This is a genomic window from Streptomyces sp. 8N114 (genome assembly GCF_052245835.1).
Classification (GTDB): domain Bacteria; phylum Actinomycetota; class Actinomycetes; order Streptomycetales; family Streptomycetaceae; genus Streptomyces.
On the sequence record NZ_JBQQBT010000001.1, the window covers coordinates 683,889 to 796,224 of the forward strand.

The 112,336-nt window shown below is 70.5% G+C and carries 106 protein-coding genes and 3 pseudogenes (2 of these 109 only partly in view); 43 read left to right on the forward strand and 66 right to left on the reverse strand.

All coding sequences use genetic code 11. The features are described from left to right. Both ACTWQF_RS03055 and ACTWQF_RS03060 read left to right on the forward strand, forming a co-directional pair. Positions 1-1,254 carry the 3' portion of an MFS transporter gene (locus ACTWQF_RS03055; protein WP_443276775.1) on the forward strand. The gene continues 351 nt to the left of window position 1, outside the view, so only the last 1,254 of its 1,605 coding nucleotides appear in the window; its start codon lies beyond the left edge, outside the window; it ends in the stop codon at positions 1,252-1,254. Positions 1,255-1,390: 136 nt separating this feature from the next. Further along, a complete protein-coding gene (locus ACTWQF_RS03060) occupies positions 1,391-1,627 on the forward strand; it encodes a hypothetical protein (protein WP_443276777.1) in 237 nt (78 codons plus the stop codon). On the opposite strand, the gene ACTWQF_RS03065 is transcribed toward ACTWQF_RS03060, so the two are convergent. Beyond that, entirely contained in the window at positions 1,617-1,946 is a 330-nt protein-coding gene (locus ACTWQF_RS03065) for a hypothetical protein (protein ID WP_443276779.1), read from the reverse strand. The two genes, ACTWQF_RS03060 and ACTWQF_RS03065, sit on opposite strands and share 11 nt — an antisense overlap. Positions 1,947-2,071: 125 nt before the next feature. Between ACTWQF_RS03065 and ACTWQF_RS03070 the strand changes: the two genes are divergently transcribed. Next, positions 2,072-2,593, forward strand: a complete 522-nt coding sequence (locus ACTWQF_RS03070) for a class I SAM-dependent methyltransferase (RefSeq protein ID WP_443276781.1) — start codon at positions 2,072-2,074, stop codon at positions 2,591-2,593. Between the two features lie 74 nt (positions 2,594-2,667). On the opposite strand, the gene ACTWQF_RS03075 is transcribed toward ACTWQF_RS03070, so the two are convergent. Continuing rightward, entirely contained in the window at positions 2,668-2,955 is a 288-nt protein-coding gene (locus ACTWQF_RS03075; RefSeq protein ID WP_443276783.1) for a transposase, read from the reverse strand. A 76-nt stretch (positions 2,956-3,031) separates the two neighbouring features. On the opposite strand from ACTWQF_RS03075, the gene ACTWQF_RS03080 reads away from it, so the two are divergent. Continuing rightward, entirely contained in the window at positions 3,032-3,742 is a 711-nt protein-coding gene (locus tag ACTWQF_RS03080; RefSeq protein ID WP_443276785.1) for an AbiV family abortive infection protein, read from the forward strand. Between the two features lie 22 nt (positions 3,743-3,764). Here the strand turns inward: ACTWQF_RS03080 and ACTWQF_RS03085 are convergent, their stop codons facing one another. Next, positions 3,765-5,249: an ApeA N-terminal domain 1-containing protein gene (locus ACTWQF_RS03085; protein ID WP_443276787.1), complete on the reverse strand. Its 1,485-nt coding sequence runs from the start codon at positions 5,247-5,249 to the stop codon at positions 3,765-3,767. An 18-nt stretch (positions 5,250-5,267) separates the two neighbouring features. Next, entirely contained in the window at positions 5,268-6,377 is a 1,110-nt protein-coding gene (gene ychF, locus ACTWQF_RS03090) for a redox-regulated ATPase YchF (RefSeq protein ID WP_443276789.1), read from the reverse strand. A gap of 226 nt (positions 6,378-6,603) precedes the next feature. Between ychF and ACTWQF_RS03095 the strand changes: the two are divergent. Next, positions 6,604-7,365, forward strand: a pseudogene (locus ACTWQF_RS03095) (DUF6542 domain-containing protein); the annotation flags it as partial. A gap of 98 nt (positions 7,366-7,463) precedes the next feature. On the opposite strand, the gene ACTWQF_RS03100 reads toward ACTWQF_RS03095, so the two are convergent. Beyond that, complete coding sequence (locus ACTWQF_RS03100; protein ID WP_443276791.1) at positions 7,464-8,501, reverse strand: 4-hydroxy-3-methylbut-2-enyl diphosphate reductase; 1,038 nt, start codon at positions 8,499-8,501, stop codon at positions 7,464-7,466. Between the two features lie 146 nt (positions 8,502-8,647). Here ACTWQF_RS03100 and ACTWQF_RS03105 point away from each other — a divergent pair, with 146 nt between their 5' ends. From ACTWQF_RS03105 to ACTWQF_RS03120, 4 genes are all read left to right on the forward strand, one after another. Then, the gene (locus ACTWQF_RS03105; RefSeq protein WP_443276793.1) at positions 8,648-10,096 is read left to right on the forward strand and encodes an APC family permease; all 1,449 of its coding nucleotides are present in this window, start codon (positions 8,648-8,650) and stop codon (positions 10,094-10,096) included. A gap of 64 nt (positions 10,097-10,160) precedes the next feature. Further along, entirely contained in the window at positions 10,161-11,375 is a 1,215-nt protein-coding gene (xseA, locus tag ACTWQF_RS03110; RefSeq protein ID WP_443276795.1) for an exodeoxyribonuclease VII large subunit, read from the forward strand. Between the two features lie 10 nt (positions 11,376-11,385). Beyond that, positions 11,386-11,724, forward strand: coding sequence for an exodeoxyribonuclease VII small subunit (locus ACTWQF_RS03115; protein ID WP_443276797.1), 339 nt, complete (start codon positions 11,386-11,388; stop codon positions 11,722-11,724). Between the two features lie 101 nt (positions 11,725-11,825). Continuing rightward, positions 11,826-12,419: a malonic semialdehyde reductase gene (locus ACTWQF_RS03120; protein WP_443276799.1), complete on the forward strand. Its 594-nt coding sequence runs from the start codon at positions 11,826-11,828 to the stop codon at positions 12,417-12,419. A gap of 96 nt (positions 12,420-12,515) precedes the next feature. On the opposite strand, the gene ACTWQF_RS03125 is transcribed toward ACTWQF_RS03120, so the two are convergent. Beyond that, a complete protein-coding gene (locus ACTWQF_RS03125; RefSeq protein WP_443276801.1) occupies positions 12,516-13,079 on the reverse strand; it encodes a DUF4245 domain-containing protein in 564 nt (187 codons plus the stop codon). Between the two features lie 240 nt (positions 13,080-13,319). Between ACTWQF_RS03125 and glpX the strand changes: the two genes are divergently transcribed. After that, a complete protein-coding gene (gene glpX, locus ACTWQF_RS03130; protein WP_443276803.1) occupies positions 13,320-14,354 on the forward strand; it encodes a class II fructose-bisphosphatase in 1,035 nt (344 codons plus the stop codon). 177 nt (positions 14,355-14,531) lie between these two features. Here glpX and ACTWQF_RS03135 read toward each other — a convergent pair whose 3' ends face one another. Further along, positions 14,532-14,903, reverse strand: a complete 372-nt coding sequence (locus ACTWQF_RS03135; RefSeq protein ID WP_443276805.1) for a WhiB family transcriptional regulator — start codon at positions 14,901-14,903, stop codon at positions 14,532-14,534. Positions 14,904-15,139: 236 nt separating this feature from the next. Further along, a complete protein-coding gene (locus ACTWQF_RS03140; RefSeq protein ID WP_443276807.1) occupies positions 15,140-15,925 on the reverse strand; it encodes a DUF1707 SHOCT-like domain-containing protein in 786 nt (261 codons plus the stop codon). A gap of 148 nt (positions 15,926-16,073) precedes the next feature. On the opposite strand from ACTWQF_RS03140, the gene ACTWQF_RS03145 reads away from it, so the two are divergent. After that, entirely contained in the window at positions 16,074-17,774 is a 1,701-nt protein-coding gene (locus ACTWQF_RS03145; RefSeq protein ID WP_443276809.1) for a fumarate hydratase, read from the forward strand. Between the two features lie 93 nt (positions 17,775-17,867). Beyond that, positions 17,868-21,371, forward strand: a complete 3,504-nt coding sequence (locus ACTWQF_RS03150) for an NACHT domain-containing protein (RefSeq protein WP_443276811.1) — start codon at positions 17,868-17,870, stop codon at positions 21,369-21,371. A 35-nt stretch (positions 21,372-21,406) separates the two neighbouring features. Here ACTWQF_RS03150 and ACTWQF_RS03155 read toward each other — a convergent pair whose 3' ends face one another. Continuing rightward, the gene (locus tag ACTWQF_RS03155) at positions 21,407-21,775 is read right to left on the reverse strand and encodes a VOC family protein (RefSeq protein ID WP_443276813.1); all 369 of its coding nucleotides are present in this window, start codon (positions 21,773-21,775) and stop codon (positions 21,407-21,409) included. Positions 21,776-21,841: 66 nt separating this feature from the next. Between ACTWQF_RS03155 and ACTWQF_RS03160 the strand changes: the two genes are divergently transcribed. The 4 genes from ACTWQF_RS03160 to ACTWQF_RS03175 all read left to right on the forward strand — a co-directional run bounded on the left by ACTWQF_RS03160 (position 21,842) and on the right by ACTWQF_RS03175 (position 27,020). Next, entirely contained in the window at positions 21,842-23,272 is a 1,431-nt protein-coding gene (locus ACTWQF_RS03160) for a class II fumarate hydratase (RefSeq protein WP_443276815.1), read from the forward strand. An 88-nt stretch (positions 23,273-23,360) separates the two neighbouring features. Then, complete coding sequence (gene fomD / locus ACTWQF_RS03165; protein ID WP_443276817.1) at positions 23,361-24,056, forward strand: cytidylyl-2-hydroxypropylphosphonate hydrolase; 696 nt, start codon at positions 23,361-23,363, stop codon at positions 24,054-24,056. Between the two features lie 104 nt (positions 24,057-24,160). Continuing rightward, entirely contained in the window at positions 24,161-24,871 is a 711-nt protein-coding gene (locus ACTWQF_RS03170; RefSeq protein ID WP_443276819.1) for a class I SAM-dependent methyltransferase, read from the forward strand. Between the two features lie 49 nt (positions 24,872-24,920). Then, positions 24,921-27,020 carry a SpoIIE family protein phosphatase gene (locus ACTWQF_RS03175; RefSeq protein ID WP_443276821.1) on the forward strand — a complete coding sequence of 700 codons (2,100 nt, stop codon included), beginning with the start codon at positions 24,921-24,923 and terminating at the stop codon, positions 27,018-27,020. 64 nt (positions 27,021-27,084) lie between these two features. Here the strand turns inward: ACTWQF_RS03175 and ACTWQF_RS03180 are convergent, their stop codons facing one another. The 3 genes from ACTWQF_RS03180 to ACTWQF_RS03190 all read right to left on the reverse strand — a co-directional run bounded on the left by ACTWQF_RS03180 (position 27,085) and on the right by ACTWQF_RS03190 (position 28,698). Then, on the reverse strand, positions 27,085-27,618 hold the full coding sequence (locus tag ACTWQF_RS03180; RefSeq protein ID WP_443276823.1) for an alkyl hydroperoxide reductase: 534 nt from the start codon (positions 27,616-27,618) through the stop codon (positions 27,085-27,087). A 5-nt stretch (positions 27,619-27,623) separates the two neighbouring features. Beyond that, a complete protein-coding gene (locus ACTWQF_RS03185; protein ID WP_443243969.1) occupies positions 27,624-28,178 on the reverse strand; it encodes a peroxiredoxin in 555 nt (184 codons plus the stop codon). Between the two features lie 211 nt (positions 28,179-28,389). Further along, on the reverse strand, positions 28,390-28,698 hold the full coding sequence (locus ACTWQF_RS03190; protein ID WP_443243970.1) for a hypothetical protein: 309 nt from the start codon (positions 28,696-28,698) through the stop codon (positions 28,390-28,392). 285 nt (positions 28,699-28,983) lie between these two features. Here ACTWQF_RS03190 and ACTWQF_RS03195 point away from each other — a divergent pair. Continuing rightward, positions 28,984-29,957 (forward strand): annotated as a pseudogene (locus tag ACTWQF_RS03195) (LysR substrate-binding domain-containing protein). Positions 29,958-30,064: 107 nt separating this feature from the next. On the opposite strand, the gene ACTWQF_RS03200 reads toward ACTWQF_RS03195, so the two are convergent. The 8 genes from ACTWQF_RS03200 to ACTWQF_RS03235 form a co-directional block, all read right to left on the reverse strand. Beyond that, positions 30,065-30,298: a hypothetical protein gene (locus tag ACTWQF_RS03200; RefSeq protein WP_443276825.1), complete on the reverse strand. Its 234-nt coding sequence runs from the start codon at positions 30,296-30,298 to the stop codon at positions 30,065-30,067. Next, entirely contained in the window at positions 30,295-31,230 is a 936-nt protein-coding gene (locus ACTWQF_RS03205) for an SPFH domain-containing protein (protein WP_443276827.1), read from the reverse strand. The genes ACTWQF_RS03200 and ACTWQF_RS03205 overlap by 4 nt, the downstream gene beginning before the upstream one ends. Positions 31,231-31,348: 118 nt before the next feature. Further along, on the reverse strand, positions 31,349-33,688 hold the full coding sequence (locus tag ACTWQF_RS03210; protein WP_443276829.1) for an FtsX-like permease family protein: 2,340 nt from the start codon (positions 33,686-33,688) through the stop codon (positions 31,349-31,351). After that, positions 33,685-34,434, reverse strand: coding sequence for an ABC transporter ATP-binding protein (locus tag ACTWQF_RS03215; protein ID WP_443276831.1), 750 nt, complete (start codon positions 34,432-34,434; stop codon positions 33,685-33,687). Before ACTWQF_RS03215 ends, ACTWQF_RS03210 begins: the two co-directional genes overlap by 4 nt. Further along, positions 34,431-34,955, reverse strand: a complete 525-nt coding sequence (locus ACTWQF_RS03220) for a PadR family transcriptional regulator (RefSeq protein ID WP_443276833.1) — start codon at positions 34,953-34,955, stop codon at positions 34,431-34,433. The genes ACTWQF_RS03215 and ACTWQF_RS03220 overlap by 4 nt, the downstream gene beginning before the upstream one ends. 230 nt (positions 34,956-35,185) lie before the next feature. Next, positions 35,186-35,662 carry a hypothetical protein gene (locus ACTWQF_RS03225; RefSeq protein ID WP_443276835.1) on the reverse strand — a complete coding sequence of 159 codons (477 nt, stop codon included), beginning with the start codon at positions 35,660-35,662 and terminating at the stop codon, positions 35,186-35,188. A gap of 64 nt (positions 35,663-35,726) precedes the next feature. Further along, entirely contained in the window at positions 35,727-37,502 is a 1,776-nt protein-coding gene (locus ACTWQF_RS03230) for an alpha/beta hydrolase (protein ID WP_443276837.1), read from the reverse strand. A 7-nt stretch (positions 37,503-37,509) separates the two neighbouring features. Then, on the reverse strand, positions 37,510-37,995 hold the full coding sequence (locus ACTWQF_RS03235; RefSeq protein ID WP_443276839.1) for a hypothetical protein: 486 nt from the start codon (positions 37,993-37,995) through the stop codon (positions 37,510-37,512). A gap of 286 nt (positions 37,996-38,281) precedes the next feature. Between ACTWQF_RS03235 and ACTWQF_RS03240 the strand changes: the two genes are divergently transcribed. Then, entirely contained in the window at positions 38,282-40,279 is a 1,998-nt protein-coding gene (locus ACTWQF_RS03240; RefSeq protein ID WP_443276841.1) for an alpha/beta hydrolase, read from the forward strand. 31 nt (positions 40,280-40,310) lie between these two features. Here ACTWQF_RS03240 and ACTWQF_RS03245 read toward each other — a convergent pair whose 3' ends face one another. The 4 genes from ACTWQF_RS03245 to ACTWQF_RS03260 form a co-directional block, all read right to left on the reverse strand. Further along, positions 40,311-41,726, reverse strand: a complete 1,416-nt coding sequence (locus ACTWQF_RS03245) for an AI-2E family transporter (protein ID WP_443276843.1) — start codon at positions 41,724-41,726, stop codon at positions 40,311-40,313. Between the two features lie 256 nt (positions 41,727-41,982). Next, positions 41,983-42,720 (reverse strand): transglycosylase SLT domain-containing protein, encoded by a 738-nt coding sequence (locus ACTWQF_RS03250; RefSeq protein ID WP_443276845.1) that lies wholly within the window; start codon positions 42,718-42,720, stop codon positions 41,983-41,985. Positions 42,721-43,137: 417 nt separating this feature from the next. Beyond that, positions 43,138-44,463, reverse strand: coding sequence for a PhoH family protein (locus tag ACTWQF_RS03255; protein ID WP_209240933.1), 1,326 nt, complete (start codon positions 44,461-44,463; stop codon positions 43,138-43,140). A 326-nt stretch (positions 44,464-44,789) separates the two neighbouring features. After that, positions 44,790-45,551, reverse strand: a complete 762-nt coding sequence (locus ACTWQF_RS03260; RefSeq protein ID WP_443276848.1) for an isoprenyl transferase — start codon at positions 45,549-45,551, stop codon at positions 44,790-44,792. Between the two features lie 128 nt (positions 45,552-45,679). Between ACTWQF_RS03260 and mgrA the strand changes: the two genes are divergently transcribed. Beyond that, positions 45,680-46,774 (forward strand): L-glyceraldehyde 3-phosphate reductase, encoded by a 1,095-nt coding sequence (gene mgrA / locus ACTWQF_RS03265; protein WP_443276850.1) that lies wholly within the window; start codon positions 45,680-45,682, stop codon positions 46,772-46,774. A 150-nt stretch (positions 46,775-46,924) separates the two neighbouring features. Here the strand turns inward: mgrA and ACTWQF_RS03270 are convergent, their stop codons facing one another. Continuing rightward, positions 46,925-47,686: a prepilin peptidase gene (locus ACTWQF_RS03270; RefSeq protein ID WP_443276852.1), complete on the reverse strand. Its 762-nt coding sequence runs from the start codon at positions 47,684-47,686 to the stop codon at positions 46,925-46,927. Between the two features lie 198 nt (positions 47,687-47,884). Here ACTWQF_RS03270 and ACTWQF_RS03275 point away from each other — a divergent pair, with 198 nt between their 5' ends. Beyond that, the gene (locus ACTWQF_RS03275; RefSeq protein WP_443276854.1) at positions 47,885-48,106 is read left to right on the forward strand and encodes a hypothetical protein; all 222 of its coding nucleotides are present in this window, start codon (positions 47,885-47,887) and stop codon (positions 48,104-48,106) included. A 190-nt stretch (positions 48,107-48,296) separates the two neighbouring features. Continuing rightward, positions 48,297-49,199: a hypothetical protein gene (locus ACTWQF_RS03280; RefSeq protein ID WP_443276856.1), complete on the forward strand. Its 903-nt coding sequence runs from the start codon at positions 48,297-48,299 to the stop codon at positions 49,197-49,199. 22 nt (positions 49,200-49,221) lie between these two features. On the opposite strand, the gene ACTWQF_RS03285 is transcribed toward ACTWQF_RS03280, so the two are convergent. The 13 genes from ACTWQF_RS03285 to ACTWQF_RS03345 form a co-directional block, all read right to left on the reverse strand. Then, entirely contained in the window at positions 49,222-49,800 is a 579-nt protein-coding gene (locus ACTWQF_RS03285) for a hypothetical protein (RefSeq protein ID WP_443276857.1), read from the reverse strand. A gap of 72 nt (positions 49,801-49,872) precedes the next feature. Continuing rightward, the gene (locus ACTWQF_RS03290) at positions 49,873-50,625 is read right to left on the reverse strand and encodes an OmpA family protein (protein WP_443276859.1); all 753 of its coding nucleotides are present in this window, start codon (positions 50,623-50,625) and stop codon (positions 49,873-49,875) included. Between the two features lie 3 nt (positions 50,626-50,628). After that, complete coding sequence (locus ACTWQF_RS03295) at positions 50,629-51,228, reverse strand: hypothetical protein (protein WP_443276861.1); 600 nt, start codon at positions 51,226-51,228, stop codon at positions 50,629-50,631. Between the two features lie 32 nt (positions 51,229-51,260). Continuing rightward, positions 51,261-51,944 carry a hypothetical protein gene (locus ACTWQF_RS03300; RefSeq protein ID WP_443276863.1) on the reverse strand — a complete coding sequence of 228 codons (684 nt, stop codon included), beginning with the start codon at positions 51,942-51,944 and terminating at the stop codon, positions 51,261-51,263. An 11-nt stretch (positions 51,945-51,955) separates the two neighbouring features. Beyond that, positions 51,956-52,159: a hypothetical protein gene (locus ACTWQF_RS03305; protein ID WP_443276865.1), complete on the reverse strand. Its 204-nt coding sequence runs from the start codon at positions 52,157-52,159 to the stop codon at positions 51,956-51,958. A gap of 205 nt (positions 52,160-52,364) precedes the next feature. Then, positions 52,365-53,255 carry a DUF5936 domain-containing protein gene (locus tag ACTWQF_RS03310; RefSeq protein ID WP_443276866.1) on the reverse strand — a complete coding sequence of 297 codons (891 nt, stop codon included), beginning with the start codon at positions 53,253-53,255 and terminating at the stop codon, positions 52,365-52,367. A 4-nt stretch (positions 53,256-53,259) separates the two neighbouring features. Further along, positions 53,260-54,246, reverse strand: a complete 987-nt coding sequence (locus tag ACTWQF_RS03315; RefSeq protein ID WP_443276868.1) for a type II secretion system F family protein — start codon at positions 54,244-54,246, stop codon at positions 53,260-53,262. A gap of 11 nt (positions 54,247-54,257) precedes the next feature. After that, complete coding sequence (locus tag ACTWQF_RS03320; protein WP_443276870.1) at positions 54,258-55,625, reverse strand: CpaF family protein; 1,368 nt, start codon at positions 55,623-55,625, stop codon at positions 54,258-54,260. Positions 55,626-55,638: 13 nt separating this feature from the next. Beyond that, positions 55,639-56,040, reverse strand: coding sequence for a TadE family protein (locus tag ACTWQF_RS03325; protein ID WP_443276872.1), 402 nt, complete (start codon positions 56,038-56,040; stop codon positions 55,639-55,641). 6 nt (positions 56,041-56,046) lie between these two features. Next, a complete protein-coding gene (locus tag ACTWQF_RS03330) occupies positions 56,047-57,861 on the reverse strand; it encodes an AAA family ATPase (RefSeq protein WP_443276874.1) in 1,815 nt (604 codons plus the stop codon). Positions 57,862-57,868: 7 nt separating this feature from the next. Then, positions 57,869-58,615, reverse strand: a complete 747-nt coding sequence (gene cpaB, locus ACTWQF_RS03335) for a Flp pilus assembly protein CpaB (protein ID WP_443276876.1) — start codon at positions 58,613-58,615, stop codon at positions 57,869-57,871. Further along, complete coding sequence (locus ACTWQF_RS03340) at positions 58,612-59,610, reverse strand: hypothetical protein (protein WP_443276878.1); 999 nt, start codon at positions 59,608-59,610, stop codon at positions 58,612-58,614. Before ACTWQF_RS03340 ends, cpaB begins: the two co-directional genes overlap by 4 nt. Before the next feature lie 311 nt (positions 59,611-59,921). Then, positions 59,922-61,229, reverse strand: a complete 1,308-nt coding sequence (locus tag ACTWQF_RS03345; protein ID WP_443276880.1) for an Nramp family divalent metal transporter — start codon at positions 61,227-61,229, stop codon at positions 59,922-59,924. Positions 61,230-61,462: 233 nt separating this feature from the next. Here ACTWQF_RS03345 and ACTWQF_RS03350 point away from each other — a divergent pair, with 233 nt between their 5' ends. After that, on the forward strand, positions 61,463-62,500 hold the full coding sequence (locus ACTWQF_RS03350) for a chitinase (protein WP_443276882.1): 1,038 nt from the start codon (positions 61,463-61,465) through the stop codon (positions 62,498-62,500). Between the two features lie 97 nt (positions 62,501-62,597). On the opposite strand, the gene ACTWQF_RS03355 is transcribed toward ACTWQF_RS03350, so the two are convergent. The 5 genes from ACTWQF_RS03355 to ACTWQF_RS03375 all read right to left on the reverse strand — a co-directional run bounded on the left by ACTWQF_RS03355 (position 62,598) and on the right by ACTWQF_RS03375 (position 66,877). After that, the gene (locus ACTWQF_RS03355) at positions 62,598-63,452 is read right to left on the reverse strand and encodes a S1 family peptidase (protein ID WP_443276884.1); all 855 of its coding nucleotides are present in this window, start codon (positions 63,450-63,452) and stop codon (positions 62,598-62,600) included. Between the two features lie 69 nt (positions 63,453-63,521). Continuing rightward, the gene (locus ACTWQF_RS03360; RefSeq protein WP_443276886.1) at positions 63,522-64,370 is read right to left on the reverse strand and encodes a S1 family peptidase; all 849 of its coding nucleotides are present in this window, start codon (positions 64,368-64,370) and stop codon (positions 63,522-63,524) included. A gap of 160 nt (positions 64,371-64,530) precedes the next feature. Beyond that, on the reverse strand, positions 64,531-64,944 hold the full coding sequence (locus tag ACTWQF_RS03365; protein ID WP_443276888.1) for a RidA family protein: 414 nt from the start codon (positions 64,942-64,944) through the stop codon (positions 64,531-64,533). After that, positions 64,941-65,750, reverse strand: a complete 810-nt coding sequence (locus ACTWQF_RS03370; RefSeq protein ID WP_443276889.1) for an IclR family transcriptional regulator — start codon at positions 65,748-65,750, stop codon at positions 64,941-64,943. The genes ACTWQF_RS03365 and ACTWQF_RS03370 overlap by 4 nt, the downstream gene beginning before the upstream one ends. Next, the gene (locus tag ACTWQF_RS03375; RefSeq protein WP_443276891.1) at positions 65,747-66,877 is read right to left on the reverse strand and encodes a sugar kinase; all 1,131 of its coding nucleotides are present in this window, start codon (positions 66,875-66,877) and stop codon (positions 65,747-65,749) included. Before ACTWQF_RS03375 ends, ACTWQF_RS03370 begins: the two co-directional genes overlap by 4 nt. Before the next feature lie 199 nt (positions 66,878-67,076). Here ACTWQF_RS03375 and ACTWQF_RS03380 point away from each other — a divergent pair, with 199 nt between their 5' ends. Together ACTWQF_RS03380 and ACTWQF_RS03385 are read left to right on the forward strand one after the other, a co-directional pair. Beyond that, complete coding sequence (locus ACTWQF_RS03380) at positions 67,077-68,366, forward strand: amino acid deaminase (protein WP_443276893.1); 1,290 nt, start codon at positions 67,077-67,079, stop codon at positions 68,364-68,366. A gap of 18 nt (positions 68,367-68,384) precedes the next feature. After that, positions 68,385-69,980, forward strand: a complete 1,596-nt coding sequence (locus tag ACTWQF_RS03385) for an N-acyl-D-amino-acid deacylase family protein (protein WP_443276895.1) — start codon at positions 68,385-68,387, stop codon at positions 69,978-69,980. A 19-nt stretch (positions 69,981-69,999) separates the two neighbouring features. Here the strand turns inward: ACTWQF_RS03385 and trhA are convergent, their stop codons facing one another. Further along, entirely contained in the window at positions 70,000-70,872 is an 873-nt protein-coding gene (trhA, locus tag ACTWQF_RS03390) for a PAQR family membrane homeostasis protein TrhA (protein WP_443276897.1), read from the reverse strand. Between the two features lie 272 nt (positions 70,873-71,144). Here trhA and ACTWQF_RS03395 point away from each other — a divergent pair, with 272 nt between their 5' ends. Next, on the forward strand, positions 71,145-73,007 hold the full coding sequence (locus ACTWQF_RS03395; RefSeq protein ID WP_443276898.1) for a phosphoenolpyruvate carboxykinase (GTP): 1,863 nt from the start codon (positions 71,145-71,147) through the stop codon (positions 73,005-73,007). A 195-nt stretch (positions 73,008-73,202) separates the two neighbouring features. On the opposite strand, the gene ACTWQF_RS03400 is transcribed toward ACTWQF_RS03395, so the two are convergent. Together ACTWQF_RS03400 and ACTWQF_RS03405 are read right to left on the reverse strand one after the other, a co-directional pair. Further along, positions 73,203-73,616, reverse strand: a complete 414-nt coding sequence (locus ACTWQF_RS03400; protein ID WP_443276900.1) for an SCO4983 family protein — start codon at positions 73,614-73,616, stop codon at positions 73,203-73,205. Between the two features lie 96 nt (positions 73,617-73,712). Beyond that, positions 73,713-74,924, reverse strand: a complete 1,212-nt coding sequence (locus ACTWQF_RS03405; protein WP_443276902.1) for a pyridoxal phosphate-dependent aminotransferase — start codon at positions 74,922-74,924, stop codon at positions 73,713-73,715. Positions 74,925-75,072: 148 nt separating this feature from the next. Here ACTWQF_RS03405 and ACTWQF_RS03410 point away from each other — a divergent pair, with 148 nt between their 5' ends. Together ACTWQF_RS03410 and ACTWQF_RS03415 are read left to right on the forward strand one after the other, a co-directional pair. Beyond that, positions 75,073-76,647, forward strand: a complete 1,575-nt coding sequence (locus tag ACTWQF_RS03410; protein WP_443276903.1) for an MFS transporter — start codon at positions 75,073-75,075, stop codon at positions 76,645-76,647. 5 nt (positions 76,648-76,652) lie between these two features. Continuing rightward, positions 76,653-77,306 carry a TetR/AcrR family transcriptional regulator gene (locus tag ACTWQF_RS03415; protein WP_443276905.1) on the forward strand — a complete coding sequence of 218 codons (654 nt, stop codon included), beginning with the start codon at positions 76,653-76,655 and terminating at the stop codon, positions 77,304-77,306. A gap of 90 nt (positions 77,307-77,396) precedes the next feature. Here the strand turns inward: ACTWQF_RS03415 and ACTWQF_RS03420 are convergent, their stop codons facing one another. The 3 genes from ACTWQF_RS03420 to ACTWQF_RS03430 form a co-directional block, all read right to left on the reverse strand. Beyond that, a complete protein-coding gene (locus ACTWQF_RS03420; RefSeq protein ID WP_443276906.1) occupies positions 77,397-79,421 on the reverse strand; it encodes a thioredoxin domain-containing protein in 2,025 nt (674 codons plus the stop codon). Positions 79,422-79,472: 51 nt separating this feature from the next. Continuing rightward, entirely contained in the window at positions 79,473-80,075 is a 603-nt protein-coding gene (locus tag ACTWQF_RS03425) for a Uma2 family endonuclease (protein ID WP_443276908.1), read from the reverse strand. Positions 80,076-80,165: 90 nt separating this feature from the next. After that, complete coding sequence (locus ACTWQF_RS03430) at positions 80,166-81,335, reverse strand: hypothetical protein (RefSeq protein ID WP_443276910.1); 1,170 nt, start codon at positions 81,333-81,335, stop codon at positions 80,166-80,168. A gap of 186 nt (positions 81,336-81,521) precedes the next feature. Between ACTWQF_RS03430 and ACTWQF_RS03435 the strand changes: the two genes are divergently transcribed. Beyond that, positions 81,522-82,703: a cystathionine gamma-synthase gene (locus ACTWQF_RS03435; protein ID WP_443277551.1), complete on the forward strand. Its 1,182-nt coding sequence runs from the start codon at positions 81,522-81,524 to the stop codon at positions 82,701-82,703. A gap of 56 nt (positions 82,704-82,759) precedes the next feature. On the opposite strand, the gene ACTWQF_RS03440 is transcribed toward ACTWQF_RS03435, so the two are convergent. The 3 genes from ACTWQF_RS03440 to ACTWQF_RS03450 form a co-directional block, all read right to left on the reverse strand. Continuing rightward, positions 82,760-83,014, reverse strand: coding sequence for a hypothetical protein (locus ACTWQF_RS03440; RefSeq protein ID WP_443276912.1), 255 nt, complete (start codon positions 83,012-83,014; stop codon positions 82,760-82,762). Continuing rightward, complete coding sequence (locus ACTWQF_RS03445) at positions 83,001-83,471, reverse strand: sigma factor-like helix-turn-helix DNA-binding protein (protein WP_443276914.1); 471 nt, start codon at positions 83,469-83,471, stop codon at positions 83,001-83,003. Before ACTWQF_RS03445 ends, ACTWQF_RS03440 begins: the two co-directional genes overlap by 14 nt. Positions 83,472-83,591: 120 nt before the next feature. After that, a complete protein-coding gene (locus ACTWQF_RS03450) occupies positions 83,592-84,176 on the reverse strand; it encodes a MarR family winged helix-turn-helix transcriptional regulator (RefSeq protein WP_443244018.1) in 585 nt (194 codons plus the stop codon). Between the two features lie 230 nt (positions 84,177-84,406). Between ACTWQF_RS03450 and ilvA the strand changes: the two genes are divergently transcribed. The 3 genes from ilvA to ACTWQF_RS03465 all read left to right on the forward strand — a co-directional run bounded on the left by ilvA (position 84,407) and on the right by ACTWQF_RS03465 (position 87,747). Beyond that, positions 84,407-85,654, forward strand: a complete 1,248-nt coding sequence (ilvA, locus tag ACTWQF_RS03455) for a threonine ammonia-lyase (protein ID WP_443276916.1) — start codon at positions 84,407-84,409, stop codon at positions 85,652-85,654. Positions 85,655-85,837: 183 nt separating this feature from the next. After that, entirely contained in the window at positions 85,838-86,890 is a 1,053-nt protein-coding gene (locus ACTWQF_RS03460; RefSeq protein WP_443276918.1) for an ATP-binding cassette domain-containing protein, read from the forward strand. Continuing rightward, positions 86,887-87,747 (forward strand): ABC transporter permease, encoded by an 861-nt coding sequence (locus tag ACTWQF_RS03465; RefSeq protein WP_443276920.1) that lies wholly within the window; start codon positions 86,887-86,889, stop codon positions 87,745-87,747. The genes ACTWQF_RS03460 and ACTWQF_RS03465 overlap by 4 nt, the downstream gene beginning before the upstream one ends. A gap of 171 nt (positions 87,748-87,918) precedes the next feature. Here ACTWQF_RS03465 and greA read toward each other — a convergent pair whose 3' ends face one another. Together greA and ACTWQF_RS03475 are read right to left on the reverse strand one after the other, a co-directional pair. Then, positions 87,919-88,416, reverse strand: a complete 498-nt coding sequence (gene greA / locus ACTWQF_RS03470; RefSeq protein ID WP_443276922.1) for a transcription elongation factor GreA — start codon at positions 88,414-88,416, stop codon at positions 87,919-87,921. A gap of 184 nt (positions 88,417-88,600) precedes the next feature. After that, positions 88,601-89,032, reverse strand: a complete 432-nt coding sequence (locus ACTWQF_RS03475; protein WP_443276923.1) for a DUF4307 domain-containing protein — start codon at positions 89,030-89,032, stop codon at positions 88,601-88,603. Positions 89,033-89,210: 178 nt separating this feature from the next. Here ACTWQF_RS03475 and mca point away from each other — a divergent pair, with 178 nt between their 5' ends. The 3 genes from mca (at position 89,211) to msrA (ending at position 91,138) form a co-directional block, all read left to right on the forward strand. Beyond that, positions 89,211-90,089, forward strand: coding sequence for a mycothiol conjugate amidase Mca (gene mca, locus ACTWQF_RS03480; protein WP_443276925.1), 879 nt, complete (start codon positions 89,211-89,213; stop codon positions 90,087-90,089). 4 nt (positions 90,090-90,093) lie between these two features. Then, a complete protein-coding gene (locus tag ACTWQF_RS03485) occupies positions 90,094-90,405 on the forward strand; it encodes a hypothetical protein (protein ID WP_443276927.1) in 312 nt (103 codons plus the stop codon). Positions 90,406-90,475: 70 nt separating this feature from the next. Further along, positions 90,476-91,138 (forward strand): peptide-methionine (S)-S-oxide reductase MsrA, encoded by a 663-nt coding sequence (gene msrA, locus ACTWQF_RS03490; protein ID WP_443276929.1) that lies wholly within the window; start codon positions 90,476-90,478, stop codon positions 91,136-91,138. A 61-nt stretch (positions 91,139-91,199) separates the two neighbouring features. Here the strand turns inward: msrA and ACTWQF_RS03495 are convergent, their stop codons facing one another. Then, complete coding sequence (locus ACTWQF_RS03495) at positions 91,200-92,051, reverse strand: hypothetical protein (protein WP_443276931.1); 852 nt, start codon at positions 92,049-92,051, stop codon at positions 91,200-91,202. Between the two features lie 63 nt (positions 92,052-92,114). Then, positions 92,115-92,555 carry a hypothetical protein gene (locus tag ACTWQF_RS03500; protein WP_443276933.1) on the reverse strand — a complete coding sequence of 147 codons (441 nt, stop codon included), beginning with the start codon at positions 92,553-92,555 and terminating at the stop codon, positions 92,115-92,117. Between the two features lie 529 nt (positions 92,556-93,084). On the opposite strand from ACTWQF_RS03500, the gene ACTWQF_RS03505 reads away from it, so the two are divergent. From ACTWQF_RS03505 to ACTWQF_RS03525, 5 genes are all read left to right on the forward strand, one after another. Beyond that, a complete protein-coding gene (locus ACTWQF_RS03505) occupies positions 93,085-93,426 on the forward strand; it encodes a hypothetical protein (RefSeq protein ID WP_443276934.1) in 342 nt (113 codons plus the stop codon). Positions 93,427-93,897: 471 nt separating this feature from the next. Next, a complete protein-coding gene (locus ACTWQF_RS03510; RefSeq protein WP_443276935.1) occupies positions 93,898-94,416 on the forward strand; it encodes a snapalysin family zinc-dependent metalloprotease in 519 nt (172 codons plus the stop codon). Between the two features lie 233 nt (positions 94,417-94,649). After that, the gene (locus tag ACTWQF_RS03515; protein ID WP_443276936.1) at positions 94,650-96,317 is read left to right on the forward strand and encodes a sulfatase family protein; all 1,668 of its coding nucleotides are present in this window, start codon (positions 94,650-94,652) and stop codon (positions 96,315-96,317) included. Positions 96,318-96,331: 14 nt separating this feature from the next. After that, entirely contained in the window at positions 96,332-97,030 is a 699-nt protein-coding gene (locus ACTWQF_RS03520; RefSeq protein WP_443276938.1) for a response regulator transcription factor, read from the forward strand. Beyond that, the gene (locus ACTWQF_RS03525) at positions 97,005-98,432 is read left to right on the forward strand and encodes a HAMP domain-containing sensor histidine kinase (protein WP_443276940.1); all 1,428 of its coding nucleotides are present in this window, start codon (positions 97,005-97,007) and stop codon (positions 98,430-98,432) included. The genes ACTWQF_RS03520 and ACTWQF_RS03525 overlap by 26 nt, the downstream gene beginning before the upstream one ends. A gap of 155 nt (positions 98,433-98,587) precedes the next feature. On the opposite strand, the gene ACTWQF_RS03530 is transcribed toward ACTWQF_RS03525, so the two are convergent. The 4 genes from ACTWQF_RS03530 to ACTWQF_RS03545 form a co-directional block, all read right to left on the reverse strand. Beyond that, positions 98,588-99,196: a GTP-binding protein gene (locus ACTWQF_RS03530; RefSeq protein WP_443276942.1), complete on the reverse strand. Its 609-nt coding sequence runs from the start codon at positions 99,194-99,196 to the stop codon at positions 98,588-98,590. Then, positions 99,144-99,581: a DUF742 domain-containing protein gene (locus ACTWQF_RS03535; protein WP_443276944.1), complete on the reverse strand. Its 438-nt coding sequence runs from the start codon at positions 99,579-99,581 to the stop codon at positions 99,144-99,146. The genes ACTWQF_RS03530 and ACTWQF_RS03535 overlap by 53 nt, the downstream gene beginning before the upstream one ends. A gap of 63 nt (positions 99,582-99,644) precedes the next feature. Further along, positions 99,645-100,121 (reverse strand): roadblock/LC7 domain-containing protein, encoded by a 477-nt coding sequence (locus tag ACTWQF_RS03540; RefSeq protein WP_443244034.1) that lies wholly within the window; start codon positions 100,119-100,121, stop codon positions 99,645-99,647. After that, the gene (locus ACTWQF_RS03545; protein ID WP_443276945.1) at positions 100,102-102,504 is read right to left on the reverse strand and encodes an ATP-binding protein; all 2,403 of its coding nucleotides are present in this window, start codon (positions 102,502-102,504) and stop codon (positions 100,102-100,104) included. Before ACTWQF_RS03545 ends, ACTWQF_RS03540 begins: the two co-directional genes overlap by 20 nt. A 483-nt stretch (positions 102,505-102,987) precedes the next feature. On the opposite strand from ACTWQF_RS03545, the gene ACTWQF_RS03550 reads away from it, so the two are divergent. Beyond that, the gene (locus ACTWQF_RS03550; RefSeq protein WP_443276946.1) at positions 102,988-104,127 is read left to right on the forward strand and encodes a substrate-binding domain-containing protein; all 1,140 of its coding nucleotides are present in this window, start codon (positions 102,988-102,990) and stop codon (positions 104,125-104,127) included. Positions 104,128-104,180: 53 nt separating this feature from the next. Here ACTWQF_RS03550 and ACTWQF_RS03555 read toward each other — a convergent pair whose 3' ends face one another. The 4 genes and pseudogenes from ACTWQF_RS03555 to ACTWQF_RS03570 all read right to left on the reverse strand — a co-directional run bounded on the left by ACTWQF_RS03555 (position 104,181) and on the right by ACTWQF_RS03570 (position 107,411). Next, positions 104,181-105,071, reverse strand: coding sequence for a DUF6924 domain-containing protein (locus ACTWQF_RS03555; protein WP_443276948.1), 891 nt, complete (start codon positions 105,069-105,071; stop codon positions 104,181-104,183). Positions 105,072-105,179: 108 nt separating this feature from the next. After that, positions 105,180-105,392, reverse strand: a pseudogene (locus ACTWQF_RS03560) (MmyB family transcriptional regulator); the annotation flags it as partial. Between the two features lie 84 nt (positions 105,393-105,476). Then, positions 105,477-106,916, reverse strand: a complete 1,440-nt coding sequence (locus ACTWQF_RS03565) for a hypothetical protein (RefSeq protein ID WP_443276949.1) — start codon at positions 106,914-106,916, stop codon at positions 105,477-105,479. 111 nt (positions 106,917-107,027) lie between these two features. Then, entirely contained in the window at positions 107,028-107,411 is a 384-nt protein-coding gene (locus ACTWQF_RS03570; protein ID WP_443276951.1) for a winged helix-turn-helix transcriptional regulator, read from the reverse strand. Between the two features lie 95 nt (positions 107,412-107,506). On the opposite strand from ACTWQF_RS03570, the gene ACTWQF_RS03575 reads away from it, so the two are divergent. Next, positions 107,507-107,905 carry a YybH family protein gene (locus ACTWQF_RS03575; protein WP_443276952.1) on the forward strand — a complete coding sequence of 133 codons (399 nt, stop codon included), beginning with the start codon at positions 107,507-107,509 and terminating at the stop codon, positions 107,903-107,905. Positions 107,906-108,085: 180 nt separating this feature from the next. Beyond that, positions 108,086-108,529, forward strand: a complete 444-nt coding sequence (locus ACTWQF_RS03580; RefSeq protein ID WP_443276953.1) for an acyl-CoA thioesterase — start codon at positions 108,086-108,088, stop codon at positions 108,527-108,529. A gap of 89 nt (positions 108,530-108,618) precedes the next feature. On the opposite strand, the gene ACTWQF_RS03585 is transcribed toward ACTWQF_RS03580, so the two are convergent. Further along, on the reverse strand, positions 108,619-109,854 hold the full coding sequence (locus ACTWQF_RS03585) for a L,D-transpeptidase (protein WP_443276955.1): 1,236 nt from the start codon (positions 109,852-109,854) through the stop codon (positions 108,619-108,621). A 522-nt stretch (positions 109,855-110,376) separates the two neighbouring features. Then, positions 110,377-111,930 (reverse strand): histidine ammonia-lyase, encoded by a 1,554-nt coding sequence (gene hutH, locus ACTWQF_RS03590; RefSeq protein WP_443276956.1) that lies wholly within the window; start codon positions 111,928-111,930, stop codon positions 110,377-110,379. 143 nt (positions 111,931-112,073) lie between these two features. Between hutH and ACTWQF_RS03595 the strand changes: the two genes are divergently transcribed. Continuing rightward, a protein-coding gene (locus tag ACTWQF_RS03595; RefSeq protein ID WP_443276958.1) for a TetR/AcrR family transcriptional regulator crosses the window boundary here: on the forward strand, positions 112,074-112,336 show its 5' end (the start). It continues 340 nt past the right edge of the window; 263 of the gene's 603 nt are visible here — the first part of the coding sequence; it begins with the start codon at positions 112,074-112,076; its stop codon lies beyond the right edge, outside the window.

Genomic DNA, 112,336 nt, shown 5'->3' on the forward strand with positions numbered 1-112,336 from the left:
GCGACGCTGATGCCGTCCACGCTGTCGCTGCTGAGCACCATGTTCCGGGACAAGACGCAGCATGCCTTCGCCATTTCGCTGTGGATGTCCGTGTTCATGGGCGGAACGGCCGTCGGGCCGCTGGCCGGCGGGGCGCTCCTTGAACACTTCTGGTGGGGGTCGGTCTTCCTGATGGGAGCGCCGGTGATGGTGCTGCTCGTGGTGACGGGGCCGTTCCTGCTGCCGGAGAGCACGACCTCGGACACCGGACGGATCGACCTCGTCAGCGTCGGCTTGTCGCTGGCGGGCATTCTCAGCACCGTCTACGGGCTCAAGCAGGTGGCGGAGCACGGCTTCGGGGCGGCCCCGGTGGCGTTCATGGTGGCCGGTGTCCTGATCTGTGCGGTGTTCCTGCGCAGGCAGGGCCGGCTGGAGCGGCCCCTGCTCGACTTGAGTATCTTCCGGGAGCGCGCCTACACCGTCCCGGTCGCCGCCGTGACCATCGCCATGATCATGAACGGTGGCATCAGCTTCTTCATGATGCAGTACCTGCAGACGGTGCGTGACCTGTCTCCGTTGCAGGCCGGGCTGTGCACGCTGCCGCCCACCGTCGTCAGCATGGCCGGTTCGATGCTGGCCCCCAAGCTCACCCGTAACATGCGCCCCGGCTTCGTGCTCGGCCCTTCCTTCCTGCTCACCGCCGTCGGCTTCCTCGTCATCGCCATGGTGGACACGGACACCAGCGTCTTCCTCGTGGTGGCCGGCTCTGTGGTGATGGCCGTCGGCTTCGGTCCCGCGATGGCGCTGTCCACCGCGCTGGCGCTGGGCTCCATCGCCCCCGAGAAGTCCGGTGCCGCCTCCGCGACCTCGGAGACCAGCACCGAGCTGGGGATGTCCCTGGGCATTGCCTTCCTGGGCAGCCTCGGGATGTTCGTCTACCGCGACCAGATTCGCGAACTTGCCCCGTCCGGACTGCCGCAGGCGTCCCTAGAGAAGGCGGCGGACACCATCGGGGCCGCCTTCACCGAGGCGGACCGGCTGCCGGGCCAGTTCGGCGACGGCCTGCTCTCCGCCGCAAGCCGGGCCTTCGTCACGGGCCTGCGGGTGGACGCGATCGTCGGCGCCGTCGGCATGGCTTGCGTCGCCACGGCCGTGACCTACCTCCTGAGGAAGGTGCCCCCGCTGGCCGCCGACAGTGAGAATAGCGCGGAGGCCACGCCGGAGCGGCCTGCCGCGGAGCTCCGGACACAGAGCAGCGTCGGAGGCCCGGAATGATCACCGCACCTCTGGAAGCATTTGTCCTTTACGTAAGTTGGAGGAGAGACATGCACGGACGACTGGGCCTCACTGCCATCTACTGCAAGGATCTGCAGTCGATGGCGTCGTTCTACCGGGACACGCTGGCCTGACGGTGACCGCGGAGAAGGAAGGGGAGTTCGTGCTCGACGGGGCTGGCCATGCCCTGCTCCTGCAGTCGCGGCCGGACCGTCCGACGCGGGACGCCGAGACGATCTTCATCGGCGTGGACGTGGAGACCGCCATCAAGGAGCCGGCCGCCCTCGGGCCCGCGCGCATGAAGGGCGAGGAGAGCCGGGGCTTTCACGTACAGGACCCGGCGGACAACTCCGTCTGCATCGTCAACGACTGAAGGCCACCGAGCCACCGGTCGCGGCCGGTGGCTCACCCGCGGCCATCGCTGGGGAGGCGACGTGACGCCAGGCCCCGGTGCGCCGTCGCGCGGCACCTTCTGCTCCCTCGGCGTGCGCGAGTTCCGGCTGTTCGCGCTCGGCCAGGTCGCCTCTGTCACCGGCACCTGACGACGCGGTGGAGATGCCCTCCCGGATGTCGTTCGTCAGCGAGTTCGTCGGCCCCCGGACCCCGCCGAACCCCTCGGCGAGCGTTGGGCGAGCCTCGCCACGGTCACCCTCGACCCGGCCACCCGCACGGCCCGCTGTGGAGTTGCGCACGATGTGCAAGCGATTCGCCCGTACAGCGGCGTGTGCCGTGGTACTCCTCGCCGTAGCGTTCGGCGTTACGGGGTGCCGAGGCGGCGTGTGGCCGCGTCCGGGGTTCGCAACGTCCTCGACGTCGGGTGCGGCACGGGAATCTTGCCGCACTGCTCCACCGCCGCGCCGCCACCGTCACCGGGCTTGAACCCGACCCCGCGACCGCCCGCGCGGCGGCGGAACGCTTCGCCGACGACCCTGCGGTCACCATCGTCCAAGCCAACTTCGCAGACCCCGACCGGCAGCGACGCTGGGACGCCATCACCCTCGTCGCTGTCCTGCACCACCTCCCGCTGGTGCCCACTTTGCGGGAACTGCGAGGCTGTCTCACCCCGGGCGGGCGCCTCGTGGTCGTCGGCTGCTACCGGGAGGCCGGGCCCGCCGACCTGCTCGCCACCCTGCCGGCCGCACTCGCGAACCCAATCATGGGACTGGCCAAGCACCCAGCCCGCGCCGCTGTGCTGCCCTTGCACATGACGGCACCCACCACCGCCCCGCAGGAGACCCTGGGCGACATCCGGGCTGCGACCGCGCAGGAACTGCCCGGCGCCCAGATACGCCGCCGCCTGTTCTGGCAGTACACCCTGGTCTACGACGCCCCGTCCTGACCACGAGCCTGATCCCCTCAGGGCCTCACGAAAGCCCGCCTCTCCGTCAATGGGACGCCCGGCGCCACCGGGTGCTACCTCAACCCCGGAACGGCTGACATCCATGGAAGGTGACACAGCCACCTGGGGCAATCCGAAGAGTTCCCATACCCGACTCCGCGTGCAGGCAGATCCCGCCAGGGCACTCCGGTCCGCTCCCGGAAGCGGATCCCGTCGATCACCCTGCGTTGGCTCTTCCAACGCCCGCCCCGCTGGCCCGTCTTGGGTAAGTATGGCTTCAGCCGGGGCCACTCGTCGTTCGTCAGATCTCCCCCGTCCCACGACGACCCCGGCCCGAACCAGTTACATGATCCACCGGACAAGCCCTAGCCCTGCTGATTGCGTCATCCTGATGCGTGACGTACCCGAGCTCCACTGCGGGAGAATCGCCCTGTGGAGATGCATCCGAACACAGCGCGCAGGTTCTGGAAGGCGCTCATGGACAACGCTTCCGGGCTGATCGCCGACGCTCACGCGCTGCTCGAGCGAGGATCGTACGGCCGCGCCCGCTCGCTCACCGTCCTCGCGCAGGAGGAGCTGGGCAAGGCGCTGTGGCTCTACGACACCTTCGAGCAGGCTTGGAGCACCGGGGCGGGTGAGGCGCAGGAAGTGACGAGACTCACGAGCGATGGCCGCCGCCACGCGGTCAAGTACACGGAGGCCTTCGTCTTCGGTCAGGAGCTCGCCGCGTTCTGGGGCGACTACGAGGCGTACGACTACCCGGCCGACGGCACGCAGGAGGACTGGGACGCCTGCTCTGCGAAGCAGACGAGCGACGCGGAGGCCGCGGGCCGGCGCGCCAACGAGGAGAAGATGGCCGGGTTCTACGTCGACCTCGACGGGTCCGGCGACGCGGTCTTGTCACCCGCCGACATCTCGGCGGGGACGATCGACGCGGACCTGCAGACCGCGGCGCAGGTCGTCGAGATGCTCCTGATCAAAGATCACAGCAGGATGAAGCTCGAGGCGCTGACGCCCTACGACAACACCCACGAGCAGCAGCACCGGCTGCTGCTCATCTCCCACCCCGAGGACTGGGCCGAGGCGTCCGAGGAGTTCAGGCGGGGCGACTACCTCAACGGCTCGGGGGCCTGCGCGGTGCTCGGTTGACCGCCTGCGGGAACCAGGTCGCTCAGGGGCCGGACTCCGAGGCCACCAGCCAATCGCCAGCGGTCCGCGATGTCGCCCTCAGTTGCGGGTGCTCCTGCACGATCTCCCGCTGCCGCTCGGGCGGCAGACCGAGCTCGTGCAGCACGTTGAGGATCACGACGGCCGTCGTCACCTCGACAACGGCGATCAGCTCCTCGAAGGAGTGGTTCGGCGTCCTGCCCTCGTGCGCGAGGTCGTTGCGGGCCCGCGTAGTCCTCTTCGCCCAGTGGGCGACGTCCGGCACGAGGAGCGCGATCGCTTCCTGGTCGGGGCGCGCGGCGAGGGCGTGGAGCCGGTCCCGGAGCGTCGGATCGTTGCGGATGGCCCCCTTGAACCTGTCCCGGTGCTCCTCGGGGACCTGCCCGAGCATCGCGTCACGCATCGCCGTGAACTCCGCCTTGGGAAACGGCTTCTCGTCGATGCGGAGGCCGCGGTGCAGCACCTCGGCAGCGCCCACCGCCGTCAGGAGGTTGTTCTCGATGAAGCGGGCCGGCGCGTAGCGCAGGCCCAGGATCATGTTGGTCGCTGCCTGCAGGCGGCCATGCGCCTCGCACCAGCGGGGCACGACCTCCTCGAACGGGAGCGAGTCGCAGGTGAAGAACACGCGGTGGTGGTCGACGGCCTTCGCGTCGTGCTTGCCGAGCGCGGCGGGCGAGTAGAGCACGTCGGCGCGCCGGCGCGGCACGGGCTGACCGTTCGGCAGGACCGACTCGGTCCCGGCCACCTCCAGCCGGAGCCAGATCACGCCTGCGGCGCGGTGCGTCGCCAGAGCGATCAGGTCCTGCACCAGGCTCGCCGCCTTCAGCGCGGCGCTCAGGGCGAACGGTTCGGCCGGGGCGACTCGGACGGAGGCCGTGTCCCGCATGCGCCCGACGGTCACGCCCTTGCGCTGGTCGAATAACGGCAGCGTGTGCGTGTGCGCGAGGCGATACTCGGTGCCATCGACCACCACCGACTGCGCCTCGACCGGCTTCACCGAGATGCGCCCGGTCCCGTCGATCTTGCCGTCGGGAGCGCCGAGGAAGCCCTCGAACACAGACGACGCATCCCAGAGCCCCAGGTCCTCGACCGAGACCTCGGCCACGGAGAACGCCGCGTCCTCCTCGCCGCTGACGTGCGCGCCGATGATCGCGGTCGTCGCCGTCACGGTCTGCTTGTCGGGGCTCTTCACCCGCGCGAACATGGTCCGCTTCCCGCCGGTGGGGACGCAGCCGAGGAGGGTGACTTCGCGCTGCTCGGCCGCACCGTGGATGACGTCCCACGTCCTGGTGCCCTCGTGGTACGCCGTCACCCCGGGGGCAGGGTTCGACGTGATGCGGTCCTCGAACGCGCCGATCAGCGAGAGCGAGAGGCCGCCCTCGGCGTCGTACCGGAGGACGCCTGGGACCTGCTCGTCAGGGTCGTCCGGCAGCCACCACAGGCCAGCCCACTCGCCGGCCTCGTCGAGGTTCAGAGGATCGTTGGCCATCGTTCTCTCCGGCAGGGACTACTTCTTCCCGCTCCCAGATGCTCCTCCGTGCCGGAACTCCACCACGTCCCCGTCGCGCATGACGTAGTCCTTGCCTTCCATGCGGGCCTTGCCGGCGGCGCGGGCTTCGGCCACTGAGCCGGTTTCCAGGAGGTCCTCGTAGGAGATGACCTCGGCCTTGATGAAGCCCTTCTGGAAGTCGGTGTGGATGACACCGGCGGCCTCGGGGGCGGTGGCGCCCTTTTTGATGGTCCAGGCGCGGGCTTCCTTGGGGCCTGCCGTGAGGTAGGTCTGGAGGCCGAGGGTGCGGAAGCCGACGTGGGCGAGGGTGGCGAGGCCGGGCTCTTCCTGGCCGACGGTCTGGAGGAGCTCGAGGGCCTCGTCCTCGTCCAGCTCGGCGAGGTCGGCCTCCAGCTTGGCGTTGAGGAAGACCGCCTCTGCGGGGGCCACCAGCGCGCGCTGCTCGTCCTTGAAGGAGTCGTCGGTCAGCTCCTCCTCGTCGACGTTGAAGACGTAGATGAACGGCTTGGTGGTGAGCAGGTGCAGCTCGTGCAGCGGCTCGGCGCGCTCGGTGCCCTGGGCGATGCCCGCGGAGAAGAGGGTGCGGCCCTCCTCCAGGATGTCCTTCGCCTCCTGGACGGCCTTGACCTGCGGCTGCTTGTCCTTCTTGACCCGCGCTTCCTTCTCCAGCCGGGGCAGCACCTTCTCGATCGTCTGGAGGTCGGCCAGGATCAGCTCGGTGTGGATCGTCTCGATGTCGTCCTTGGGCGAGATCTTTCCGTCGACGTGTACGACGTTGTCGTCCTTGAACGCGCGGATGACCTGGCAGATCGCGTCGGACTCACGGATGTTCGCCAGGAACTTGTTGCCCAGGCCCTCACCCTCGCTCGCGCCCCGCACGATGCCGGCGATGTCGACGAAGTCGACGGTGGCGGGGAGCACGCGCTGCGAGTGGAAGAGCTCGGCGAGCCTGCCGAGCCGGGGATCGGGGACGCCCACGACACCGACGTTCGGCTCGATGGTGGCGAACGGGTAGTTGGCCGCCAGCACCTCGTTCTTGGTCAGGGCGTTGAAAAGGGTCGACTTGCCGACGTTCGGCAGGCCGACGATTCCGATCGTGAGCGACACGTTGCGACTACTTCCCGTTGCCCCTGGCGGGGGTTCTCCGTAGTGGGGTCTCTTGGCGGACAGCGGGCCCGGAGGCCGACCACCCAGTCTACGGCGCCCCGAGACGCGCTCCTCAGGGCTGCCCGGCGGATAACAGGGGCGGCAGGACTGTGCCGGATCGGTGGCGTTGGCGGATTCCGCGTGTTCATGACGGCGAGTGCGGCCCCGTACCACCTACCGTGGCCCGGTGGAGCAACGCAGCGCGCGCACGACCCAGCACGACCCGCACGAGCAGTACGGGACCCCTCCCCCGGGCGAGGGCGCCGACGGTGGCGGGGCCGCCGCCCGGCGCGGTCCGCGGCTCCCGCATCCGGCCGCGCCCGCACCCCCCGCCGCACCCTCGGCCCGCAAAGCACAAGGCCAGGCACAAAGCCAGGCGCAAGGCCAGGCACGAGGCCAGGCGCAGGGCCCGGCAGCGGGTCAGGCGCAAGCCACAGCCAAGGCGCGGCCCTCCGCCGCCCCGGACGCCGCACACCACGGGAAAGCGGCCAAGCAGTCTCCGGTCCGACAGCGGGCGACCCGGCGCGGGACGGCCCCGAAGCCGCAGGGCGGGCAGGGAGCGGCTGCGGCACGGACAGCCGACGGCCGCCGCCGGGGGCCGCGCGGCAGGCTGCCGACACCCCGGCTGACGGGCCTGGGCGTCGGGGTGTTCGCCTCGCTGCTGATGGTGCTGCTCGGCGGCCTGGTGTCGCTGATGCCCGGCGGGGCGCCCGCGTTCTACGGCATCGGGTTCGTGCTCGTCGCCATGGGCACCGCGGTGTGGGTGCGACCCGCCGATCTGTTGGCCGCGCCGATCGCCGCCCCGCTCGCCTACACCGCCGGGCTGTTCTTCGCCGGGGGCTCCGGCGACGGCTTCACCGGTGTGCTGCAGAACGTCTTCACGGGGCTGGCGCTGCACGCGGTGTGGCTGTACGCGGGCACGCTGGCCGCCGTGATGATCGTGCTCGTCCGGAAAGCGGCGCTCGGCCTGGAGCAGCGCCGCTTTCCGGACGACGCACCGAGAGCGCCTGAGGCCCCCGACACTGGGGCCGGGAGCCCCGACGGGCGTCAGGCCCGCAGCCGCTCCGCCGCCTCGGCGCGCAGGTCGCGGCGCAGCTCCTTGGGGAGCGAGAACTGCATGTGCTCGTCGACCGGCTTGACGATCTCCACCTCGTCCCAGCCGCGCTGCGCCAGCCACTCCAGGACGCCGTCGACCAGGACCTCGGGGACGGAGGCGCCGGAGGACAGGCCGATCGTCCCGACGCCTTCCAGCCACGCCTCGTCGATCTCGTCCGCGTTGTCGACCAGGTGGCCGTCCCTGGCGCCGTGTGTCAGGGCCGTCTCGACCAGGCGAACGGAGTTGGAGGAGTTCTTGGAGCCGACCACCAGCACCAGGTCGGCCTCGGCGGCGACCTGCTTGATGGCGGTCTGGCGGTTCTGCGTGGCGTAGCAGATGTCGTCGCTGGGCGGCGAGAGAAGGTTCGGGTAGCGGCCCTTGAGCGCGTCGACCGTCTCCATGGTCTCGTCCACCGAGAGGGTGGTCTGGGAGAGCCACACCACCTTTTCGGGGTCGCGGACCTCGACGTTCTCCACGTCCTTGGGGCCGTCGACCAGCGTGATGTGGTCGGGCGCCTCGCCGCTGGTGCCGATGACCTCCTCGTGACCGTCGTGGCCGATCAGGAGGATGTCGTAGTCCTCCTTGGCGTACCGCACGGCCTCCTTGTGCACCTTGGTGACCAGGGGGCAGGTGGCGTCGATGGTGGCCAGCTTGCCGCGCTCGGCCTCCTTGTGGACGGTGGGCGCCACGCCGTGTGCGGAGAAGATGACGATCTCGCCCTCGGGCACCTCGTCCGTCTCCTCGACGAAGATGGCGCCCTTCTTCTCCAGGGTCTGGACCACGTACTTGTTGTGCACGATCTCGTGCCGTACGTAGATCGGAGCGCCGTACTGCTCCAGTGCCTTCTCCACGGCGATCACCGCACGGTCCACGCCCGCGCAGTAGCCCCGGGGGGCGGCGAGCAGGACGCGGCGGCGGCCCGGAGCGGGGGATTGCGGTGCGGTGGCTTCCGGTGCGTCGGCGGGCCTGCGGTCGGGCGAACCAGTCATGGCTCCATCGTAAGGGCCGTACTCGGATCGCTCCGGGGCCACCGGGAGGCATCCCCCTGAGGCCGGGAGTGCGGAGGCGCTCGGGGCGTACGTCCACGGGCGCGTGCCCCGCTGCCGACGGTTACCTTCTGCGGCAAGCTGGCTCCATGCCTGCAGCTCGCTCGCACACGGCCGAAATCCTGGGTGACAGCCCTGGCGGTGCCCTGCGGCGCAGTCTCACGCTGCGCGATCTGATCGTCTACGGGCTGCTGTTCATCGCACCCATGGCGCCGGTGGGTATCTACGGGGCGCTGGACGCTCGCAGCCATGGAGTGGTCCCACTGGTCTATGTGGTCGCGACAGTGGCCATGTCGTTCACGGCCTACTCCTACGCCCGGATGATCCATACGGTGCCGCAGGCGGGCTCCGTGTACGCGTACGCGCGCGTGGGGCTCGGACACGGCGCCGGCTTCGTGGCCGGCTGGATGATGATGCTGGACTATCTGCTCATCCCGGCTGTCGCCTACCTCTTCTCCGGGATCGCCATGGCGCAGCTGGTGCCCGAGGTGGACCAGTGGATCTGGACGGCGCTCGCGGTGGTGGTGACAACAGCGCTCAATCTCTCGGGCGTACGCCGTGCGGCAGTGGTCGGTTTTCTGGTGCTGGCCATGGAGATCCTGGTGCTGCTGGTGTTCGTCGTCGCCGCGCTCGTCGTACTGGCGCAGGACGGGCCCCAGCGCGACTGGCTCTCGCCGCTCACCGGGGACCGTGCTTTTTCGTTGACGGCGCTGCTGAGCGCGGTCTCCGTGGCGGTGCTGTCCTTCCTCGGTTTCGACGCCGTCGCGAACTTCGCCGAGGAGGCGGTGGGCGGCAGGGGGGACGGCGCCACGCTGGTCGCCCGCGCGCTGGTGTGGTGCCTGTTGGTCACGGGCGTGCTTTTCGTCGTCCAGACGTATCTGGCCGCGCTGCTTTCGGAGGACTCCTCACGTCAGCTGGCCGAGGACCCGGCCGCACAGGGCGCCGCCTTCTATACGGCGACCGAGGCGGCGATCGGCGGCTGGCTGGAGACGACGGTGGCGGTGAGCAAGGCGATCGGCGCTGCGTTCGCGGCGCTGGCCGGACAGGCGGCGGCCTCCCGGCTGCTGTACGCCATGGCACGCGACCGGCGGCTGCCGCGTGCGCTGGGCAGTGTCAGCTCGCGTACCGGGGCGCCGGGGCGGGCGCTGCTGCTGAGCGCGGTGCTGACGCTGTGCGCCGCGGTGTGGGCCGCGCGGGCCGCCGACGGTCTGGACCGGCTGGTCTCCGTCGTGGACATCGGCGCACTGTTCGGCTTCGGCATGCTGCACCTGTCGGTCATGGGCTACTACGGGCTGGGACGGCGCGAGGGCAGCCGCCCGGCGGGAGAGGGTGGAGAAGCCGCGGGCGGCGCCGGCCGGCACCGGATGAGCGTGCTGTGGGACTGGGCGGTGCCGCTGGTGGGCCTCGGGATCACCGTCGCGGTGATCGTCACCGCGAACCGCGAAGCCCACTGGGTGGGGCTGGTGTGGCTGGCGGTCGCGCTGGTGGCGCTGACAGTGCTGCGCCGACGGGACAGACGCGAGGCAGCAGCAGGCTGAGGGACTTCCGGGGACGGTGGCCGGGCGGGCCGGGGCTGTCAGTGGCAGGGCCTAGCCTTCTCGCATGGCTCTCACCACGTCCGCCGAATCCCCGATCCCCGTAAGCGAGGTTTCCCGGCTGATCCGTGGCTGGATCGATCGGCTGGGCGCCGTCTGGGTCGAGGGGCAGATCATCCAGCTCTCGCCCCGGCCGGGTGCCGGAATGGTCTTCCTGACGCTTCGCGACCCCTCCCGCGAGGTCTCCCTCAGCGTCACCTGCTTCCGTCAGGTGTACGAGCAGGTCAAGGACGTCATCAGCGAGGGCACGCGGGTGGTCGTCCACGCGAAGCCGGAGTGGTACGAGAAGACGGGGCGGCTCTCGCTGCGTGCCGCCGAGATCCGCCCGGTGGGCGTCGGCGAGCTGCTGGCGCGGCTGGAGCGGCTGCGCAAGGCGCTGGCGGCCGAAGGGCTGTTCGCGGCGGAGCGCAAGAAGCCGCTGCCGTTCCTGCCGCAGCGGATAGGGCTGATCACCGGCCGGGCTTCGGACGCCGAGCGGGACGTGCTGCACACCGCGCGGGAGCGCTGGCCCGCCGTGCGCTTCGAGGTGCGCAACACGGCGGTGCAGGGGGCGTACGCCGTCTCGCAGGTCATCGAGGCGCTGCAGGAGCTGGACGCCCGCGAGGACGTGGACGTGATCATCGTGACGCGGGGCGGCGGCGGCATGGAGGACCTGCTGCCGTTCTCGGACGAGCGCCTGGTGCGTGCCGTCGCCGCGGCACAGACGCCGGTGGTCTCCGCGATCGGGCACGAGGCGGACTCGCCGCTGCTGGACCTGGTGGCCGACGTCCGCTCCCGTACGCCCACCCACGCCGCCAAGGACACCGTTCCGGACGTCGGCGAGGAGCATCAGCGGGTGCGGGCGCTGCGGGAGCGCGCCTGGCGAGTGATCAACGGGCTGCTGGAGCGCGAGGAGCGCGGCCTGGCGGAGGTGATGAGCCGGCCTGCGATGGCCGACCCGCACGTCATGGTGGAGGACCGCGAGGACGAGATCGCGGGGCTGCTCGACCGCTCCCGCCGCTGCCTCGACCACCGGCTGGCCCGCGCGGAGGACGCGCTGAGCCACACCCACGCCCGGGTCGTCGCGCTGTCACCGGCGGCGACATTGCAGCGGGGGTACGCCGTGCTCCAGCGGGCGGACGGCGCCGTCGTCCGGGACGCCGCCGAGGTCGCGGAGGGCGACCGGCTGCGGGCCCGGGTGGCGGGGGGAGAGTTCGGCGTCGCTGTCGGACCCCACGCATAGGCTGGCGGGTATGACGACGGAAACGGAAGGCCGGACGGCCCAAGGCGGCCCGGCAGCTGCCGCGACGGATGCCTCGGCGGACGGCGCGGCGGGCGCCTCCCAGGCGGAGCTGGCGACGGCGGACGCGCTCAGCTACGAGCAGGCGCGGGCTGAGCTGGTCGAAGTCGTGCAGCGTCTTGAGTCCGGCGGCTCGACGCTGGAGGAATCGCTGGCACTGTGGGAGCGCGGCGAGGAGCTCGCGGGCATCTGCCGCGCCTGGCTGGAGGGCGCACGGGCCCGGCTGGACGCGGTGCTGGAGGCGGAGGAAGCAGAGGAAGAGGCGGAGGAAGCCGCGGAGGAGGACGAGTAGCAGCGGGGTGGGGCGAGGGGCCCATTGTTAAAGGTTGAACTAGTGCTGGTTACACTTGCCTGCGCACCTGCATGCCGTACGAAAAGGCAAGGCACCACCCCATGGCTCTAGCCCTCGACCCCGCAGCCCAGGACCTCCTCTTCCGCGAGGCCCACACCGCCAACACCTTCACGGACGATCCGGTCACCGAGGAGCAGGTCCAGGCGATATACGACCTGGTGAAGTACGGGCCCACGGCGTTCAACCAGTCGCCGCTGCGCCTGACCCTGCTGCGCTCCCCCGAGGCCCGCGAGCGGCTGCTGACGCACATGGCGGAGGGCAACGTGCCCAAGACCCGCACGGCCCCGCTGACGGCGGTCCTCTCCTACGACCTGGACTTCCACGAGCGGCTGCCGGAGCTCTTCCCGCGCGCCCCGCACATCAAGGACGCGGTCTTCTCCGAGGAGAGCTCGCGCGAGGCCGCGGGTGCCCTCAACGCCACGCTGCAGGCCGGGTACTTCCTCCTCGGCGTACGCGCCGCTGGGCTGGCTGCGGGCCCGATGACCGGCTTCGACCCGCAGGGCGTCAACAAGGAGTTCTTCGCTGACGGCCGCCGGCGCGTACTGCTGGTCGTCAACATCGGCAAGCCGGGCCCCGACGCGTTCGCCCCGCGCTCGCCCCGTCTCCCCTACGCCGACGTGGCGACCGTCCTCTGAGGCACCCCACAGACCGCCCCCCGCGCGAATCCCCCCTCGCGCGGGGGGCTTCCCTTCTTGCGTACCCGGCAGACGCGCCCCGCAAGGGGGTACGGCCTACTCGGCGGCCCTGTCCGAACCGCTCTTGGCCTGGAGTGTTCCGGCCAGTTCGCTCAGCTGCCGGAAGGTGGCCGTGCCCGTGACCACGGTCACGGACTTGCCATCGTCCGCGGGGCGCACCAGTGCGTCGTACTTCGATCCCTCGTAGCGGGTCCACTCCTCGCCCGCGACGCGCTGCTTCTTCGCCGTCTTTTCGGCGCCCTGCGTGACGTCGTCGATGAAGCGGTTCGGCCGCCGCTGGTCGCTCTGCTCGACGGCGGCGTACTCGTTGTCCGGCGTCATGAAGCCCAGATGCCAGGCGGCGCCCTTCGGGCCGTCGGCGGTGTAGCGGACGGAGGTGGCACGCCACTCCTTGGACAGCCCCTGCGGCGCGGCCACCGGGTACGGCGCCGCGCGGCGCGCCGAGGCCAGCTCCACGCCGTAACCGACGGGCTTGACCGGGTCCTTCGTGTCGTCGTGCGGGACGAACAGGTAGATGACCCAGGCGGCGAGAAGGATCAACGCCAGCGAGATCACCATGTCGCGCACGGCCTGTGCTCCGCGCTTCTTGTTTGCTGCCACGCCCCCATCGTCCCTTATGCCGGTCGGCGGCTTGTGCGAGGGGCGGGGGCGGGGGCGGAGGCGGAGGCTCCATCGGCGATGCCTGTGCGCCGCCCGGCGTTCACTCCGGGTCTGCTCATCCGTGGGCGCCCCTGCTCACTCTGTGGCAGACGGGTAAAATCTTGCCCACCCTCGCCGAATCGGCACAGCTCACGTCGCCGCAGTGGCCGTAAGAGCCGCCGTACAGAAAGGTGTGTTCCGATGACCGAACACAACCACCTGCCCTCCCAGCTCGAAGTCAGCCCGGAGGCCCCGGACCGCAACCTGGCGCTGGAGCTGGTACGGGTCACCGAGGCGGGCGCGATGGCCTCGGGCCGCTGGGTCGGCAAGGGCGACAAGAACGGCGCGGACGGCGCGGCCGTCAAGGCGATGCGCACCCTCGTCTCCACGGTCTCCATGAACGGCGTGGTGGTGATCGGCGAGGGCGAGAAGGACGAGGCCCCGATGCTCTACAACGGGGAGCGCGTCGGGGACGGTACGGGCGCCGAGTGCGATGTCGCCGTCGACCCGGTCGACGGCACGACGCTCACCGCCAAGGGCATGGGAAACGCGGTCTCCGTGCTGGCGGTGGCCGAGCGGGGCTCGATGTTCGACCCGAGCGCGGTCTTCTACATGGACAAGCTGGTGACGGGTCCGGACGCGGCGGAGTTCGTGGACATCACGGCACCGCCCGCGGTGAACATCCGGCGGATCGCCAAGGCCAAGGGCTGCGGCGTCGAGGACGTCACCGTCGTCGTGCTCGACCGGCCGCGCCACGAGGGGCTGGTGAAGGAGATCCGGGAGGCCGGCGCGCGGATCAAGTTCATCTCGGACGGCGATGTCGCGGGTGCCGTGATGACGGTGCGCGAGGAGACCGGCGTCGACCTGCTGCTGGGCGTGGGCGGCACCCCGGAGGGCATCATCGCGGCCTGCGCGATCAAGTGTCTCGGCGGGACGATACAGGGCAAGTTGTGGCCCAAGGACGACGAGGAGCGGCAGCGCGCCCTCGACGCGGGCCACGACCTGGACCAGGTGCTGTTCACCGATGACCTGGTCAGCGGTGAGAACGTGTTCTTCGTCGCGACCGGCATCACCGACGGCGACCTGCTGCGGGGCGTCCACTACCGGGGCGAGCGTGCGTTCACGCAGTCGCTGGTGATGCGGTCGAAGTCGGGCACCATCCGCCAGATCGAGTCCGTCCACCGGCTCTCGAAGCTGCGCGCCTACAGCGCCATCGACTTCGACCGCGCCCGCTGAGGGCTGCACAAAGCTGGGGCCGCCGCCATTGGTGGCCCCGGTGATTGCTGTTGCCCGGCAGCGGGTGCTGCGCCCCGAAGGGGCGCGGGGAACTGCGCGACCAACCACAACGCGCCCGCAAGCCTGCAATCGACAAGGAGGGGCACCCCCTGCCCAGAACAGGGGGCGCCGCAACCACTACGCGATGCGGGGCACCCCCGACGTCGGCTGCCCCGCAGAAGCGGAAGCCGTCTTACGGCGCCGCGACAGCACGACGCGGCGCTCCGCGGCGGTGAGCCCGCCCCAGACGCCGTACGGCTCGGGCATCACCAGGGCGTGCTCGCGGCACTCGACCAGCACGGGACAGCGGGCGCACACCCGCTTGGCGGCCTGCTCACGGGAGAGCCGGGCGGCCGTGGGCTCCTTGGAGGGGGCGAAGAAGAGGCCCGCCTCGTCACGGCGGCAGACGGCTTCCGCATGCCAGGGGCCCGCTTGATCATCTCGCTCAGGCGTTCGCGGTACGGGGATGGTGGCGGCGGCCTGTGGGGACTGATGCGGCGTTTGCAGCACGGTCTGCTCCTGACGCGACGACGGAGGTTTGTTTCCCCTTCACCCGTCTTGCAGCGCACGGCAGTTCACGGCTCCCCCACGGGCCCCCTTGAGGGCCGACTCGCAAACTCATGCCGTACGAAAGACGATGCCCGAGCCCTACCCGCTGTACGCGCCGGTATGCATTACGTGTCGTCCGATACGCGCCCAGGCGTGCGCCCCTCAGCGGGTGCTGAATGCCGCGTGCGCCCGCCCTCTCACAGCTCCTTGCGGAACCGGGCGCGCAGGTTCTGGACGAGCCGGCCACGCTTCGGTTTGGCGTCCACACCACCGAAAACAGCGGCTCCCTCGACCAGGACGGTCGGCGCGTTCGGATCCGGGGAGTCGGTGACCTGGACGTCGAAACCGCCGAAGATCCCGGCGCCCTTCTGCTGCAGGGTGACGTTCTCCGGGACGCGGATCTCGATTCCCCCGAAAATCGCAGTGGCGTTGATCTGCACATGCGGGTGCTCGAACAGCGCCTCGGTCAGATCGATCTCGATGCCGCCGAAACAGGCGAACGCGTTGATCTTCCTCGGGACCCGCCAGCGGCCCTTGCGGCCGGTGCCGCTGAAGATGGCGACCAGGTTCTCCTTGGGGCCGTACCCGGGCTGGGCCGGACCCGAGGTGTGCGAGGCGGCGAAGTTCGCGAACGCGGTGCCGTAGGAACGCTGGCCGCCCGCACCCGGCTGCTCGCTGCCGTGCTCCGCGCCGGAGACGCCCGCGCGGCCCGCCGGGAGGTCGCGGACGAGGGGCTCCAACTCGCCCATCGTCTTGGCGGCGTAGACGGCTTCGATCCGCTCGCCGTGCTCCTCCGCATCCAGCCTGCCCTCGGCGAGGGCTTCGCGGAGGATGTCGGCGACCCGGTCCCGGTCCGCGTCCGAGGCACGGACACCGGCGTCCGCCGCGGGAGCAGGAGCAGGCGCCGATGCGGCCGCCGGCGCCGGAGACGGCTCGGCCGACGACTGCTTCTGGAGCGAAGTGCGCGAAGAGTCTTCAGTCACATGAGCAGAGTACCCAAACGCGATAGATCGCGACTACCCCCGCAGCGACCTCTTGCGGGCTGGTTCTACGCTGTGAGACGCGCTCCCATCGTCGAGAGCCGGGCTCCCCTTCGTCGAGAGCCGCAAGTGTGAGAGGAAGAGTCCCCGTATGTCTGCCAGCTCCCAACCGGCCAGCCCGGAGTTCTCCTACACGGACCTGCTCCCCACCGGTGAGGACCCCACGCCGTACCGCCTGATCACCAGCGAGGGCGTGAGCACCTTCGAGGTGGACGGGCGCACCTTCCTCAAGGTGGAGCCGGAGGCGCTGCGCCAGCTGGCGGCCGAGGCCATCCACGACATCCAGCACTACCTGCGCCCCGAGCACCTGGCGCAGCTGCGCCGCATCCTGGACGACCCCGAGGCCAGCGCCAACGACCGCTTCGTCGCGCTGGACCTGCTCAAGAACGCCAACATCGCGGCGGCGGGCGTGCTGCCCATGTGCCAGGACACCGGTACGGCGATCGTGATGGGCAAGCGCGGCCAGCAGGTGCTGACCGCGGGCGGCGACGAGGAGGCGCTCTCGCGCGGTATCCACGACGCCTACACCCAGCTCAACCTGCGCTATTCGCAGATGGCTCCGCTCACCATGTGGGAGGAGAAGAACACCGGCACCAATCTGCCCGCGCAGATCGAGCTGTACGCGACCGACGGCGACGCCTACAAGTTCCTGTTCATGGCCAAGGGCGGTGGCAGCGCCAACAAGTCCTTCCTGTACCAGGAGACCAAGGCGGTGCTGAACGAAGCCTCCATGATGAAGTTCCTGGAGCAGAAGATCCGTTCGCTGGGTACGGCCGCCTGCCCGCCGTACCACCTGGCAATCGTCGTCGGCGGCACCAGCGCCGAGTACGCGCTCAAGACGGCCAAGTACGCCTCCGCGCACTACCTGGACGAGCTGCCGGCGGAGGGCTCGCCCTCGGGGCACGGCTTCCGGGACAAGGAGCTGGAGGAGAAGGTCTTCGAGCTGACGCAGCAGATCGGTATCGGCGCGCAGTTCGGCGGCAAGTACTTCTGCCACGACGTACGCGTGGTGCGGCTGCCGCGGCACGGTGCCTCCTGCCCCGTCGCCATCGCGGTGTCCTGCTCGGCGGACCGGCAGGCCAAGGCGAAGATCACCGCCGAGGGCGTCTTCCTGGAGCAGCTGGAGACCGACCCGGCGCGCTTCCTGCCGGAGACGACGGAGTCCGAACTGACCCAGGGCGCGGGCCCGGACCTCGACGCGGTGCAGATCGACCTGTCCCGCCCCATGGACGAGATCCTGGCCGAGCTGACCAAGCACCCGGTCAAGACCCGGCTGTCGCTGACCGGCACGCTGGTCGTGGCCCGCGACATCGCCCACGCGAAGATCAAGGAGCGGCTGGACGCGGGCGAGGAGATGCCGCAGTACCTCAAGGACCACCCCGTCTACTACGCGGGCCCGGCCAAGACCCCCGAGGGCTACGCCTCCGGCTCGTTCGGCCCCACCACGGCCGGGCGCATGGACGCCTACGTCGCGCAGTTCCAGGCGGCCGGCGGCTCGAAGGTGATGCTCGCCAAGGGCAACCGCAGCAAGCAGGTCACCGACGCGTGCGCCGAGCACGGCGGCTTCTACCTCGGCTCCATCGGCGGCCCGGCGGCCCGGCTCGCGCAGGACTGCATCAAGAAGGTGGAGGTCCTGGAGTACGAGGAGCTGGGCATGGAGGCGGTCTGGAAGATCGAGGTGGAGGACTTCCCCGCGTTCATCGTCGTCGACGACAAGGGCAACGACTTCTTCGCCGACCCGGCGCCCGAGCAGCCGTTCGTCACCTCGATCCCGGTGCGCGCCGGGAGCTGACGCCGCAAAGCCGCGCCAAGGGGCGCGCCCGCCCACTCCCCGTCGCGCGCGGCGGGGAGTACGATCCCCTCCGGCCGGGCCGAGGAACCGGGGGTGAGGGCGCTGACGGGCGGGAGCGAAGGGCGCGCCCGGGTCCGGAACACGATCACCGGCGGGCGGTTCGGGAACGTCGTACAGGCGGACCGCATCGAAGCGCTGCACATCCATGTGCACGACCCCGAACGGGAGTTACCCCGCTCCCGGCGGCTCCTGTACGGGCTCGCCGCGCTGCTGACGGGTGCGGCGGCATACCTCGCGCAACGCTACGGCCCGCTGCCCGGCCTGCTCGCGCTGGCCTCCGCCGCGCTCACCGGGACGGCAGCCCTGAGCCGCACGCTCGAACGCCGCCGCTTCGCCCGGCCCCGCAAGCCCGTCGCAGCGCACCGGCTCGACTGGACCACCGGGCAGCTCGCCGAGGTGCTGACCAGGCAGTACGGGCGCGAGGACCAGCTCGCTCTCTCCCCCGTGAGCACCCCCACCCCGCTGCCCGTGCGCTGGGAGGCCGCCGACCCGGCGGTGTCCGAGCACGAGGCCAACGTGCTGGGCCTGCCGGCGGGCGCGGCCGAATCCGCCGAACCGCTCGACGTGACCGGCGAGTTCGCGGAGATCGGGGCCTTCTTCACCGCGCTGCCCCGGCAGCGGCTCGTGGTCCTCGGCGAGCCCGGCGCGGGCAAGACCGTGCTCGCGTACCGCCTGGCGCGCACTCTGCTGGAGCACCGCGGCCCGGCATCCGGCGCGCCCGTCCCCGTCGTGCTGCCGCTCGCCTCCTGGGACCCGGCGGACGCGCGCGGCCTGTGGCACTGGGCCGCCGAGCGGCTCTCCGCCGAGCACCCCGCGCTGCTGCCCACCCCCGAACTCGCCCTCGACCTCATCGAGTCGGGCCGCCTGCTGCCCGTCCTCGACGGCTTCGACGAGCTGCCGGAACCAGTACGGGCCGACGCGCTGAGCGAGCTGCGCCGCAGCCTCGCCGCGCCCGCGCGCTGCGTGCTGACGAGCAGAGTCGCCGAGTACACCCGTGCCGTACGGGACGCGGGCGGCCTGCCGCTGCCCGGCGCCGCCGCCGTACGACTGTGCCCGCTGACCGCCCAGGACCTCGCCGCGTACCTGCCGCGCACCAGCGGCCGTACCGACACCACCTGGCGGCCCGTACTGCGGCAGCTCGCGGACCCGGCGGACACCGCGCGCGAAGTGCGGGTGCTGCGCGCGGTGCTCAGCACGCCGCTGATGGTGGCGCTCGCGCGCGTCGCGTACAGCGGGACCGGGGCCGATCCGGCCGAACTTCTCGGCGCCGGGCGCTTCACCATCCGCCAGGCCGTCGAACGCCACCTGTACGACGCGTTCTTCACCGCCGCCTACGGGCGCCAGGCGGACGACGCCACCCGCTGGGCCGGTTTCCTCGCGGCCCGGCTGCGGGACGCCGGCCGGCAGGACCTCGCCTGGTGGCGGCTGGACGAGGCGGTGCCGGGGGCCGTACGGGCGCTGGCGCTGCTGCCGGGCGCGGCGGTGGCCGCGCTGACCGTCCACCTGGCGGGGATCGGCACGCCCTGGTGGGACCGGTGGGTGGCGGCGCCGCTGTGGCTGGTGTTCGGCGCCGCGCTGTGGCTCGGCTTCGCCAGCGACGCGCTGACCGGTCAACTCCCGCGCGGGCCGCAGCGGGTGTGGTGGCCGCGGCGCGCCCGGCCGGACGGGGCTGGAGCGCGGTGGTGCTGGTGGGCCGGGGGAGCGCTGTATCTGACCGCTCTGGCCGCGGCCCTGTGGATACTCAGCACGATCAGTGGGGAGCTGTGGGGAGACAGCGCCGTCCTGGCCGTCGCGTGCTTCATCTGCCTGCCGCTCACCGCCCTCCTCAACCGCCTGCGCACCCCCACCGACCCCGAGACCGCCCCCGAACCCGCGCGTCTCCTCAGGCTGGACCGGCGCTCCGTGCTGGCGCTCGGCGCGGTCGGCTCGGGCATCGCCAAGAGCCTCGACATGGACGCCGCCTTCGCCAGGCCGCGCCCCTTCGTGGGCTGGGTGCTCGTGGTGACGTTGGGCCTCTGGCAGTTCTCCGGCGGGCGCGACGTGGTCACAGCGCGGACGTGGGCCGTGGTCCTGGCGGGCGCCGCGGTGGCGTCCTACCTGCACGACTTCGCGCTCTCCGCGTGGGGTCGCTTCACCCTCGCCCGGCTCTGGTTCACCCGGCACGACCAACTGCCATGGCGTCTCATGGACTTCCTGCGCGACGCGCACCGCAGAGGCGTGCTGCGCCAGGCGGGCGGCGTATACCGCTTCCGGCACATCGAACTGCGCAACCGGCTCGCGGCACATGCGCCGACACGCCCCCGCCCCTCTCCGGGGCACGTCTCCAAGCGCAGCCCCCGTGCCGGGGACGCGAGATCCACCGGGCACGGCCCAGCAGGCACCCTCTCCGGCATCTGCGCCGTGCTGCTTCTGGCCGCGTCCGGCTACGGCACGCTGAAGGCTGCCCCCGCCCCGTTTCCGCACGGCACCCGTCCGCCCGCCTGCTCCGTGCTGAGCGCGCACGACCGGAAGGCGCTGATGGACCGCCCGCTGACGGTGCAGGACGGCCACACCCTGTGCGTCGCGGCGGAGCAGTCGCCGTTCCGTCCCGCCGTCGAGATCCAGATCCGGCTGTCCGCCGATACGGCGACCGCGAGCGACAGCGGCGTCGACGTGGCCCGCGACGACTTCCGGAAGAGGGCGGCGGCCGAGCGGCAGAACCGGAACGTCCCTCCCCGCACATCCTTCCTGCGCGGCCCGGCCCTTGCCGACCAGCAACTGCGCCTCGTCGGCATGAACTTCCCCAGGGCCGGGGTGCCGCGGATGCGGCAGGCCCGCTACTACGCCCGGGACGGCAACCTGCGCGCCTACGTGTTCTACGCCGAGGAGTACGCGTCGGCCCGGCGCGTCTCCGCCGTCGCCGAATCGCTGCTCCGCAAGGCCCTGGACCGGCCCGGCGCGCGGGACCTGGTGTCGATCCCGCGCACGCGCGTGCCCGAGCGCAACCGCTATGCCGGTTACGCGCGCGAGGAGCGGTCGCTGCACGGTGCGGTGTGGCAGGGCGACGAGCCCTCACGGATCCTGACCTTCGACCGCCTGAGCGTCCCCCTCCGCGTTCCCCGGCAGCTGGAGTGCGACACCGAATACCGCGATGAGGACGACGCGGTCGAGTCGACGACGCAAGCCCTCGGCCTGTCCGCCTACGTCTGCAAGCCCCCTCAAGACGGTCTCCCCGCACGCCCGGCCCCCCGCGTCCGCATCGACCTCGCCGAAATGGAGTGCGGCGGCCGGTGCCAGCAGCGCGAGACCCGCGTCTTCGAGCGGACCCGCCCGGGTGCGGAATCGGTGCGCTGGCGACGGCCCCACGGAACGAAGGACGCGCGGTACGCGGTACGCAAAGGTGCCGGGTCGTACGAGATGCACCTGTTGCGCGAGTACCGGATCGGCCCCTTCGACCAACGCCGGCTGTGGCTCCGCGTCCGCGTCGCCCCCGAGCACGCCGAGCTCGCCCAGAAGATCGTCAACAGCGCGTACACCCAGACCGGCGGCGAGCGCTGAGCCGGACGACACGTTCCACGCCGTAAGAGATGCCGTCAGAGGTCCTGCGCGGCCGTCCCCAGCAGACAGAACTCGTTGCCCTCCGGATCGGCAAGCACCGTCCAGGGCACGTCCGCGGACTGGCCGACGTCCACCCGGACAGCACCCAGCTCCAGCAGCCGTCGCAGCTCCTGCTCCGTCGCACTGCCGTCGGCGCGCAGGTCCAGGTGGAGGCGGTTCTTCAGCGTCTTGCGCTCCGGGACGGGCAGGACGTCGATGCCCGGCTGTGCCGGGTCGGGCGGGCCAATCTCGATGCCGCCCTCTTCCTCGTCCCTGACCTGCCAGCCCAGCACCCGGCACCAGAAGTCCGCCACCGTCCGCGGATCCACGGCGTCGATGCTCAGTGCAGCGATACGACTCGTCATGGCCGGACCATAGCCAGGAATGCCTCCGCGATACGGGATGCTGAACCGCATGGAGGTGTTCGCACGATGACCGACAGCACTGGCAGCGCCGACAACACGGCCTACCGGACCGAGCACGACTCGATGGGAGAGGTGCGGGTCCCCGCGCACGCCAAGTGGCGGGCGCAGACGCAGCGGGCCGTGGAGAACTTCCCCATCAGCGGGCAGCGGCTGGAGCGGGCGCACATCGAGGCGCTGGCCCGGATCAAGGCGGCGGCAGCGGTGGTCAACGCCCGGCTCGGGGTGCTGGACCAGGAGCGGGCCGACGCTGTGCGGGCGGCGGCCGAGGAGGTCGCCGAGGGACGGTGGGACGACCACTTCCCGGTCGATGTGTTCCAGACCGGCTCGGGCACCTCGTCCAACATGAACATGAACGAGGTGCTGGCGACCCTGGCCACCGAGCGGCTGGCCGCCTCGGGCGCGGAAGCCTCTTCCGTACACCCGAACGACCACGTCAACGCCAGTCAGTCCTCCAACGACGTCTTCCCCTCCTCCATCCACATCGCCGCGACGGCCGCCGTGACCGCCGATCTGATCCCGGCGCTGGAGCGGCTGACCTCCTCGCTGGAGGGCAAGGCGAGCGAGTTCGCCGATGTGGTGAAGTCGGGGCGTACGCATCTGATGGACGCCACCCCGGTGACGCTCGGCCAGGAGTTCGGGGGCTACGCGGCGCAGATGCGGTACGGCGTCGAGCGGCTGCGCGCCGCGCTGCCCCGGCTGGCCGAACTGCCGCTGGGCGGTACGGCGGTAGGCACCGGCATCAACACCCCGCCCGGCTTCGCCGCCGCCGTCATCGAGGAGGTGGCCCGCTCCACGGGCCTCCCGCTGACCGAGGCCCGCGACCATTTCGAGGCGCAGGGCGCCCGGGACGCGCTGGTGGAGACCTCCGGGCAGCTGCGGACCGTCGCCGTGGGCCTCACCAAGATCTCCAACGACCTGCGCTGGATGGCCTCCGGGCCGCGCACGGGGCTTGCCGAGATCGCGCTGCCCGATCTCCAGCCGGGCTCCTCGATCATGCCGGGCAAGGTCAACCCCGTCGTGCCGGAGGCGGTGCTGATGGTCGCAGCGCAGGTCACGGGGAACGACGCGACGGTGGCGGCGGCCGGCGCCGCGGGCAACTTCGAGCTGAACGTGATGCTGCCCGTCATCGCCAAGAACCTGCTGGAGTCGGTACGGCTGCTGGCCAACGCGGCGCGACTGCTGGCCGACCGCACCGTCGACGGCATCACCGCGAACGTGGAACGCGCGCGGGAGTTCGCGGAGTCCTCCCCCTCCGTCGTCACTCCGCTCAACAAGTACATCGGCTACGAGAACGCGGCCGCCGTCGCCAAGAAGGCCATGGCGGAACAGCTCACCATCCGCGAGGCCGTACTGGCCTCCGGCTACGTCGAGCGGGGAGAGCTGACTGTGCAGCAGCTGGACGAGGCGCTGGACGTGCTGCGGATGACCCACCCCTGACGCCCCGTAACCCTCCGTCGGTCCGTTGTGCGCACCGCTGCGGCGCAGCTCACGGCGGGCCGGCGGGTCGGCCACCTAAGATCCCGTCATGACAGCGGAACGACAAGCGGCGCCCCAGCAGCGCTGGCCCACAGGCGCCCAGATCCTGTGGCGCTACCGCGCCAACGGTGCCGAGCACCCCCACATCTGCCGTCCCGTCACCGTCGTACGCGATACGGAGGAGCTGCTGGCGGTCTGGATGGCGCCCGGCACGCTGTGCATCAGGCCCGAACTCGCCGACGGCACGCCCGTGCACCACGAACCACTGGCCACCCGCTACACCAAGCCGCGCAGGGCCGCCTTCTCCCGCTGGTCCGGTATGGGCGTGCTGAAGCTGGCACGGCCGCAGGAGCCGTGGTCGGTCTGGCTGTTCTGGGAGAACGGCTGGCGGTTCAAGAATTTCTACGTGAATCTGGAGGAGCCCCGGCTTCGCTGGCCGGGCGGGGTGGACTCCGAGGACCACTTCCTGGACCTCGCGGTGAGCCCGGACGGCCGCTGGGAGTGGCTGGACGAGGACGAGTTCGTCGCGGCCCAGCGCGCCGGACTGCTGGGGGAGGCGCAGGCCGGGCGGATCCGCGAGGCGGGGCAGCGGGCCGTCGAGGCGGTGCGGTCCTGGGGCTCTCCGTTCGCGGACGGCTGGGAGCGGTGGCGGCCCGATCCGGCGTGGCCGGTGCCCGAGCTGCCGGAGGACTGGGACAGACCGCCGTTCAACGCGTGTCTGCACCGACCTCCCGATGCCCCTTGATACGCCCCCATACTGCAAACGTAGGATCAACATCCGTAATCGTACGCTGCACAACTCCCCTCACCCCCCGGGGACTTGACCGGCAGCCAGGAAGGAGCCCAGCCGTGAGCAGCTCTGCGGGTTTTGGGGCTAGCGGGAGATCCGGGGCAGGTTCCGGGGCATATGGCGGATTTGACCGTACGAACATCGACAGATCGGGCCAGTCCGAGGCATTCGACGCCATCGGGGACCGTTACGACGAGGCGTTCCCCCACAAAGAGGGCCAGATCGCCGGCACGGCCTGGCTGGCGGAACAACTGCCGCCCGGCTCCCGGGTGCTGGACGTGGGCTGCGGCACCGGGCTGCCGACGGCCCGCCAGCTCACCGACGCCGGGCACAAGGTCGTCGGCATCGACCTGTCGCCCTCGATGCTGAAGCTGTGCCGCGACAACGTCCCGGAGAGCGAGTGCCGCAAACTGGACGTGGCCGACCTGGAGTCGTCGGGCCTGGGCCCGTTCGACGGGGTCGTCGCCTTCTTCTCGCTGCTGATGCTGCCCAGGCCGGAGATCCCGTTCGCACTGCGGGCCCTGTACGGGCAGCTGCGCGGCGAAGGACCACTCGTTCTGGGGATGGTGGAGGCGGACGTGAACGATTTCTCCATCCCGTTCCTGGGCAACACGATCCGGGTATCCGGCTATCTGCGGGACGAATTGCGCGGGGTGGTCCAGGACGCGGGATTCGATGTCGTAGGAGAGGACGTACGCGCGTACGCTCCTGCGAGCACGGACGTACCTCCCGAGATTCAGCTCTTCTTGCAGTGCCGACGACGCCCATAGACCGCGAGCACCCAGCGCAGGGCGTGCGCCGACGCGCAGCCCCGGATGGATGGAAACCGAACGCGTGACGGAGCACGAGAAACCTGCGGCGAGCAGCACCACCGAACCGACGCACCCCACACCGTCGGCCAACGCCCGCCCCGGCGGTACCGAGGGACAGCCGGCCGCGCGCGGCCGCGACGGCACCCCACCGCGGCCGAGACCGCATCCCCCGCAGCCCGGCGAGCCCGCCTCAGTCGCCGAGCCGGCCGGGTCGCCCGCCGCCCAACCGGCCACCGTCGGCGACGCCGGCAGCGAGCTGTCCGAGCGCGAGCGCCGCGGCGGAGACCGGCTGCGGTTCGTCGGCGCGGCGACACGGCGCATCGCCCGCGGTGTCGACCTGGACGAGACGGTGCTGGGTCTGTGCCGCGCCAGTGTGCCCGCCTACTCGGACGCGATCCTCGTCTATCTGCGCGACCCGCTGCCGGTCGGCGACGAGCGGCCCACCGGCCCCTTCGTCCTGCGGCTGCGGCGCAGCGACCGGATCCCCGAGGACCCGCTGGCCGCACAGGCGTTGCAGGCCGCACAGGCACAGGCGGCGGTGTCCGGCGCCCGGACGGCGGACGGCACCGGGCATCCGGCGGAGACCGTCGGGTTCCCGGGACACGTGGCCGCGGAGGCTGCCGGCCTCTCCCTGGGAATGGCCGCCGGCATGGCGGCCGGCTCGGCGGGCACGGCCGCGGCCCAGCTCGCCGAGGTGCGCCCGGGCGGCCCGCTGGCCGAGGTGCTGCGCGGGGTGCGGCCGGTCTTCGCGGACTCCCCCGCGGCCAGCGCCGCGCTGCCCGAACTCCTCGGCCCGGAACGGGAGGTGCCTGCCGGGCACCGCGCCATCCTCGCGCCGCTGCGCGGACGGCGCCGGGTGATCGGCGCCGCGGTCTTCCTGCGCCGCCCGGACCGGCCCGCCTTCGAGCCGGACGACCTGCTCATCGCGGCGCAGCTGGCCACCCATACGGCGCTCGGCGTGGACAAGGCGGTGCTCTACGGCCGCGAGGCGTACATCGCCGACGATCTCCAGCGCACCATGCTGCCCGACGAACTCCCGCAGCCCACCGGCGTAACACTCGCCAGCCGTTATCTGCCGGCCGCCGAGACGGCACGGGTGGGCGGCGACTGGTACGACGCCATCCCGCTGCCCGGCTCACGGGTGGCGCTGGTCGTCGGCGACGTGATGGGCCACTCGATGACCTCCGCCGCGATCATGGGTCAGCTGCGGACGACGGCACAGACGCTGGCGGGGCTCGACCTGCCGCCCCAGGAGGTGCTGCACCACCTGGACGAGCAGGCACAGCGCCTCGGCAGCGACCGCATGGCCACCTGCCTGTACGCCGTCTACGACCCGGTGGCGCACCGCATCGTCGTCGCCAACGCGGGCCATCCGCCACCGGTCATGCTGCACCGCAGCGGGCGGGCCGAGGTGCTGCGGATACCGGCCGGTGCGCCGATCGGGGTGGGCGGCGTCGACTTCGAGGCCGTCGAACTGGACGCACCCGCGGGCGCCACACTGCTGCTGTACACCGACGGGCTGGTCGAGTCGCGGCAGCGTGACGTATGGACCGGCATCGAGCACCTACGCGAGAAGCTGGCCGCCACCGCGCGGCTCACCCGGCCCGGCGCCTCGGCCCCGCTGGAGCCGCTGTGCGACGAGGTGCTGGACATTCTCGGACCCGGCGACCGGGACGACGACATCGCCTTGCTGGCCGCCCGGTTCGACGGGATCGCGCCCAGCGATGTGGCGTACTGGTTCCTGGACCCGCGCGCCCAGACCGCGCGGCAAGCCCGTCGGCTGGCCCGAAGAGCGTTGACCCGCTGGGGTCTGGACGAGCTGTCCGACGCGGTCGAACTCCTGGTGAGCGAGATCGTCACCAACGCCGTGCGGTACGCCGAACGCCCCATCACCTTGCGGCTGCTGCGCACCGACATGCTGCGCTGCGAGGTGGGCGACGACGTGCCGCAGCTGCCCCGGTTGCGGCAAGCCCGCGCCACCGACGAGGGTGGGCGCGGGCTGTATCTGGTCAACCGCCTGGCCCGGCGGTGGGGAGCCACCCGGCTCTCCACCGGCAAGGTCGTCTGGTTCGAACTCCCGGTCCCGGAGCCCGAACCAGAAATGTGACCGCGCCGCGCCGCGCAGGGCAGCTCGGCGCAGGCGCGGCGCGCGGCGGAGCCGCGTGTGACGGTCAGACGGTGAGCTGCTGCTCGGCGTCGAGGGTGGTGGCGACCGCCTGGACGACGGCGGCAATCTTGAACGCTTCCTGAATCGTCTCGCGGTCGACACCCGCCTTGCGCAGCACCTGCTCATGGGAGTCCAGGCACTGCCCGCAGCCGTTGATCGCGGAGACGGCGAGCGACCACAGCTCGAAGTCCGTCTTCTCGACACCGGGGTTGCCGATGACGTTCATCCGCAGCCCGGCACGCAGCGTGCCGTACTCCGGGTCCGACAGCAGGTGCCGGGTGCGGTAGAAGACGTTGTTCATCGCCATGACGGCGGCAGCCGACTTCGCGGCGGTGTACGCCTGGTCGCTCAGGTTCGCCCTGGCCTCGGGCTCCAGCGCGCGCAGCACGATCCCGGAGCGGGACGCGATCGCGCATGCCAGAACCGTGCCCCAGAGCTGCTGCTTGGGCAGGTCCGAATTGCCTATGACGGAGCCGAGGTTCAGCTTGAGGTCCTTCGCGTAGTCCGGAAGGGCCGACTTCAGGTCATCGAGAGCCATGCTGCTCACTCACCAGCCAGCAGCTTGACCGGGTCGAGGGTCTCCTCGCCCTGGGTCCAGTTGCAGGGGCACAGCTCGTCGGTCTGCAGCGCGTCGAGGACCCGCAGGACCTCCTTGGGGTTACGGCCGACGGAGCCGGCGGTCACCATCGTGAACTGGATCTCGTTGTTCTGGTCCACGATGAAGACGGCACGCTGCGCGAAGCCGTCCTCGCCCTCGATGCCGAGCGCGCGCATCAGCTCGTGCTTGGAGTCGGCCATCATCGGGAAGGGCAGATCGGTCAGGTCCGGGTGGTCCTTGCGCCAGGCGTGGTGCACGAACTCCGAGTCACCGGAGAAACCGAGGATCTGCGCGTCGCGGTCGGCGAACTCCTCGTTCAGCTTGCCGAATGCGGAGATCTCCGTCGGACAGACGAAGGTGAAGTCCTTGGGCCAAGCAAAGACGACCTTCCACTTGCCCTCGTAGGTCTTGTGGTTGATCGCCTCGAACTCCTTGCCCTTCTCCAGAGAGACGCAGGCGGTCAGCTCGAACTCAGGGAACTTGTCACCGACGGTGAGCACGTACACACTCCTTGCATTTGCGGCCAGGATGCCCGTATTGCATGCATTCCTGGAGGTTGGTCACCACCACCTAACCACATGCGACATTGATCGCGGAAATAGCCCCCAGCGAGTCGTTTGATCGGTCGAAGTTATCAGCCGACGACCCGAGAGCCGGACAGGCGCGGGGCCCGGACCGACGAACGGTCCGGGCCACCTGCGGGGTCAGCTCTTACTTCTCTCCCTGGTCCTGCTCGTCACCCTCGACTTCAGGGGTGACCGTGGTCTTGCCGAACCTGCCGAGCAGCTTCGTGACGATGTCACCTGCCTCGACGGACTTGTCCAGCTGCGACGTCCGCACGCCGATGGAGTCCTCTACGTTGGTGTAGCCGAGGTCCCCAGGACCGCTTTCGCGGAAGTTCTGGTAGTTGATGGACGCTCCGAGGTTGACGCCGCTGTCAGCCAGGACAGCCGGCGCGGAGAGACCACCGAGAGCGACAGTGAGACCAACCACGACCGCGGCGCGTGCGCATGTCTTCATTGTTGACTCCTCCTCGTACATGTCGAGTTCGTCCGGTTCTGTACGACAATGGCACTTATTAACACTTGAGAGATTCTTTACGCGTTATATGACGGGGATTCACCTATCAGGCGGCAGTGGTAGTTGACGCCCAACCCAGCCCGCTGACGCCTGATTCCTCACCTGACCTGCGAAGAGCCACCGCCGGGCCGGACGACTCCGCGCCACACACGCGCCGCCACCGCCTCGCGGAGCTTGATCGTGTCAATAGCTACAGTTGGTGGGGTTGATTGGAGTGAGTTATCAGTGACCGCCACCACTGTCCCCGCACAGCCGACGCGGGCAGCGCGTACCCGCCGGCCCAGCCTGTCGCAGCTGCGCGCCTTCGCCGCCGTCGCCGAGCATCTGCACTTCCGGGAGGCCGCCGCGGCGCTCGGCATGAGCCAGCCCGCGCTGTCCGGCGCGGTCGCGGCTCTGGAGGAGACGCTGGGGGTGCAGCTGCTGGAGAGAACCACCCGAAAGGTGCTCCTCTCCCCCGCCGGTGAACGTATGGCCGCCCGCACAAGGGCCGTACTGCACGCCGTGGGCGAGCTGATGGAGGAGGCGGAGGCGGCGCAGGCGCCGTTCACCGGGGTGCTGCGGCTGGGGGTGATCCCTACGGTGGCGCCGTATCTGCTGCCCACCGTGCTCGGTCTCGTCCACCGGCGCTACCCGGAGCTGGATCTCCAGGTGCACGAGGAACAGACCGCCTCGCTGCTGGAGGGGCTGGGGCAGGGGCGGCTGGATCTGCTGCTGTGCGCGGTACCCCTCGGCGCTTCCTGGGTGCGTGAGGTGCCGCTGTTTGACGAGGACTTCGTGCTGGTCACCCCGGATGGTCACCCGGCCGCCGGGCGCTCGGACCTGCCGCGCTCCATGCTGCGCGAACTGGATCTGCTGCTGCTGGACGAGGGCCACTGCCTGCGCGACCAGGCGCTCGACATCTGCCGCGAGGCAGGCCGTACCGAATCGGCCAGTGTGACGACCAGCGCCGCGGGCCTCTCGACGTTGGTGCAGCTGGTGGCCGGAGGCATGGGGTGACGCTGCTGCCGCGTACGGCGGTGCGGGTGGAGGCAGGGCGCAACGAGTCCCTGCGTACGGCACACTTCGCCGATCCCGCGCCGTCCCGGCGGATCGCGCTGGCGATGCGGGAGGGCGCCGCGCGCGAGGAGGAGTTCCGTGCCTTCGGCGACGCGCTGCGGGCCGCGATGCGGTCGCTGCCCGTACGGCCCGTACTGCCGTAGGAGCGGGCGATGTTGCCTCCCCCGAGGACTTCGTGCGGCCCGTCTTGCAGGTCGGTCACTCGGCACCGGGGCGGCTCGGGCCTTCGCGCCGGTGGGGCCGGCGGCCCTCAGTCCTCGCGGGGTGGGCGGCCTCTGCGCGGATGCGGGCGGGTCTCCCTGGGGAGGCGGCCCGCCTGCTTGAGGGCCTGCCGCAGCAGATAGTCGATCTGCGCGTTGGTGGATCGCAGTTCGTCGGCCGCCCAGCGGGCGAGCGCGTCGTGCATGGCAGGGTCGAGCCGCAGCAGCACCTGCTTGCGCTGCTGCGGCTTGTCCTTGCCCCTGCCCTCGCCGTCGGCCGTCACTGGTAGAGCGACCCCGTGTTCAGCACGGGCTGCGGTGAGCGGTCGCCGCAGAGCACCACCAGCAGATTGCTGACCATGCTGGCCCTGCGCTCCTCGTCCAGCTCCACGAAGTCCTGCGCGGTGATCCGGGCCAGCGCGTCCTCGACCATGCCGCAGGCGCCCTCCACGATCTGCTTGCGGGCCGCGACGACGGCGCCCGCCTGCTGCCGCTGGAGCATGGCGGAGGCGATCTCGGGCGCGTAGGCGAGGTGGGTGAAGCGGGACTCGACCACCGACACCCCGGCGGCGCGCACCCGGGCCGTCAGCTCAGCGGCCAGCTTCTCCGTGATCTCCTCGGCGTTGCCGCGCAGCGAGAGGCTCGACTCGTCGTGTGCGTCGTACGGGTACTCGATCGCGATGTGGCGGACCGCGGCCTCGGTCTGGGTGGAGACGAACTCCACATAGTCGTCGACCGAGAACGTGGCCTGGGCGGTGTCCTGCACCTGCCAGACGACGACCGCGGCGAGCTCGATCGGGTTGCCGTAGGCGTCGTTGACCTTGAGGACCGCCGTCTCGTGGTTGCGGACCCGGGTGGAGATCTTGGTGCGGCTGGTCAGCGGGTTGACCCAGCGCAGGCCGTCCGCACGGATGGTGCCGGTGTAGCGGCCGAAGAGCTGGACGACGCGGGCCTCCCCCGGCGCCACCATGTTCAGCCCCGCCATGCCGAAGACGGAGGCGATCACCAGCACGATGCCGAGGACGATCAGCACACCGCCGCCGGCTCCGCTGCCGTCCGAGGCGAGGCCGCCGCCCACGATCACGGCGCCGACACCGAGCAGGAAGCCGATCAGCCCCAGCAGCAGGGCGAGCCCGCCCGGAATGCTGTGCGCTGCGGTCTCCTTCACTTCCGGCGTGGGCATTTCAGGTGCGTCGGTCGGCTGGTCAAGGCTCATCGCGATCCCCCCGTTCGGTCGTACGGTCAGGCGGGCCCCCGCTCGCGGGGGGCCCGCCTCTATCAATGTGATAGCACTTTAACGCCCTGAGTGCGGGTCCCGCCAGCGGGTGGCGCAGTTATTCCGTACGCAGCCCCTCCGGCCGCATCAGACGCCACAGCGGCGGCAGGCTCAACAGCGTCACCACCGCGATCAGTCCGGCGCCCACTCCGGCCGTCGGCAGGAAGACCGTCCAGTCCTCGACGGGGCTGCCCAACAGCCGCAGCAGCGCCCAGCCCAGCCCCACTCCGAAGACGGAGGCCAGCGCAAGCCCCAACGACACGGGCACGGCCGACTGCCACAGCACCGAGGCCCCCAGCGTCGTCCGCGGCGTACCGAACGCCACCAGCACCGCCAACTGCCGCCTGCTCTCCCGTAGTTGCTCCAGCATGGAGATGAGCATGCCGACCCCGATCAGCAGCAGCACCGCAGCCGAGGCCGCGAAGATGGCGCGCCGCACACCGGCGGACTCCCCGGAGGGCTGCTTCGGGTCCGTACCCGAGACCGAGAGGGACGGATCGGCGTGGAACGCCGTGGTGCGTACATGTTCGAGCGCCGCGGGGTCGGCAGGGTCGAGCGCGGTCCAGCCCGAGTAGCCGGGACCCTCCAGCCGGGAAAGGGGGATGGACGAGGGAGTGGCCAGCACTCCGGCGACGGTCCGTCCACCGGCGAACTTCTTGCCCCGGACCACCTTGGCCGAGTCGGGGACGGTCCACGTATTGGCCTGGGACTCCCAATCCAGGTCGAGGTCGAGCGCGCCGCCGGGCTCGGGTGTCTTCTCGTACTCGTCGCTTCCGTTGCTCGGCACCAGGAACACCTGCCCCTCACGGCAGGAACGGAGCGAGGCCAACTCGCGCAGCACGGCGCAGCCGCCGACGACCACGGGGGTGCCCACCTCGCCCCCGGTCCCCTTGAGGTATGCGTCCGACTCCAGGTAGCCGGTCGACGACCGCACGCCCTTGGTCCGGTCGAGCTTCCGGGTGAGCGCCTGGGCCTGCTCAGGGGTGCGGACCTGTCCCGAGACGTGGGCCCGGGTCCGGTTCGGGTCGTGCCGGGGCGAAGTGGTCTCCTCGGCCGCAACCCCGGCGAAGAGCATCTGCAGGGCGATGGCTCCGGCCACCGCGATGGTGATCCCGCTCACCGAGCGCGTGACCGTACCGCTGCTGAGCTGGAGCCGCCGGACAGCGAGCTGCCAGGAGACGGAACCACCGCGCAGCCGCGCCACGGTCCGCTCCACGAGCCAGGGCAGCAGGAGCGTCACCCCGCTCAGCAGCAGAACCACGCCCGCGACCACTTGGACCTCGTTGACGTGGGGCTCCTCCCCCGAAACGGCACCGGCCATCGGGACGAGCAGCAGCAGACCCAGCGCAGGAGGGGCCACTCGCCACCACAGACGGCGGGGACGCGGCAGGGCCTGCCGTACGACGCCCAGCGGCTCGATGATCAGCCCCCGCATGCTCGCCAGGCAGAAGGCGACCGATGCGGCGGGCACCCCGAGCACGATCAGCGCACCGATGAGGGGGCTGGGTGTGACGTCTTCCGGGAAGACGGTCGACCGGTACACGGAGACCTCGCCCAGTACCTCCCGCCCCAGCCCGAACAGCCCCGCGCCCAGCGCCACTCCGAGCACCGCGCCCATCAGCGATTCCCCCGCGGCCATCCGGCGCGCCATCGCCGCGTCGGCCCCGATCAGCCGCAGCGCGGCCAGCCGCCGGTCCCGCTGCTCGCCTCCGAAACGGGTGGCCGTGGCCGCGAATACTGCGATCGGCATGATCAGCAACGCGCAGGCCACCACCACCAGGAGCAGCAGCACCGGCCCCAGCGACTCCTCCTCCGCGTCGGCGCCGAAGTGGGCGTAGCGCTGTGCACCGTCGGCGACGGAGAGCCCCTCCGAACCCTGATAGAAGGCGAGTTCGTCCGGGGCCACCAGCCCGTCGTCCCCGATGGTGCCGACGATGCGACCGTCGAGCCGCTTGCGCAGCTCCTTGCCCTCGGCCGAGTCCAGCAGCTTCTTCAGCTCCGGGGAGACCAGCAGCTCACCGGGCTCGGGGAGTTGCGCGACACCCGCCGGTCTGACCGGGCGGTCCCCCTCCGCCTGGAGCGTACGGCCATACACGTCCTTGCCGTGATAGCTCGTCTGGGCGCCCCCGAGCAGCACTGTTCGGTCGCTGGGCGGAGGGGAATCCTCGGCCATCACCGCGAGGCCGCCCTGTCCCCGGTTGGCCGCGCGGGCGTCGTGCCCGCCGATCATGCTCGGGATGGACGCCGCCAGCAGCAGCACGGCCACCCCGAGGCCGACGCCGATGGCGATCAGCAGCGTACGCGTCCAGCCCTCCCGGCCACCCGCGGCGGCGAGCCGGGCGCCCATCGCCAGGTCCCGGCACCAGGCGAGTACCCGGTCGGCGCGCCGCCCGGTCATCGGGCGCCCGCCGGTGCGCTCATGTCCCGTGCGCGGCCGTCGCGGACGACGATCTCGCGGTCCGAGTAGGCGGCCACCCGCGGCTCGTGGGTGACCAGCACCACCGCAGCGCGGGTGTCGCGTGCCGCTTCGGTCAGCAGCTCCATCACCCGCTCGCCGTTGAGGGAGTCGAGAGCGCCCGTCGGCTCGTCGGCGAAGATCACCCGGGGTGCGGCGGTCAGCGCGCGGGCCACGGCGACCCGCTGACCCTGTCCGCCGGAGATCTGACCGGGCCGGTGGTGCCCTATGTCGTCGACCTCCAGCCGCGCCAGCCACTCGGCGGCACGCCTCTCCGCCTGCTTGCGGCCCGCACCCGCCAGGCGCAGCGGCAGTGCCGCGTTCTCCAGACAGGTCAGCTCCGGCACCAACTGACCGAACTGGAAGACGAACCCGAAATCGCCGCGGCGCAGGGCGCTGCGTTCCGCGTCCGGGAGGGCGGACAGCTCCCCGCCCGCGTAGGTGACCCGCCCCTCGTCGGGCGGCACGATTCCGGCCAGGCAGTGCAACAGCGTGGACTTGCCGGAGCCGGAGGGGCCCATCACCGCGACGATTTCCCCGGCGCGGACCGAGAAGTCCGCCCCGTCGAGCGCGGTCGTCCCGCCGTAGGTCTTGCGCAGCCCGGCGGCGGTCAGCAGAGGGCCGTCCGGTTCGGGGCCGGTCTGCCCGGCGGCAGCGGGCGATGCGGCCGGAGAAGGGGCGGAGGTCATGCGCCCACCTCCGAGGCCAGCTTGTCGAGCCGGGCGGCAGCCGTCTCCAGCCACCGCAGATCCGCCTCCAGATGGAAGAGGGCGTGGTCGCAGATGAGCTGGTCCGCGAGGTCGCCGCCGGCCTTGCGGCGAGTCAGTTCGCGCATCAGCCGCAGGTGTTCCGAGCGCTGGACGTCCAGCAGCGCCGCACCGTCCCGCCCGGTCAGCAGGGCGAGCACCAGCTTGGTGTAGAGCGTGCTGTGCAGATAGGGCTCCGGCTTCTCCGGCGTGGTCAGCCAGGTCGCCACATCGGTGATTCCGGCATCGGTGATCGCGTACCGCTTACGCTCAGGCCCCTCCCCCGGCTCAATCCCTTCGACCTCGACGAGCCCGTTCTTCAGCAGCCGCGACATGGTCGAGTAGACCTGCCCGTAGTGCAGCGGCCTGTCCTGCCCGAACTTCTCGTCGAAGGTCCGTTTCAGGTCGTACCCGTGGCGGGGCCCGCTCTCCAGGAGACCGAGCAAGGTGTGACTGATCGACATACCGCGGAACAATACACGAGGTGTATACACCATGTGTATAGCTGGCCGAAGAAGGCTGCTGGGGCTTGTTCGGCGGGTCTTGGCGCGGCCCTTCCGCTGTTCCGGGTAGGGGCTGCCCCTGCCTGACGCTCGCAGGCTGCGGGTGTTCCCCCAAGCTCTTCGAGCAGGGAGGTACCCCCATGGCTTGTCGCGAGTTCCCCGCGCCCCTTCGGGGCGCGGCCGGACAAGTCCTAGTGCACCGTCTTGCCCTCCGGTACCTGGAAGCAGGCGGAGACGAGGGAGAACATGATTCCGGATTCCTCGCCCTTGGCGGGGGTGTGGCCCTCGGGGACCAGTTCCAGGGTGATACGTACGGTGAACTTCTTCTCGCGGGAGTCGGCCTGGAGGTAGGGAGTCTTGTAGGCGTCCGATTCCCTGCCCCGACCGGTGATCTTCCAACCGTTGCCGGGCAGAGCGTCCTTGAGCCGCTCCCACGCCTTGGTCAACGACTTGTCGGAGCGGCCGTAGATCGACCAGCTGTGACGGACCTTGTAATACCTGTCGGCATCCATGTCCCCGCACACGTCGAGGATCGGCCCCGGCGGGGTGACCTTTCCCTTGAGCCGCATCAGATCGTAGAGCTGGCTGGAGAGCTTGCCCGCGTCTTCCAGGGAACGGCGGGTCTCCCGGACTTCAGGCGTGTAGCCGAGGTCGTCGGAGTCTGACATCGAGCATCCCGTCATCAGAATCAGTGCCGTGGCCGCCGCCACCAGCACGCGTGCGCCGAGGATCTCAGTCCTCAAGGTCGACCCGCCCGCCGCGGCCCGTGACCACGTACGCCTGGTTCCTGAGCCCCTCCGAGCCCTCCCACCAGTAGCCACCGTGGTCGCCGTCGTGCGTCGTCATACGGTTCGCCCCGAAGTCCTTGTCGCTGGGAACGGCCGCGTCGCTGCCTCCACCGTGCGTGAAGCGGCCCAGTTCGGGAACGAGGTTGTCATTGCCCGCCTTCTCGTTCCACACATGGCCCTTGGGCGCGTCCAATTCGTCGGCGTGGCCCAGGCCCACGCCGGGGCTGCCGGCGAAGATGATGTCGTCGGCGCCCAGGTCACCGGTCTTGGAGGCGAAGCCGACGACGTTGCTGCCGTAGCTGTGCCCGATCACCGTGGTGTGGCTCGCGCCGGGCCCGCCCTGTGTGGTCTCCAGGCCGTCCAGGAAGCGGTTCAGGTCCGGGGCGCCGCGCTCCGCCGCGTCGTCCCTCGAGGCATTGATCATGCCGGACGGCGAGTCGTAGCCGAACCAGTTGATCGTGGACACCTTCGGGTTGCCCGGCTGGGCCGAGGTGGCCTGCCACAGGTTGTCCGAGGCGATCTGCGACTTGTTGATGCCGCCCAGCGTGGTGTTCATCCCCGGCACCATCACGGCGGTGTGGTCGGCCGTGTCCGGGTTGCCGTTGGCGATGATCGCGCGGCCGTTGTTGTCCGGGTCGAAGCCCAGCAGATAGGCGGGCGGGAGACCCTTCTGACCGGGGTTGTCCTTGTTGGGCCCGTAGTTGTCGAAGCCTGCGGTCCCGGTGTCGTCGAAGCGCGTCTGGATCCGTTTCATCCCGTTGAGCACGCTCTTCAGGTGCTCCTGGCGATCGTGCCACTTCTGCCACTTCGCCTTGTCGTCGGAGTCCGGGATCGAACCGGCCTTGCCTGCCGTGATGTAGCGGACCTTCGGCTCGGGCGGGTAGTTGTCCAGCTCCATCTGGTACTGGGCGCGCTTCTCGTTGAAGACCGCGCGGTTCGCCTCGTCGCGGGCCTCGGTCGGTATGCCGTCGAGCTTGCCCACACTGGCGGGGTACAGCGAGGTGTAGTCGGCCCGCTCCTGGTCGCTCAGCGACTTCCACCAGGCCGCGTTCTGCTGCGGGGTGCGGTCCTTGGGCACCGGGTCCAAGTAGTCGTCGGCGGCCTTGCCCACGGCCGAGCGGTCCTTGCGCGAGTCGGCCCAGTCGCCCGCGGTCACCTTCAGGGTGGCGGTGGTGATCAGCCGGCGGAGCGTCTGCGCGTACTCGTGATCGACCCGCCCCGCCTCCCGCAGAGCGTCCTCGATGCGCTCGGCGAAGCCGTACGCCTTACTCTGCTCGGGGCTGAGCAGCCCGGGGGTGAAGGGGACGGTGGTCTCCCCCGGCATCACTCTTCCGCCGCCGGGCAGCAGCGGGCCCTGGTCCTTGATGGTGTAGTGGACCGAGCCGTCGCCGCCGACCGACATCCCCGCCGCCTCGGCGTCCGCGACCGCCTCCGTCAGCTTCCGCTTGGCGGCGCGCAGTTCACCGGCGAGCCCGTTGAGCGCCGTACGCACCAGCCCGCACTGTACTTGGGCATAGTGGAAGCTCTCGGCGAGCTGCTTCAGCCGCGTGGAGGCCGCCGTCGCGCCCTGACCCTTCAGCCCCGCGCGCAGCTTGGGATTGACGGCGTCGTTGAGCCGATCCTTGGCCTCCTCCGCGCAGCTGCTCGCCTTGTGCCAGCCGTCTGCCGCCTGCTCGAACTGCTCCGGCTTGAGGTCCTTGAGCTGCTTGTAGGTCAGCATGGCCGGGTCACCAGCTCCCGCCGGGCCCGCCGGGCGGCGGCTTGGGCTTGGCCTCGTACTTCCCGAACTGGTCCTTGATCTCCTCGTCCTTGCCGGACAGGGTCGTGCCCGCCTTCTCCAGCTTGCCCGAGACCTCGTCGCACTCGTCGCGTACGAGGGTGAGCCGGGCCAGCCACGATTCGAAGACCCGCTCCTGCATGGCGGAGCTCTCCAGACCGTCGACGCCGTCGTCGAAGCGACCGGCGCCCTTTTGTCCCGTACGCATCTCGCCCAGCGCGCGGGAGACGTTGTTCCGCAGGGACTCCAGGGAACCCGACGCAGTGGTCCAGGGGTTCTTGGCGTTCTTCAGGTCCGGCTCGCCGCCGCCCTCGCCCCCGCCGTTGTCGCTTCCGCCGTCTTTTCCGTTCGCACTCGCCAGGTTCATTCTCGCGCCTGCGCCGTTGGCTTCGTCGAGCAGCCGCTGCCAGCTCTCGGACACCGCCCCGTTCGTCATGCCCGCGCCCCGTTTCCTCGGCTTGTCAGCCCTTTCGAATCGGCAAAGTTAGCAAAGGAAATCGGGCTCGCGCGGCGCTTCCGTCAAGCTTTCACGAACATGTATCCGAACCCGGACACATCGCTGCCCCGGAGTCGCTCGTGGGTCTCCTTGGGGCAGTTGATGTCGTTGTCGCGCAGGCCGCCGATGCAGCGAGCAACCCCCTCGCCACTGGCTGCGTCAGCCAACGGGGCCGTCGAAGCGGACGGTCGGCGTCGTGTGCGGACATCGAGCGGGAAAGTGGGCGATGGGACAGGCAGCGGACGACCGGCTCGCAACAGAACCGCTTGCGGAGCCGCTCGACGACATCGAGCCGCTCCCCGCTACCGCCCCGTCCCACCCCGCCGAGCGCTCCCGCCCCGCCGAGCTGCCGCATCCCGCCGAACCGCCGCGCCGTATCCAGCCACCAGCCCCCGCCCGGCCGCCGAGCAGCACGCTGCTGCTGCGCCGCGCACTCCATTGGGCGCTCGGCCTCGTACGACGCTTCGTCCGGCACCCGTACTGGGAGGCGCCCAACTCCGCCTACGTCATACGCCGCTGGCCCGGGCTGACGGCGATGTGCTGCGCGACGCTGTTCTTCTGGCTCTCACTGACGCCCTCGCTCGTACCCCGGCCCTGGCTGCTGCAAGGGGTGATCGGCGGGATAACGGCCGCCATCGGGTACGCGATAGGCGGGCTCGCCGAATGGCTGACCCGGCTCGCGCTCGGGCGGCTGCGGCTCCCCCAAGGACTTCGTCCAGGGGGCACCCCCGGCCGCCGCCATGTCCTCCGCCGGCTGCCGGGACGGCCGGGACCGCGCTGGCGGGCGTACGCCTGGCTGGCGTACTACGCGCTCAGCACCGTGCTCACCATTGCCGCACTCTCCTGGAGCGCCGACGCACAGCGGGAGTTGCGCCGGCTCCAGGAGATGCCGGAAACCCTCACCTGGCACTCGATGATGATCGCCCTGCTGGCCATGGCGATCTGTTCCGCGCTGGTGGCGATCGGCCGCGCCGTGCGGCTCGGCACCCGCGCCCTCATCCGGCTGCTGGGCCGCTTCGTGCCGCGTCCGCTGGCCATCGGCGTAGGACTGCTGGTGAGCGCCACCGTCGTGGTCTTCGGCACTCGCGACGTCGTCTTCGACCGCGGCATCATCGACGTCGCCGCACGGCTGGCGGAGAAGACCGACCAGAGCACCAAGGAAGGCATTCTCCGGCCCGCCTCACCGCTCGTCTCGGGCAGCTCCGCCTCGCTGGTGCGCTGGGACGAGCTGGGCTACGAGGGGCGGAACTTCACCGGCTCGTCCCTCACGCCCCGCCAGATCAGCATCGTCACCGCCAAGCGTGCCGTGCAGCCGATCCGGGTCTACATCGGCCAGGAGTCGGCACCCACCTTCACCACCCGCGCCGAGCTGGCGGTACGGGAGCTGGAGCGTACCGGCGCGTTCGACCGGGACGTACTGGCCATCGCGGGCACCACAGGGCGGGGCTGGGTCAACTCCACGGACGCCGAACCGCTGGAGTACATCCACGGCGGGAACACCGCGATCGTCGCCGTGCAGTACTCCTACCTGCCCAGCTGGGCCTCGTTCATGGTGGACAAGGAGCAGGCGGGCCGCGCCACCCGGGCACTGGTCGAGGCGGTACGTGCCCGCTGGCTTCGGATACCGGCCGCCGAGCGGCCCAAACTCGTCGTCTTCGGCGAGTCCCTCGGCGCCTACGGGATCGAAGCCTCCTTCGACGGCCCCGACGACATGCTGGCCAAGGTGGACGGCGCACTGCTGGCCGGGTCGCCCAACTTCTCCCCCATCCGCCGGCAGCTGACCGCGCACCGCGACCCGGGCAGCCCGGTCTGGCGGCCCGAGTACGACAAGGGGCGCCACTTCCGCTTCGCCCAGTGGCCGAAGAAGGACCTGGCCCGGCCGGGCCCGGCGTCCGCATGGCAGGCGCCGCGCGTCGTCTATCTCCAGAACGCCTCGGACGCCATCGTGTGGTGGTCACCGGATCTCGCCCTCGACCCGCCCCGCTGGCTGCGCGAGCCGCTGGGGCCTGACATCACCGACGAGGTCAACTGGTTCCCGCTGGTCACCTTCTGGCAGACGACCGTGGACATGGCCGTCTCCTACGGCGTCGGCGCCCCGCACGGCCACCGCTACGGCAACGGCTCCGTGGAGGGCTGGGCAGCCGTCGCCCCCGCCGAGGGCTGGACGAAGACCGACACGGAGCAGCTGAGACGGTTCATGGACCAGCGGGAGGCCCCCTACTGAGAGAGCCGCGCGGTGGCCGAGAGGGCTCAGGCTATGACTGGTTGCCGTTGCCTTCGGGGAGCTGCGGTTGGTCCGGGCCGGGCGCGGGGCCCTCCGCAGGGGCACCCGCCTGCTGCGGGGCGGCCTCCCGGAGCCTGCGGAGGGTCTGTTCCTGGGAGTAGCCGCGCAGGTAGCCGACGACCGTGTTGGTGACGGCGACCAGGGGTACCGACACCACCGCGCCGGGGATGCCCGCGATCAGGCTGCCGCCCGTCACACCGAGGACGACGGCGAGCGGATGGACGCGCACCAGGCGGCCGAGGATGAACGGCTGGAGGATGTGGCTCTCGATCTGCTGGACGGCCAGTACGACGGCCAGCGCGAGCAGCGCCGTGAAGATGCCGTCTGTCACCAGAGCGACGACGACGGCGAGCGCGCCGGAGATCACGGCACCGACGATCGGGATGAAGGCGAACAGGAAGATGAAAACGGCGAGCGGCACGGCCATCGGGACCTTGAGGACGTACAGCCCGACGCCGATGAAGACCGCGTCGATCAGCGCGACTATCACCGTGCCGCGTACATAGCCGGTCAGCGTCGCCCAGGCCCGCGGGCCCGCGCCGGCGACGCCCTCCCGCGCCGCCGAGGGGACGAACTTGAGCGTCCACTCCCAGATGCGGCGGCCGTCGTAGAGCAGGAAGAGGGTGCAGAACATCGTCAGCAGCGCGCCCGAGAGGAACTCGAGGATGACGGTGACGCCCTCGATGCCCGCCGAGGTCAGTTCCTTGCTGTTGTCGCCGATCCAGTCGCTGAGGTTCTGGGCGATGTCGTTGATCTGGTCCTCGGAGACATGGAACGGGCCGTTCAGCGCCCAGTTCTTCAACTCCTGGATACCGTCCTGCACCTTGGCGGTGAGGGTGTCCAGGTTCTCCATCACCTGCCACACCACGAACCAGCCGACCAGGCCCATGATGACGAAGCCGCCGATGAAGGTGATGGCGGTGGCCAGCCCGCGCCCCAGCCCGATCCGGCGCAGCCGGGCGACGGTGGGCTGGAGCAGCGCGGTGATCAGCAGACCGGCGGAGAAGGCGATGATCAGCAGGCTTACCGTGCTGACGACCTTCATCAGCACCCAGATGACGCCGGCGAGCACCAGCAGCCGCCAGCCGGCCTCGGCGGCGACCCGCATCCCCCACGGCACGGCGGCGGACGGCTCCGGTTTGGCCGCTATGGCGGGCGCGTACTGCGGGGGCGGCGGCACATAGCCGCTCTCGCCCCCGGCACCGCCCGCCTGCGCCTCGGCCTCGGCCTGCGCACGGCCTGCCTCGTTGTTGGAGAGTTCGGGATCGACGCCGTCGTCCCTGCGGCGGGCGGCATCGGAGCTGCGTTCCGCTTCGGCACGCCGCTCGGCGGCCTTCGCGGCCCAGCGGCCCGCAGCCGCTCTGAGCCTGTCCATGCTGCTCGTCATTCCGCTTCCTCCGCCCCCGGGCCAGTGGCTTCGCCGTGTGAGGGACGACGTTACCCGGGCCGATGGTTGCTTCCCGAACCGGGAAGCCTCGCGGACGGGCTCCGTGCGGAGACATCGGGTATCACGCCGCACCGCGTTCGGGTGCCCGTGTCCGGACATAAGGGATGCCCCCTGGGCTGATCCTCACAGATCGCCACGAGGGGGCATCCCGTCCGGGCCCTTCAGGGTCCGGGAAGTCGCGGTGGGCCGGTCCGGCTCAGTACCAGTTGTTGGCCTGCCAGAAGTCCCATGCGCCACAGGGGCTTCCGTACCGGTCGTTCATGTAGTTGAGGCCCCACTTGATCTGGGTGGCCGGATTCGTCCGCCAGTCGGCACCGGCCGAGGCCATCTTGGAGCCGGGCAGCGCCTGGACCAGGCCGTAGGCACCAGAGGAGGCGTTGCTCGCCCTGTAGTTCCAGCTCGACTCGTGGTCGACGATATTGGAGAAGCACTGGTACTGGCCGGAGCCGACGATCTGCTTCGCCATCGCCTGGACTTCGGCCGTGGTGTACGAGCTCTTCTGGGCGAAGTCACCGGCGTCCGCACGGTCGGCGGAGCGGCTGGCCTGGAGCTTCTCGCGCTCCTTGGCCTTCTTTGCCGCCGCCTTGGCAGCGGCCTCCTTCTTCGCCTTCTCCGCCTTGGCCGCCGCGTCCTTGGCCGCCTGCTTACGGGCGGCTTCCTCGGCGGACTTCTTCGCCTCGGCGTCGGCTGCGGACGATGCGGCGTCCGCCTGCTGCGTGAGGGCGGCCGTCTGTGCGTGGGTCTGAGACCCGGCTGGTATGTCCTCTAGGAGCGTCGCCTCGGCGGCGGTGGCCTCGGCGTCACCGGACGCCTGGCCCTGGTCGGCGCCTGCGGCAACACCGACGACGGCGCCGACGGTGGTGACCGCGGTGGCGGACGCCACGGCGAATCCCCGGACCGAAATCCGAGCAGTCACACGGTTTCCTTCCAACATGCCCGCTGGGGTGACCTCGCGGACGCAATCGTGCCCCCGACACTGGCCTCCCTCGTACTGGCCACGGGAGACGCGGGCCCGGTGGGTCTCCCCGACTGGGGAGCCGCGTGGTGCTTCGGGCGGCATACGGCGCTACTGCTGTTCAGTTCTGTACTGCTTTGCGGTGTCGCACCGTTGGTGGTGCGGGTGTGCCGTATGCGGGGCCTGACAGGACCCACACCCTGCCGGAACGGGACGCGCCGAAGCAATTCTGCGTTGAGTGGGAAAGCTCACACGGCGTTTGGGGCACGGGAATCTCGGAAATAGGCGCGCGACCGGGCCCCGTGCGACTAAGGTGCTGTGCCCTTTTCGCACGGGGCCCGGTCCGACGCAGTTGCTATGCGGCTCTGTTGAGCACTACGTGGAGGAATGTTCCGGTCAAACCCGGCCCTCCTCCAGCATTTCGGTCACCAGTGCGGCAATGGGAGAACGTTCCGAACGCGTCAGGGTGATGTGCGAGAAGAGCGGATGCCCCTTCAACCGCTCGACCACGGCGACGACTCCGTCGTACCGCCCCACCCGGAGGTTGTCCCGCTGCGCCACATCGTGGGTGAGCACCACCCGCGAGTCGGTGCCGATCCGGGAGAGCACGGTCAGCAGCACGTTCCGCTCAAGCGACTGTGCCTCGTCGACGATGACGAACGCGTCGTGCAGCGAGCGCCCACGGATGTGGGTGAGCGGCAGGACCTCCAGCATCCCCCGGGCCACGACCTCTTCGATGACCTCCCGGCTGGTGACCGCCGAGAGCGTGTCGAAGACGGCCTGCGCCCAGGGGCTCATCTTCTCCGCCTCGGTGCCCGGCAGATACCCCAGGTCCTGCCCCCCGACGGCGTACAGCGGCCGGAAGACCATCACCTTGCTGTGCTGCCTGCGCTCCAGCACCGCCTCCAGACCGGCGCCCAGCGCCAGCGCGCTCTTGCCGGTGCCCGCCCGGCCGCCCATCGACATGATGCCGACCTCGGGGTCGAGCAGCAGATCCAGCGCGATGCGCTGCTCGGCGCTGCGGCCCTTGATGCCGAACGCCTCCCGGTCGCCGCGCACCAGCCGGATCCGGCCGTCCGGCGTGACCCGGCCGAGTGCCTTGCCCTTCTCCGACTGGAGCACCAGCCCGGTGTGCACGGGCAGTTCGGGAGCGTCGTACGGCATCGCCACGCTCTCCGCCGCGAACAGCTCGTCGATGTCCTCCCCCGGAAGGGTGAGTTCGGCCATCCCCGTCCAGCCGGAGTCGGTGATGGCCAGCTCCGCGCGGTACTCCTCGGCCAGCAGCCCGACCGACGACGCCTTGATACGCAGCGGCAGGTCCTTGGAGACGACGGTGACGTCATAACCCTCCGCTTGGAGGTTCCGGGCCACGGCGAGGATCCGCGAGTCGTTGTCGCCCAATCGGAAGCCCGCAGGAAGCACCCCCGGGTCCGAGTGGTTCAGCTCGACCCGGAGCGTGCCGCCCGTGTCGCCGATCGGGATCGGTGCGTCGAGCCGGCCGTGGCGAATGCGGTACTCGTCGAGCCTGCGGAGGGCCTGCCGGGCGAAATAGCCCAGCTCTGGGTGGTTGCGCTTGGCCTCCAACTCGGTGACGACGACCACGGGGAGCACGATCTCGTGCTCGTCGAACCGGTCCATGGCGGCCGGATCCGCCAGCAGCACGCTCGTGTCGATGACGTACGTGCGTCGGTCGGATTCGCTGCGCTTCTTGCTGATCACCACGGTGGGACGAACCCCCTCGGATGAGGTCGGGGAGCGACGGCGTCGCGGGGGAAGAGACCGGAGATGGCCCGCACCACACGGGCCGGACTCCGGCCCTCCGCGTCCTGCACCCGACCCGCGCGCCTGACTGCTCCGCGCGGCCCGGAGGCATCCGTGGTGTCCAAAGGGCCTCCCGGCGACCGCGACCCGTGGGAGGGGCACGGTCGTGAGGGATATTCCCTCCGGAGTGCCCCCGCATGCAACGCCCGTCCGCATCGCGAACGAGAGGGCTCCCCACCGTGCGCTGCGCAGCGCGAAGCGGCGCCGCGCAGCGTGGAGCGGGAGGGCTAGCCCCCGTAGCGGCGGTGCCGCGCAGCGTAATCGCGGAGGGCCCGCAGGAAGTCGACCTTACGGAACCCGGGCCACAGCACTTCGCAGAAGTAGTACTCCGAATGGGCGCTCTGCCAGAGCATGAAGCCCGACAGCCGGGTCTCCCCGCTGGTGCGGATGATGAGGTCCGGGTCGGGCTGCCCGCGGGTGTACAGGTGCTCCGAAATGTCCTCGACCGTGAGGCCCTCCGCACACTCGTCGAGGCTTATTCCGCGCGAGGCGCGATCCGTCAGCAGCGAGCGGACGGCGTCGGTGATCTCCTGCCGTCCGCCGTAGCCGACGGCGACGTTCACCAATATCCCGTCGACGTCGCCCGCCTGCTGCTCGGCCTCCTTGAGTACCTTCTGGGTGCTGGCGGGCAGCAGGTCGAGCTGCCCCACGTGGTGTACGCGCCAGCGCCCGTCTGCGGCAAGGTCACGCACGGTGTCCTCGATGATGCCGACCAGCGGGAGCAGCTCGCTCTCCGGGCGGTTCAGATTGTCCGTCGAGAGCAGCCAGAGGGTGACGACCTCGACATCCGTCTCGGCGCACCAGCCGAGCAGCTCCTCGATCTTCGAGGCGCCGGCCTTGTGTCCCTGCTCGGTCGTGCTGCCCGCGGCACGCGCCCAGCGCCGGTTGCCGTCCAGGATGACGCCGATGTGCTTGGGCACCTGGGCGTGGTCGAGACGGTCCTCCACCCGGCGCGCATAGAGCTTGTACACCAGGTCGCGCAACTTCATGGGAACGGCCAGCCTCTCCGTGCCGAGTCGGGATTCCCAGCACCTTACTGCCGTTCGCCCGAGCGTACGAACCGGGCCGGTCACGGGTACGAGGGGGCCGGTCACGTCGCGGTGATAGGAAATGGCATATGACGCTCGGCACACACCGCACCGCATCCCCCGACCCTGTCCCCACGGCCGTCCCGTCGGACACGCTCCACCGCGCCGATCCGACCCGCTACGAGGCCATGGAGTACCGCCGCACCGGCCGCTCCGGGCTGAAGCTGCCCGCGGTCTCCCTCGGGCTGTGGCACAACTTCGGCGACGACCGCGCACTGGCCACCCAGCGGGCGATCCTGCGCCGCGCCTTCGACCTGGGCATCACGCACTTCGACCTGGCCAACAACTACGGCCCGCCCCCAGGCTCCGCCGAGCTGAACTTCGGCCGTATCTTCGCCCAGGATTTCCGGCCGTACCGCGATGAGCTGGTCATTTCCACCAAGGCGGGCTACCTGATGCACCCGGGTCCTTACGGGGAGTGGGGCTCGCGCAAATATCTGCTCTCCTCCCTGGACGCGTCGCTGAGCCGGATGGGCCTCGACCACGTCGACATCTTCTACTCCCACCGCTACGACCCCGAGACCCCTCTCGAAGAGACCATGGGCGCCCTCGCCACCGCCGTACACCAGGGCAAGGCGCTCTACGCGGGCATCTCCTCCTACAGCTCGGCCCGCACCCGGGAGGCCGCCCGGCTGCTGCGCGAGATGGGCGTGCCGGCGCTCATCCACCAGCCCTCGTACTCGATGATCAACCGCTGGACCGAGGAGGACGGGCTGCTCGACGCGCTGGAGGACGAGGGCATGGGCTGCATAGCCTTCGCGCCGCTCGCCCAGGGGCTGCTCACCGACAAGTACCTCGACGGCATACCCGAGGGATCCCGGGCGGCCCAGGGGAAGTCCCTGGACCCCGGGCTGCTGACGGAGGAGGTCGTACGGCGGCTGCGCGGTCTGAACGGCATCGCCGAGCGGCGCGGGCAGTCCCTGGCCCAGCTGGCGCTCCGCTGGGTGCTGCGCGACCCGAGGATGACGTCAGCGCTCATCGGCGCCAGCTCCGTCGCCCAGCTGGAGGCCAACGTCGCAGCGCTGCGCGGGGCGCAGCTCACCGAGGGGGAGCTGCGCGAGATCGATGAGCTGGCGGTTTCGGAGCCCGGCACCAACATCTGGGCTGCCAGCAGCAGCTCCTGAGCCGGCCGCTCACGGCGGCGCCGTCCGGGCATAAAGCGGGCCGGTCCGTGGGGGGATACGGACCGGCCCGAGGGGGGGTTCCCACAATAGCCCCTCAGGGAGGATGTTCCGCACACCAACGACCGTGTTGTACAAGCGGATCCGAGAGATTCAGACCGCCAGCCCGCCCAGTGCGACACCCGCCATCGCCCCGAGCACCATGAAGGGGCCGAAGGCCATGGCGCTGTTGCGGCGGGCCCGCCCGGTCGCCATCAGCGTGAAGCCATAGCCGGCTGCCGACAGAAAGCCGAGGAAGGCTCCGGCGAACAGCACCCCCCACCCGTACCACCCAAGGGCTACCCCGACCGACAGCGCGAGCTTGACGTCGCCGAAGGCGACGGCACGCGGGCTGATCACGAACAGCACGAAGAACGCCCCGGCCAGCACCAGGCCGCCCAGCAGCGCCCGGAGCCAGCTGCCGCCGGCGCCGGGCAGCAGGGCGGCGAGCCCGAGCAGGGCCGCGGTGCCGCCCGCGAGGGGGAGGGTGAGCATGTCCGGCAGTCGCATCACCGCGAGGTCGACCGTCGCCAGCAGCAGGGCGACGGGCGCCACCAGCAGCCACACCGCCAGTTCGGGACGGAATCCGACGGCCGCCGTCAGTCCGGCGCAGACCAGTGCGCCGAGCACGGCGAGGGCGCCCCGTCCGCGCCCGTACGCCCCGTGGAGCTCCTGGCTCCCGGCGCACGCATCACATGTGGCGGGACCGACTACGCCGCGCACTCCCCCGCCCAGCGCATGTCCGCGCGGGCAGCTGCCCCGCCACGGCTCCCCGGGTTCCACCGAAAGGCGGTACACGGCGCGTGGCAGAAGGGAGCCCGCCGCGGCACCGTAAGCGGCGGCGGCCACGATCGCTATCCACTCCAACAGCGGCACACCGCGAGCTTACGTCGGGCTTACGGGACGGCTCCTTACTCCCCCGTACGGACGGGATCGGGAGCGATTCATCTCACACCCGGCCGGAGCATCTCGGAGCTGGACAGCGCCGACACCTGCGGCGCAGCGCCAACCAGCCGCCTTGGGCGCCTCGTTATGCAACTGCCCCTGTCAGTGGCGGGCCGTACTGTAGTCCGTATGACATCGACTTCCACCGGGCCCGGAGAGCCCGGAAGGTCCCGGGAGACCGGCGCGGGCCGCGTGCCCTCGCCGGAGCTCTCCGTCACCGCGGCCAATGACGCGATCAGGGAGTTCGTCGCGGGCCGCACCCTCTGGTCGAAGGAAGCTCTCGCCGAGCTGGACCGGCTGCGCGGGCAGTGGCAGCGCGCCGTTCGTGCCGAGATGGTCAAGGCGGCGTGAGGGCCGCCGCCTTGACCATCTCTTCCCTCTCCTCTCCCTCCCTTCTTTGATCCCCCGGCTGCGCCGGTTTCTCTCCGCTGTCCCGCCGCACTCCTGAACGGGGTCTCGCCACCGGCCTGTTGATCCGCAAGCATGTACGCGTGAGCGGTACGCGCGGGGGGCGCGGACCCATGGGGAGACGGAGCGTGCGGTGCGGATGCGGGGACTGTGGCGGCGGACGGAGCGCGAGCACCCGGCGGCGGCCGAGCACGACGAGATCCCGGACGTGAGCCCCGTGGACACCCCCGAGGCGCGCGCCCGGCGCGGTCGGCGGCGACTGTTGGTCGCCGGGGCGCTGTTCGCGACGCTGATCCTTCCCAAGGTCGTCGGCACTCCCGGATACGCGGACGTGTCGGACGGCGCCGAGGCCGCCCGGCCCTCGCCCGGCACCAGCAGCGTCCCGGCCTACCCGACCCGCCGCCCCGGCGACGGCCCCTCCGCCTCACCGGTGCCCTCGCTCCCCGACCCGGGCCCCAGCGGCGCGCTGCCGAGCCCGCCCACCAGCACGCCCACGCCGGACGGCTCTGGGCCCGTGACGGGCCCCGGCTCCGACTCCCTTGCGGGCGCTTTCCGTTCGGTACGCGCCGGGCAGTGCCTGACCGTGCACGGCAACGGCTCGGGCTGGAGCCGCCCGGCGCCCACCAAGGCCACCCGGGTCCCCTGCGACGACGACCGTGCCTACACCCGGGTGACCGCCGTACGCCGTACAGGTCCCGGCGGCGAGACGGGGCGGGCGTGCCCCACCGGCAATGGGCGTGCCAGCTGGGCGAACGGCGACACGACGCTGTGCGTCACCCGCCAGTTCCGCACCGACCAGTGCCTGCTGGCCGAGTCGAGCGGCGGCGGTATGCGCGCCGCGCTGATGTCGGCGCCGGCGTGCTCGACCGAGCCGCCCTCGGGCGAGGGGCGGTACGACCGGCTGCTGAGGATCACCGGCGTCCACGACGAGCCCACCCCCTGCCGGGAGGGCGACGCGGGCGAGCACTCCCGCTACTGGACGTGGAAGGTGGACGGGGGCAGTCGCACCCTGTGCACGGCCGAGGCGAGCGAGTGACGCGCCGCCCTGGTTGCCTCCGTCACCCCGTGATCCGGCGCCAGGCGCCCGGCGCTGCCGTCGCCAGCACGACCGCCAGTACGCCGACGAGCAGCGCGCCGGGCAGGGCCGGCCCCGCCAGGGCCAGGAAGGGGATCGCGGACAGCGCCGCGACGACGCAGTAGCAGGCGCCCACGAGGGAGAGGAAGCACTGGGTGCGGGGCGGCCCGTCCGGGTTGAGGCGTACGACAAGCGCGGCACAGACGGCCGCCCACAGCGCGGCGCGGGGCTCCCCGAAGCTGATGGCGTCCCGTACCGCTTCGGCCGCCCGGAACCACCACTGGCCGTCCAGAGTGTCCATGAGGTGCGGGAAGTCGGCGGCGTAGTCGGGCAGCCGGGCGCCCTTGGGCACCTTCGCGCCGAGGGCTGCGACGTCCTGCCGTACGAACTCGGTGATCAGCAGCACCGCGGCGCCGAGCGCCTGTGCGAGTCCCGCCGTCCGGCCGGCGGTCCAGGCCCTCAGGCGGGAGCCCTCCTCGCGGCGCGGGACGCCGTTCGGGCCGTTGCCGTCCGTCGTCGGCTCGCCGGATGCCGACTCCGCTTCCGTCGCCGTACTGCCCACGCTTGTACCGCCCCCTCGACCCATCGCACCGCCCAGCTCATGATCCGGCGCGGGAAACCGGCCCGCAAGCGGTCAGTCCTTCTTCGGGAAGGACACCTCGACGCGGCGGTTCTTCGTGCGGCCCTGCTCAGTCCTGTTGTCGGCGACCGGGTAATCCTCGCTGTAGCCCCGCACATTGAAGCTGACCTCGGAGCCCAACTGCTGGGACAGCTCCGTCTGGACGGCTGTGGCGCGCTTCTTGGAGAGCGTCTTGCCGTGCTCGTAGGAGCCGAGGTCGTCGGTGAAGCCGAAGACGTTGACCTCGGTGCTCTGCTGCTTCTCGATCTCGTCCGCGATGGTCTTGATCCGCGCCTTCGCCCCGCTGTTGAGCTTGGAGCTGTTCTTGGTGAACAGCACCTCGGCCTGGAGCGTGAACTTCGTCTTCGCCGTGCTGTCCTCGCGGCGCTCCTCGCCGCCCAGGTCCTCGGTCACGAACTTGATGTCCAGCACCTTGGGCTCCGCCAGCTTCGCCCCGGCGGCGAGCCGCAGCCCGTCCGCCTTCGGCTCCACCTCCACCGGCGTCTCCGAGTCCCCGATGTTGTCCGGCGGCTCACTGAACCCCGGATCCCCCGGCCCCTTCTCCCCGGGCAGCGAGGGAGCGTGCCCGGTGGGGATGCTGGTGGGGTCGTCGGTGGGGTACTGGGTGGCGATGTCGGGGATGGAGGGGGTGGGCCCTGGGCGGGGGTCTTCTGCCCGCGCGGCCGACGCGGTGATACCGAGTACGAGCGCGGCGGAGAAGGACGAACAAGCCACGGCCTTCGTCAAGTGCCGCTGGGTGACACCCATCCCTCACTCCCCTCCACTGATCGTCACACTGGCAGGAGGCATGTCCGCGATCTGGAAGTCGACCTTGTCGTTGCCCTTCGGAGGCGCGGGGAACTGCGCGAACCACGTCTTCGACTTCCCGGCCTGGATCGGCTGGCCGAACGAGGTGCACAGACACTTGCCCTCGGTGTCCCTGAGGACGAGATAGCGCTTCTTGCCCTTCTTGTCGACGAGTTTGGCACCGGCGACCGACAGCTTGTTGCGCAGGGCGACTTCTGACTCGTTGCCCTCCCAGCCCGGCGCCACCCAGACCTTGCCGCTCCCGTTGGTCACCTTTCCGGTGAGCGTCACGAAGCCGCCCGACTCGCGGCGGGCCGAGTTGACGGTGAGGGTGATCTCCTCGCCACCCCGGACCTCGGCCAACGGCTCGCCGTCGGCGGATCCGTCGGACTGCCCGCCGCTGCTGCCGCCCCCGATGCTGTTCGCCTTCTGGGAGGGCCGGGGCTCCTTCGCGTCGTCGCCACCGTCGCCCCCGCCGCAGCCTGCGGCCGTCAGGACCAGTCCCGTCGCGAGGACCACCGCGGTCACACCCCTGCGATCCCGCAGGACACGCCGAAGATTCATGGAGTACTCGACTCTCGTTCGTCGTTCGCTCGTCATTCGACCAGCACCACTGAGAAGAGATCTGACGGTTTCAGGTTGTCGCCTTCGTCCTCGGGGTCGATCGTCAACTCTTCACCGTCACAGAGAAGTTGGATCTCCTCGGCGGCGTCGGCGCCAGGGTCGGGGTGGGGGTCGTCACCACTGCCGCCGGTGTCACCGGTGTCGTCGCTCTCCCCGGGGTCACCGCTGTCGCTGGTGCCCTCACCGTCGCCGGTGTCGTCGGCCTCGCAGCGCGGTCTGAGCACCGCGGTGGCGGTGGCCTTGGCCGTCTTGTTGTCCGTGCCGGGGATGATCGTGTTGCCCGTGTCGAACCGCGTCTCGATGCTGACGCTGTAACCGTCGTCGCCGTCGCGCGTGACCAGGTCGCAGGCCCGCAGGTCGGAGCGGTTGCGGTCTGCGAAGCGCGCGGCCGCATCACAGCCGTCACCGGTCAGCGGGGCGACCGCGTCCAGCCAGTCCCGCCAGCCGTCCTCGTCGTCGAGCGCGTCCAGGAAGCCGTCGAAGAGCTGTTGCCGGTCGTCCTCGGCGGCTCCGAGCGCCGCCGCGTCAGCTGCCGTCTGACCGCCGTTACGCACCGTTCCGGCTTGGGCCACGGCGAAGAAGGCGAAGGCGAGGAAGAGCAGTCCGGCGATCACCGCGCCGTACAGCAGGACCGTCTGACCGCTGTCACCGGTCATACGGCGAGCGGTCAGCCACCCAGTACGGCGCTCACCGCGTTGGCGATCGCGCCGGAGATCATCGCATCGAGACCCAGTGCCCGGATCGCCAGGATGATGCCCGCGACGAGGATGACGATGCCGGCGTATTCGATCGAGTTGGCGCCGCGGTCTCCGGGGCGCCCCCGCATGAGGTCCAGGCGGGTGTGGATACGCCCGCGGGTGGCGTTCGACATCGGGTTCTCCTCCGTTGCTGGCTGACTCGGAGCCGCCCCCTCGGGGGCCTCCGCGGGTTTGTAACGTCACGTCGCGCGCGCCCCCTCCCGTTGCCACTCCGCGGTGTAGCTAACAGTCGTTACCCGAATGCAGACTGTGCCATAACTCCTCGCGGAGGGCGATGGGTGAGGGGAACGCATGATGGTTGGCGAACTGCCTGCCTGTTCAGCCACCCAGCACCGCGCCGAAGTCGGTGTCGGAGCCGAGGATGAAGGTGGCGACGATGAGGATGAGGGTGCCCGGGAGCAGGAAGGCGATGGTGGTCATGGTGGCTTTGGGGACGGTCTTGGCCGCCTTGCGGCGCGCGTTCTGCGCGTCGGTGCGGCGCATGTCGGTGGCGATCTGGATCAGCGTCTCGGCGATCGGGGCGCCGAGTTCCTCGCCCTGCTGTAGCGCTGTGACGAACTGGTCCACCTGGTCGCTGGCGTTGCGTCTGCGCAGCTCGTCGAAGGCTTGGCGGCGGCTGACGCCCATGTCCATCTGACGCAGGGTGATGCGCAGTTCGTCGGCCCAGGGGCCCTGGTAGCGGTCGGCGACCCGTTCCAGCGCCTGCCGGAAGCCGAGTCCCGCGGAGACGACGACGGCGAGGACGTCGAGAAAGTCGGGCAGAGTGCGCTCGATGACGCGGCGGCGGTCCTTGATCGCCTGCCGGATGGCGAGATCGGCCGCGAACCAGCCGAAGGCCAGCACGAGCGCGGTGAAGAAGAGGCTGCCGGCCGACAGTCCCACCAGCGCCATGACGATGCCGAAGGCGCCGTAGACGGCACGGCGCGCCGCGTACCGCTCCAGGGTGAGGCCGCCGGGGTTGCCGGCCTGGTCGATCCTGCGGCGTTTGGCGGCGACCTGCTTGGGGCCCATCAGCCGCAGCACCAGCGGCGCCAGCCGCATACCGAGCCGGTCGACGGCGGCCTCGCCCTTGGTGGTGCGGGTGGCGCCGACCTCCAGGGCGACGGCCAGATCGGGCGGCAGTTTGGTCTCGGCGCGGTACATCCGGATGCCCGCGAAGGCACCGTAGACGGCGAGGGCCAAGAGCGTGGCCAGTCCGAGAGCGATCACGGCCTCACACCTCGATCCGGCCGAGGCGGCGGATGACCAGGAACCCGGCGGCGAACAGCCCGACGGCGACGACCATCGCGACCTGGCCGACCGGACTGCCGGTCACCCGGGCGAGGGCGCCCGGCATCATCGAGTTCATCATCAGCATGGCGCCGAGGCCGAGCAGCGGGATGGTGAAGGCCGTCGCGTTGACCTCGGCGAGCATGGTGCGTACTTCGCGCCGGGTCTCCTTGCGCTCCTCCAGCGTGGTGGTGAGGTTGCGCAGGGAGGCGACGATGGTGCCGCCCGCGCGGTTGGCGAGGACCAGCGTGGTGACCAGGACGACGAGTTCGCGCGATGGCAGCCGCTCGGCGAGCTCGTTCAGCGCGTCGTCGATGGAGCGGCCGACGGCGAGCTGGTCGGTGACCAGTCGCAGTTCGTCCCCCGCGGGGGCCTCCAGCTCTTCGGCGGCCATACCCAGCGCCGTACGCAGTGCCAGCCCCGCGGAGGTGGCGTTGGCGAGGATGCGGGCGAGTTCGGGGAGCTGGTTGATGAACTGCTCGGTGCGGCGCTGCCGCTGGTGGTTGAGGAAGGCGTTGGCGGCCAGTACGCCAACGAGTCCGGCGATCGGCCCGAAGAAGGGAGCAAGGACGGACGAGGCCAGCATCCACAGCACCGCCACCAGGCCCGCCAGGTAGACCACGTATTCGCCGGGCGTGAGGTCGAGTCCGGTGAGGGCCAGCTTCCCCTGGAGGCGGCGGCCGGGCCCGGTGGCGCGTACCCGCCGGTCCACTCCCGCGAAGCGGCGCCGTCTGCCACCGCTGCCGGGCGGGAGGGCGAGAGCGGGGCCTTCGAGCCCGCTGAGCCGTTCGAGGAGGACCTGGCGGCGGGCGCGCCCGGAGGCGAAGAGGAGCACTCCCGCGATGCCCAGGGCGCAGGCGGCCAAGGTGGCACCGAGCGCGAACTGGGCCGCGGCCGTGGAGTCCAGCGCCACGGTCACGGAATGCTGCATGGTCCGGGTTCTCACACCGCCTCCCGGGTGGCGAGTTGATCGTCGGAGCGGGCCACGCCGAAGGCGGCGGGCACCGGTTCGCCCGCCAGATGGAACCGGTCGGCGACGCGGCGCGGCAGCGGCAGGTGTTCGAACGTGCCGTGCACCCGCCCGTCGGGGCCCATGGGCCGGGCCGCGAACCGGGAGACCGTCGCAATCTGGAAGGTCTCGCGGCCGTGTGAGGCCAGCAGGGCGATCTCCGCGATCTTGCGGGAGCCGTCCGCCAGCCGCGCGAGCTGGATGATCACGTCGACGGCGGAGTTGATCTGATCCTGGAGGGCCTCGAACGGAACGTCGACCTCCGACATGGAGGCGAGGGTCTGGAGCCGCATCAGGGCGTCCTCGGCACTGTTGGCGTGCACGGTGGCCAGCGAGCCGTCGTGCCCGGTGGACATGGCCTGCAGCATGTCGAGCGTCTCGCCCCCGCGCACCTCGCCGACGATGATGCGGTCGGGCCGCATCCGCAGGGAGTTGCGGACGAGGTCGCGTACGGTCACCTGGCCCCTGCCCTCGACGTTGGGCGGCCGGGTCTCCAGCCGGATGACGTGCTGCTGCTGGAGCTGGAGTTCTGCGGCGTCCTCGACGGTGATGATGCGCTCGTGCTCGGGGATGAGCGCCGACTGCGCGTTGAGGAGGGTCGTCTTGCCGCTGCCCGTACCGCCGGAGACGATCAGGTTGAAGCGGGCCCGGACGAACCCGGAGAGCAGCGAGAGCATGTGCTCGTCCAGCGTCCCGAGGTGGATCAACTCACCGAGGGTGTAGGCGCGGGGAAAGCGGCGGATGGTGAGGGTGGCGCCGGTCAGCGAGAGCGGCGGGATGATGACGTTGACCCGCTCACCGGACGGCAGCCGCGCGTCCACCATCGGGTTGGACTCGTCCACCCGGCGGTTCACGGTGGAGACGATGCGCTCGATCGTCTGCATCAGCTGCTCTTCGGAGGCGAAGCGGACCGGCACCTGTTCGACGCGCCCGCCGCGCTCGACGAAGATGTTGTCCGGCCCGTTGACCATGATCTCGGTGATCGAGCCGTCCTCCAGGAGCGGTTCGAGCACCCCGAGCCCGAGGGCCTCGTCCACCACCCGGCGGATCAGCAGCGTCCGGTCCCCGGTCGCCAGCACCGGGCCCTCACGGCTGATGATGTGGCCGAGTACGCGTTCGAGGCGGGCGCGGCGCTCGGCGGGGCTGAGCGCCGACATCTCGGCGAGGTCGATCTCCTCCAGCAGTTTGGTGCGGTACGCGGAGACCAGGTGCCCGGTGCTGTCGACGGGGGACCCGGGGGACTGGCCACCGCTGCGCGCGGGGCTGCTCTCGTGCGTGGTGATACGGGAGCGCAGACTCATGGACCGACCTCGCTCATTCGTCTCCCCCTCGTTCGGCACCGTCGCTGGGCATGGTCGCGGAGCGGGACGCGGTGCCGAGGCTGTCCATGCCGGGGATGAGGGAGGGGATGGTCACGCTCGTGGTGACCTTCACCTCGTCGCCGCCGCCTCCGAGCGCGAAACGGCTGCGCCGCGCCGTCCAGTCGGACATGGCGGCGCGTCCGCTCGCCGCGTACTGGTCCGCGATCTCCTCCTGGGAGGCCACCCGCGCAGCGGCCCGCGCGCCGGTGCCCGCCTGCTGCACCGCGTAGCCGACGATGCCGAGCTGGATGGCCGCCATCGCGACGAGCAGCAGCAGCGGCAGCATCCCGGCGAACTCCAGCGCGCTGGAACCGCGGTCGCGCTCGCCCTCGCGCCCATACGGAGAAACAGCCATGCCCCCTCATCCCTCCTCCGCCGCGCCCGCCTCGCCGCCGACCGTGAACGGCAGCCCGGCGGCGCCGGGGAACAGCAAGGGCGTCCGCAGGTCGACGTTCGCCTTCCAGACGGTGCCGCCGCGGGTGCAGCTGACCGAGGCGTCATTGCGCCACTTCGGGGGCAGGTGCTCACGCGCTGCGGCCTCGCACGCGCCCTGCGGGTCCCCGTAGGTGGCGGCAGCGGTGGCGGCGCGGGCGGCCTCGTCGGCGGAGTTGCCCGCGAGGGAGAAGGTGTAGCCGAGCAGCACGCACTGCCACAGCAGCACCAGCGTGACCAGCACGATCGGCGCCATCCCGGCGAACTCCACGGTCAGCGAGCCCCGGTCGGAGCCGAGGCGGGAGGCGCCGGGCGCCGGGCCGGGCCGGAGGCTGGGGTTTGGATTGGGATTGGGGCCGGGTCCGGGGTCGGGGTCGGGCCGGGTGGCGGGCGCTGAGCCGGGCGGCAGGGCGTGCTGCGACTGCGGGGCCAGCGAGGGTCTGTGCCCGGCGGTACCGCCCGCGCCGGAACCGCCGCCGCTCCCCTGCTGTCGCCCGCTCCCCCGGCGCCGCGCGCCGAGCCCGCGAGGCTGCTCCCCGTCCGGTGCGCCGGCCAGCCCCAGTTCGCCCGCGAGTCCCCACAGCGCCTGCCGGACGCTGCCCTTGGGGTCCAGGTCCTGCATCCGTCCGGCGTCCAGCGCGGACTGCAGCTCCTTGAAGCCCGCCGGCACCGTCGTACGCGCCGCCGGGCTGCCGGTGATACGGGCGACGAGCTGCGGCTGGATCTCGGTGTGCCGGGAGGCCCGGTTGACGACGGTGACGGTCTCCTCCGCCTTGCGGACCTGGAGCCGTTCCCACAGCCGCACCATGCGCTTGGCACCGCGTACGGCGATCACATCGGGGGTGGTCAGCAGCAGCGCGAGGTCGGCCGCCTCGATGGCCGCCGCATTGCCCGCGTGCATCTGGGTGCCGCAGTCGAGCACGACGATCTCGTAGTGCGAGCGCAGCGCGGCCACCAGCTGCCGGGCGGCCCGTTCGTCCACGTCCTCGCCCCGCTCGCCCTCCTCCGGCGCCAGCAGCAGGGCGAGGCCGGTCTCATGCAGATAGACGGCGTCCTGGAGGACACGCGGCGTCAGGTCCTTGATGCCGGCGAGGTCGACGACGGACCTGCGGAAGCGCACATCCAGATAAGAGGCGACATCGCCGGCCTGCAGATCCAGGTCCACCAGCACCGTGCTGCGGCCGGAGGCACGCGCGGCCAGGGCGAGCTGGACGGCGGCCAGGGTCGTGCCGACACCGCCCTTGGCACCCGCGACGGTGACGAGGGTGCCACCGGCGCCCTGCCCACCGGGACCGTACGGCTCGCTCCCGTACCCCCGGCCCTCGTACCCGCCCAGGTGGCGGCGGACCCCGGCGGCCCAGCTCGCGGCGGCGCCGACCCGGGCCGCCAACTCGTCGTAGGCGAGCGGCAGCCCGGCGACACCGCGCGCTCCGGCGTCCATGGCCGCCGCGTACAGCGCGGGGCTGGTGTCCTGGGTGGCGAGGACGACGCCGACGGCGGGGAACCGGAGGGCGATCTGGCTGATCAGCTCCAGCGCGGACACCGGGCCGATCAGTTCATGGACGAGGACCACCTCGGGCAGCTCGGCGGGTGCCTCGCCCGCCTGCCGGTCGAGGGAGTCCAGCAGCTGGGTGGAGTCGACGGCAGGCGGCACCGGCTCGGCGTCGGGGAGCTGGCTGAGCAGGGTGACGAGGTGACGGGCGGCGTCCGGGTCGCTGACGGCCGACTGGATGCGGATCACCATCGGGGCCTCACTTGTCTCCGGGGAGCGTGTAGATGCGGTCCTCCTCGGGGACCTCCGCGTCGTCGCCCGGTGCGACCAGCGCGAGCCGGACGTGCTCGGCGAACGATTCCGCGTAGGCGACGCGCTGGGCGTCCTTGGTGGTCAGCGCGAAGGTGATGGGCACTCCGTCGCGTTCGCGCTGCCGGGTGCGCTCGTCGCGGTCGCCGTCGTCCTCGAGCGGGGTGAGCTCGCCTACGTCGATCACCTTGGCGCGGCTGACGATGACGCGGGACTCGGACGGCGCCTTGGTTCCGCTGTCGTCGCCCTTGGCGCCGGGGCGCTGTCCGCCCTCGAAGGTGGCGTAGATGTTGACGCGGTTGCCGGGATTGATCTTCCCGGCGACACCGGTCTCCGCGTCGATCATGATGGCGATCTCCTGCTCGCCCGCCGCGAGCTCGGGCCGCTTGGCCATCATGTCGGACTGGAGCAGCGAGCCCTTCTTCAGCGGGTTGACGGCGATCTTGCGGTGGATGTCGCTCAGATCGGTAACGGCCGTCTTGGGCAGCCACCGCTTCGGCATGGACACCTTGGTGAACTGCGCGCCGGTCAACGCCCGGTAGGCGGGCACGTCCTCCTTCAGCTTGTAGGCCGTCGTCTCGTCGCCCACCTTCGACTCCACGTTCCTGACGACGGCCAGCACTCCGGCGAACGCGGCGAGGGCGCACAGGACCGAGAGCACCAGCAGAAGAACGCCGCGGCGCTGGCGAGAGTTCATTGACGGATACCTCGGGGGTCGGCGACGACGGGCTCGGACACGGCGGGCGACGCTGGTGGCGCGGGTGGCGCCTCCGGCGCGGGTGGCATGGAGGGGGCGGGTGGCGCGGAGGGGGCAGGTGGCGCGGAGGCGGCAAGTGGCGCCGGTGGCGTGGACGGTGCGGGCGGCGCCGACGGCAGCGGCGTGGCGCAGAACGCGCAGCGGTCACCGATCAGTTCGAGGCCGCACCCGTGGCACTCGTCCCGCCGCACCGAGGCGACCAGCTGGTAAAGGACCGAGACGTCGGGGATCGCCGCCACGAACTCCGTCATCCGGGCCGTCCCCCACCAGGCCGGCGAGTCCCGCGGCAGCCGGGCCTCCTGCACCTGGGCGACCCGCCAGCGGGCCGGGAGGGTACGCATGGCCCAGTCGGAGGAGAGCTGACCTGGGGCGACGGTCAGCCGGGTGGCGAACTGCGGTCCGGTGAGCCCCTCTTCCGCGTCGGGTGTCCCCAGCCGGACCAGCCCGGGAGTGGGCGCCGCGAGGACCGCGAACTGGGTGCCGGGCAGCCAGGAGCGGGCGTGCGAGGTGACGGCGACGGGCACCCGGTCCAGCTTGGCGACCGAGCCGAGCACGGCGCCCGCGTACAAGTAGTGGGTCAGCAGCCGCGCCGCCGCGCCCAGCACTCCGGGTGTGAAGTCGCACAGCGACAGCTGCCGCAACTGCCGTACGAGCACGCCGGTCGCCAGCGGGGGCAGCTCCACCGGGAGCAGCGCGATCCGCCTGCTCTCCAGCAGCGAGCGCACGGTGTGCAGCCGGTGCCGGAAGGCGGTGGGAAGGGTGGCCGGGTAGACGGTGACGAGGTAGCCGTGCTGTTCGAGCAGGGACTGCGTCTCGGCCAGCGCCGCCGCCAGCGGCTGCTCCTTGGGCGGGGAGAGCACATGGGCCTGCGGAGTGTGCCGGTCGGGCGGAGCCAGCAGGTGGTCGGGGCTGGTGACCGCTAACGCCGTAGACACATCCGCCTCCCCCGGAGCCCGCCACCGGCCTACCACCCTAGCCATGGCCCCCCACCCCGTGAACCGTTCACCGTCCCCGTATCCCGGGCCAGCGAAACCACTACCCGCCCCACCCCGGGCCTCAACCCCGCAGCCATGAGGGCCGACAAGCGCAGGGGAGGCGCGCCCCGAAGGGGCGCGGGGAACTGCGCGCCAAGCCGTGGGGGTACCCCCTGCTCGAAGAGCTTGGGGGAACACCCGCAGCCTGCGGACAACGGACAGGGGCACCCCCTAACCAGCAAACGGGAGGGCGCACCCAACAACGGCCGCCGTCACCAAGGCAATTCCCGCACCTGCTGAACGCACAGAGCAACAAACAGCACACAGGAGGCGCCCAGCAGAACATTGCTGAGCCAGCCATTACGCCACTGCCGCGGAGTGCGCTTGCTGTTGAGCAGCCAAAGCAGCGTCGCGGCGAGGAAAGGCATGAAGAACGCGCCGAGGACGCCGTAGGCGATGACGAGGCCGAAGGGCTGGTCCAGCCAGAGCAGGACCATCGGGGGGAAGGTCAGCCACAGCAGGTAGGCGCGGAAGGGCAGCGAGCGCTCCTGCTCACCACGGGTGAGCGGCGCGACGCCCGCCTCGGCGGCCAGCCCGCGCGCGGCCCGCAGCCGCTCCACGAAGTCGGCGAACATCAGGCTCACCCCGTGCCACACGCCCACCAGCGAGGAGTAGGAGGCGGCGAAGAAGCCGATCAGGAAGAGCGTGGAGGTGGAGCTGCCGAAGCGCTTCTGAAGGATCTCGTCGAGGTCGAGGAGGCCCTTGTCGCCGGTGGCGAGGGCGATCTGCGAGCTGTGCAGCAGCTCCGCGCCGACGATCAGCATGGCGACGACGAAGATGCCGGTGGTGATGTAGGCGACGCGGTTGTCGAGCCGCATCATCTTCATCCAGCTGCTGTCGGCCCACCCCTTGGCGTTGATCCAGTAGCCGTACGCGGCCATGGTGATGGTGCCGCCGACGCCGCCGATCAGGCCCAGCGTGAAGATCATGGAGCCGGACGGCAGCACGGGGAGCAGTCCCGCGAAGGCGTCGCCCAGGTGCGGGCTGACGCGGATCGCCACGTAGACGACGACCAGGAACATCACGCCGACGAAGACCATCATGATCTTCTCGACGATGGCGTAGCGATTGGTCCACACGAACACCAGGCCGATCAGACCGGTGATGATGGCCCACGCCTTGAGAGGCATCACGTCGGGGAAGAGCGCCTGCAGCGGCAGTGCGCTGGAGGACATGGCGGTGGCGCCGTAGACGAAGCCCCAGATGACGACGTACACCGCGAAGTAGACCGTGGTCCACGGTCCGAGGCTGCGCCAGCCGTCGAAGATGGTGCGGCCGGTGGCCAGGTGCCAGCGGCCGGTCGCCTCGGCGAGGGCGATCTTGATGATGCAGCCGATGACGGCGGCCCACATCAGTGTGTAGCCGAACTTGCTGCCCGCGATGAGCGTGGCGACCAGGTCCCCGGCGCCGACACCCGTCGCCGCGACGACCATGCCGGGGCCGATCATCTTCCAACTGGCCTTGCGCGCCGGGGGCGCGGCGCCGTCGGACGTGCCGGGTGTGATGTCCTCCGCTGCCATGACGCCTCCGCCGTACGCGAGCTCCGAGGGTGGACCACCGTGCAGGTCGCAGTGATGTAACCGCCTGCGGACGATCAGCACAAGGGGTCGCGAGCCACGACGTGTGCCCGGGGCCGGCGTCCGGCGCCACGGGCGAGCGCTGTCCGACACCTTGACAACCTTATTGGTCTGGACCAGGTTGTACGGCGCACGCGCACCACCACCTCCCATCTCCCCCCACACCGGAGGCAGTTGTGGCACGTTCCCGTACCAGACGTATCTCGTTCCCCCGGGTACTCGTCGGCCTCGTCGCCTCGGCCCTGGCCGCGGGCGGTCTGTTCGCCCTCGGGCCGGCCGCCGCGCAGGCCGGAACCCCCGCCACCGCCGAAGCCGGTCCCCAGGTGGGCGCCTCCAAGGTGCCCGCCCACGCCGTCACCGGCTACTGGCAGAACTTCGACAACGGCGCGACCGTCCAGACCCTCGCCGAGGTACAGGACGAGTACGACATCATCGCCGTCGCCTTCGCGGACGCGACCGGCACACCGGGTCAGGTCGACTTCAAGCTCGACCCGGCCCTGAACTACTCCGAGGAGGAGTTCAAGAAGGACATCGCCGCCAAGCACGACGCCGGCAAGTCCGTGATCATTTCCGTCGGCGGCGAGAAGGGCGCCGTCTCGGTCAGCGACGACGCCTCCGCCGACGCCTTCGCCAAGAGCATCGTCTCGCTCATGGACAAGTACGGCTTCGACGGCGTCGACATCGACCTGGAGAACGGTCTCAACTCGACGTACATGACCAAGGCCCTCGACGCGATCCACGCCGCCAAGAGCGATGTCGTGGTGACGATGGCGCCGCAGACGGTCGACATGCAGTCGCCGCAGAACGAGTACTTCAAGACGGCGCTCAACATCAAGAGCTATCTGACCGTCGTCAACATGCAGTACTACAACAGCGGTTCGATGAACGGCTGCGACGGCAAGGTCTACTCCGCGGGCACCGTGGACTTCCTCACCGCGCTGGCCTGCGTACAGATCAAGGGCGGCCTCGACCCCTCCCAGGTGGGCATCGGCACCCCCGCCTCGCCGAGCGCCGCGGGCTCCGGCTACGTCGACCCGGGCGTGGTCAACAACGCGCTGGACTGCCTCGCCAAGGGCACCGGCTGCGGCAGCTTCACCCCCGACGAGAAGTGGCCCGGCATCCGCGGTGCGATGACCTGGTCCACGGCGTGGGACGCCAGCAACGGCAACAAGTGGTCCAGCACGGTGGGCCCGCACGTACACGGCCTGCCGTAACCGGCCGAGCCTGCCGTAACCCACACCGGACGTCCGTCACACCCACAGCCGGGCGTCCCGGGCCACCGAAGGCCCGGGGCGCCCGGCGCCGTACGTACTACTTCTTCGGCTCCGGAAGGACGCAGCCGCGCGCGTCGAGGTCGAGCTGGTTGCCGCGGCCGAAGCAGGGGTTGATCAGATAGGTCTGCTGGCCGTAGGCGTTCAGGTGGCGGACGGTGACGTTGCCGTTCTTGTCCACCTCACACGGGTTGTTGAGGGTGCAGCGCTCGCCGTCCTCGTTGTGGGTGTTGTTGACGCCGATGACCTTGCCGGTGGCGTTGTCGATCACCGGGGAGCCGGAGGTACCGCCCTTGGTCTGGCAGGCCATGGTGTAGCGGATGGAGTCCTTCCAGGTCCAGTCGGCTTCCTTGAGCCGATGGGCGAAGCCGTCGACGGCACAGCGATAGGTCTCCTTCCAGTAGCCGGAGACGACGGTGATGTCCCGGCCCTGGCGCGGGTGCTTCGCGTCCAGCTTCAGCGCGTCGATGCCGTACTTCTGCTTGATCTCCCGGTACGTGGAGGTCGTCTCGTACACGGAGATGTCGGTGTCGGTCATCGTCGCGTACGCGATCTTGTCCGAGTGGACCTTCCCGGCGTCGCTGCCGTCCGCGTTCAGCAGCGTGAAGTCGCGGCTGGTCTTCTTGTTCACCACGACCTCGCCCGCGCCCGGCATGCCCTCCTGGAGGCAGTGGCCGTTGGAGAGGACGAGCGCCGGGTCGCCGGGCTTGGAGTCCTTCAGCTTGACGACGGAGCCCGAGCAGTTGCTGAGCGCGACCGTGCCCTCGAAGGAGGGTGCGGCCTTGGGGGCTGCCTTGCCGCTGTCGGCGGCAGCCGCCGGTGCCGCGGCTATGCCCGTGAGCGCGGCGGCGCCGAACAGCGCCGCCGCGAGCGTACTGACGAGGGGCTTTCTCATGTACTCCTCATTCTTCCGGGGTGGGTGACAGGGATTGGAACGCCCCAACGTCCGTACGGCAGTGATGCGTTACGGCTTGGGGAGCGTGCAGCCCTCGCGGCTGAGGTCGATCTTGTTCCCCTCGGCCACGCACGGCGCGATGATGTAGGTCTGCTGGCCGTAGCCGATCCCCTCGTGCACGGTGGTCTTGCCGCTCTCGTCCACCTCGCAGGGGTTGTTGAGCGTGCACTCCTCGCCGTTCTCGTTCCGCGTGTTGTTGACGCCGACGACCTTGCCGGAGGCGTTGTCGATCACGGGAGAGCCGGAGGTACCGCCCTTGGTCTGGCAGTCCGCGGTGTAGCGGATCGAGTCCTTCATCGTCCAGCCGTCTTCCTTGAGCTGGTGCGCGAAGCCGTCGATGGCGCAGCCGTACTTCTCTTTCCAGTAGCCCGAGACGACGGTGATGGCGTTGCCCTTCGTGGGGTGGGCCGCCTCGACGTCGAGCGCCTTGATTCCGAACTTCGACTCGATCTCCTCGTAGGTGGAGCCGACTTCGTAGAGCGAGACGTCGGTGTCGGTCATCGTCGCGTACGCGATCTTGGTGGCCTTGACGGTGCCGGCGTCGCCACCGTCGGCCTTCAGCAGCGTGAAGGAGCGGTTGGACGACTTGTCCGTGATGACCTGTCCCGGCTCGGGCATGCCCTCTTCCAGGCAGTGGCCGTTGGAGAGGACGAGCGCCGGGTCGCCGGGCTTCGAGTTGGGCATCTTGACGACGGAGCCCGAGCAGTTGCTGAGCGCCACCGTGCCCTCGAAGGAGGGCGCGGCCTTAGGGGCTGCCTTGCCGCTGTCGGCAGCCGTCGCAGGTGCCGCGGCTATGCCGGTGAGCGCCGCGGCGCCGAAGAGCGCGGCGGAGAGTGAGGTTGCGAGAGGTCTGTTCACAGGTGGGGGTTCCTCTCTTGATACCGAAGGTTCGTTCGGTCTGACGCCGTGCATTCTTGGGCCAGTTGACGCCCACCACAAGAGCGCCCCCGGAATCGGGAGAACAGATTCCGGGGGCGCGGCTCGGTTTGTCGGGGAGGGGGTGCGAAAAGGGCGTCGCTCAGCCGAGGACGGCCAGCGCGTCGATCTCGACCAGCAGGCCGGCGGGGAGGCCGACGTACACCGTGGTACGCGCGGCCGGAGCCTCATCAAGAGAGGAGAAGTACTCGTTGTAGATCTCGTTGAACTCCGCGAAGTGCGCGGTGTCCGTCAGATACACGCGGATCATCATCGCGTCCTCCCAACCGGCACCGCCCGCCTTGAGAACGGCCTCAACGTTGGCGAGGGTCTGGAGGGTCTGCTCCCGCAGCCCGGGGCCGACCGGCTTCGGGGCCTGGCCCTCGACGGCGGGGCCGAACCCGACCTGCCCGGCGACCTGGAGGATGTTCCCCTTGCGCACGCCGTGCGAGAACTTCGCGGGCGGCGTGGTGTGCGTGGCCGGGGTGAGGGCGGTCTTGGCAAGCTTCTCGCTCATGGCGCGGCTCTCTTGCTTCTCGTCGGCGGTTCGTCGGACCGCGGTTCGTCGGATGGATGGCGGGGCGGCTGTCCCGTGTACTCGGCGCTGATGGCCTCGGCGGTCCGCCGTACGCGGGGCAGCAGGGTGAGGAGTTCGTCGGCGGAGACGACGACGTTCGGCGCGGAGACCGACATGGCCGCCACCACCCGCCCCTCGGCGCCGCGGATCGGCGCCGCGACGCAGTTGATGGACTCCTCATGGCCACCGAGGTCGGTGGCCCAGCCCTGTTCGCGCACCTTGGCCAGCTCCGCGAGGAACGCGGCGGCGTCCGGTGTCGAACGGGACGTGTACCGGGGGTAATCGAGCCGTTCGGCGACGGCGCGCCGCTCCGGCTCCGGCAGGTCGGCGAGGAGCAGCTTGGCCACGGCGGCGACGGTGATGGCGACGGGCTTGCCGATGCGCGAGTACATCCGTACCGGGTAGCGGCTCTCGACCTTGTCGATGTAGAGGACCTCGTCCTCCTCGTGGACGGCGAGGTGCACGGTGTGTCCGCAGGCCGCGTTGAGCTCGGCCAGGTGCGGATGGGCGATCTCGCGGAGGTCGAGGTTCTCCACGGCCTGCTGCGCGAGCGCGAACAGCCGTGCCCCGAGCCGGTAGCGCTGGTCGGCCTGGCGGTAGACCATGCCGTGCTCGTGCAGGGTGCGCAGCAGCCGCAGCGCCGTCGACTTGTGCACGTCCAGCCGGGCTGCGACCTGCTCCAGGTTGGCGGGCCCTTCGGCGAGCAGCGGCAGGATGCTCAGCGCCCGATCGACGGTCTGGCTCATACGGATCGCACCTCCGGCTCTCCTTCGCCGGGGTTGTCGGGCCGCCCGGCGGCTGCGGCCTGTGCCCCGCGCGCTGTCCAGCCGGGGCCCAGCCGCAGTCTCCCCCAGCTCTCCCCGTCGAGGACCACCAACCGGTCGGCGACCTCCCGGGCAGGCGGCGCGGCGAGGTCGCCCGCGTCCGTGAGCGCCGCCGCGGCCATCAGGTGCCCGTGCCGCAGCCGTTCGCATACCGGCAGCCCGCGCAGTGTCCCGGAAAGGAAGCCCGCGGCGAAGGCGTCGCCGGCGCCCACCGGCGAAACGACGTCCACGCTCAGCGCGGGCGCGAAGACGGCGGTCCCGTCCCCGACGAACGCGGTGGCGCCGACCGCACCCTGCTTGACGACGAGCACCGCGGGCTCGCGCAGCACCTCCCGTACGGCCTCGGGCCCGCCCGTCACCCCCCAGGCGGCGGCGGCCTCGTCCTCGCCGACGAAGACGATGTCGCTGTGCCGGGCCAGTTCGCGCAGTACCTCGGCGCCGGCCCGGGGAGCGGTGGGCGTACGCCACAGGCCGACGCGGTAGTTGACGTCGAAGGAGACCAGCGGCCCCGGGCCGGCGCCGCTCCCGGCGGGGGTGCGTGCCGAGGTGAGGGCACGCAGCAGGGCCAGGCAGTCGGCGGACAGGGCCGCGGTGATCCCGGTCAGATGCAGCACCTGCCCCGCGTGGACGGCCTTCGGCCGAACGGTGGCCGGGGACATGGCGGAGGCGGCCGACCCGGCGCGGTAGTAGAGCACTTCGGAGAGCCCGGAAGGGTGCGTTGCGGGGTCGGCGGCGCCGGTCGCGCGCTCGCCGTCCGTACGGAAGTAGATGCCGGTGGGCCGCTCCGGGTCGCGTTCGACCGCGCTGATGTCCACCCCGTGCGCGGCGATCGTACGGACCAGATGGTCGCCGAAGCCGTCGGCGCCGACCCGGCTGACCCAGCGGGCGCGGTGCCCGGCGCGGGCCAGCGTGCAGGCGACGTTCGACTCGGCACCACCGATCGCGCGGTCGAAGGAGGGCACGTCGGCGAGCGGGCCGGGGCGCGCGGGCAGGAACGTGACCATGGACTCGCCCAGGCAGACGACGTCGATGTCGGAGGTGGTGGTCACGGTGGCTGCTGCTCCTCGCTACGTGTCTCGGGGTGAGGGCTCAGGGGTGGGAGTTCGGGGGCTCGGAGGTGGGAGCTCGGGCTGGTGGGTTCCGGCACCATTGACCGGCTGTTCCGCGGGATGCTAGACAGCCTCAAGCGTCATACGCAATGGTCGTTGCAGATAATGCAACATCGCTACTGGCTACTACGGAGACCGCATGGCAGCCCCCGCCCCCTCCCCCGTGGACCGGCTCGCGGACGAGCCCGCCGACCACCGCTTCAAGGGGCTGCCCCCGGACGCCGCCGCAGCGGGCACCACCCTCGGCGAGCTGGCCGGCGAGCGCCGCTCGCTGTTCACCGGCGGCTTCACCACCCCGGTCCTCGCCCTCTCGGCGGAGCGCCTGGAGCACAACCTCACCGCGCTCGCCGACTACTCGGAGCGCCACGGCCTGGCCTTCGCCCCGCACGGCAAAACCTCCATGGCGCCCCAGCTCTTCGACCGCCAGCTGCGGCACGGCGCCTGGGGCATCACGCTCGCCGTCCCGCACCAGGTGCGGGTGGCCCGCGCCTACGGCGTCCCGCGCATCTTCCTCGCCAACGAGCTGGTGGACGAGGCGGCACTGCGCTGGCTCGCCGCCGAGCTGGACGCCGATCCGGACTTCCGCTGCGTCTGCTACGTCGACTCCCCGCACGGCGTCGCCCTCATGGACGAGGCCCTGCGCGCCGCCGGCGCCCGGCGTCCCGTCGAGGTGGTGGTCGAGTTGGGCGCGGGCGACGGCGCACGCACCGGCGCCCGTACGGAGGCCGAGTGCGCCGCCGTCGCCGACGCGGTGGCCGCGACCGGCACGCTGCGCCTGGTGGGCGTCGCCGGATACGAGGGCGAGGTACCCGGAGCCGGCCTGGAGGCGGTACGCGGATGGCTGCGGCGCCTCACCGGCCTGGCTGTCGCCTTCGATACGGCGGGACGCTTCGAGGGGCTCGACGAGATCGTGGTCAGCGCGGGTGGCAGCGCCTGGTTCGACGCGGTCGCCGAAGCCTTCGCCGAGCTGCCCGAACTGTCGGCACCCACACTGAAGCTGCTGCGCTCGGGCGCGTACGTCTCCCATGACGACGGTCACTACCGCCACCTGACGCCGTTCAACCGGCAGCCCGACGAAGGAGGTCTCCAGGCCGCCTTCACGCTGTGGACGCAGGTCGTCTCCCGGCCGGAGGCGGGGCAGGCGTTCCTCAACGCCGGCAAGCGGGACGCCGCCTTCGACCTTCAGCTCCCCGAACCCCATGTGGTGCGGGGCATCGAAGGGACGGTGCGCTCCGCCGCGGGGCTCACCGTCACCGCGCTGAGCGACCAGCACGCGTGGCTGCGGGTGGACGAGGGCGTCGACCTGGAGGTCGGCGAGTGGGTGGGGCTCGGGATGTCCCACCCCTGCACCATGTTCGACAAGTGGCAGGTGATCCCCGTCGTCGAGGCCGACGGCACGGTCACCGATCTGATCCGCACCTTCTTCTGAGCTGCTGAGGCGCCCGCCATGGACACGGTCATTCGCGGCGCCCGCGTCGTCGACGGCACGGGCGCCCCCTCCTACCGGGCCGATGTCACCCTCCGCGAAGGCCGCATCCTCCGGATCTCCCTCGAGGGGGAGCCGCGCCCCGGCGGCACCCGCACCCTCGACGCCGACGGGCTCGCGCTGGCCCCCGGCTTCATCGATATGCACGCCCACTCGGACCTGGCGATCCTCCGCGACCCCGAGCACACCGCGAAGGCGGCCCAGGGGGTCACCCTGGAGGTGCTCGGCCAGGACGGGCTGTCGTACGCACCCACCGACGACGCCACCCTCGGCGCGATCCGCGAGGCCATCACCGGTTGGAACGGTGACGGCAGCGATATCGACTTCGACTGGCGCACGGTCGGCGGCTATCTGGACCGGATCGACCGGCAGGGCACAGCGGTCAATGCCGCGTATCTGATCCCGCAGGGCAGCGTCCGGATGCTGGCGATGGGCTGGGACGACCGCCCGGCAGCGCCCGACGAGCTCGCCACCATGAAGCGCCTGGTCGCCGAGGGGATGGCGCAGGGCGCGATGGGCATGTCGTCCGGTCTGACGTACACGCCCGGTATGTACGCCTCCGACGCTGAGCTGACCGAGCTGTGCCGGGTGGTGGCGGAGTACGGCGGCTACTACTGCCCGCATCACCGCTCGTACGGCGCCGGTGCGCTGGAGGCGTACTCGGAGATGGTGGCGCTCACCCACGAGGCGGGCTGCGCGCTCCATCTCGCGCACGCCACGATGAACTTCGGCGTCAACAAGGGCCGGGCCCCCGAGCTTCTCGCCCTCCTCGACGCAGCGCTCGCGGACGGCGCCGACATCACCCTGGACACCTACCCCTACACCCCGGGCTGCACCACGCTGGCCGCGATGCTGCCGAGCTGGGCCAACGAGGGCGGCCCGGAGGCGACGCTGGCGCGGCTGGCCGACCCGGCGACGGCGGCCCGTATCCGGCACGTCATGGAGGTGGAGGGTGCCGACGGCTGCCACGGGGTGCCGATCGAGTGGGACACCATCGAGATCTCGGGCGTCAGCAACCCGGAGCTGGCCGGCCATGTGGGCCGCACGGTCGCCGAGTCCGCGACGCTGCGCGGCGAGGAACCGTGGGAGACGGCACACCGGCTGCTGACCGAGGACCGGCTCGGCTCGACGATCCTGCAACACGTCGGCCACGAGGAGAACGTCCAGGCGATCATGCGGCACCGCGTGCACACCGGCGGCAGCGACGGCATCCTCCAAGGCGCCAAACCCCATCCCCGCGCCTACGGCACCTTCCCGCAGTACCTGGGCCGCTACGTACGCGAGTTGGGCATCCTCTCCCTCGAGGAGTGCGTCGCCCACCTCACCGGCCGCCCCGCAGCCCGCCTCCACCTCCCCGACCGCGGCCTGATCCGCGAGGGCCATCTGGCGGACCTGGTCCTCTTCGACCCGGAAACGGTCACGGCAACAGCCACCTTCGCCGAGCCGCGCTCCCTTCCGGTGGGCATCCCGTACGTCTTCGTCGCCGGCCACCCGGTGATCGACGACGGCCAACGCACGGACGTCCTCGCCGGACGGGCGGTACGGCGCACGGGGTGAGGGCTGCGCCCGCGGGGGGCTACGGGTGCTGGTAAGCCACCAACGAAATCCCCACGTAGTGGACGGCGAACGCGGCCAGTGTGAAGGAGTGGAAGACCTCGTGGAAGCCGAACCAGCGAGGTGAGGGGTTCGGGCGCTTGATGCCGTAGATGACGCCGCCGGCGCTGTAGAGGAGGCCGCCGACGATGACGCACACCAGCACCGCGATCCCGCCGGTCCGCATGAAGTCGGGCAGGAAGAAGACGGCGGCCCAGCCCATGGCGATGTAGCAGGGGGTGTAGAGCCAGCGGGGCGCGCCGACCCAGAAGACACGGAAGGCGATACCGAGACCGGCGGCTATCCAGATGCCCCACAGCAGCAGGTCGCCCCGCCCGTCGGGCAGCAGCAGGATCGTCAGCGGGGTGTAGGTACCCGCGATGATCAGGAAGATGTTCGCGTGGTCGAGCCGCCGCAGCACGGCGTTGATCCGGGGGCTCCAGTCACCGCGGTGGTAGAGCGCGCTGATCCCGAACAGCAGGCAGGCCGTCAATGTGTAGACGGCGCAGGCGATCCGGCCGCGCGTGCTGTCGGCGAGCGCGGTCAGGAACATGCCGGAGATCAGCACGGCGGGGAACATCCCCAGGTGCAGCCAGCCCCGCAGCTTGGGCTTGATGACCTGCGCCGCGGAGTGCGCCGAGGCGGACAGCCGGGCGGCGGCCGAGTGGTTGGCCGAGTGGTCGGCCGTGGCAGCGGCCGGGTGGGAGGACGAGGCATCGGCCGCGGGGGAGGCCGGATGCGGGACCGTGGGGGAGGCCGTGGGGGAGGCCGAGCAGGAGTCGGGCGAGGACGACGCGCCGGACGGTGGGGACGTCACGGCGGCGGGCTCCGAAGACGGGGACGCGGAGTCGGTCATCGGGCCATCGTACCCACGCACGTCCTCGACCTACGTGCCCGTAGGTTACGGCTCACAGCAGCAGGAATGACCCTGTGTGCCAGCTGGGAAGACCTTACGTGTCGACAGCCACACAACCCCCGTCTGGACAGACAACCATTCGCACCGCATGATCAGATGAGCATAAGCGGCACCGGATGAGCGACGAGACAAACTGCCACGAAAGCATCCGGGTCGCGGCCCCCAAGGGGCGCGCTGACAGTCGAAAAAACCCTCAAACGTCTGGAGCGATCGTGGCGCGCAGTTCTGCGGCTCCCCTCACCTCAGCCCCGTCTCCCTCGCACACTTCGGCCCCCGGGGACGCCCCCACCCGCCACCAGGAGCTGCTCTCCTGGGTCGGCGAAATCGCCGAGCTGACCCAACCCGACCGCGTCGTATGGTGTGACGGCTCCGAGGCCGAGTACGACCGTCTGTGCGAAGAGCTGGTCGCCAAGGGCACGTTCAGGAAACTCGACCCGGTCAAACGCCCCAACTCCTACTACGCCGCCTCCGACCCGTCCGACGTCGCCCGGGTCGAGGACCGCACCTTCATCTGCTCCGAGAAGGAGGCGGACGCGGGCCCCACGAACCACTGGAAGGACCCCGCGGAGATGAAGGCCGTCTTCGCCGGGGAACAGGGCATCTTCCGCGGTTCGATGCGCGGCCGCACCATGTACGTCGTCCCGTTCTGCATGGGCCCGCTCGGCTCTCCGCTCTCCGCGCTCGGTGTGGAGATCACCGACTCCGCGTACGTGGCCGTCTCCATGCGCACGATGACGCGGATGGGCAGCGCGGTGCTCGAAGAGCTCGGCGAGGACGGCAACTTCGTCAAGGCCGTGCACACCCTCGGCGCCCCGCTCGCCGAAGGCGAGGAGGACGTACCCTGGCCGTGCAACTCGACCAAGTACATCTCGCACTTCCCCGAGACCCGCGAGATCTGGTCCTACGGCTCCGGCTACGGCGGTAACGCGCTGCTCGGCAAGAAGTGCTACGCGCTGCGCATCGCCTCCGTGATGGCGCGCGACGAGGGCTGGCTGGCCGAGCACATGCTGGTGCTCAAGCTGACGCCGCCGCGCGGTGAAGCCAAGTACGTGGCTGCGGCGTTCCCGTCCGCCTGCGGCAAGACGAACCTGGCCATGCTCCAGCCCACCGTCCCCGGCTGGACGGTCGAGACGATCGGCGACGACATCGCCTGGATGCGGTTCGGCGAGGACGGCCGCCTCTACGCCATCAACCCGGAGGCGGGCTTCTTCGGTGTGGCCCCCGGCACCGGCGAGGACACCAACGCCAACGCCATGAAGACCCTGTGGGGCAACGCGGTCTTCACCAACGTCGCGCTCACCGACGACAACGACGTGTGGTGGGAGGGCATGACGGAGGAGCTGCCCGCTCACCTCACCGACTGGAAGGGCAACGACTGGACGCCGGAGTCAGGGACCCCGGCTGCCCACCCCAACGCGCGGTTCACCGTCCCCGCAGGACAGTGCCCGATCATCGCCCCCGAGTGGGAGGACCCGCGCGGTGTGCCGATCTCGGCCATCCTCTTCGGCGGCCGGCGCGCCTCCGCCGTCCCGCTGGTGACCGAGTCCTTCGACTGGCAGCACGGCGTCTTCCTCGGCGCGAACGTCGCCAGCGAGAAGACCGCCGCCGCCGAGGGCAAGGTCGGCGAGCTGCGCCGGGACCCGTTCGCGATGCTGCCCTTCTGCGGCTACAACATGGGCGACTACTTCGCCCACTGGCTGGAGGTCGGCGAAGGTGCCGACGCCGCCAAGCTGCCGAAGATCTACTACGTCAACTGGTTCAAGAAGGACGAGAACGGAAAGTTCGTCTGGCCCGGCTTCGGCGAGAACAGCCGGGTGCTCAAATGGATCGTCCAGCGGCTGAACGGGGAGGTCGAGGGCGTCGAAACCCCCATCGGCCTCCTGCCGCGGAAGGAGGACCTCGACACCGAGGGGCTCGGCCTGTCCGAGGCCGAACTGGACTTCGTCCTCGCGGTCGACAAGGACGTCTGGCGCGACGAAGCGGCGCTCGTCCCCGAGCACTTGAACACCTTCGGTGACCACACGCCGCGTGCCCTGTGGGACGAGTACCAGGCCCTGGTAGAGCGCCTGGGCTGACGCCCCACCCCCGCTTGTGGGCAATCGTTCCGCGGGGCGGAACGGGTGGGCACAAGCGGGCCCGCAGCCGCGCACCGGCCGCACCCCGCACCACAGCGTTGGCGCCCTTCGGGTGCGGCCCGGTGGCCGGTGGCTGCGCTTGCCCACCCTGCGCCCCTGGCGCAGACTGCCCAAGCGCAGCGAGGAGCTGCTCCGCTAAACGAGGACGCCCTCCGCACCCGCGTGGGCCTCGATGCGTTCCGTCATCAGTGCGGCGACCGCCTCGTCGCCGCGGGTGTCGGCGACAGCCAACGCGTTACCCGCGAGGGTGTGGGCCCGCGTGTGGAGGGAGGCGACATGCGCGGCGTCGTCCCGCACAGCGGACGGCGCCGCCCGCAACGGCGCCCTCCCGCCGGAAAGCCGGCCCGCATGGGCGGCGAGCTCCGCGGCGGCGGCGTCCAGCGAAGCGGAAGGCGTCAGCGCCCGCAGCTCGTCCGTCACGGTCAACAACGCGGTCAGGTGCCCCGCCAGGCGGATGTCCAGCTCTTCCTCGCGGGTGCGCCGCGGCAGTCCGGACTGGGTGCTCTCGGCCACGGTGTGGACCGACTTGGTGCGGATCGGTTCGTACATGGACGGCCTCCTGATGCATTCAGGAGGTCATCCTAACTTAGACACCGTCTAAAGTTGTCCCGCATTCATGAAGCGGCTACAGATGATCACAAGCAGTCACGGCTGGCTGTAGCCGTCCAGGAAGCGGCCGATCCTGGTCACCGCATCGCGCAGTTCGGTCACGCCGGGCAGATTGACGATCCGGAAGTGATCGGGTTCGGGCCAGTTGAACCCGGTACCGTGGACGATCATGATCTTCTCGGCCCGCAGCAGGTCGATCACCATCTGCCGGTCGTCCTTGATCTTGTACACCTTCGGGTCGAGCCGCGGAAACGCGTAGATCGCACCCTTGGGCCGTACGCAAGTGACGCCCGGGATCTGCGTCAGCAGCTCGTACGCCGCATCCCGCTGCTCGCACAGCCGGCCGCCCGGCAGCACGAGGTCCTCGATCGACTGCCGTCCGCCCAGCGCGGCGGCGACCGCGTGCTGTGCGGGCATGTTCGCGCACAGCCGCATGTTGGCGAGGATCGTCAGGCCCTCGATATAGCTCTCGGCGTGCGCCTTGGGCCCGCAGACCGCGAGCCAGCCGCTGCGGTAGCCGGCGACCCGGTAGGACTTGGACAGGCCGTTGAACGTCAGCGTCAGCAGGTCGGGCGCTACGAGAGTGGTCGGGGTGTGCGTGGCGTCGTCGTAGAGGATCTTGTCGTAGATCTCGTCGGAGCACACGACCAGGCCGTGGCGGCGGGCGATGTCGGTGAGGCCGCGCAGGACCTCCTCGTCGTAGACCGCTCCGGTGGGGTTGTTGGGGTTGATGATGACGAGCGCCTTGGTGCGATCGGTGATCTTGCGCTCGACGTCCGCCAGATCGGGCATCCAGTCGGACTGCTCGTCACATCGGTAGTGCACTGCGGTGCCGCCCGCCAGCGAGACCGAGGCGGTCCACAGGGGGTAGTCGGGCGCGGGGACCAGCACCTCGTCGCCGTCGTCCAGCAGCGCCTGCATCGACATCTGGATCAGCTCGGAGACGCCGTTGCCCAGATAGATGTCGTCGACCGACAGCTCGATGCCCTGCTTCTGGTAGTGCTGCATCACGGCTCGGCGGGCCGAGAGCAGGCCCTTCGCATCGCCGTAGCCGTGCGCGGTCCCGACGTTGCGCAGCATGTCCTCGAGGATCTCCGGCGGGCAGTCGAAGCCGAACGCAGCCGGGTTCCCGGTGTTGAGCTTGAGGATCTGATGCCCTGCTGCCTCCAGCCGCGTCGCCTCCTCCAGGACCGGGCCCCGGATCTCGTAACAGACGTTGGCGAGCTTCGTCGACTGGATGACGTGCATAGCGCCACCCTACGGGCGCCGCTGAACGGCCGCTTCGTGTTTTCCCTCACCTCGGGGACCCCCGCCCCGGCGACCTCGGAGACGAGTATTGACAGTGTCTCCCATTTGAGAGTTACTGTCACCACGCTCGAAGGAAAGGGGCAGCCCCATGACCACCGCACCCCGCAGCACGGCACGCCGGTGGTGGGCACTGGGCGCGCTCGGCGCCTGCATGCTCACGCTCGGTTTCGACCTGACGATCCTGAACGTCGCACTGCCCGAGATGGCGTCCCAACTGCACGCCGACACCGGTGACATGCAGTGGATCGTCGACGCGTACGTCGTCGTCTTCGCCGCGACGATGCTGCCCGCCGGTCTTCTCGGCGACCGCTACGGCCGCCGCCGGCTGCTGATGGTCGGGCTCGCTGTCTTCGTCGTCGGCTCGCTGCTGGGCACTCTCGCCGACCGGCCCGGCTGGGTGATCGCGGCCCGCGCCGGGATGGGGCTGGGCGCAGCGCTGGTCTCGCCCCTGGTGTTGTCCGTGCTGCCGCCGCTCTTCCCGGACGAGAAGGAGCGCACCAAGGCCATCGGAGTGGTGACAGCGGCCGTCGCGGGCGGGATGCCGCTCGGGCCGATCGTCGGCGGCTGGCTGCTGGACCACTACTGGTGGGGCTCGGTCTTCCTCGTCAACGTCCCGCTGGCAGCGCTCGGCATCCTCGCCTGCCTGCTCCTGCTGCCCGAGTCCCGCGACCCGTCGGCCCCCCGCGTCGATCCGCTGAGCGGCGCGCTGGGCGTCGCCGGACTCGCCGCGCTCGTCTTCGCGATCATCGAGGGCCCGACGCGTGGCTGGGGCGATCCGCTGGTTGTGGGGCTCTTCCCCGGCTCGGCGCTGCTGCTGGCGGGCCTGCTGCTGCGTGAGCGGCGCTCGGGGCAGCGCGGGGCCCGGCCGATGCTCGACCTCACGCTGCTGCGCGCCCCCGGATTCCGCTGGAGCGCGCTGACGGTGACGCTGGTGACGATGGTGCTGGCAGGACTGCTGTTCATCGTCCCGCAGTACCTCCAGGCGGTCCTCGGCCATGACGCGCTCGGCACCGGTGTGCGGCTGCTGCCGATGATGGCCGGGATCGTGGTCGCGGCCCGCGCTGCCGGACCGCTGGCCGGGAAGCTGGGGCCGCGGCCGGTGATCAGCGCGGGGCTCACCACGCTCGCGTTCGCCGCGTTCCTCGGCGCCCGTACCGGCACCGCCGACGGCTACCCGATGGCCGCCACCTGGCTGACGATCACCGGGCTCGGCGCCGGTCTGGCCATGGTGCCCGCCATGGATGCGGCCCTCGCCGCGCTACCCGCCGACCGCACCGGCAGCGGCTCGGGGCTGCTGATGACGGTTCGGCAGATGGGCACGGCGCTCGGCATCGCACTGCTGGGGAGCCTGCTCGCCCAGACATACGCGACGCGGCTGGACGTGGACCGGGAGGCGATGGGCCCACGCGCAGCGGCAGCGGCGGAGGATTCGGTCGTCTCCGCGCACCTGATCGCCGACAGGCTCGGCCTGCCGCGGCTCGCGGACGCCGCCGACACCGCCTTCCTGGCCGGGATGAGCCAGGTGCTGCTGCTGTGCGGGGCGGCGGCGATGGCAGGCGCGCTGCTGCTGGTGGCCACCCCCGGCGCGCTGCCGCGGCGGCACCGGCCCGACACCGGCAGCGTCCCGGAGATGGCCCTGCCCGGGGACGATGCCCGACAATGAGATCCATGTCCCCCGCACGTACAGATTCCCCCGACGACACCGCCGCGGACGCAGAGCTTCCCCCGGCCAAGCCGAGCCTGCGTGAACGCAAGAAGATCCAGACCCGCCAGGCCATCCGGCGGTCCGCCTACCGCCTCTTCGAGGAACAGGGGTACGACGCCACGCCCGTCGACCAGATCGCCGAAGAGGCGGAGGTCTCCCCCAGCACGGTCTTCCGCTACTTCCCCACCAAGGAAGACATCGTGCTGACCGACGAGTACGACCCGCTGATCGAGCAGGCGCTGCGGGAGCGACCACCGGGTGAGCCGCCGGTCGCCGCGCTGCGCGAGGCGCTGCACGCCTCGATCGCCCGCATCTACCAGGCCGACGCCGCCGAGACCGTCCAGCGCATCCGCCTCATCCGGGAGGTGCCCGCACTGCGCGGCCGGATGAGCGAGCAATCCGCCGAGACGGCCTGGCTGCTGAGGCGCGCCCTCGCCGAGCGCACCGGCCGCTCCGAGGACGATCTCGAACTGCGTATCGTGACCGGCGCCATGCTCGGGGCCCTGACGGAGGCCATGTACTCCTGGGTGGACACCGGCATGACGGGCACGCTGGAAGACCTGCACGCCCTGGTGACCCGCGCGCTGGCCGTACTGGAACGCGGCCTGACGCTGTAGGGGGTGCGCCCCAAGGGGCGCGGGGAACTGCGCGACGAGCCACAACCAACCCGCAGCCCGCTAGCGTCGGACAGGGGCACCCCCTCATCGTCACTCGCGCAAGGCGGCCTCCAGCACCTCGGGGTCCGTCACCGGTGCGGCGCACACGAAGCCGCGGCACACATAGGCGGCGGGCTGTCCCTCCACCAATTCCCGGTCCCGCAGCAGCGGAACGTCGGACGTACCCGGAGCGCCCACGGCGATCACCGCGCCGGGTGCGCCGGACAGCAGGGCGGCCCGGTGCAGCGCGCCGAAGCGCTCCTCGCCCACCACGGCGACCTCACGCGGCCCGTCCAGCAACGCCTCGCCGACGGCGAGCCCCCAGCCGATGAACCGGGGCGCCCGTGAGGCGAGTTCGCGGACGACGCCGAGGGCCTGCTCGGCGGCCTCCCGGTACCGGTGGTCCCCGGTGTAGGCGCCGTATGTGAGCAGCGCACCGGCGGCGGCGTTCCACCCGGAGGGCACCGCGTTGTCGGTGGGGTCCTGGGGGCGCCGGATCAGCTGTTCGGCGTCGTCGGCCGTGTCGTACAGCGTGCCGTCCTCACCGGCGAACCGCTCCCGCACGGTGTCCAGCAGCAGGCCCGCGCGGTTGAGCCACTCCGCTTCGCCGGTCACCGCGTACAGCGTCAGCCAGCCCTCCGCGGTGTCGGCGTAGTCCTCCAGCACGCCCGCGCTGCCGCCGGGGACCCCGTTGCGGGAGGTGCGCACCAGTCGGCGCCCCTCGTCGAGGGTGTGCACCTCGGCGAGCAACCGGGCGGCGCCCACGGCGGCCTCGACAAGATCGGGCCGTTCGAAGTAGGCGCCGGTCTCGGCGAGCGCGGCGACGGCCAGGCCGTTCCAGGCGGTGACGACCTTGTCGTCGCGCTCGGGCCGGGGCCGCGCAGCACGCGCCTCGAACAGCCTGCGCCGTACGGACTCGAAGCGGGTGGCGTCCGTCAGCGGAGACTCGCGGTCCGGGAGCTGGAGCACCGAGGCACCGCCCTCGAAGGTGCCCTCGTCGGTGACGTGGAAGCACTCGGCGGCCAGCCGCGCGTCGGCCTCGCCCAGCACCTCGGCCAGCTGCGCCGGGGTCCATACGTAGTAGGCGCCCTCGGCGTGGCCGCCGTGCCCGTCGTCGCTGTCGGCGTCCAGCGCGGAGGCGAAGCCGCCCTCGGCGGTGCCCAGTTCACGGACCAGGAAGTCCGCCGTCTCCAGGGCGACCCGGCGGGCCCGCTCCATACCGGTGGTACGCCACAGATGCGCGTAGACGCGGCACAGCAGCGCATTGTCGTACAGCATCTTCTCGAAGTGCGGAACGACCCACTCCGCATCCACGGAGTAGCGGGCGAACCCGCCTCCGAGCTGGTCGTAGATGCCGCCCCGGGCCATCGCCTCGCACGTCGCCTCGACCATCTGCAGCGCGCCCTCGGAGCCGGTGCGGGCGTGGTGCCGCAGCAGGAATTCAAGCACCATCGACGGCGGGAACTTCGGTGCGCCGCCGAACCCTCCCCGCCGGGCGTCGAAGTCCTTGGTCAGCCCGAGCAGCGCGGCGCCCATCTCCTCGGCACCGGGGATCTGCGGCGCGCCCAGCCGGATGCTGCGCCCGGCCAGATCGGCGCTGATCCGGGAGGCGACATCGGCCACCTCCTCGCGCCGGTCCTGCCACGCGGTCCGCACACCCTCCAGGATCTGCCGGAAGGAGGGCATACCGTGCCGCGGCTCCGGAGGAAAGTACGTCCCGAAGTAGAACGGTTCGGCGTCCGGCGTCAGAAACACCGTCATCGGCCAGCCGCCCTGCCCGGTCGCCGCCTGGACGGCCTCCATGTAGACCGCGTCCACGTCCGGCCGCTCCTCGCGGTCCACCTTCACGCTGACGAAGTTCTCGTTCATCAGCCGCGCCGTCGCCTCGTCCTCGAAGCTCTCGTGCGCCATCACATGACACCAGTGGCAGCTCGCATACCCCACGCTGAGCAGCACCGGCACCCCGCGCCGCCGCGCCTCCGCGAACGCCCCCTCCCCCCAGGGCCACCATTCGACGGGGTTCTCCGCGTGCTGGAGCAGATACGGAGAGGTCTCTTCCGCGAGTCGATTCGCCATACGGCCATGGTGACGCACACCCCCGACACCTGCCGCTACAGGTCACCGGGTCTACAGGTCGTCGACCGCCGTGAGGTCGATGTCGATGTCGAACGGCTCGTCCAGCGTGAGCCGGCCGTGGAAGTTGCCGCGCAGGGTGTAGCCCTTGGCGACGGGGTCCAGCTCGTAGACTCGTACAACGGGATGCATGCTCTCCCCGGCGCGCTCCACCAGCCAGAAGTGCGGGATGCCTGCGGCAGCGTACTTGCGGGGCTTGGTGTCCCGGTCCCGCGCCTCGGAGTCCGGCGAGACGACCTCGACGGCGAGGACGACATCGGTGGCCAAGTAGCTCGTCTGGTCAGGGCCGACCACCGCCTCGGCCCGGACGACGGAGACGTCGGGTTCGGGGCCGTTGCGGCGGTTGAGGACCACCGTCATCTCCCGCTTCACACGGAGCCGGGCCCGGGGCGCGGTGGCGCGGAGCCCGCTCACCAGCAGGTCGATCACGTCCGCGTGGAAGTTACGTTGCGGGCTCACGAAAACCAGGCTCCCGTCGATCAGCTCGGTGTGCGGCGGGAGGTCGGGCAGGGTCAGCAGGTCGTCCACGGTGTAGCCGTCCGGCGGCGGCACCGGCCAAGTGATCCCATCGAGCTGGGGAGCCGGTTCAGCGGTCATGGTTCCTCCCATGGGTGGGATCCTGCACGCCCCCTCACGGTACCGGGGCACCTCCACACAGCCGCCACTCGAAGGAGTGAGCGACGCCCCTCAGTGCGGGGCCCGGTCGCCGCCGGTCGATTCCCAGCCGGCGACCGCGAGGGCGCGGTAGGCGGTGTAGGAGGCGGCGGGGTCGCCCTCGTCGACCCAGGGGACGGCGCCGACGTGGCCGTCGACGGCGGCGAGGGCTTCCATGGCTTCGCCGTATCGTTCGGCGCGGACGAGGAACCAGACGAGCAGGTGCAGTACGTGGGGGCGTACCGGGTGGTCGTCCTCGACCTGGTCAACGGCGTACTCGGCGGCCTCGATGGCCTTGCTGATCTCCTCGCTCCGGTAGAGGCCGCGGACCATGTTCACCTCGGGCAGGTGGTCGTAGGCCGCGAACAGCGGGAGTGCGGGCAGCAGCGAGCCCTCGGGGGCCTGGGCTGCGGCGGTGCGGGCGAAGGTGTCGGCCTGCTCCTTGGAGCCCATCCCCTTCGCCGACCGGTAGGGCAGCGCCGCGAGGTGGGCGCCCATGTGGTCGGGTGCCAGCCGGCGGACGGTGTCCCACAGCGACTCGAAGTCGGCCTCGCGATAGCTGAGGTGGCGGGCGATGAACAGCTCGGTGATGTACGGCGTCGGGTCGGCGGGCGCCAGCTTCGCGGCGTCGTGCGCCACCTTGCGCGCCTCCTCGAGGATGATGCGGTGATCGCCGGAGCCGGAGTCCGTCAGCGCCTGGAAGACCAGGAACTGTGCGTACACCTGCGCGCCCCCGTGGTCGCGCGGCTGCTCGGCGCGCCACTCCCGCAGCCACCGCGCGTCCCGTACCTGCGCGGCCTGCTGTTCCTTGCTGAAGGACACCACGTCCGGCGGCCCGTCCACGCCCGTGGTGGAGCCGTGCGCCCGGGAGCGCGCCAGCTCCATCGCCGCGGCGCCCGCCAGAGACTGCACGCGCTGCCAGCGCAGCTCGTACTCGTCGCCGGTGAAGGCCAGCAGCCGCGCCACCGGCTGCCAGTCCTGGGTGCGCTGGGCCTCCTCCAGCGCCTCGACCAGTTCCCGGTCCGGTCCGGGCAGCCGTACGTCGAGCTGGTCGGAGGGGACGAAGCCGTACCCGGCCGTCGGGTCGAGCGCCTGGGTCAGCCCCCGCGTGCCGTCCTGCTGCAGCCGCCTGCGGCGCATCGCCGGATAGACGGCCACACCGAAGATGGCGACGAGTGCGATCAGGAAAAGCAGGGCTTCCATGGCGTCGGATCTCCACGCTGTGACGGGCTGGGGGCACCTCCCGGCCGGAATCCCCCAGCTACCGCTGGGAGGTGCCCCCGGGGGATGCTGGGTCGGGGCCGTACGGAGGGCGAGGCTTGCCGCACGCCCCACTCCACCGTACGGCCCACTAGTCTCGCCCTCATGAGTGAGCAGCGCGACAACGGCATGGGCAGCGGGGCGGAGAGCACCGCGGAGTCCCCGCAGCAGACACAGCACGGCTTCGAGACCCTCGCCATCCATGCGGGGCAGGCCGCCGACGAGAGCACGGGGGCGGTCGTACCGCCCATCCACCAGGTCTCCACCTACAAACAGGACGGCGTCGGCGGGCTGCGCGGCGGCTACGAGTACAGCCGCTCCGCGAACCCGACCCGCACCGCGCTGGAGGAGAACCTTGCGGCGCTGGAGGGCGGCAGGCGCGGGCTGGCGTTCGCCTCCGGTCTGGCCGCCGAGGACTGCCTGCTGCGCACGCTGCTCACCCCCGGCGACCATGTGGTCATCCCCGACGACGCGTACGGCGGCACCTTCCGGCTCTTCGCGCGGGTCGCCGAGCGGTGGGGCGTGCAGTGGTCGGTTGCCGACTCCTCCGACCCGGCCGCCGTACGGGCCGAACTGCGCGAGCGCACCAAGGCCGTCTGGGTGGAGACTCCCTCCAACCCGCTGCTGGGCATCACCGACATCGCGGCGGTCGCCCAGGTGGCGCACGAGGCGGGCGCGCGGCTCGTCGTCGACAACACCTTCGCCAGCCCCTATCTCCAGCAGCCGCTCGCGCTCGGCGCCGATGTCGTCGTGCACTCGACGACGAAGTACATGGGCGGCCACTCCGACGTGGTGGGCGGCGCGCTGGTCGTCACCGACCCCGCGCTCGGCGACGAACTGGCCTTCCACCAGAACGCGATGGGCAGTATCGCCGGGCCGTTCGACTCCTGGCTGGTGATGCGCGGCATCAAGACGCTGGGCGTCCGGATGGACCGGCACGGGGAGAACGCGGCCCGCGTGGTGCAGCTGCTGACCGCGCACCCGAAGGTCACCGAGGTCTTCTACCCCGGGCTGCCCACGCACCCGGGGCACGAGATCGCCGCCAAGCAGATGCGGGGCTTCGGCGGGATGGTGTCCTTCCGGGTCGCGGGCGGCGAGGAGGCTGCCGTACGGGTGTGCAACCGGGCGCAGCTGTTCACGCTGGGTGAGTCACTCGGTGGTGTCGAGTCCCTGATCGAGCACCCGGGCCGGATGACCCACGCCTCGGTGGCGGGCTCCGCGCTGGAGGTCCCGGCGGATCTGGTCCGCCTCTCGGTGGGCATCGAATCGGCGGACGACCTGCTGGCGGACCTGACCCAGGCGCTGGACTGACGGCGCTGGACCGACCCCTTTCCGGGGTCGCTTTGCCGGATCGGCCCCCTCGCCGCTCACCAGCCAACCGCCGGTGACGTCGTCGTCGGGGGCGGCTCCGACCAGGGGCGGGCGGTGAGGGACCAGACGCCGAGCGCCAGCAGCCCCGCCAGCACCCCTGCCCACAGTGCCGTGAGCAGTATCCGGCGCCGCCGCAGCAGGCGGGCCCCGTCCGCGAGGGCCCGCTCCGCGAGATCGGCGGGCACGGGCTCGGCGGTGCGCTGGGCCAGCAGGCGCCGCACCTCGGCCTCCTTGCGGTCAGGCAGGCTCATGCGCGGCCTCCGCGACCTCTCGGGGACGGCTGAGTACCGTCGCCATGGCGCGGGTGTGCAGCGCGCGCACCCGCTCGACCGGGAGGCCGAGCCCCGCGGCGACCTGTTCCTCGGCCACGCCTTCGTACAGCCGTAGCACCAGCACCAGCCGCTCCTGCGGGGTCAGCACCCCCAGCAGTCCGCCCCGCGGGCGGCGGTGGCGCCAGCCGGTATGGGCGAAGCGGGCCGCCAGCGTCAGCCGGGTGCGGTCATAGGGGTCCTCACCGCGCAGCCGGCCCCAGTCGGCACGCGTCCGCGCGAGCGCCCACACCAGCAGCCGCTCCGCCTCGGGCGCGGCGCCGGGGGGCTCGGTGGTCAGCAGCGTTGCGGCATGCAGCAGTCGGCCACCCGCGCCCGCGACGAACGCCTCGAACTCCCGGGCGCGGAGGCGCTCCTGCCGTGCCTGACGCTCTCGCACGCCGCCTCCCGTGCCGCCTATAGGACGGCAGGCGGACAGATCAAATCAAGAGGCGCGTCAGGGACTCGGTCCCCCGGTAGCAGGACTTGTCACGAACCGTCTCGCCAGGAGACGGCCCCGTCAGGAGCCGGGCGTGGGGGGCTGCGCGAGACTGCTCGGGTTCAGTTCGAGCATCGACTTGTTGAAGCGGGTCAGCAGCTGGCAGAACGTCCCGCGTTCCTCGTCCGTCCAGTCCTTGGTGATGAGCTGCATCAGATTGCGGCGCGAGGAGCGCACCTCCTCCAGCCGCGCCTGACCGCGCGGCGAGAGCTGGAGAACGACGGCGCGCCCGTCCTCGGGGTGCGAGGTCCGCTTGACCAGGCCGGACTCGACGAGCGGTGCGACCTGCCGGGTCACCGTCGAGGAGTCGATGCCCATGCCGGCGGCGAGCGCCTTGACGCCCATCGGACCCTCCTGGTCGAGGCGATTGAGCAGGAGGTAGGCCGCGCGGTCCATGGAGTTGCGGGCCTGCCCGAGCCCGCCGAGCCGGGTCTGCTCCGCGCGGCGCGCGTACACGGCCAGCTGGTGCTGCATGGCGTCCAGCACGGCGGTTCCGGAAGCGGCGTCGGGGGCGGCTGAGGCGGTGGCACCGTCGTCGGCAGGCACCGCGGGTTCGTTGTCCGGCGCGTCTGGGGTGTCTGTCGTCATGTCCGGGTGCGTGGGCATGGCAGGTGCGCTCACTTCGTCGGTCTGCGGGATTTTTTGTGGAGTTTTGACAGTTTTGGGGTGGTCTATTGGGTGCATCGACCTGAGGTGGTGGCCACAGAGTACGCGGAGCAGACCGAGGACGTACCTCCAGTGCACAAACCAGTGACGCGGACCACCCCCGCCCGCCTGCCCTTCCGCCCGCGCCCCGTCCGCCTGCCCGCCCGTTCACCGGCTGCCAGACTGGCGGAATGGTCACCAGTGCAACCCCCTCCGCCCCCTCCCAGCACCGCGAACTCCCCGTCTCGCTGGACGACGTACGCCTCGCCCAGAAGACCCTCGCCGGGGTCGCCCGTACGACGGCCATCGAGGGCAGCCGGCACCTCTCCTCGCTGGTCGGTTCGCCCGTTCACCTCAAGTGCGAGAACCTCCAGCGCACCGGGTCGTTCAAGCTGCGCGGCGCGTACGTACGGATCGCCGGGCTCTCGCCCGAGGAGCGGCGGCGCGGCGTGGTCGCCGCGAGCGCGGGCAACCACGCGCAGGGCGTCGCACTGGCTGCCTCCCTGCTCGGGGTGACCTCCACGGTCTTCATGCCGGTGGGAGCGCCGCTGCCGAAGGTCGCGGCCACCCGCGAGTACGGGGCCCGGGTGCGGATGCACGGCCAGGTCGTGGACGAGACGCTGGAGGCCGCCAAGGAGTACGCGCACGCCACCGGCGCCGTCTTCATCCACCCCTTCGACCACCCGCACGTGGTGGCGGGCCAGGGCACGCTGGGCCTGGAGCTGCTGGAGCAGTGCCCCGAGGTGCGGACCGTCGTGGTGGGCGTCGGCGGCGGCGGACTGCTCGCCGGGATGGCGGTGGCCATCAAGTCACTGCGCCCGGACGTGCGGCTGATCGGGGTGCAGGCCGAGGGGTCGGCCGCGTATCCGCCGTCGCTGCGGGCCGGGCGCCCGGTGGCGCTGGAGTCGGTCGCGACGATGGCGGACGGCATCAAGGTCGGCAAGCCCGGGAACGTGCCGTTCGAGATCATCCGCACCCTGGTCGACGACATCCGTACGGTCTCTGAAGACGCCCTCTCCAGCGCGCTGTTGCTCTGCCTGGAGCGGGCCAAGCTGGTCGTGGAGCCCGCCGGGGCGAGCTCGGTGGCGGCAGTGCTCTCGGCGCCGCACAGCTTCGAGGGCCCGGTCGCCGCGGTGCTCTCTGGCGGCAACGTCGACCCCCTGGTCATGCAGCGGACGCTGCGGCACGGCATGGCGGCGGCCGGGCGCTATCTGTCGCTGCGGCTGCGCCTCTCGGACCGGCCGGGGGCGCTCGCGGCGCTGCTGGGGGAGCTGTCGGTGATGGACGCCAACGTGCTGGACGTGAGCCATGTGCGGACCGATCCGCGGCTCGGCCTGGACGAGGTGGAAGTGGAGCTGCATCTGGAGACGAAGGGGCCCGAACACTGCGTCGAGGTCGCCTCCGGGCTGCGCGCGGCGGGTTACACGGTCATGAGCTGACGGGCGCGGGGTACCCGGCGCCGGACGCGGACTATCGCGTATTGCTTGACGCGATACATCGCGTCACTTCATACTGCTGTGCGACAGGGCTCAAGCTCTGCAGCGCATCCGTACATGCCGGAATTGACCGGCAGATCTAGCATCTTCGTAGAGCTTCACGCTCCACACTCTGGGAGTCCATCCATGCCAGGTGCCATTTACGCCGAGGGTCTGGTGAAGACCTTCGGCGAGGTGAGGGCTCTGGACGGCGTCGATCTCGACGTCCCCGAATCCACCGTGCTCGGCCTGCTGGGGCCGAACGGCGCGGGCAAGACCACCGCGGTCCGAGTGCTGACCACACTCCTGCAACCCGACGCGGGCACGGCCGTCGTCGCCGGTGTCGACGTGCTCAAGAACCCCACGGCGGTGCGCCGTTCGATCGGGCTCTCGGGCCAGTTCGCCGCCGTCGACGAATATCTGACCGGCCGCGAGAATCTGCAAATGGTCGGGCAGCTCTACCAGATGTCCGCACGCGACGCGAAGAAGCGGGCGAACGAACTGCTGGAGCGCTTCAACCTGGCCGACGCCGCGGACCGTACGGCCAAGACGTATTCGGGCGGCATGCGCCGCCGCCTCGACCTGGCGGCCGCGCTGGTCGTCAGCCCGCCCGTGATGTTCATGGACGAGCCGACCACGGGCCTCGACCCGCGCAACCGGCAGCAGTTGTGGGAGGTCATCGAGGAACTGGTGGCCGGCGGTACGACGCTGCTGCTGACGACGCAGTATCTGGAGGAGGCCGACCGGCTCGCGCACGACATCGCCGTCGTCGACCACGGCAAGGTCATCGCCCGCGGCACCTCCGACCAGCTCAAGGCCCAGACCGGCGGCGAGCGCATCGAGGTCGTCGTCCACGAGCGCGAGCACATCCCCGCGGCGGGGGAGATCCTCGACAGTCACGCGCTGCGCGGAACGGCGTGCGAGGGCTGCACCGTCGAGCAGCACACCCGCAAGCTGACCGTCCCGGTCACCGGCGGCGCCAAGCTGCTGGCCGAGGTCATCAGGGAGCTGGACGCGCGCGGTATCGAGATTGACGACATCGGCCTGCGCCGCCCCACCCTCGACGACGTCTTCATCTCCCTGACGGGCCATGCCGCCGAGAGCGAGCGGGAGGCGCAAACCGCCGATCCGAACACACCCGAGGACGAGCCGGTGGAAGCCGTCCAGCACACGCCCGAGTCCGAGGAGGCCGCGAAGTGAGCGCCACAGCACAGGCGGCGGCGCCGACAGCCCCCAACGGGCGCGGTGGCATCGCCCAGTCGATATCCGACTCGCTCGTGATGGCCAAGCGCAACCTGATACGCATGGTGCGCATACCCGAGGTCGTCATCTTCGGACTGATCCAGCCGATCATGTTCGTGGTGCTGTTCAGCTACGTCTTCGGCGGCTCGATCAAAGTGCCCGGCGCCGGGACGGACCCCGGCTCCTACCGCGAGTTCCTGATGGCGGGCATCTTCGCGCAGACCGTCACCTTCGCGACGGCGGGCGCCAGCGCCGGTATCGCCGAGGACATGCACAAGGGCCTCGTCGACCGGTTCCGCTCGCTGCCGATGACCCGCGGCGCCGTGCTGACCGGTCGCACCATCGCCGACCTCGTACAGACGGCGCTGACGCTGGTCGTTCTGGCCATCGTGGCGGCACTCGTCGGCTGGGCGCCGCACGACGGCCTCCTCGAAGCCCTCGCCGGCTTCGGACTGCTGCTGCTGCTCGGCTATGCGTTCACCTGGATCGGCGCGCTGATCGGACTCTCCGTACGCACTCCCGAGGCCGCCACCTCCGGCGGGCTGATCTGGCTGTTCCCGCTGACCTTCATCTCCGTCGCGTTCGTGCCCTCGCAGAACATGCCGACGTTCCTCCAGCACGTAGCGGAATGGAACCCGTTCAGCGCGACGGTGGTCGCCTGCCGCGAGCTGTTCGGCAACCTGCCCCCCGGCTACCCGGTCCCGGACGCCTGGCCGATGCAGCACCCGGCGTTGGCCTCGCTGATCTGGTCCGTCGCCATCGTGGTGGTCTTCCGCACCCTGGCGGTCCGCAAGTACCGCTCGGCGACGGCGTAAGCCCCGACCCCCGACCCCCGGCCTCACGAACGGCGGACACCCCGGACATCGAGAACGGCGGACGGCCCGCGCAGCTGCGCGGGCCGTCCGCCGTCGGTTGATGAGGACGCTTCCCGGCCGGGGCCCGGGGAGGGTCCGCCGTCGGCCCGGCAAGGCTAGGGCCGGTAGGGATCAGCCCTGGTAGGGCTTGGCCTCCAGGATGCGGACCGAGGCCATCTTGCCGTTCGGCAGCTCGTACTCGGCGTCCTGACCGACCTTCTTGCCCATCACGCCGGAGCCCAGGGGCGACTGCGGAGAGTAGGTCTCGATGTCCGAGCTGGCGTATTCGCGGGACGCCAGGAGGAAGGTGATGGTGTCGTCCTCGTCACCGTCGAAGGCGATCTTGACCACCATGCCGGGCTCGACCACACCGTCGTCCGCCGGAGCCTCACCGACCTTGGCGTTCTCCAGGAGCTGCTGAAGCTGCCGGATCCGCAGCTCCTGCTTGCCCTGCTCCTCCTTGGCCGCGTGGTACCCGCCGTTCTCGCGGAGGTCGCCCTCCTCGCGAGCCGCCTCGATCTTCTTGGAGATCTCGGTGCGTGCAGGACCCGACAGGTACTCCAGCTCGGCCTTGAGCTGGGCGTACGCCTCCTGGGTCAGCCAGGTGACGTTCTCGCTGGTCTGGGTCACAGGTGCTCCTCGTCGGTACTGGGGATATCAGCTGATGCAGCAAACGCCCTACCAGAAAGGGTGCGCCTTCACTGGTGGGCGAAACCACGAGCTTAACAATTCCGTCGGAAAAGGGAAGAAGACCCTCGCTCCACCGCAGGTCAGCGCGGTCCGCGGGGCATGCCGGTGAGCGGGGCCGCCGGGCTCAGCCCGACTGGCAGCCCACCAGCTCCGCGCTGGTGGCGCGAGCCGTCGTACGCACCGTGATCACCTTGTCGACCCGAGAGGCCCCCGCGGGGAACTCCGCGTCCTTGCGGCCGACCTCGCTGCCGTTCTCGGCCTGGGTACGCAGCGTGCACACGCCCGCGACGCCCGCTTCCTTGCGCACCTCCAGATGCACTTCCACGGCGCTGTCGGAGACGACCTTGAACTTGATCAACTCGCCGCTCACGTCCTGGTCCGAGACGTAGGAGGCCCCGATCCAGCCGATCAGGGCGAGCATCAGCACACCCAGCACACCGCCGGTGATCTTCAGACGGCGGTCGGTGCGCGCCTCCGCGCTCCCGTCCTGACCCACAGAGCGGCCCGCCGTACGCCCGTAACGCCCTTCGGGGACCTGTTGGCGCAGGTCAACCATGGTCCGTTCCTCTCGGCATACGCTCCGGTCGCGCCCTGAGGGCCGGGCCGGAGCTGGGCGGGGTCGTACCGGGAATACATCACGGTGCTGATTCGGTCACTATAGAAGCCGCCCCCGGAACCGCCGAAGGCGGGCCGGGCCGATGGCGGAGCCGCTTTGACCTTATGAGGATTGAGTTGTGACTGAGCAACTGCGACTGATGGCCGTGCACGCGCACCCCGACGACGAGTCGAGCAAGGGCGCGGCCACCATGGCGAAGTACGTCGACGAGGGGGTGGACGTACTTGTCGCGACGTGCACGGGGGGTGAGCGGGGCTCCATCCTCAACCCGAAGCTCCAGGGCGACACCTACGTCGAGGAGCACATCCACGAGGTACGCCGGAAGGAGATGGACGAGGCCAGGGAGATCCTGGGCGTCAAGCAGGCGTGGCTCGGCTTCGTCGACTCGGGCCTGCCCGAGGGCGACCCGCTGCCGCCGCTGCCGGAGGGCTGCTTCGCGCTCCAGGACGTGGACGAGGCCGCCGGCGCACTGGTCCGCCTGATCCGCGAGTTCCGTCCCCAGGTGATCACCACCTACGACGAGAACGGCGGCTACCCGCACCCCGACCACATCATGACCCACAAGATCTCGATGGTCGCCTTCGAGCACTCCGCGGACACCGAGAAGTACCCGGAGGCGGAGTTCGGCCCGGCGTGGCAGCCGCAGAAGCTCTACTACAACCAGGGCTTCAACCGGCAGCGCACCGAGGCCATGCACAACGCGATGCTGGAGCGCGGCCTGGAGTCCCCGTACACCGAGTGGCTGGAGCGCTGGGAGCAGATGGGGATCAAGGAGCGCCAGATCACCACCTTTGTGCCCTGCGGCGAGTTCTTCGAGATCCGTGACAAGGCGCTGATCGCGCACGCCACCCAGATCGACCCCGACGGCGGCTGGTTCCGGGTCCCGATGGACATCCAGAGGGACGTCTGGCCGACCGAGGAGTACGAGCTGGCGAAGTCCCGCGTGGAGACGTCCCTCCCCGAGGACGACCTCTTCGCGGGGATCCGCGAGAATTGACGGTATGAGCCCGACGCAGACAACGCTCGTCCAGGTCCTCCCACTGGCGAAGGACCTGGACGAGAACAAGGTGACCCCCGGTGTGCTCGGCTTCATCGTCTTCGCGTTGATCGGCGCTGCCGTGTGGATGCTGATGAAGTCGATGAACAAGCACATGAAGCGCGTGGACTTCGAGGAGCAGCCCGCGGACGAGCCGCCCGCGGACAAGCAGCCCTCGGCGGGCGGCAGCTCCGAGAAGACCGCGGCGGATGACGACGCACCCGCCGACGCGCCCGCCGAGGCCGCGGCCTCGGCACCCCCGAAGCGGAAGGGCTGAAGCGGAGGGCTGAGGCCCCCTCCTCCCTCCAGACCCTCCGCATCCGACCTCCGTCCGTCTGGAGAACGACATGTTCGGCAGGTTCAAGAACCGCGTCCCCACTCCCGAGGAGGCCCTCAAGGGCCGCCCGGAGCCGGAGTACGCGGTGCCCGAGCGTCACACCGTGCTCGGCACGGCGCTCCAGGGCCCGTACCCGGAGGGCCTGGAGGTCGCCGACTTCGGCATGGGCTGTTTCTGGGGCGCCGAGCGCGTCTTCTGGACGACGCACGGTGTCTGGACGACTCTCGTCGGCTACCAGGGCGGCTCCACCCCGAACCCGACGTACGAGGAGGTCTGCTCGGGCCTCACCGGCCACACCGAGGCCGTACGCGTCGTGTTCGACCCGTCGAAGGTCGGTTACGAAGCTCTGCTCAAGCGCTTCTGGGAGGCCCACGACCCGACCCAGGGCTTCCGCCAGGGCAACGACACCGGCACCCAGTACCGCTCCGCGGTCTACACCCACTCCCCCGCCCAGGCAGCCACCGCCGAAGCGTCCCGGACCGCCTACCAGCAGGTCCTCACCGCCTCCGGGCACGGCGACATCACCACGGAGATCCTCCCCGCCGAGGACCGCCCCTTCTACCCCGCCGAGGGCTACCACCAGCAGTACCTGGACAAGAACCCCGCCGGCTACTGCGGCATCGGCGGCACGGGCGTCTCTTGCCCGGTGGGCATCGCCCCGGCGGGCGACTGACGGGCAGTGACTCGCCCGTCCGGGGCGGTGAGCTTGCGGCGGTGAGCCGGTGCGGACGCGTTCAGGCGGCGGTCGGGAGCAGTTTGTAGTGGAGGCGGAGCGCGGTCGCTGACCACAGGCGCAGTACGTGGTCCGTGCGGAGCGTCCCTTCGATGTCGGTATAGACGCGGAACGTCTCGTGGATGGGCACGCGGGCGGCGTGGATGCCGCCCGCATGCTCGACCACGACATAGGCACCGTTGCCCCCGAACTCCCCGGCTGGAGAGGTCAGCTGCAGCGCGCCGTCCGACGTTACGGCCGGCCGCAGGAAGACCTGCACATTGCCCGCTTCCAGAGGAAAGGCCACGTGCACGCTGGGCTGCCGGGCGCCCGGCAGCAGCCGCGCCGAATAGCATCCGCTGTAGACGTACTCGCCCGTGGAGCGGAGCTTGCGCAGCCAGCCGGCCGCACGCTGCCGCCCGTCCGGCCCGACGATGGTGGCCACCCTGCTGTCCATGCCGTGCGCGACGTCGAGCGGTCGCATCGGCAGCGCGAGTTGCTGCACCCGGCGCCCGAAGAACCGCGACACGAGTGCGCCGCCGGGCTGGAAAAGCGGACTCCACTGGGTCCACACCTCCAGCCGCCAGTCGGAGGTGTGCTCGTAGAACTCCCTTATTCGCGGCTGTAGTTCGGCCGTCCGGAAGCCCGGCCCGTCCAGCTGCTCCATGTCCGCCAGCAGCCCCGCGCCGCTCTCCTCCCGGACGGTGCCTCCGTACGCCGCCGCAGCCCCGTGCAGCCATCCGTCCCCGATCGTCTGCGCGTCGTGCATGGGAGCATCCAGCCACCGGTGCTTCCCATCCAGATCGACGGGCCGCCCCCGGATACGCCAGAACGCCCGGGTGGCACGGTCGACCCGCGGCATGAACCCACTCATGCGGACAGTCTCTCCTGTACGGCGAGCCCGATTCGGGCAATGTGGTCGAGCCCCGCGAGTGGGTCAAAAGAGCTCGAAGACCGTGAACTTCGCACTCCATAGTGAGTCATCGGCAAAGCTCAATCCGGTGTACTTGCCCAGCAATACCTGGGCAAGCGTCTCTCCATCCCGAAAATCGCGGGACGCGAGCTCCATGCAAGCGTCGGAACCCTCTGCCGCCAGCTCCTGACGACCATCGCGATAGTGCAACGCAGCTGGTGTGTCGTCGACGCGTACAAGGTACAGATCTGTCGACGCCGACGCCTCGGCCAAGAACTCCGGGAGGCCTGAGAGCCTGTGCCAGACGTCAATCACGACGACCCAATCGCCGCTCTTCGTCACGCACAACTCCGACCCCCGACTTGCGGAGGTCGCGTCCTCGAAACCCATCGTGCGGTCTGTCTCGCCGAACACATCCGGAACCGCATCAGCGAGTTCATCTGCCCGAACGGCGACTATCTCCATGCTCCATCCCATCGCCGGATCCTAGCAATGCAGACGCGGGAGTCCGGCATGGGCGCCGGGAGGAACTCGCATGCCGCTCGGCTTCTGGACGAATCCCCCCGAGGACGACGAGACTGCCACTTGACCCGAACCTCAGTGTCCAGCACCGCAGCTTTTGACGACGTCCGCGAATTCATTCTCGCGGTCGCTTTGGACGGGGTGAGGGCGCACTCTTCCACTTCGCGTAGGACCTCGGGCCGGTGGTGTTGTGGGCGCGATCCGTAGCAGTCGTCCGGCCGGGTCGGCCATACCCGCACGTTCACTCCGTCTCGGCGGTGTTTGTGCTCGTGGTCGGCGGCGATCAGCGCGAGGGGCGTCATGCCTGCGGGGCGGACCGGAATGCCCGAGTTGACAACGGGCCACCCTTTGGCCACTGTTGACGCCCCATCACCGGCCGTCATCAGGGGGGAATCTCTCAGATTCCCCCCTCAAGTAATCGCGCAGAAATTGATGACGGTCAACGTTGCAAAACTCGGAAGGAAGTTTACGAATGCGGAACAAGCCCGCCCGGTCTGTCATATTTGCTGTGAGCGGCACTGCTGCCCTGGTTCTGAGTCTGACTGCCTGTGGCAGTGACGACAGCGGTGTCGACAAGGCCGCTGTAGCGAAGGCGCTGGACAAGGACACCAAGAAGGTTCTGGGCGGTAAGACCGGCATGTCGGAGGAGAAGTGGGACAAGTTGATTGACTGCAGCGCTGACGTCATGGTGGAAAATGGGGACCCCGAAGACCTGCAAGCATTCGTCGACGGGAAGAAGAAGGCCAAAGACGTGAAGCCGAAGGAGGGCAAGACGAAGGCAGACATCAACAAGGCCGGAGAGAAGTGTGGCTGACGGGTCCTGATCTCGATCGGCAATCGCAATTCGGCCTCGGGGGAGCCTGCACATCCGTACGCCCCGCGAGCAGCGCGGCTCCCGCAGCGAGCCGCCGCCGAATTCCCCGTATATCGACCGTGCTCGCGCACCTTGGCGGTCGCGCGGTGCTCAGCCCTTCGACAGAGGCATTCGGTGACATGCCTCGTGGGTGCCAGGAGCAACTACCAGGGTGCGGCCATGGGCTACGGCATGGAGATCGTTGCGCTCAGGAGCGACGAACTCGCTGACGCGGTGCCGGATGAGTGCGAAGTTCACGGTCTTTGACCCTGCTTGACGCCTTCCTCACCTGATCGCAGCACGCGCGGAGGGGTTGGCTTGGGCGCGGAAGGGGCAGATGCTGGTGCGGAATGTCATGAGCATGATTCCACCCCCCCCACCCACAGGAGGATCACCGTGACACTCAGAAACGCAGCGCGGGCATTAATCACCATGCTCGTGGTGGCGCTGTCCTGGACCGTCAGCCAGGCGTCCGCCACAGCCGCGCCCCCAGCACCCGCCGCCGCGGTCGTCTTGACGTACGACACCTCGGGAGCCGCGGAGTTCGTCGACGCGGTCGACAAGGGCGCGGCGGTCTGGAACGACAGCGTGAAGAACGTCCAGCTGAAACCGGCCGCGTCGGGCGACGAGGCCAACATCGAGATACTCGCGGACGACGGCTGGCCGCGTGCCCAGACCACCAGCCTGGGCAACGGCACCGTCTGGATGGGGCGGCAGGCGGTGGACGAGGGGTACGACACCACTCGCATAGCCGCGCACGAACTCGGCCACATCCTGGGGCTCCCGGACATGAAGCCAGGCCCGTGCAGCAGCCTCATGTCCGGCTCCTCCGCCGGGGTCGAGTGCACCAACCCCAACCCCGACGACAGTGAACGGGCCGCCGTCGAGGACAACTTCGCGGGCGCCGGCGTCAGCCCTGCGGTGTTCGAGCCTCGGGTGTACCAGGACTGACCCACCGTCCCTCATCTCGTGACGGGCACGGTGCCGCCGCACACTGGGCGGCACCGTGCCCGTCCGACACGTAACGCCAGCCGGTGCCAACGCCTTGGTTCTGCGAGAGGTTTGACCGTGGGGCCTTCACTTTTGGCAAGCGATGATCCAGTTGCGTCCGGTCCGCCGAGAGCTGATCGCATTCGTACGCCGGCTTGACACTCCTCGAACATTGCTTCCGGATGCTGGCCGCCATGAAGTCCACGAGCACCGCGAAAGTGCTGAGTCTGCTTCTTCTGCTGCTGCCCTCCGCTACCGGGTGCGTCGGCGTACAGGCCGACCCGCAGGAGAAGAAGAAGCGGCCCAACGTGCTGATGGTGATGACCGACGACCAGTGGCTCGAGTCGATGAGAATCATGTCCCGGACCCGGAACCTACTGGGCGACGAGGGCGTGACTTTCGACCGCTACCACCCGTCGACACCTCTGTGCTGTCCCTCGCGATCGACCTACCTGAGCGGGCAGTTCGCACACAACAACGGCGTACGGCACAACAGCGCCCCGCAGGGCGGCTACGACAAGCTCGACGAGAAGAAGACGCTGCCGGTGTGGATGCAGAAGGCCGGCTATGTCACCTCGCACATCGGCAAGTACCCCAACGGCTATGGCAGGAAGGACCCGAAACACGTGCCGCCCGGCTGGGACGAGTGGCGCGGCTCGGTGGACCCGACCACGTACCAGATGTGGGGCTACAAGCTCAATGAGAACGGCAAGCTGCGCACGTACGGGAAGCCCGACGAGGAGGACCCGGAGCTCTATCAGACCGATGTGTACCGCGACAAAGGTGTCGACTTCATCAAGCGCAAGGCCGAAGAGGACAAGCCCTTCTTCCTGAGCCTCGCTTTCCTCGCACCGCACGGGGAGAACCAGAAGGTGCTGAGCGAGAAGTCCAAGCCGAACGCCGACGGAGCCCCGCGTCCGGCGCCCCGCCACAAGGGCGAGTTCGCGGACGAGAAGCTGCCCGAGAACCCCGCGTACAACGAGACCGACATGCGGGACAAGCCAAGGTTCCTGATGAGCCGCCCGAAGCTGGACCGCGAGACCACCGAGCGCATCACCGAGAGCTACCGAGGGCGGCTGGAATCGCTGCTGGCCGTGGACGAGGCCGTGGAGAAGCTGATGAGCACGCTCAAGTCCACCGGCCAACTGGACAACACCTATGTTCTGTTCACCGCTGACAACGGATTCTTCTTCGGCGAGCACCGCGTACCCACGGGAAAGTTCCTCCCGCACGGCGCATCGGGACAGGTACCGATGCTGCTGCGCGGCCCCGGCATCGCCGCAGGGCAGCACTCGAAGGAGCTGACCAGCAACGCGGACCTGGCCGCCACCATCACGGACATCGGCGGCGCCGACCCGGACCGCGCGCTCGACGGCCGTTCGCTGCTGCCGTACGGGCGTGACCCCCGCAAGCGCAGCGACCGGCCGGTGCTTCAGGAGATCGCGGAAGGTGCCCGCCGCACACCGGCGAGCGGCCCCGGCCATGGCAAGCCCCCAGCTGCGGGGCCGCCGAACGACGACACCTCCGCGGGGCGGGCAGCGGGCGCCGGAGATCTCGACCAGGACGGCGACGCCTCGCCCCCTGCTGCGTCGCAGGGGAAACAGAACCGAAAGGGCCCCCGCAAGGCACGGTCCGTGGCATACGAGGCGATCCGGGCCGACCGCTATCTCTACATTCGCTACGTCACGGGCGCCCGGGAGCTGTACGACCTGGCCACCGATCCACACGAGTTGACCTCACGCCACAACGATCCCGACTACGCAAAGGCGCGTACGTTCCTCGACCGCCGGCTCGACAGGCTGCAAGGGTGTACGGGTGAGGAGTGCCGGGAGGAGATACCGCAGGCGCCCGAGCCCGGGTGAGCTGCCGTATACCGGTGAGGAGGGGACAACTGACCGGACGCAACCGCGGTCTCGTACTGGTCGTCGAGGACGAGCGGGCCATCGCCGAGCTGGTCCGCACGTATCTGGTACGCGACGGCTTCACCGTCATCACCGAGTCGACCGGGGAGGCGGCGCTGGCGACGGCGCGCCGACACCGCCCCGTTGCGCTGATTCTCGACATCATGCTGCCCGATATGGAGGGCACCGAGGTGTGCCGGCGGCTGCGCGGCCGGCAGGACTGGACGCCGGTGCTGTTCCTCACCGCGCGCGACGAGGAGGTGGACCGGCTGCTCGGCCTGGAGCTGGGGGCCGACGACTACGTCACCAAGCCCTTCAGCCCACGGGAGCTGGTGGCTCGGGTGCGTGCCGTGCTGCGCCGCACCTCGGGCATCGTCGCCGAGCAGATACGCTGCGTCGGCCCGGTGCAGGCCGACATGCCGCGCCGCCGCGTCTTTGTGGGGGACGGGCCCGTGGAGCTGACGGCCACCGAGTTCGATCTGCTCGCCCATCTGATGGAGCGGCCAGGACGGGTCTGTACGCGCAGCGATCTGCTGGCCGCGGTGTGGGGTCACCGTTCCGACGTGGGGACGCGGACGGTCGATGTGCACATCGCGCAGCTGCGGGCCAAGCTGGGCTGGGGAGCAGCGGTGATTCGGACGGTGCGGGGTGTCGGATACAGCGTGGAGGAGTGAACCGGCCACCGGCACGGGCCGGTTGTCCAAGTGGCCGCTGTCCGGCCGCGCCGGGCGGATGACGTCCCGTACCGTGCTCGTCACTCTGCTCGTGGCGATCGTCTCGGTGTTCGCCACCGCGGCCGTGGGGGTGCCGCTCATACGTGAGGCCGCGACCGCTCACGCCCGGCAGTCACTGCGCGAACAAGCGGACGTGGCAGCGACCATGCTCGCCGCGCGCCGCGGCCGTCCGGCGCAGGTGCAGCAGATGGCGCGGCTGATGCGCAGCAACGGCATCCGTATCTCCCTCGTACGCGCACACACCCCCGACCGCGGCTGGGTCCCCGGATCCGCGATGCGCCGGCTCGGCCAAGGGAAGCCGGTCCACAGCCGCGTCACCCGGAACGGCGAAGAGGTGCTCTTCGAGGCCCGGCCGGTCGGAAGAGCCGGCGGCGTCGTGCTGATGCAGCAGGTTTCCGAAGCCCGCGGGGAGACGGTCGGGCTGCGGCTGGCGCTCGCGCTGGCCGTCGGCGCATCCGCGGGCACCCTCGCAGGCGTACTCCTGGCCAGGCGGCTGTCCCGGCCGCTGCGGCAGGCAGCACGGACGGCGGACCGCATACGGCAGGGCGACCGCAGCTGCCGCATGCCGTTGAATCAGCCCGGGGAGGTGCGCGAACTCTCCAGCGCCCTCAACGAGTTGGCCACCGCGCTGGAGGTCAGTGAGCGGCGCCAGAAGGACTTCCTGATGTCCGTCTCCCACGAACTGCGTACCCCGCTGACGACCATACGCGGCTACGCCGAAGCCCTCGCCGACGGCGTGCTGTCCACGGACGCGGACACCGCGCAGGACGCCGGGCACACCGTGCTGACCGAGGCGAAACGCCTCGACCGGCTCGTCACCGATCTCCTCGCACTCGCCCGCCTCCAGGCGGACGACTTCGCCGTCGAACAGGAGGAGGTCGATGTCACCGCGCTGGCCGCAGCGGCGGTGACCGCCTGGCGTCCGTCCCTGGAAGGCAACGGCGCCGAGCTGCGCACCGAGCTGCCGCCGCATTCCGTGCGGGTGCACACCGACCCGGTACGGCTGCGGCAGGTGCTGGACATCCTGATGGAGAACGCGGGCCGAGTCGCGCCACACGCACCGCTGGTGGTCGCGCTCGCCGCGGAAGCCGACGCTGCCTCCGGTTCCTGCGGGCAGGTGCTGCTCTCGGTACGCGACGGCGGTCCCGGTCTTACGGACGAAGACCTCCGGGTCGCCTTCGAGCGTGGCAGACTCCACCGCCGCTACCGGGACAACCGACCGGTCGGTACGGGGCTCGGTCTCGCCCTCGCGGCACAGCTCGTCGACAAGCTCGGCGGCACGATCACCGCCGCCCACGCCCCGGAAGGCGGCGCCCACTTCACGATCCGGCTGCGGCCGTGAGGTTCCGGCGGATCTTGCGTGTCCGGCATGGTGGGCTGCGCCCCGAAGGGGCGCGGGGAACTGCGCGACCAGCCACAGACACACCCGCAGCCCGCAGCCCGCAGCCCGCAAGCAACCGACAGGGGCACCCCCTCACCGGAACAGCGGGAGTCAGCTCACTCCCCGTTCTCCGCGCGAGCGAGGGCGACTTGCAATACCACCAGCAGGGCATCGCGGACCGACCCTGTCTCCCGAGCGTCGAAAACAACCAGCGGAACGTGCTCGGAGACATCCAGCGCCCAGCGCACCTGGTCGAGGTCGTGCTGGATCTCCCCGTCGAACGCATTGACGGCGACGGCGAAGGGGATGTCCTTGTGCTCGAAGTAGTCCACCGCCGCGTAACAGTCGTCCAGCCGGCGGGTGTCCACGATCACCAGTCCACCGAGGGCGCCCTCGGTCACGTCGTCCCACATGAAGCCGAACCGGTCCTGGCCCGGAGTGCCGAACAGGTAGAGCTTCAAGGTCGGGGAGATAGTGATGCAGCCGAAGTCCATGGCGACCGTGGTGGTGGTCTTGCCGGGAGTGTGCGTGAGATCGTCCACGCCCGCCGCGACCTCCGTGATCGCGGCCTCGGTGGTCAGCGGCCGGATTTCGGAGATCGCGCCCACGGCCGTCGTCTTGCCGACCCCGAAGCCACCGGCGATGACCAGTTTGACCGGCAGCGGCGGCTGTTCAGCTGCTGTCGCGGAGTGAGCCCCGTGAGTCGGGGACGGCACGGAGACCATCGATAACCCTTCGCAGTACGGAGATGTCCTGGGCGGTCCTGGCGTTCGGCACATGCACCGCCAGATGTCCGGCGGCGCGCAGGTCGTCGGCCAGCACTCGGACCACGTTGAGGTGCAGCCGCAGCCGGGCGGCCAGCTCCGCCACCGACTGGGGCCGTCGGCAGGCGGCGACGATGTCGTGATGTTCGAAGGTGAGCGAGTCCAGGGCCGAGAGCCCGGTCGACGTCGCCACGATCTGGGTCTCGACCGGGAGCGGTGCGCCGCTCCCGGCGACCCGGCCGGCGGTCAGCAGGAACGGCCGGATCGCGGGAGCGCGGCCCACCGGCTCCGGCGAGTCCCACGCACTGCCCGCACCCTCGTGCGGTACTGGTTCACCGGCGGCCATCACGATCCCTCCTGAGTGCCTGCACCCCTGCCTCCGCGCCGTGCCTCGACCAAGCCGGACGGATCAGCCGGCCGGGGCTGCGCCGGCGCTCTTCTTGAGCTCCAGCACCAGCTGCGGGGTGAGCGCCGAACCGGCCCGGTTGGCGAAGAGGGTCATCTCGTAGGCGATGTTGCCCAGCTTCGCCTCCTTGGAGGTCACCACGCCGAGCACGGCACCGCAGCCGATGGCCGACACCAGTACGTGGCCGCCCTCCAGGTCGATGATGACCTTGTTGAGGCCGCCGAGACCGTAGTTGCCGGAGGCGCCCGCGGCCAGGCTCGTGATGCCCGAGACGATCGCGGCGAGCCGCTCGGAGGCTTCCTGCTCGCGCGGCTGGGAGACGGCGATCAGCAGGCCGTCGGAGGACACCGCGATGGCGTCGACGACGCCTGCGGTCTCGGTGGCGAACCGGTCGAGCAGCCAGGTGAAGTCGGCCACGGCGGCTCGCAGGTCGGTGGTTTCTGCCCGCTCGGAACTGCTGTTACCTGTCGGCGTGCTCACTGCCCGGCTCCTTCGGAAGTTGCTGGTGTTGCGGCGATGCCGGCTCCGCCGGGGCAGCGGCACCGTCCTGCTCCGCCCTGCGCACGGCCGCCTCGAACTCGTCGAGTTCCGAACGGACCGCGTCGGCGTCGACGGGTTGGCGCACGGCCGGGATACCCCGGTCGGCCGGTGGTGTGGTCATGGGGAGTGTCGCTCCTCGTACCCGCCGTCGCAGCGGCCTGGGGGCCTGTGCGGCGGACGGCTGGTCGGCAGCGGTGGTCTGCTCCGCGTCCTTGGCGGCGCCGGTCTCCTCCGCACTCGTACGGACCGGGATGCGCCGGGGGAGACCGCCGTCCGGTGACGGGGCCGCCGGACGCCGCTCGGGCTGGGTGGTGGGGGCCGGTGCGGGCACGGACTTGACGGCTACCGGCACGGGCGCGGGTCCGGCGGAGGGCTCGGCGGGCTCCTGCGGGGAGCTCGTCGCACGTTCCGGCACCGGTCCGGCCACGTTGTCGGCCGGGGCCGGCTGCTGCGTGAGGTCGGTGGGCTTCGAGGTCAGCAGGAGCGCGGAGGGAATCCAGACGGTGCCGGTGATCCCGCCGCCCGGCGTCCGGCTCAGGGCGACCCGGATGCCCCAGCGCCGGGCGAGGCTGCCGACCACGAAGAGGCCGAGCACCTTGGTCGGTACGAGGTCGAGCCGTTCCCTGCGGATCAGCCGGGCGTTCTCCTCCGCGAGGCGTTCCGCACTCATGCCGAGGCCGTGGTCGATGACCTCGATCAGCGCACCGCCGTCCGAGGTGACGTCGGCACCGGGCCGGACGACCACCTCGACGGGCGTGTGGGACGGGGAGAACGTGACCGCGTTCTCCAGCAGTTCGGCGAGCATCAGCGTCAGGTCGCCGATGATGTCGGGCGCGACGGTGACGTCCGCCTCGGCCCGCAGGGACACCCGCTGGTACGCCTGGATCTGGCCGAGCCCCGCCCTCAGGACGTTGGCCAGGGTCGTCGGCCGGGCCTCCATCTCGGTCTCCCTGATGCCGGCGAGCAGCATCAGGCTGTCGGCGTTGCGCTGGAGGCGTACGGCGATGTGGTCGATGCGGTAGAGCCGCTCCAGGACCTCGGGGTCGGTCTCCTCGCGTTCGACGGCATCGATCAGCATGAGCTGACTCGATGTGAGGTTGCTGACGCGGCGTCCGACGTTGCCGAACATCTCGGCGACGTTGCGGCGGCTGAGCACCTGCCGTTCCAGCAGCGCCGCGGCGGTGACCTGGACCTGGTTGAACGCCTCGGCCAGATTGCCGACCTCGTCGCGGACCGGGACGGGGATCGGCCGCGGCTGCAGCGGAGTGCTGTCCTCCGACTCGTCCTCCCCGACCCGGGCGAGCTCCTCGCCCGCCACGTCGACCACCTGCTGCGCCGCGCCGGTCAGAGCCGTCAGCGGCCGTACGACCGAGCGCCGGACCAGGACGGAGAAGGTCAGCCAGGAGGCGAAACCGAGCAGCGCGAGACCGAGCAGGGCCAGGGCCCTGTCCAGGGCGCTCTCGGAGAGTTGGTCGGCCCGGGCGGCGATCTGCTCGATCAGCGACCCGGTGATGGCGTTGCGGGCCTCGGCCTGCCGCGTTCCGGCGGCCATCGCCTTGCGCAGCGCTTGCGGCGACTGGCCCTGGAGGGAGCTCGGGTCGATCCGGAGCTCCTCGAACTGGGCGTCGACGCCGTTCTCCTCGGCATTGCGCTCGATGCCGCTCAGGGCCAGGACCTGCTTGGGGGTCGCGATCCTGCCGAACCGTTCCTCCTGGTACGTGTAGATCTCATGGGCACCGACCGCGCGGGTGTACTCGGTGAGGGCGTTGGCGTCCTGGGTCTGTGCGGAGAACACCCCGCTCTCGAACGCCGCGTGAGCGGCGTCGGCGCGCAGCACCGTATCGAGCAGGCCGGTGACCGAGGAGGTCTCGGTGCCGGAGAACCGGTCGAGCCCGACACCGTCGATCAGGTAGGTGACCGCGGCGGCGTACGCGGGACTGATTCCGGCCGCGGGGACCGAGCCCCGTTCGACCTTGTCGCGCAGCACGGCGAGGCTCTCGATGTACTCGAGTGCCTGCGTCTCCTCCTTCGGCAGGTGCGAACCGAAGGCCGAACGAACGGCGGTGACCTGCTTGTCGGTGGCCAGCTGCGCCTGGCGGTAACCGGTGGTCGAGGGCAGCGCTGCACCGGGCTTGGTGTCCTCGTGCCGCACGGACAGCAGGAGCGCCTGCCGCTGTTCGGCCTGCACGGAGTTGATCAGCCGCGTGACCTGCTTGCTGTCACGCACCAACTCCGCGATCCGGCCGGCGTCCTGGGCCTGCCCCACCTGGCTGCTGACGCTGACGCCCAGGAGCACGCCGACAGCCACGACGGGCACGATCACCAGAACGTTGAGTTTCCGCCGGAACGGCCATCGGTCGAGGAAGGCTCCAGCCCTCCGCCGAAACCGCGGTTTCCGCGCAGCATGCCGAGCCGGATCGCTTTCGCGCGGTGGGTCCACTGTGTCCACTGACGCCCCTGGCCTCCTTCCATGTACTTCAGCGGTGACCGAGGTGTCGTTGTTACCGAACCACCGACGACCGGGGGAGCGTGACGCTCTCATAACTCACGCCGAACTCACACCGAATGCGAGCGAAAAGATCGCGCCACATATCCGGGGGCGGTGAACACTACCGTTTGCGCGCGTACATGCAAGACATGTCTTGATCCAGGACACGAAGTCTGCGCTGTTTGTAGGCTTTTCGTTCACCACTTCGTTCGCGGGGAACGCCCCCGGTCCTACCGAGCCGGCTCCACCCGTACTCTGTGTCTCCCCTTGGCCCCGGCCCAAGCCGTCCGTAACCTCTCTTGCCTTGTGAGGAGAACCGTGCATCCCACCCGCAAGGCGGTCGTGACAGCCGCCGCACTCCTGACCGTGGTCTCCGCAGCCGGCTGCGAATCCGACACCACCGCATCCCACAGCAACAACGGCCCCGCCAAGCCGGGGTGCCCCGCAGCGCTCAGCAGAGCCAAGCAGGCCGTGAAGAAGGCCCAAGACGTCGACGCCCCCTGGACCGGACCCACCACCGGCCCCAAGGCCGTCCACGGCAAGTCCATCGTCTACATCGCCCAGACCCTGTCCAACCCCGGCGTCGCCGGTGTGGCCCAAGGCGTGCAGGAGGCCGCCAAGGTCGTCGGATGGCGCGCCCGGACGATCAACGGCAAGGGCACCCCGGACGGCGTCCGGGCCGCGTTCAAGGAGGCCCTCGCCCTCAAGCCGGACGGCATCGTCCTCGGCAGCTTCGACTTCAAGGTGGCCCGCAAGGAGGTCGAGGAGGCGAACAAGGCCGGCATCCCGCTGATCGGCTGGCACGTCACCCCCTCCCCCGGTCCCGCCAAGAAGCCGAAGCTCTTCACCAACGTCACCTCCAGCCTCGGGGACGTCGCGAAGATCAGCGCCGACTGGACCATCGCCCGGTCCAACGGCCGGGCGGGCGTGGTCGTGTTCACCGACCCCACGATTCCCTTCGCCAAGCGCAAGTCGGATCTGATCAAGAAGCGACTCGCCACCTGCTCCGACGTCAAGCTGCTGAAGACCGAGAACCTCCCCATCCCCGAAGCCAACAGCCGCTCCAACAAGGAGGTCTCCTCCCTGCTCAAGCGCTTCGGGGACAAGTGGACCTACTCCATCGCCATCAACGACCTGTACTTCCGCCACGCCGCCCCCGCCCTCCGCGCCGCGGGCAAGAAGGGCGCGGGCGCCCCGTTCAACATCGGCGCCGGTGACGGGGACCCGTCGGCCTTCCAGCGCGTCAACGGCAAGCAGTTCCAGACCGCCACCGTGCCCGAACCGCTCTCCGAACAGGGCTGGCAGATCATCGACGAGTTCAACCGCGCCTTCTCCGACCGGCCGGCCAGCGGATACGTCGCTCCCGTCCACATCTCCACCGCTGACAACACCGGCGGCGCCCTGTCCTGGGACTCCGAGGGCTACCGCCAGGCTTACCGCAAGATCTGGGACTCCTGACCGGGTGGTGCGCGCTGCCGTACGCCGCCCGCCTCCACGAAGTCGGCGTCCATCTACACGAAGTCGCCGAAGTCCACATTGGCCAGCTCCAGGTTGACGGCCATCAACCCGGCCTCGGCCAAGGGGATGCGGGTGGCCTGGCCCGGGGTGTCGTACAGGTCCACCACGAACAGCGGGTGAGCCGGGTCCGCCATGGTCGCGGCGTCCGCGAGCGCGACCATGGTGGTGTGCTCGGCGGGCGGCACCAGTGCGGGGACCTGCCCCGGCTGGAGGTGTGCGAACCGGCGGTCGTCGACGACAAGGGCGCACATGTCCACATCGGAGAACTCCTCACCCATGGGCAGCTGACCGTCGCCGTCCGACTCGCCCAGTGCGGCCAGCAGCGCACGCCAGCCCCGGTCGTCACTGAAGTCCGTGCGGACCAGCAGCGTCACGTCGCAGGCCGGGAGCCGAGGGAACCCGGTGCGGACCACCGTCGTCGGCGTGGGGACCGCCGGAGCGTCGTTGGCGCCCTGATAGACACCGAACCGGTCCATCCCGCGTACGAGATCGTCGAAGTGGAGGGAGCCGCCCAGCAGTTCCGTCAGAACGTGGCCGAGCGCCATCGCCGGGACCCGGACTCCGCGCCCGGGGATGTCCCGCAGGTCCACCAGCAGCACATCAGGGCTCCCGTAAACGGCGGAGATGTCCACGATCACGGCGAGCGGCGCCGCGCTGCCCTCCCCGACGAGCGCGGGGAAGTTCCCACCGTGGAGGAAGTCCCATCGCGGGTTCTCCGCGAGGCGGAGCCGCACCCCGCCGTCCCCCAGGGCGACCGTGTCCCCCTCCCGCCGCCCGCCGAGGGCACGGAGAACCTCGTCCCACTGCGCCCTGCCCTCCTCGTAGCAGGCGCAGATGACCAGCACTTCGCCGGGCGCGGGAACGGGAAGCTTCGGATACGGCATGGGACCTCCACCACGAGGGACGGGAACGGTGAGTGGCCGGGAGAATCCCTTCGCCCGGGAAATCCCTTGCCACGCCGCCGATTGTGCCGAGCCCCTCTGACAGCGAGATCACATCCCGTGCGGGGCGGATTCCGTTTCCGGGGGTACGACCGCCGGGGTCTCGGCCGCCAGGTCCGCGAGCAGGCGCAGAGCGGCTTCCGAGGAAGTGCCCGGGACAGCGTTGTGGATCGCCACGCGCTGACCCTCGTCGGGAAGGGCCAGGAACTCCGCGTTGAGGGTGAGCGAGCCGACCAGAGGGTGGCGGAAGGTCCGGCACCTGCCGCCGGGAGCGCGGCCGGCGGCCCAAGAAGCTCACAGCCCACCCGGAGTCCGGGCAGGCGCGGGGGCGGGAGCCGCTGTCAGCGGTCAGGGCGTGACCCTGCGGGGCGGTACGGCAACGTGCCAGCCCGGGTTGTAGGTGCCGGGGACGGGGTGGAGCTGCCAGCCCGCCCCTGCCGCCCAGGCGGGGAGCGCGATCCGGCGGAGCACCAAGGCGTGCGGGCGGCCCGCGGGGGCGGTCCGGCAGCCCGCGGTGTGCGCGACGGGGATGGTGGAGCTGTTGCCCGCCAGTACGCAGGGCGGGCGTACGCCGTGAGCGCGCAGCACGCGTTCCATGCGCTGCCAGTCCTGGCGGGCCGCGGCCTGGATGCCGGAGTGGAGCTCCAACTGGTGCAGCTGGAGCGCCAGATGCAGCAGCGCCACGGCGCCCGCCAGCGGGGCGAGTACCCACAGCCGCCGCGCCCGGCGCGCCCACCGCACGGCGCCGCCCACCCCCAGCGCCGCCACCGGCGCCAGCAGCGCATAGCTGGGCAACAGGAAGCGCGGGGCCGCGTAGTCCATGAAGAAGAGGTACGGAACGGCCACGGCGGCAGCCGCGAGGGTGGGCAGCACTGCGAGCGCCGTACGGCCGTCCCTGCGTGCCGCATGGACGCCCAGGGCGATCAGCGGCGGGATCAGCAGCCACCACCCCGCGGACGACCATTCGACCGTCGCACCGTCGCAGGGGCGGCACAGCAGCGGCCCGTCGAGTGCTGCGGCGTGCTGCCGCAGGGTGCCGAGGGAGAGCCGCGGGCCCATCCCGCCCTGGATCTCCCCCGCCGCGTGCACCCGCTCCAGTACCCCGCCGAAGCGGAGCCGGGCTTCCACGGCCCAGGGGAGCACGCCGAGGACCACCCCGCCGGTCACGGCCACCACGGACCGCACGGCCCGGGTCCCGGACAACTCCCCCTTGATACGGGCACACAATGCCGCCGCCAGCAGTACCGCTGCGGGCCACACCGTGTCGTTGGGCCGCATCAGCGTGGCGACACCGAGCGCCACTGCCGCCGCCACGTACGTACGCGCCCGAGGCGCATCGGGCCCGGCGCCGCGTACGAGGCAGCCGACGGCACCGGTCAGCCCCATCGCCACATAGTGGTTGGGCATCGCGGCGCCCGCGTAGAACAGCGCGATCCACACGCTGCCGTACAGCGCGGCGGCAACCGGAACCACTCGGCGACGCCGGATCGCCCGCAGCCACGGCAGATACCCCAGATACAGGGCCAGCGACGCCACCACGGTCAGATAGCAGCGCAACAGCACCACGGAGTCACCGACCGCCGCGACAGGTGCGATCAGCGCCGGTACGCCGCGTGTGCGCGGGGCACTGAACGGCGTTTCGGGGCCGAACGGTGCGAAACGGCTGGCATATACGAGTTCGTCCCAGCCGAGGGGGAGGCCGGGGTGGACGACGACCAGTGAGAGCGCCCCGAACGCGGTGCAGACGCCGGCCAGCCAGCGGTGGTCAACTCGTACGGAAGATGACATACCGGCATCTTCCTGCCGAAGGCATGCCCCCTTGCGTTTTCGACTGCCGCCGACAGGTCGTGTTGGGGGGCGGGAGCCCTCCAACAGAGGGAGGGTCCCAACTCTGGGCCCTCAGGCGTTGGAGGCGCCCCAGTCCCACAGGGACTGGAGGACGGGCCCCAGGGCCCGCCCGCGCTCGGTGAGGCGATACCGAACCGTGGTGGGCCAGCCCGGCAAACGCTCACGCCGTACGACACCGACATCGACAAGCTGCCGAAGCCGGTCGGCCAGCACCTTGTCGGAGAGGTCAGGCAACACCGCGCCGAGCTCGCTGAACGTATGTGAGCCACCGCGCAGCAGTTCGCGAACGACCAGCGTCGTCCAGCGACCACGCAACGCATGCAGCGTGATCTCGACCGGGCAGGACGGCATGGGCGCGGCCGTCCTGGCCCGCGGATCGTCGGGCAGGCCGGGCTGGGAATCGCGGTGGCCGCAACTGACCGTTCGGTGAGCCACGTCAGCGGGTCCTAACGTCGGGAGCGTCCGTACGCGCCGAGCCTACGGCGCCGTTCGAGCCGAAGGGGAACCCCACTGTGAGCAGCAAAAACAGCATGGCCGAAGCAACCGGCGCAGCCCCTCTCCCCCTTGCCCGCGAGGCGGCCGAGGTCCCGGCCGTCTTCGCCGAGCGCTTCAACACCGGGCAGCCACAGGCGGTGGCCGAGATGTACGCGCCCGGCGCCGTCTTCGTCTCTCCGGACGGCAGCGTGGCCGACTCGCCCGAGAGCATCGCCCGTGCCAACGAGGAGTTCCTCGCACTCGGCCTGCCGATCACCGTCCGGCCGCGGCACATCTATACGGCGGACGACACGGCACTGCTCGTCGTCGACTGGGAGATCGATGGCACGGCCCCGGACGGGCAACCGCTGCACATCCAGGGCACGGCCACCGATGTCGCACGGCGGGGCTCCGACGGCATATGGCGGTACGTGATCGACCGCCCGGCGGGCTAGTCGTGCCCCGCGCCACTTCGAGGCGCGTCCACCTGCGGCTGCCCGCCATCGGGAAATCCGTCGAACACCGGTACGGATTGCTGTGTAGCGTGACCAGTGCCGCCGCGCCGGGCGGCAGGGGCGATGACGCCGCAGGCAATGGCGGGCCCCACGGAGGGTGCCGCGAGATGAAGGAGCACCGTGTCAGACGCACGTTTGGACAGCGAGCCGTTCACCGTTCCGGTGACGGTGCGGGGCTACGAGACGGACACCCAGGGGCATCTGAATCAGGCCGTGTACCTCCAGTACGGGGAGCATGCGCGCTGGTCGCTGCTGAAGGCGGCCGGTATCGAGCAGACCGCTCTGGTCGCCTCGGGCATCGGCCCGGTCACCCTGGAGCAGACCCTGCGCTACAAGGCCGAGTTGCGGGCCGGGGACGAGGTGACGGTCAGCTGCGCCTTCGAGTGGAGCGATCGCAAGGTCTTCGGGGTGCGCCAGCTCATCTGTAAGACGGACGGCACACTGGCCGCCGAACTGACCGGCTTGGGCGGGATCATGGATCTGAGCGCCCGGCGCCTGGTGGCCGACCCCGGCGGGGCGCTGCGCGAACTGGCCACCGATCCCAAGCTGCTGGGACTGGAGTAGTGCCGTTCCGCATCGCACATGACTGTGGGCCCCGCACTCGGCGGGGCCCACAGTCATGGTGAGGCGTTCAGTTGCTCAGCGGCCCTGACTCAGAGCGCGGAGCCGGCCTTCCACTCCGACCAGCTCATGTTCCAGCCGTTGAGGCCGTTCTCGGGCTGGATCGTCTTGTCGGGCGAGCCCTTGACCACCACGAGGTCGCCGATCATCGAGTTCTCGTAGAACCAGCCGCCGTCCGTGGAGGTGCTGCCCGCGCCACGGTTGTCCTTCAGACCGACACAGCCGTGGCTGGTGTTGCCGGAGCCGAAGGGGGCGCCCCAGTAGTTGCCGTGGATGAAGGTGCCGGAGGTGGACAGCCGCATGGCATGCGGGACGTCCTTGATGTCGTAACCCTCGGCGCCCTTACGGCCGAACCCGACCGTGTTGCCGTCCATCCGGGTCTCCTTGTGCTTCTCGGAGATCACCATCTGGCCGTTGTACGTCGGGTTCGCGGCGCTTCCGGCGGAGATCGGGATGGTCTTGAGGACCTTGCCGTCGCGCTCGACCTTCATCTTGTGCGACTTCACGTCGACCGTGCTGACCTGCTTGCGGCCGATGTTGAAGGTGACCTTCTTGTCCTGGACGCCGACGTTGCCGTTGCCCGCTTCCACTCCGTCGAGCTTGAGGTCGAGGGTGACCTTGGAGTTGGGCTTCCAGTACTCCTGCGGACGGAAGTCGAGCCGGTCGTTGCCGAACCAGTGGCCGACGACCTCCTGGCCGCTGGTCGAGTTGACCTTGATTGCGGACTCGACGGCCTTCTTGTTCTGGATCTGCTTGTCGAAGGTGATGGACACCGGCATGCCGACGCCGACCGTGGAGCCGTCCTCACCGGCGTAGGTGCCGATGAAGCTGTGCTCGGGCGCGACAGTGGTGAAGGTGTGGTTCTCCACAGCCTTGCGTCCGTCGCCGTCCTTGGCCGTCGCGCTGATCTCGTACTTGGTGGCGCGCTCGAGCTGCTGCTTGGGCTTCCAGCTCTTGCCGTCGGAGGAGAGGGTGCCCTCGACGGTGGTGCCGCTCTGGGTCGCCTTGAGGCTCACTTTGGTGAGCTTGCCGCCCTTGACGGAGACATTGGCGCCGTTGTTGATGCTGGCGTTGTCCTCGCCGTCCTTCGCGGGGATCTTTATTCGGGCGGCCGAGGTGTCCTTCTCAGCATTGGATATGTCGTTCTTCGCGGCCGACTTCTCGGTGTCGCCGCCATCGTCACCGCCGCTGCAGGCGCTCAGCGTGAGCACCCCACCGAGCAGCGCGGCCGTGACCGCGAGACCCTTGCGGTGCTTCCCCACCGTCATCACTGGCTTCTCCATCTGCCTTCAGAACCCCATGTCTCCCCGGTAAAGCTGCGCAGCCCCCACAGCGCCCGAAATCGGACATGTGCGCTCCAGCTCCATGCACAGGAACGCACGAGGGACTATGACCGGTTCCACTTTCTGTAAAACTGTGGTCCAGGACACCTATCCGCCTGGTTTGCGAACCCTTCCGGTTCCCAGGAAAAGCGGAAGTATGCCTTCCCCCTCGCCTCCGCCACTCAGTAACATCGGCCCGCGTACGGTCAGTTCACACTGATCCCCCGAGCTGTACGTCGCACCCACATACCTGGAGGGCGTTTCGTGTCCGAGGCCGGACCCTCGAAGCTGTCAGTCCACCGCCGCCCCCTGGCCACCGCTGCGGCGGCCGGCGGCGTACTGTTCGCCCTTTGGTTCGTGCCCACAGCCAACGCTACCCCCGAAAAACCTGACCATCCCACCCATCACAGCAACACTGTGACGCGGTTGGAACATGGCCAGGGCGCGGAGTAGTCCCGCTGCGACGGTCTAGGCCAGCGGCCCGGTGGCCGACTCCGCGGCGGCCACCAGCGCACCAGACCGGACAAATCCCTCAGTGGCCGCCAAATCCGGCGCGAGGTACCGGTCCCCACCGGGCCCCTCGGCCCCGGTCTTCCGCAGCGCGGCCACCACGGCCTGGGCGGCAGCTCCCGGAACCAGCCCGGCCGTCCCGGAGCGGAGCTCGATGGCCCGCGTGGCCGCGTACACCTCGACGGCGATCACCCGGGCCAGTCCGTCCACGGCCGTACGCAGTTTCCGCGCCGCGGACCAGCCCATGGACACATGGTCCTCCTGCATCGCGGAGGAGGGGATCGAGTCCACCGACGCGGGTACCGCCAGCCGCTTCAGCTCGCTGACCAGCGCCGCCTGCGTGTACTGGGCGATCATCAGCCCCGAGTCGACCCCGGCGTCGTGGGCGAGGAACGGCGGCAGACCGTGCGAGCGGTTCTTGTCGAGCAGCCGGTCCGTACGCCGCTCCGCGATGGAGGCGAGGTCGGCGGCGGCGACGGCGAGGAAGTCGAGAACGTAGGCGACCGGCGCGCCGTGGAAGTTGCCGTTGGACTCCACCCGCCCGTCGGGCAGCACGACGGGGTTGTCCACGGCCGAGGCCAGCTCCCGTTCGGCGACCGTACGGGCGTGCGCCAGGGTGTCCCGGCCCGCGCCGGCGACCTGCGGAGCGCACCGTACGGAGTAGGCGTCCTGCACCCGTGGCGCGTCGTCCTGGTGGTGCCCGGTCAGCCCTGAACCGGCCAGCACCTTGAGCATGTTGGCGGCGCTGGCGGCCTGGCCCGGGTGCGGCCGGATGGCGTGCAGCTCGGGCGCGAGCACCCGGTCCGTGCCCAGCAGCGCCTCCAGCGACAGGGCCGCGGAGATGTCGGCCGAGGTGAACAGGCGCGCGAGGTCGGCGCAGGCCATCAGCAGCATGCCGAGCATGCCGTCGGTGCCGTTGAGGAGGGCCAGCCCCTCCTTCTCGCGCAGTTCCACGGGGGTGAGGCCGTGCTCGGCGAGCAGTTCGCCGGTCGGCCGCAGCACGCCGTCGGGGCCCTCCGCCTCGCCCTCGCCCATCAGCGTGAGGGCGCAGTGCGAGAGCGGGGCGAGGTCGCCGGAGCAGCCGAGGGATCCGTACTCGTGCACGACAGGAGTGATGCCCGCGTTCAGCAGGTCCGCCATGGCCTGGGCGACCTCGGGGCGTACTCCGGTGCGGCCGGAGGCGAGGGTCTTCAGCCGCAGGAACATCAGTGCGCGCACCACCTCGCGCTCCACCCGCGGGCCCATGCCGGCGGCGTGCGAGCGGACGATGTTGCGCTGGAGCTGAGCGCGCAGGTCAGGGCCGATGTGGCGGACGGCAAGGGCGCCGAAGCCGGTGGAGACGCCGTAGACGGGGTCGGGCTTGGCAGCGAGGTCGTCGATGAAGCGGCGAGCGGTACGCAGCGCCTCCAGCGCCTCCTGGTGCAGCTCGATGCGGGCACCGTCCCGGGCGACGGCGATGACCTCCTCGGGGCTGGTGCCCGAGCTTCCGACCACCACAGTGTGCATATTCATATTCACGAACCCTAGTGAGTGAATTGCGATCTGTCACGGGCGACGGGGCCCACTCTGCCTAGGATAAATAGCTTTCTTCCTAGGACCTCTAGTTTTACGATCTGCACCATACGGCCACGAGCGGGAGAGGCGGGTGGCGGCGCATGGTGCGCGCGGGTCTTACGGCGGAACGGGTCGTCCAGGCGGCGGCCGAACTGGCGGACGAGGTGGGCCTGGACAACGTCACGCTGTCCGCGCTGGCCCGGAGGTTCGGCGTCAAGGACGCCAGCCTCTACTCCCACGTCCGCAGCCTCTCCGACCTGCGTACCCGGCTGTGCGTGCTGGCAGCGCGCGAGATGACCGACCGGATCGGCGCCGCCGTCGCCGGGCGCGCGGGCAAGGACGCGCTGATCGCGTTCGCCGACGC

Bases quoted from the DNA above. Each gene is read 5' to 3' on its own strand.
- ACTWQF_RS03450 (WP_443244018.1), bottom strand. From the start codon at position 84,176: ATGCCCACGCACCCGGACATGACGACAGACACCCCAGACGCGCCGGAC.
- ACTWQF_RS03410 (WP_443276903.1), top strand. From the start codon at position 75,073: ATGACCACCGCACCCCGCAGCACGGCACGCCGGTGGTGGGCACTGGGC.
- ACTWQF_RS03565 (WP_443276949.1), bottom strand. From the start codon at position 106,916: ATGTCATCTTCCGTACGAGTTGACCACCGCTGGCTGGCCGGCGTCTGC.
- ACTWQF_RS03345 (WP_443276880.1), bottom strand. From the start codon at position 61,229: ATGGCAGCGGAGGACATCACACCCGGCACGTCCGACGGCGCCGCGCCC.
- ACTWQF_RS03275 (WP_443276854.1), top strand. From the start codon at position 47,885: ATGACATCGACTTCCACCGGGCCCGGAGAGCCCGGAAGGTCCCGGGAG.
- ACTWQF_RS03485 (WP_443276927.1), top strand. From the start codon at position 90,094: ATGAGCCCGACGCAGACAACGCTCGTCCAGGTCCTCCCACTGGCGAAG.
- ACTWQF_RS03440 (WP_443276912.1), bottom strand. From the start codon at position 83,014: ATGAGCCTGCCTGACCGCAAGGAGGCCGAGGTGCGGCGCCTGCTGGCC.
- ACTWQF_RS03330 (WP_443276874.1), bottom strand. From the start codon at position 57,861: ATGGTGATCCGCATCCAGTCGGCCGTCAGCGACCCGGACGCCGCCCGT.
- ACTWQF_RS03460 (WP_443276918.1), top strand. From the start codon at position 85,838: ATGCCAGGTGCCATTTACGCCGAGGGTCTGGTGAAGACCTTCGGCGAG.
- ilvA (WP_443276916.1), top strand. From the start codon at position 84,407: ATGGTCACCAGTGCAACCCCCTCCGCCCCCTCCCAGCACCGCGAACTC.
- cpaB (WP_443276876.1), bottom strand. From the start codon at position 58,615: ATGAACTCTCGCCAGCGCCGCGGCGTTCTTCTGCTGGTGCTCTCGGTC.
- ACTWQF_RS03175 (WP_443276821.1), top strand. From the start codon at position 24,921: ATGGAAACCGAACGCGTGACGGAGCACGAGAAACCTGCGGCGAGCAGC.
- ACTWQF_RS03105 (WP_443276793.1), top strand. From the start codon at position 8,648: ATGCCTGCAGCTCGCTCGCACACGGCCGAAATCCTGGGTGACAGCCCT.
- ACTWQF_RS03210 (WP_443276829.1), bottom strand. From the start codon at position 33,688: ATGACCGGGCGGCGCGCCGACCGGGTACTCGCCTGGTGCCGGGACCTG.
- ACTWQF_RS03115 (WP_443276797.1), top strand. From the start codon at position 11,386: ATGACGACGGAAACGGAAGGCCGGACGGCCCAAGGCGGCCCGGCAGCT.
- ACTWQF_RS03080 (WP_443276785.1), top strand. From the start codon at position 3,032: ATGCATCCGAACACAGCGCGCAGGTTCTGGAAGGCGCTCATGGACAAC.
- ACTWQF_RS03295 (WP_443276861.1), bottom strand. From the start codon at position 51,228: ATGAATCTTCGGCGTGTCCTGCGGGATCGCAGGGGTGTGACCGCGGTG.
- ACTWQF_RS03495 (WP_443276931.1), bottom strand. From the start codon at position 92,051: ATGAGTGGGTTCATGCCGCGGGTCGACCGTGCCACCCGGGCGTTCTGG.
- ACTWQF_RS03325 (WP_443276872.1), bottom strand. From the start codon at position 56,040: ATGGCTGTTTCTCCGTATGGGCGCGAGGGCGAGCGCGACCGCGGTTCC.
- ACTWQF_RS03160 (WP_443276815.1), top strand. From the start codon at position 21,842: ATGACCGACAGCACTGGCAGCGCCGACAACACGGCCTACCGGACCGAG.
- ACTWQF_RS03240 (WP_443276841.1), top strand. From the start codon at position 38,282: ATGGGACAGGCAGCGGACGACCGGCTCGCAACAGAACCGCTTGCGGAG.
- ACTWQF_RS03180 (WP_443276823.1), bottom strand. From the start codon at position 27,618: ATGGCTCTCGATGACCTGAAGTCGGCCCTTCCGGACTACGCGAAGGAC.
- ACTWQF_RS03355 (WP_443276884.1), bottom strand. From the start codon at position 63,452: ATGAGAAAGCCCCTCGTCAGTACGCTCGCGGCGGCGCTGTTCGGCGCC.
- ACTWQF_RS03145 (WP_443276809.1), top strand. From the start codon at position 16,074: ATGTCTGCCAGCTCCCAACCGGCCAGCCCGGAGTTCTCCTACACGGAC.
- ACTWQF_RS03290 (WP_443276859.1), bottom strand. From the start codon at position 50,625: ATGGGTGTCACCCAGCGGCACTTGACGAAGGCCGTGGCTTGTTCGTCC.
- ACTWQF_RS03500 (WP_443276933.1), bottom strand. From the start codon at position 92,555: ATGGAGATAGTCGCCGTTCGGGCAGATGAACTCGCTGATGCGGTTCCG.
- xseA (WP_443276795.1), top strand. From the start codon at position 10,161: ATGGCTCTCACCACGTCCGCCGAATCCCCGATCCCCGTAAGCGAGGTT.
- ACTWQF_RS03430 (WP_443276910.1), bottom strand. From the start codon at position 81,335: ATGGAAGCCCTGCTTTTCCTGATCGCACTCGTCGCCATCTTCGGTGTG.
- ACTWQF_RS03405 (WP_443276902.1), bottom strand. From the start codon at position 74,924: ATGCACGTCATCCAGTCGACGAAGCTCGCCAACGTCTGTTACGAGATC.
- ACTWQF_RS03380 (WP_443276893.1), top strand. From the start codon at position 67,077: ATGGCAGCCCCCGCCCCCTCCCCCGTGGACCGGCTCGCGGACGAGCCC.
- ACTWQF_RS03585 (WP_443276955.1), bottom strand. From the start codon at position 109,854: ATGACGGTGGGGAAGCACCGCAAGGGTCTCGCGGTCACGGCCGCGCTG.
- ACTWQF_RS03085 (WP_443276787.1), bottom strand. From the start codon at position 5,249: ATGGCCAACGATCCTCTGAACCTCGACGAGGCCGGCGAGTGGGCTGGC.
- ACTWQF_RS03420 (WP_443276906.1), bottom strand. From the start codon at position 79,421: ATGGCGAATCGACTCGCGGAAGAGACCTCTCCGTATCTGCTCCAGCAC.
- ACTWQF_RS03305 (WP_443276865.1), bottom strand. From the start codon at position 52,159: ATGTCGAACGCCACCCGCGGGCGTATCCACACCCGCCTGGACCTCATG.
- ACTWQF_RS03225 (WP_443276835.1), bottom strand. From the start codon at position 35,662: ATGTCAGACTCCGACGACCTCGGCTACACGCCTGAAGTCCGGGAGACC.
- mgrA (WP_443276850.1), top strand. From the start codon at position 45,680: ATGACGCTCGGCACACACCGCACCGCATCCCCCGACCCTGTCCCCACG.
- ACTWQF_RS03435 (WP_443277551.1), top strand. From the start codon at position 81,522: ATGGGCAGCGGGGCGGAGAGCACCGCGGAGTCCCCGCAGCAGACACAG.
- ACTWQF_RS03535 (WP_443276944.1), bottom strand. From the start codon at position 99,581: ATGGCCGCCGGTGAACCAGTACCGCACGAGGGTGCGGGCAGTGCGTGG.
- ACTWQF_RS03505 (WP_443276934.1), top strand. From the start codon at position 93,085: ATGCGGAACAAGCCCGCCCGGTCTGTCATATTTGCTGTGAGCGGCACT.
- ACTWQF_RS03315 (WP_443276868.1), bottom strand. From the start codon at position 54,246: ATGCAGCATTCCGTGACCGTGGCGCTGGACTCCACGGCCGCGGCCCAG.
- ACTWQF_RS03205 (WP_443276827.1), bottom strand. From the start codon at position 31,230: ATGAGCCTTGACCAGCCGACCGACGCACCTGAAATGCCCACGCCGGAA.
- ACTWQF_RS03190 (WP_443243970.1), bottom strand. From the start codon at position 28,698: ATGAAGACATGCGCACGCGCCGCGGTCGTGGTTGGTCTCACTGTCGCT.
- ACTWQF_RS03575 (WP_443276952.1), top strand. From the start codon at position 107,507: ATGGCCGAAGCAACCGGCGCAGCCCCTCTCCCCCTTGCCCGCGAGGCG.
- hutH (WP_443276956.1), bottom strand. From the start codon at position 111,930: ATGAATATGCACACTGTGGTGGTCGGAAGCTCGGGCACCAGCCCCGAG.
- ACTWQF_RS03120 (WP_443276799.1), top strand. From the start codon at position 11,826: ATGGCTCTAGCCCTCGACCCCGCAGCCCAGGACCTCCTCTTCCGCGAG.
- ACTWQF_RS03320 (WP_443276870.1), bottom strand. From the start codon at position 55,625: ATGAGTCTGCGCTCCCGTATCACCACGCACGAGAGCAGCCCCGCGCGC.
- ACTWQF_RS03555 (WP_443276948.1), bottom strand. From the start codon at position 105,071: ATGCCGTATCCGAAGCTTCCCGTTCCCGCGCCCGGCGAAGTGCTGGTC.
- ACTWQF_RS03475 (WP_443276923.1), bottom strand. From the start codon at position 89,032: ATGGTTGACCTGCGCCAACAGGTCCCCGAAGGGCGTTACGGGCGTACG.
- ACTWQF_RS03250 (WP_443276845.1), bottom strand. From the start codon at position 42,720: ATGTTGGAAGGAAACCGTGTGACTGCTCGGATTTCGGTCCGGGGATTC.
- ACTWQF_RS03300 (WP_443276863.1), bottom strand. From the start codon at position 51,944: ATGACCGGTGACAGCGGTCAGACGGTCCTGCTGTACGGCGCGGTGATC.
- trhA (WP_443276897.1), bottom strand. From the start codon at position 70,872: ATGACCGACTCCGCGTCCCCGTCTTCGGAGCCCGCCGCCGTGACGTCC.
- ACTWQF_RS03365 (WP_443276888.1), bottom strand. From the start codon at position 64,944: ATGAGCGAGAAGCTTGCCAAGACCGCCCTCACCCCGGCCACGCACACC.
- ACTWQF_RS03260 (WP_443276848.1), bottom strand. From the start codon at position 45,551: ATGAAGTTGCGCGACCTGGTGTACAAGCTCTATGCGCGCCGGGTGGAG.
- ACTWQF_RS03510 (WP_443276935.1), top strand. From the start codon at position 93,898: ATGCTCGTGGTGGCGCTGTCCTGGACCGTCAGCCAGGCGTCCGCCACA.
- ACTWQF_RS03215 (WP_443276831.1), bottom strand. From the start codon at position 34,434: ATGACCTCCGCCCCTTCTCCGGCCGCATCGCCCGCTGCCGCCGGGCAG.
- ACTWQF_RS03515 (WP_443276936.1), top strand. From the start codon at position 94,650: ATGAAGTCCACGAGCACCGCGAAAGTGCTGAGTCTGCTTCTTCTGCTG.
- ACTWQF_RS03425 (WP_443276908.1), bottom strand. From the start codon at position 80,075: ATGACCGCTGAACCGGCTCCCCAGCTCGATGGGATCACTTGGCCGGTG.
- ACTWQF_RS03370 (WP_443276889.1), bottom strand. From the start codon at position 65,750: ATGAGCCAGACCGTCGATCGGGCGCTGAGCATCCTGCCGCTGCTCGCC.
- ACTWQF_RS03245 (WP_443276843.1), bottom strand. From the start codon at position 41,726: ATGACGAGCAGCATGGACAGGCTCAGAGCGGCTGCGGGCCGCTGGGCC.
- ACTWQF_RS03400 (WP_443276900.1), bottom strand. From the start codon at position 73,616: ATGTACGAACCGATCCGCACCAAGTCGGTCCACACCGTGGCCGAGAGC.
- ACTWQF_RS03230 (WP_443276837.1), bottom strand. From the start codon at position 37,502: ATGCTGACCTACAAGCAGCTCAAGGACCTCAAGCCGGAGCAGTTCGAG.
- ACTWQF_RS03415 (WP_443276905.1), top strand. From the start codon at position 76,653: ATGTCCCCCGCACGTACAGATTCCCCCGACGACACCGCCGCGGACGCA.
- fomD (WP_443276817.1), top strand. From the start codon at position 23,361: ATGACAGCGGAACGACAAGCGGCGCCCCAGCAGCGCTGGCCCACAGGC.
- ACTWQF_RS03100 (WP_443276791.1), bottom strand. From the start codon at position 8,501: ATGACTGGTTCGCCCGACCGCAGGCCCGCCGACGCACCGGAAGCCACC.
- ACTWQF_RS03235 (WP_443276839.1), bottom strand. From the start codon at position 37,995: ATGACGAACGGGGCGGTGTCCGAGAGCTGGCAGCGGCTGCTCGACGAA.
- ACTWQF_RS03385 (WP_443276895.1), top strand. From the start codon at position 68,385: ATGGACACGGTCATTCGCGGCGCCCGCGTCGTCGACGGCACGGGCGCC.
- glpX (WP_443276803.1), top strand. From the start codon at position 13,320: ATGACCGAACACAACCACCTGCCCTCCCAGCTCGAAGTCAGCCCGGAG.
- ACTWQF_RS03530 (WP_443276942.1), bottom strand. From the start codon at position 99,196: ATGGTCTCCGTGCCGTCCCCGACTCACGGGGCTCACTCCGCGACAGCA.
- ACTWQF_RS03220 (WP_443276833.1), bottom strand. From the start codon at position 34,955: ATGTCGATCAGTCACACCTTGCTCGGTCTCCTGGAGAGCGGGCCCCGC.
- ACTWQF_RS03155 (WP_443276813.1), bottom strand. From the start codon at position 21,775: ATGACGAGTCGTATCGCTGCACTGAGCATCGACGCCGTGGATCCGCGG.
- msrA (WP_443276929.1), top strand. From the start codon at position 90,476: ATGTTCGGCAGGTTCAAGAACCGCGTCCCCACTCCCGAGGAGGCCCTC.